We start from the raw sequence: 113,567 nt of genomic DNA, 5'->3' as shown, positions 1-113,567 counted from the left end.
TGGATGATCTGCTCGTTGGTTTCCTGGACGAGGATCTCGTTGTCGATGTTTTCTTCGCCGAACTCGTTCTCGATCACGGCGATCTTCATGCCGTGCTGGTCGTTCAGGATGCGCTTGAGCAGGGTGGTTTTGCCGCTGCCCAGAAAGCCGGTCAGGATGGTAACGGGAATCATGATGGTCGCCTGTTCTCTGAAGTCAAAGGTTATTCGTGCAGCGCGATTCGGGCGGCGGAATGGCCGCAGGGTCGTTTATGTCGACCGTCAAATCACGCAGTCAGCTAATTATTTGAACATACTTGTCAAGAGGGTGCTTTGTATCGGTTCGCGTGGCAATCAACCAGAGCGTCAACCGAGCTATCAACTATGGCCGCTCATTCGATTTGCAACAATAGGCCTTTCAGGTATTCCCCTTCAGGAAACGCGGTCAAAAGCGGGTGATCGATGCCCGCGCCCAAGCGTTTCAGGATGCGCGCGTCGACTTTTGCGTCGGCGGCGGCGCCCGCGATGATCTTCTGGAACAGATCGGCGTCGATTGCGCCCGAGCACGAATACGTGAACAGCAGGCCGCCCGGGCGCAGCAGCTTGAACCCCGTGAGGTTGATGTCCTTGTAGGCACGCGCGGCCCGATCGACATGTTCCCGCGATGGCGCGAATTTCGGCGGATCGAGCACGATCAGGTCGAAGCGCTGCCCTTCCTCGTGCAATCGGCGCAAGGTTTTGAAGGCATCGGCGTCGAGCCATTCGGCGCGCGCCGGATCAAAACCGTTCGCCGTCACGTTGCGCTGCGCCAAGGCGAGCGCGTCGCCGGAAGAATCGATCGAGACGACGCGTTTTGCCCCGCCTTTCAACGCCGCAAGCGAAAAACCGCCTGTGTAGCAAAAGCAGTTGAGTACGTCGCGATCGGCGGCGTATTCCCGCACGAGCGCGCGGTTGTCGCGTTGATCGATGTAAAAGCCTGTTTTATGGCCGTGTTTTACGTCGATGTGATACCGCACGCCGCCTTCGTTTGCAATCATCAGCGCATCGGGCGGCGGCTCGCCGGCCAGCACGCCGGTAATCGGTTCGAGACCTTCCTTTTGCCGGATCGATACATCCGAGCGCTCGTACACGTTCGGGCAACCGGTTGCGCCAATCAGCGCCTTTACAATGGCGTCCTTCCACAATTCCACGCCCGTTGCCATGAACTGGCAAACGAGTTGGCCGCGCCGGGTTTCGTCGTCGGCAATGTAGTAATCCACGATCAAACCCGGCAATCCATCCGCTTCACCGAAGATCAGCCGCGTGGCGCCGGTATCGCGCACCATGGTTCGCCGATGCGCGATTGCCCGCTGGACACGCCGCTTGAAAAACGCGTGGTCGATGGGTTCGGTTTCATCAAAACTCCAGACGCGCGCGCGAATCTGCGACACCGGGCTGTACGACCCGCGAGCAAGAAAGCGCCCTTCATGCGAGCGGATCAGCACGGTCGCGCCCGGCGCGGGCTTGCCCTCCACGTGCTCTATGGCGGTTGCGTAGATCCACGGATGGCGGCGCGCAAGCGACTTGTCTTTCGCCGGTTTCAGCGTGATGGTGTTCATTCGACCTTCTTGTGAACGCGCTGACGAATACGGCGCAGCCACGCTTTGATGTTCCTGCTCAATGTAAAAGCCAGGGTGAAGCGTTGCCTTAGTCTCGCTTCTTGGCGCGAGGATGGGCCTGGTCGTAGACGCGCGCCAGATGCTGAAAATCGAGAGACGTATAAACCTGGGTCGCGGTAATGCTCGCGTGGCCGAGGAGTTCCTGCACGGCGCGAAGATCACCGCTGGATTGCAGCACGTGCGTGGCGAACGAATGCCGCAGCACGTGGGGATGCACGTTAGACGGCACGCCGGCTAGCAACGCCATGCGCTTCACGCGGTCGCGGACCACATTTGGCGTCATGCGGTTGCCACGTACCGATAAAAACAGCGCGTGTGGATCGAGCTTCACGAACTGTCCGCGCACTTCAATCCACGCGCGCAACGCGGTGATCGCCTTGCTGCCAACGGGAACCGAGCGCCGCCGGTTTCCTTTGCCGAGCACGTTCACTTCGGCGCTCGCCAGATCCAGCCATCCCGCCGACGAATATCCTTCGGATTGCACGAAATGCACGTCAATGCCGACAAGTTCGGCCAGACGCAAACCCGACGAATAGAACAGTTCGAGGATGGCGTGATCGCGCAGCGCTTCGGGGGTATCGGCGTGAGGCGCTTCCATGAGCGCGTTGGCGTCATCGACGGAAAGCGCCTTCGGCAAACTCTTCGCGCGTTTTGGCGCCCGCACGGTGGCGACAGGGTTTGCCGGCATTTCCACGCGCTCGGCGAACCACCGGTAAAACGCCCGCCAAGCCGATAACCGATGCGCAATGGAACGCGCCGAAAGTCCGCCGCCATGCGCACGGGCGACGGCGCCGCGCATGTCGGTCGCGACGAGGGATTCCAGCGCGCGGCCGTTGGCGAGCTTTTTCAGTTCGTCGAGTTCGTGCGTGTAGCCGCGCAACGTATGTTCCGATAACCGCCGCTCGTGCTCGAGCATCGATAGATAGGCGGAAATCGGATCGTCGGTCATGTCAGTGGGGCAACAAGCGGCTGAGCGCGGCGCTGCCGAGCGTGCCAATCTGCGAAAGGAAATCTGTTGCCATGCCTTCGTGGAAACGGCGTGGATCGGGCGAACCCATGACCAGCAGGCCGAACGGCGGCGCTTCGGGGCCCGCCGACGGATTGCGCAGCGCGATCAACGCGATGGACTCGGTCGTGTTCGCGGTATCGACAATGCCATCCGTGGTTGCGGATGCCACCGACACCGAGCTGGCCGAAGTCAGCCACTGCGCGGCCTCGAAACCGGTATTTGCGCCGCAGTAAGGCGTGGCCAGGCTGCCTGTAAAGGTCCGAACTTCTTCGCTGGTGGTTCTGGCGAACTCGGCCTGCGCGTAAGGCTCCGCCACGTCCCATACGCGCAGCGCCGCTTGCGGCACCTCGAAGATTTCGCAAAGGCCCGCAGGAATGGTCTTGGGCAAGGCATGCGGATCGCGTTCCGACATGACCCGGATGGTCCACCGGTGGAACTTCGCCGCGATGCTGTCATTCTCGTGCCCATAGCGCAGCAATTCGGCTAACCGGCGTTCCATTTGCTTGTTCTTGTCGCGCAGCATTTCCATTTGCCGTTCCTGCAGCGACACCGCCGATTTTCCATGCGGATTGGACAGCCGGATAGTCCCCAGCAGCTCGGCGTGCGCGGCGAAGAAATCAGGATTGGCGAGGAGATAATCGGCGACTTCTCGTTCGGTCATGGTATCGGGCAACATCGGAATCCTGGCGGTCAAACGGCTGTGGCGAGGCCGGAATGCAACTCGATCTCGCCTTCAAATACGGTGGTGGCTGGGCCGGACATGAAAAGCGCTGCGTCTGGATCGCGCGCGCCGTCCCAGGTGATGGTGAGTACGCCGCCATGCGTTTGAACCCGAACCGGAGAGTCGAGCAGGCCGCGGCGAATCCCCGCAGCAACGGCCGCGCATGCGCCGGTTCCGCAAGCAAGCGTTTCACCCGCGCCGCGCTCATAGACGCGCAGCTTGACTGCATTCCGGCTCTCGATCTGCATGAAGCCGGCATTCACGCGCTTCGGAAAACGCGCGTGATGTTCGATCAACGGTCCCTCGGTCAGCACCGGCGCGGCTTCGACGTCTGCGACGACTTGCACGGCGTGAGGATTGCCCATCGATACCGCGGAAATCCAGCGCGTTTCGTTCTGTACATTGAGCGGCCAAAGGGTATCGGCGCCTTCTGTGCGGCCTTCCAGCCCCGCGGCACTGAACGGCACGCGTGCGGGATCGAACTCCGGGCGGCCCATGTCCACCATGACGTCGCCGTTTTCCTGCATGGTCAGCACAATCACGCCTTGCAGCACTTGCACGCGAACGCTCATCTTGTTCGTAAGCCCACGGTCGCGCACAAACTTCACGAAACAGCGTGCGCCGTTGCCGCAATGTTCGACTTCGCCGCCATCGCAGTTGAAGATGCGGTACTTGAAATCCACGCCGTCGATATCCGGCTTTTCAACCAGCAGCAACTGGTCCGCGCCAACGCCGAAGTGGCGGTCCGCGAGCGCGCGCACCTGCGCTGCGTTCAACGAAAGCGGTTTTGAGTAGCCGTCGAGCACGACAAAGTCGTTACCCGCGCCGTGCATTTTGGTGAATTCGAGTTTCATGTCGCTATTGTAAGTGACGCGCAGCACGCGCATACACTAGACCGAATGGGGGATGCGTCCGGATTCTTGCAGCGATCGCGAGCTATTTCCACGATACTGAATTCGTCAATAGAAGCCCGGTTCACCCGGTGGCCGCGTTTTGAAGCGCTTGTGCACCCAATAGTACTGTTCCGGCATGAGGCGCACCTGTTCTTCGAGGAACGCGTTCATGCGGCGCGCGTCGGCGTCGTCTTCACCGGTCGGGTAGTTATCCCAGGGCTTGAACACCTTGAGCTTATAGCCCTTGTAGTTCGGCAGGACTTCGCCAATGAACGGCATGATCTGCGCATGGCCGGTTTTAGCCAGCCGGCCGACTGCGGTGAGCGTGCAGGCCTGAACGCCGAAGAACGGCACGAAGGTCGAGTTGCGCATGCCGTAGTCCATGTCGGCGCCGAGCATGACGGGTTTTCGGTCGCGCAGCCATCGCAACACGATCCGGGCGCTGTCGGCGCGGCTTGCGAGTTCGGCATCGAAACGGCCGCGCTGCTTCTTCGCCACGTCGTCGAGTGTCTTGTTCGACATGGGCTGGTACAGCGATCCGCATGTGCGGTGCAGTTCGTGGTTGATCCAGACCGACGCAGCTTCAATGGCAACGAAGTGAAAGCCGAGCAGCAAGGTAGGCGGCATGTCGGGATCGAGAAGATCGACCTCGCTTTCCACCTGGATGAGCTTGGTGAGCTTTTCCGCCGAGCCGAACCATTGCACGCTGCGCTCCACATAACTGCGGATTGCGTGCCGGAAATGCTTTTGCGCCACTTCTTCGCGGCGCTCGAGCGTCCACTCCGGGAAGCAAAGGCTCAAGTTGATATGCACGATCCGTTTCCGATGACTCGGAATCTGATAAAGCAGCCAGCCGAGGGCATCGCCGAAGCGAGCCGTGATGCCGTATGGAACGAGGGCAAGCAGTTTCAGCAAACCGACCGCGAGTGCGACCCCGATGCGACCTAACATGTGACGCTCCCGAGGATCTTGAAAGCAGGTTTTTTGTTGTACCGGGAAGTGTTCCGGGCGCTGAATGAATGAGGGTTTATCTTGGTCGGCAACAAACGGTCGGCTCTGTGACAAATTAGAGAAGTCGCTATAATAAAACCTTCGCCGAGTTAATGGACAACTTGCGGGGCGAAGCCGGAACGTGCTTGACGGTGCGTTTCGGACCATGTTTTCCGCTAAAGCGTCGCCGCTTCAGACTCCAAACGAAGTCGGCTACGTGAGCAACCTATCCGTATCTAATTTGGAGTCTGAAGCGTGTCAAACAATTACTTCTTTACCTCTGAATCCGTCTCTGAAGGCCACCCGGACAAGGTCGCTGACCAGATTTCGGACGCCATCCTCGACGCCATCCTGGCTGAGGACAAATATTCGCGCGTAGCGGCTGAAACGCTTTGCAACACCGGTCTGGTCGTTCTGGCAGGCGAAATCACCACGCAAGCGAACGTCGACTACATTCAGATCGCGCGCGACACCATTAAGCGCATTGGTTACGACAACACGGATTACGGCATTGATTACCGTGGTTGCGCGGTGCTCGTGGCGTACGACAAACAGTCGCGGGATATTGCGCAAGGCGTTGATGCCGCGCACGACGATAACCTCGACCAGGGCGCCGGCGACCAAGGCCTGATGTTCGGCTACGCCTGCGACGAAACGCCCGAGTTGATGCCGCTTCCCATTCACCTTTCGCATCGTCTGGTCGAGCGTCAGGCGAACATGCGTCGCGACGGCCGCCTGAACTGGCTGCGTCCCGATGCAAAGTCGCAAGTCACCGTGCGTTATGTAGATGGCAAGGCGCATAGCATCGACACGGTCGTGCTCTCCACGCAGCACGCGCCGGACATCGAATTGAAGGCGCTGCGCGAAGCCGTGATCGAAGAGATCATCAAGCCGGTTCTGCCAGCCGAGCTGATCAAGGGCGACATCAAGTTCCTGGTGAACCCGACCGGACGTTTCGTGATCGGCGGTCCGCAAGGCGATTGCGGTTTGACTGGCCGCAAGATCATTGTCGATACATACGGCGGCGCGGCGCCCCACGGCGGCGGTGCGTTTTCGGGCAAGGATCCGTCGAAGGTCGACCGTTCGGCCGCCTACGCCGGGCGCTATGTCGCGAAGAACATCGTGGCGGCCGGGTTGGCTTCACGCTGCCTGATTCAGGTGTCGTACGCCATTGGCGTGGCGCGCCCGACGTCGGTCATGGTGAACACGTTCGGTACCGGACGCGTTTCGGACGCGAAGATTCAGGAACTCGTGCTCGAGCATTTCGATCTGCGTCCGAAGGGCATCATCCAGATGCTCGATCTGCTGCGTCCCATCTATGAAAAGTCCGCGGCATACGGTCACTTCGGCCGCGAAGAGCCGGAATTCACATGGGAAGCCACCGATAAGGCATTGTTGCTGGCTGAGGCAGCCGGTACGGAGCCGGTAACCGAAACGGCGTGAGTTTTCGCGTATTAAAAAGCCCGCCCGGCGCAAATAGCGCCTAGCGGGCTTTTTTGTTTTGTAGCGACTACTTAGCGGAAATCAGCGGGCGGAAAACGCAAACCACTCGGTGCTTGCAGCGAGCCTGCGCGGGCGCCGGCTCGATGGTTTATTAACGCTCGGTAATGTTGGCGCTTTCGAAACACGCGCGCGTAGTTGCGCCGGTTTTCGTAATAAAGCTTTGAGCGCAGTTTGGCGCGATGCCGCCCTCAGCCGCAGATTTGAAAAGAAACCGTGAAACCACGATCGGATTCCATCTACGGGATTCGAATTCCTGAATTTTCCCGCAAGTAATTGCGTACGCGCCGAATGGTGGCGCAAAGCGCGGACGACCTGTCGTCCAGCGGGGCGTGCGGCGCGAGCGGCAGCACGAGTAAGACGATTGGCGAAGCGGATATTCATGGATCTCACAAGCTTGAGTTGCCTAAGGCATTGACCCGACAGTAGTCGCGTCAAAAAAAGCGTTCAATAGTTTGAGCTGTTGAACACAAGATAAGTTGCGAACTGAATCGAGTACTTATTTAATAGATTCTGATCGAAGGGATTTTCGATGTGCGCTCTCAATGCGCCGGAGATTATCGAAGAATTGTTACTGCCGGAAGTCGGCACTTCTCGCAGACCGATCTGACGTTTCCCATCTGCGCACCAATGCGCTGATCCGTCCCCGGGGATTTACAATCGATGCATTCGCCCTAGATTTGCCGCTGCGCTTACGGTTTGCTTTTAACCATGCAAGGCCGGCAAAGTGCATTTCCCTGTGAGCCGATATGTCGAATCAATCGAAGTTGGAACAAGTCCGCGAGCTGCGGGAAACTGGTTATGTCGTGGTGCCCGGGCTCGTCACGCCGGAACGTTGTGAAGCCATGCGCCACGTCGCGCGCCAGAATCTGGAGCACGCTATCGCGCCGGTGGAATTTGAAGCCGACTTGCAATATCCCGGCGCGCCAAACTCGAAGGACGCACCTGGCGGGCATACCGTTCGCAGATTGCTTGATGCATACAATCGTGATCCGCGCTTCGCCGAATGGGCGACCTCGCCCGACGTGCGCGGCTGGATGGAAATCTACTTCGGCGAGACGCCCGTACTTTCGCGCGCGCACCACAATTGCGTGATGACGAAGCATCCGGCATACGGCAGCCTGACCGGGTGGCATCGTGATGTGAGGTACTGGAATTTCGAGCGTGATGACCTGGTTTCGGCATGGGTTGCGCTCGGCGATGAAACCGTGGAAAACGGCGGCCTGTGGTTCGTGCCAATGTCTCACAAGCTGCCGTTCACATCGGAGCGTTTCGACGACGCCAAGTTCTTCCGCTCCGACCTGCCGGAGAACGCGGCGCTGATTCACAGCGCGGTATCGCCGAAATTGAATGCCGGCGACGTGGTGTTTTTCCACTGCAACACGCTGCATTCCGCCGGCAAGAATCTCACCGATGCAGTCAAGTTTTCGCTCGTGTACACATATCGCGGCACGAGCAACCTGCCATTGCCGGGGACACGGTCGGCATCGAAAGAAGACGTGCCGTTGGTCTAGCCTTCAGGCTTATCGGCGCTTCCCTGGAATCGCCAGGCCAATGAGCCCGGCGAGCATGGCGACCATGCCGCCAGCGATCAACCAGATCGTCTTGTTCGTCGGCGATCCGGTGAAAAAGCGCGACACGTCGTTGCTCAGGGAATGGAACGACTGTCCGCCAAAATAAAGCAGCACGACGCCGCCCACGATCAGCGCAATGGATATCGCCTTGGTCATATAAGTCTCGTCTATGTCTGGAACGAAAGCTTATTCATCCAGGCTGAGCGCGTCCAGCATCAAAACAATGGGTTTCACGCAGGCGCGTTTCCGGACGGCGCGGCTGGCGATTGTGATGGCAACTCGGCAGGCTTGATTCCGGGCTTGATCTGACGCAGCAAGTCGGCCTGCAGATTCTGGTAATCGGTCCGGTTCGTCCAGACGCCTATATTCAGCTTCACGCCGGTATCGGTGTATTCGGAAACGGCGATCCACGGTTTCGTTTTTTCATCGTTGATGATTCGCGGATCCGTTTCCACGATCCGACGCAGCGAAGCCAGCGATTCCTCGATGTTCTGATCCTCCGGAATGACCACGTTCAGCACCACGCGCCGACGATCGTTCGCGGTGAAGTTCGTAACCGGATTCGCCCAGATCGTGCTGTTCGGTACGAACATGATGACGCCATCGCTTTTGGTCAGCCGTGTTGTGAAGAGGCCGATTTCATTGACGGTACCAGCCGTTGCCCCGGCGCCTTCTATGTAATCGCCCACTCTGAACGGTCGCAGCAACAGCAACATCAAACCGGCGGCAATGTTCTGCAGCGTGCCTTGCAACGCCAGGCCAATCGCCAATCCCGCCGCGCCGAGCACGGTCAGGATGCTCGCCGCGGCCACGCCGAACTTGCCCAGCGCGGCGACGATCGCGATCACGCGAATGGCCCATTGCACGAGGCTCGCCATTACCGGCGTGAACGTGGCGTCGGCATTCGTGCGGCTGAGCGCGCGCTTGACGGCGTTGGCGACGCGGTTTGAAATCCACCAGCCGACCAGCAATATCAGTATGGCCATCAACAGGTCGATGCCAAACGATACGCCCGATGTCATCAGGAAGTTGTAGACGGGGCGTAGTTTGTCGAGCGGGTCCATGCACTTCTCCTTGTTCTAGTAAGGAGGGTTGGGCTCATGAGGCCGGTAATTCGTTCCCTTCGCGTTCCCTTCGCGTTCGCTGCGTTGGCCATCCGGCCGAGGTCCCGAATATCGGGATAGCCTTGAAGTCTTTCGGGTCAAGGCTGACACGACTTCCCGCGATTCGATAACATGTCAGACCCGGCGCATGTCAGACGACATGAACCTGATCACGCGCCGCGCGATTGTTTCTCGTTTGTGCTGGCAAACCTTCCCACATCATCGATTCGAGGATTACGTCATGGCTTACGAAGCAGCTTCCGAGCGCTATACGCAGATGGCTTACCGCACCTGCGGCAAGAGCGGGCTGAAGTTGCCGGCGTTGTCGCTAGGTCTTTGGCACAACTTCGGCGACACCACGCCGATCTCCACGCAGCGCGACATCCTGCGTACCGCGTTCGATCTCGGCATCACGCACTTCGATCTGGCCAACAACTACGGGCCGCCGTACGGCAGCGCCGAGACCAATTTCGGGCGCTTGTTCAAGGACGACTTCAAGCCGTATCGCGATGAATTGCTGATTTCGTCGAAGGCGGGATGGGACATGTGGCCAGGCCCGTACGGTCAGGGCGGCGGCTCGCGCAAGTACGTGCTGGCTTCGCTGGATCAGAGCCTGAAGCGCATGGGTCTCGACTACGTGGACATTTTCTATTCGCATCGTTTCGACGCCGACACGCCGCTCGAAGAAACCGCCGGCGCGCTCGCAACCGCCGTGCATTCGGGCAAGGCGCTGTATGTAGGGATTTCGTCGTATTCGCCGGCGAAGACGCGCGAAATGGCGAAGCTTTTGGCCGAACACAAGGTGCCGCTGCTTATTCACCAGCCGTCGTACAACATGCTGAACCGCTGGATCGAGGAAGAACTGCTCGATACGCTCGACGGCATCGGCGCCGGCAGCATTGCGTTCACGCCGCTGGCGCAAGGGCTCCTGACCGGCAAGTACCTGAATGGCGTTCCCGCCGACGCGCGCGTGAACAAGCCGGGCGGCGGATCGCTGAAACAGGAACATTTGAGCGCGCAGAACATCGAGCACGTTCGTAAGCTCAACGATCTGGCGCAACGGCGCGGCCAAAGCCTCGCGCAAATGGCGCTGGCGTGGGCGTTGCGCGGCGGCCGCGTGACGTCGGTGCTGATCGGCGCGAGCCGTCCGGAACAGGTGACGGAGAATGTCGGCGCGTTGAAAAATCTGGAGTTCTCGAAGGAAGAACTCGCGGAAATCGATCAGCACGCGACCGAAGGCGGCGTCAATCTTTGGGAAAAGCCGTCGACGGATCAACGCGTTTGATTAGCGGCATCGAGTGAACGGCGTGGCTTAGTTGTTTTACCCGCGCCGTTTTCTGTTCCTCAACGCCTTCAAGTCCGGCCTGTCGGCAGCAGGGCTTTTGCCTTGCCGCCGTTGCCCATTGCTATCATGCGGACTCCGGAAAATTCGCATTGCGTGGTCCGCAGTCGTCCGACCTGCCAACAGGAAAAACGTCCGCCAACCACAGAAACGCGTGTGCGGTAAAATAGCCGATTACGCGTGCGGCAGCGAGGAATGCGGAACATTCGCTCCGGGCGCGGGGGCCTTGCCAGTCACAGGCCCGGTTTGAAGCGTGCCGCCGGACTTCGGCTAGTGTCCGCGAGAACAACCTGAAGCATTGCTTTCGTTGCGCCTTTCCGGTGTTGTCGTCGCAATCGTGCCCAGTTGTCTGAACGGTCACCGGCACGCACCACTGCGCCGCCCTGATTCCGCACTATCCATGAAGCCATGAGCAACCTTAATCCTCAAACCGTTCTGAGCGTCCATCACTGGACCGACACGCTGTTCAGCTTTACGTGCACGCGCGATTCCGCTTTTCGTTTCGAAAACGGCCAGTTCACCATGGTCGGCCTCGAAGTCGATGGCAAGCCGCTGCTGCGCGCCTACAGCCTGGCGAGCGCCAACTACGAAGAACATCTCGAGTTCCTCAGCATCAAGGTTCAGGACGGTCCGCTGACGTCGCGCTTGCAGCACTTGAAAGTGGGCGATCCCGTGTTGATCGGCAAGAAACCGGTAGGTACGCTGGTCGCCGACAACCTCCTGCCGGGCAAGACGCTGTGGCTTCTTTCGACTGGCACGGGCCTCGCGCCGTTCATGTCGATCATCAAGGATCCGGATGTCTACGATCGTTTCGACAAGATCGTGCTGACGCATACGTGCCGTTTTGTCGATGAACTCGCGTACAAGGATTTCATCACCGAGCATCTTCCAGCGCACGAGCACCTTGGCGAACTGATCCAGGAAAAGCTGGTGTATTACCCGACGGTCACGCGCGAAGAGTTTGCCAATCGCGGCCGCATTACGGATCTGATCGAAACGAAGAAGCTGTTCTCCGATCTCGACGTGGCGCCGTTTTCGGTCGAAAACGATCGCGTGATGCTTTGCGGCAGCCCGCACATGCTGCGCGACACACGTCAACTTCTCGACGACATGGGTTTCCAGGAAGGCAGCAACAATCATCCGGGACATTACGTGGTGGAGAAGGCTTTCGTCGGCTGATGTATTTGCTGGTGATCGTTTGATACGAAAAACCGAAGCCTGCGCTTCGGTTTTTTGTTTTTGGAGGCATTAACCGCGCGGGATATGCAATGCACTTTTGCGACAAAATGCCTGCCAAGGTGGCATTTACTTCCTATTCAGCTTACAAAAGTTAAACGTGTCGATTTTTGACGCAATCAAGCAATTTTCAGAAATTTCTCCTCGAAAGACGTTTTAGCGCGGAAGTCAAAATTCCTATCTTCGCAACGTTTTGCGACGCATAACCTCCCGTCTCCGATAAAATCTCCGGTTTTCCAGTTGATTCTGCGCCGCCGATCCAGCGATCCGGCGCGCCAGCCCGAGGTTAGGAGTTCCATCTTCATGTCCCTGTTCCGTAAAAAAAGCATCGAGCACATGCTCGCCGGCGCGCAGCGTGCCGGATTGAAAAAGACGCTCGGCGCGCTCGATCTGACGGTTCTCGGCGTTGGCGCGATTATCGGCACGGGGATATTCGTGCTCACCGGAACCGGCGCCGTTCAGGCGGGACCGGCGCTGATGGTGTCGTTTCTCTTCGCGGCGATCGCGTGCGGGCTGGCGGCGCTGGCCTACGCGGAGTTTTCATCGACAATTCCGGTCGCCGGATCCATCTACACATACTCGTACGCGACGCTCGGTGAACTGGCCGCGTGGGTGATCGGCTGGGATTTGATGCTGGAATACGGCTTGGCGACTTCGGCGGTATCCGTTGGCTGGTCGGGATATCTGCAGTCGTTGCTGTCGGGCTTCGGCATTTCTCTTCCTACCGTGCTGACCGCGGCGCCCGGTGCGGTGCCCGGACAGTTCACGCTTTTCAATCTGCCCGCATTTCTCGTGATGATGGCGATCACAGCGCTGCTGTCCATTGGCATCAAGGAATCGGCGCGCGTGAACAACATCATGGTCGCGATCAAGGTCGCGGTCGTGCTCATGGTGATCGGCGTCGGCGTATTCCATGTGACGCCCGCGAACTGGCATCCGTTCATGCCGAATGGCTGGGACGGCGTGTTCGGCGCGGCAGCCGTGATGTTTTTCGCGTTCATTGGATTCGATTCGGTGTCCTCGGCAGCCGAGGAAGTGAAGAATCCGAAGCGCGATTTGCCGATCGGCATCATTTCGTCGCTCGCCGTCTGCGCCGTGCTGTACGTCGCGGTGGCCGCCGTGGTGACGGGCATTGTGCCGGCGGCGCAGTTCGCGAGCATCTCGCATCCGGTTTCGTATGCGCTGCAGGTCGCGGGGCAACCGTGGGTGGCGGGGTTTATCGATCTGGGTGCGGTGCTCGGCATGTTGACCGTGATTCTGGTCATGAGCTACGGACAGACGCGCATCATCTACGCAATGTCGCGCGATGGTTTGTTGCCGGCGCGGCTTTCGAAGGTTCATCCGAAATACGGAACGCCGTTTTTTACAACGTGGTTCGTCGGCATTTTCTTCGGCTTGATTGGTGCGCTCGTGCCGCTCAATGTGCTGGCCGAACTGATCAATATTGGCACGCTGGCCGCGTTTTCGATGGTATCGATTGCCGTGCTGGTTCTGCGCCGCACGCATCCTGACCTGCCGCGCGCGTTTCGCTGCCCGGGTGTGCCGGTCGTGCCTGTTCTCGCCGTGGCCGCGTGTTTGTTTCTGATGCTGAATCTGAGAGCGGTGACGTGGGTTGCATTTGTTGCCTGGCTCGCGATCGGGCTTGCAATTTACTTCGGATATTCGCGCAGGCATTCGAAACTCGGGCGCGGGACGGAGTAAGCGTTTCGGTTTGCTGCAGGTTTTGCTGCACGTTCTGCTCCACGCTTGGCGCCGCCCATCGAGGCGGCGCTTTTACGTCCGTAGCGAAGCGGCAGTAACATGAGCGGGCATTCCGGAGCTGTGTTTTACTCTGGTTTTGAAGCATCGATGTGCCAGGCGCCTGGGCGATAGCCAACTCAAACGGCTGCCAGCAGCAAGACGAAGAAGGGGAAAACATGGACAGCGTGGATCTCGAAGTCTTGAGAAACAGTGCGCGATGGCTCGAACGCGGGCATCGCGTATTGCTGGTGACAGTGGTCAAGACGTGGGGCTCGTCGCCGCGGCCGGAAGGCGCAATGCTCGCCGTTCGCGACGATGGCGCGGTGATGGGCTCGGTATCGGGCGGCTGCATAGAAGACGATTTGATCGAACGCGTCAGGCAGCGCGGGATTGAGCAAAAGACACCCGAAAGCGTGAAGTACGGGATTTCGGCGGAAGAAGCACATCGGTTCGGATTGCCGTGCGGCGGCACGATTCAGCTCGTGCTGGAACCTTTGTCGATGGCGAGCGGTATCGCCGAATTGTGCGAATCGGTCCTTGCAGGGAAGCTGGTGACGCGTACGTTGAACATGCAAAACGGCGCTGTTAGTTTGGAGCCGGCGCAGGAAACGGACGGCGTCGTCTTCAACGAAACCACGCTTTCTACCATTCACGGTCCGCGCTTCAGGATGCTGGTCATCGGTGCAGGACAGTTGTCGCGATATTTGTGCAGCATCGCGGTCGGACTGGATTATCACGTGACCGTGTGCGATCCGCGCGAGGAATATACCGACGAGTGGGACGTGCCCGGGACGAAGATTGTGCGCACCATGCCCGACGATACAGTCACGGAAATGAAGCTCGACGAGCGATGCGCGGTGATTGCACTGACGCACGATCCGAAACTCGATGACCTCGCGTTAATGGAAGCTTTGAAAACGCCGGCATTTTATGTGGGCGCGTTGGGATCGCGGAAAAATAACGCGGCGCGGCGTGAGCGGCTTAAAGAGTTTGATTTGTCCGATGCCGAGTTATCGCGATTGCATGGACCTGTTGGTATTTATATCGGCAGTAGAACGCCGCCTGAAATAGCGGTATCGATTCTTGCTGAAGTAACGGCCGCGAAGAACGGCGTTTCCTTGCCGACAATCCTTCAAGTCGAAGGCGCGAAGGCGGCGCGTGAACTTGAAGGAAGCGGCGAAGTTTGCGGGATTCAAGACGGCGTTGGCATAACCCAGCACTGAATAGCCGATGTCATTCAGCGGCGCTTTATGAGCTCACTTTGCCGCTGAGCTGCATGGCTCGAAGATATTTCCCCGATACCTCCGACGCGCCGTAATGCACGACCGTCTGATCGATCAACGCCCATATCGATAATCCCGCCTGGCGCGCCCGCAAGCAAAAGGAAACGTCTTCGCCAAGGTAGACGCCGTCCTCTTCAATCGTCTCAAAGAAACCGTAGAACTTTCCGCTGGGAATCATCGATTCATATTGTTTCGGTGGCGAATAGCATTCGGTAAAGGGTTGCGTGACTTCGAAAGCTTCACGTTGCGCGAGAAAAACGCCAGTGCCGATATGCCGCGCTTCAGCAAATCCATTACGAAAATCGATATCGCCGTCTGCGTTTACTATCGGCGCGAATGTGTAATCGGCGTGTTTCTCGAGCCAGTCGCGCATCGATAAACCGGTGTCATCGGAGGCTATTGTGCGGTCGAGGTTGAAGCGCCGGAATGGATACGCGACGCCTGTTATGGGTTTATCCGCGGCCAGAAGTTTGATGACTGATTCGGGCGGAAACTTCATGTCGGTATCGAGGAAAAGCAGATGCGTAAATTTAGGATTGTTTAAGAAATAATTGGCGAAGAAGTTGCGCGCCCGAACGATTTGCGATGACGCAACGTGCAACAGTTCGTAGGTCACGTCTGCTTTGGTGAACGCGTGGGTCAAGTCGAGCAGTGAGAAAGCAAAATTGACGTGAACTTCTTCGCCGTAAGTGGGGAGGCAGATTAGAACGTGGTGGGCCGGCATGAGTCTGTCCGTTTTTATGGATGGTTGATTTTGCGCTCGATCACGGGTGAGCGGTATTGTTAGGATTGTTAAAAGAATGTTTCGATGTGAGGGCGGTTAGCGATGGGAGCTATGGTACATGCGGGTTGGCTTGTTGTTGTGAAGAGTGCGGTTTGATGGTGGTGTTTGTGGTGAGGGCGGCTTTTTGCGAGGTGAGGGGCAGTTTGAATGAGGGCGATTGACGGTTCTGGGGAAGGCGAGCGTTTGGGCTGGCAATTGTTGCGGTTTGAGCTTATGCGACCGGGAGGGGCGCGACTTGCGGCACCTTGTAATAGTCTGTTCGGTCGCCCTGTTTCAATCCACGCGCCCGCGAAGGGCGCGACCATTTGTGCATTTGACTAGGGCATGTAACCGTGAAGTTTCAATCCACGTGCCCGCGAAAGGCGCGACGCGCGCATGCCATTTGTCACGTCCGTGCGATAGCGTTTCAATCCACGCGCCCGCGAAGGGCGCAACGCCGCCCCTTTGCGACGGGTTTACCCGACACCGTGTTTCAATCTACGCGCCCGCGAAGGGCGCGACGTGCCATGTGTCATCGCACGTACCGGCGTGCAGGTTTCAATCCACGCGCCCGCGAAGGGCGCGACGCGAAACCTGAGCGCCGATGTTGGCGCGGGATATGTTTCAATCCACGCGCCCGCGAAGGGCGCGACTCAGCGAGTAATAAACAATTCGCTTGCCCCGTTTCAATCCACGCGCCCGCGAAGGGCGCGACCGCCAACGTCACATGTTGGACTTTTGAAATGCACCGAGTTTCAATCCACGCGCCCGCGAAGGGCGCGACGCGCAACCGACTGCAGGTAGGGCTTGACCCACCACGCGGTTCAATCCACGCGCCCGCGAAGGGCGCGACGATAGCGGTTGTCTTGTGCGACGGTCCAAGATGCGTTTCAATCCACGCGCCCGCGAAGGGCGCGACAGGAAACGGACCGGCGTTTGAATGCGATTGAACGCCGTTTCAATCCACGCGCCCGCGAAGGGCGCGACGTATCTCGGATGCGGTGGGCGGCATCTTGACCAGCGTTTCAATCCACGCGCCCGCGAAGGGCGCGACAAGCGCCGCCATGCCTGCAGATGGAACCGAGGCCCGTTTCAATCCACGCGCCCGCGAAGGGCGCGACCTTCGTCGTTCTCCCATACGGATTGAGGGCGCGGTTTCAATCCACGCGCCCGCGAAGGGCGCGACCTTCCGCCGCGCCGTTTGCGGCCGCCCACGTTTCGTTTCAATCCTCGCGCCCGCGAAGGGCGCGACACCGAGATCAAGCTCCCAAAACTCACGCGCAAAATGGTTTCAATCCACGCGCCCGCGAAGGGCGCGACCGGCACATATCGGCCGCATGTGTACGCATCCGCGTTTCAATCCACGCGCCCGCGAAGGGCGCGACCTGGGATCGCCCGCACCTCGATCTCATATGCAGGTTTCAATCCACGCGCCCGCGAAGGGCGCGACCCCATAGTTGCTGAAATAAGGAATCCAAATCATGCTGTTTCAATCCACGCGCCCGCGAAGGGCGCGACCTTACGCAGATCGAGGAAGCAACCGCCTTGCAGGTTTCAATCCACGCGCCCGCGAAGGGCGCGACAATGGCGTTGGCCTTGCTACTTTCGACGCCCCCCGGTTTCAATCCACGCGCCCGCGAAGGGCGCGACCCGACAATCCGCATGAACACAATGCCGCGACTGACGTTTCAATCCACGCGCCCGCGAAGGGCGCGACGCATCGAACAGTGGCAAGACGATATCCGCGTGTATGTTTCAATCCACGCGCCCGCGAAGGGCGCGACCAAAGCTACCCGCGCGCTACGCTCACGCAGGGATCGTTTCAATCCACGCGCCCGCGAAGGGCGCGACGGCGCGCTTCTCTGCTTGGGCTACATCTGCGAGTTTCAATCCACGCGCCCGCGAAGGGCGCGACGGGCGACTCTTTTCGGGGTCACCGCAAAATGCGTGTTTCAATCCACGCGCCCGCGAAGGGCGCGACGACTACACCCGCACCGGCGCACAACGACGGCAAGGCGTTTCAATCCACGCGCCCGCGAAGGGCGCGACGCCCACAACCGCGCCGGCTAGCCGATCTGCTCGGTTTCAATCCACGCGCCCGCGAAGGGCGCGACAAAGTCGCTACGCATATAGCGATAGTCACGCATAGTTTAAATCCACGCGCCCGCGAAGGGCGCGACGAAATACAACAATGCCTTCGTCAGCACAAGCTGGTTTAAATCCACGCGCCCGCGAAGGGCGCGACACCCAAACGCACCCGCAAGCGCTTCATTGCCAAAGCCGTTTAAATCCACGCGCCCGCGAAGGGCGCGACCGATACGATGCCGATAACTGCCGCTGTTCGTCCGTTTAAATCCACGCGCCCGCGAAGGGCGCGACGGCGTGGCGTCTTTATCGCGGCATGACCATCGATGTTTAAATCCACGCGCCCGCGAAGGGCGCGACGATGCAGGAGAAACATCAGACGCGCTGGCTAAAATGTTTAAATCCACGCGCCCGCGAAGGGCGCGACGCCATCTCACCTAACTTACTGTATTGGCTGACAAAAATCCTTCGTTTCCGCGAACGGCACAGCGTCACAAACAAAAAATCCGGCCAACATACGAAATCCCGCCACTCAACGAAAAATCCCCAACAAAATCAAAGCGTCTTCATTTCCGCGAACCTCCCTACAAAACCCCGGCCACTTCACGTTCGCAACTCCTTAAACAATCAACGGCCCGTTGAAATCCACCGCCTCCTTCGCGCCGACATGCTCAATCCGGCGCTCCCAGTTATTCCCAAGAAAATAAAATCGCAAACTGTCAACTTCGGTATCGATCACGCTGATCAAACGGCGCTTCAGGAACGTCCACTGAGCAGCATCGACTTCAATCTCGAACACCGAATATTGAACTCGCTGACCAAAATCCTTGCAGGCGCGAGCAACCCGGCGCAACCGACGTGCGCCTCCTTCAGTCGATGTCGCCACGTCATAGCTCACCAGCACCATCATTGCGATTCCTCATTTCCACAAGAATGCGGGATACGCGTCCAGGTCGCCGCGTAAATGGCGTGCAAGCAACTGCGCCTGCACAAACGGCACCATGCCCAGCGGGATCTTTTCTTCCAGAAAAGGATGCATGATTTCATCGCGTTTTCGCTCCTGATATGCGATCAGCAACGCCTTCCTCGATGTTTCGGTAAGCAAGCACGCGCCGTTATCCAGGAAACGGAAGTCCCTCTTGTTCAGTTGTTTTCGGTTAATCATCGACAATGCCAGTCGATCGGCCAGTACCGGCCGCATCTCTTCTATAAGATCAAGCGCCAGACTCGGTCGTCCCGGTCGGTCGCGATGCAGAAACCCTACCGCGGGATCCAGTCCAACGGTTTCCAGCGCCGAGCGGCAATCGTGGGTAATCAGCGTATATAAAAAAGAGAGGACCGCGTTGATCGCGTCGAGCGGCGGTCTTCGGCTTCTGCCACCGAACTTGAATACGGGATCGTCGGTACGGACAAAATGCTGAAAAACGCCAAAGTAATTCTGCGCAGCTTCACCTTCCAGTCCGCGTAAAACGTCTATGTCGTTTTCACTCGGAAGCCGACGCGAGATGATCAACAGCCGCTTTTGTGCGCGTTCTATTTCAAGTCGAATGTCGTCCGTATAAGTTTCGCCATAATCACGCAATGCGCGGCTCAAAACGGCGCGCTGGTTATGTAATTTTCCCGCGACGACATTGCGCACAATTGGCGCTGCGCGAAGAAGGTCGTCGCTGACGCGGTATTGCTCCCGCCGCAGCAACACGTTTCCAGAAACCGGACCTTCCACGCGCGCGAGAAAACGGCCGTGCATCGATAAATAGGCGACGCTTACGCCAGACTCCGCGCAAAAGCCAAGCAACGGCGGCGATATCATCACGCGCCCGAAACACACAACGCTCGCCAGCATGTGAATGGGAAGCCGGGCGCGTTCGTCACCTTCGACTTCCATCACGACATTCGCGCCGTCTTTCTTGAGCCACGCACCTTCGGTGGTGACATACAGCGTGTTGAGTTGCCGTCGCAAGATTAATCCTTGAGTTGCGCTTCAAACCATGTTTTTACCGAGCCATGTCGCCCCAGCATTTGCGGCCGGCAATCGTCAATCAGAGAACATGAGTCGCAGCGACTTGCTTCGTAACGCGCCATAGGCGTGAGACCATCCCGGACCAACGCACGCACGAGCTCGATCGTGTTAATGGTCAACGCTCTCAATTCGGTATCAATAGGAACGACACGACGACGGCGCGTCTTACCATAGAAAAGCGCGCCTTCGAGAATGGACTGCTTCAACATGTATTCCAGACACAAGGTCTGTGCACAAAGCTGAACTTCGTCGGCGCGATGCGCTTTCGGTTTTCCGCGCTTGTATTCGACCGGATAAGCGCGTTCGACTTGCTCATTGTCCAGCCGATGAAATTCCACGACATCCGCGATGCCGGCAATACCCAATTCCGCGTTTGATAATGGCATCGCGGTAACGGTTCGCACACCACGGCGGCTTTCCGCGCGGGGCAAATCGGCTTGTTCGTGCAGCACGCGCCCCTCGGCGGTATAGACGTTCTCGCTCCATATCTGTTCAACGTGGATAAGTGCGCATTGCCGGGGGCAAAACAGATAATGCTGGAGCGCGGAAAGCGCTATGGTTTCATCGGAGAAGGGCGCACTTGCCATTGCGTCAGATTCGATCGATGACTTCGACGCCGTCTGCAATCTGCGCTTTATCGATCAATACATCGTAGTCGACGAATTTGCGCGCCGGAAGTTCTTTACCTTTTTCCTTTCTCTTAACTGTGACCGCTTCAAAAAGCTTATGCGCCGGCGCGTTACCCAATGCGCTTTCGTGTTTGAAGACAATTAGCCTGCGAGCCGTCATCTCGCCGCGCGCGGCCGAGCGGTCGTGCTCGAACATATTCGTCAACGAACGCCACACGAGTTCGAGATCGTCCTCGGTGAATCCGGTACGCTCCGCAAGTTTCGCCGATATAAACCCGTGCGCCCGATACAAGCCATAAGGGAGGATATGTTTGCGACCCATGGTGCGGTTGTCTTTTTGCTTTTCGGAATCGGCTTCTGTGGTGACGGCCATACGGGTGATCGAAAGTTCCATTTGCAAGATCGGGTCAATCGATGTAGCGAATGCAAGCTGGACCGGTCCACGAACCTGGCCGCAGTTGACTCCGGTTGTCATCACAGCGCCGAACGCGCGAATATCAAAGAAGTTGTTGCACATCCACTGAGTAAGTTCGTCTGCCTTCTTCGAGTCCTTCGGGAGCTTCTTGTCGGGTTCAATGCCAACGGCCTGATAAGCGAGTTTGTGCTGCAAATTGAGAATGGCTTTTTCTTGCATATAAATGGCATGTCGCGCTTCACCATCTTTCTCCAGTGCCACATAATTGCGTATCTTCCGTTTCAGGCAAACATCGGTAACGATCCCGAGATTGGTCTCCGGATCTATGCGAGGCTGATTACCGTTGTCCGGATCGCCATTAGGATTGCCATTGGTTACGTCAAACAGATACACAAATTCGTAGCGATTTGCGAGGATTGTCATTGCTCATTCTCCGTGTCTTCATCGGGGCCGTTTTCAGCATCGTCTTTTTTTGTGCCGGAATTAAAACAGAGTTGATACTGATGGTAATAGCCAAGTGCAAACCAGCTTTGTTGTTCAACTAAAAGCGCCGCTGGAAAATTGCCGTCCATAAGAAAAAGAATCTCTCTCATCTGCAGGTCTAGCGAAATAATCAGATTCCGTTTTGGACCCTTTTTACCTCGCGAAACATGGTGCACTACGCCGTTCAGCAGTAAGCGGAACACGCGTTGTGGCACGGCTGACGCAGAAGCGTAATAACGGTCTTTGATACTCGAATTGACTTCGCCGAGAGCCACCTCTTGAATGCTTTCAAGCGTGGCGAACAACCTCCCGAGCAGATACCCGGGTTCTCTATTGTCTGGATCGAAACTCACAGGCACCTCCGTTGGATATTTTTTTGGCTTGAGCCGGCGGTTGCGCGAAAGTGCCGCCTTGCAGATTGCGACGCGCATTCCGGTCACCTGTCCGTCCGAGCGTATGCGCGAAATGACTGAGCTTGATAAAGAGCGTGGATAATGTTGACCACTTAAAATTGAACGCGCTAAAGAGCCAGCCATCCACGAAGAAATGTTTTCAGTCTTGTCCTGCGCAGCAATAGACAATAACAAGCGCCATTGATTAGGCGGTGTTTTCCACGGGGTGGGTTTAATTGACAAATCGTCGTAGTGATCCTCCAGCCGCTTCTTGAAAACGTCGAGACGTTCAGTGAACCAGAAGCGCACTGAAAGGCGCGACGCATTCGGTGACAAACCAAGGACAAATATCCTGGACGCAGGATCGAGCAGCGCGTTGAGGTCTTTAATGCCGCGTCCTTCGGCGACCAGACCAAGCGCTGATTGAACTTTGGCGACAGCGCCTGGTTCGCTGTAGCGCGGCTCAAACTCGCGGGAGAAAAAGTCCTCCGCAGCCTCCTGCTCTTCCTGACTCTTCGCTTCCGCCCAAAACACGACGCTCGCGTCGCCGATCTGCACGCATTGACGATGATGCGGATCGCGCAGCAGCAAATAGTTCAACACAGTCGTATAAGCAAACGCCGCGTGGACCGATACAGGCGCATTCGCGCCGCGATCCTTACCGTACGAATCGAACGCGTCGAGGTTGAACGAAACAATCGACGCCCCCGACGATTGCGCGCCCCACACGCCTTTGATCGCCGGATGAAGCCGCGCGATGGGCCGCGTCTCACCGCTGACCAGGCACATGCCAAGCGGGGAATCATCGGTTGCGCTGTATCGCTTGATCAGCTCCTGCGCGGCCGGGCGCTCGTGGATGTATTGCTGTTCGCCATCGATTCGAAACACGACGTTCGCACCGAAAATAGCTGACCCGTGTTTGACCAAAGGCTCGCATTGCTGCCATTGACCGGGAATCCATTCTTCGATGAACTTGCGTAACGCGACAAGACCTTCGTCGGTGGTATCGGCGAGACGTTCGAGGTGGAGCGCCTTGAAAACGGCATGTGATCGCGCATTCAATGTCGGAACGTCGGAATCCTTCTTATGCTCCACGCCGAGCACGAACGCCGTCTTGTCCCAAAGAAAGAATGGTGGCGGCGCTGTGCCTGATCGCTTGAATGACGCTGGAACCGTCAGCATGATCCATTTCGATTTTTTGTCGTTCGGATCGAACAAGCCGATGACGTCGCGCATCTTCCCATCGCGGTCCAGAAGAATGCAATAGCCGATCTTTTCCTGCGTCAATCCAAAAGCCGGTACTTTGCCCTGCGCCGCCAGCCGTTCGTAATAGTCGACGAGTGACTTGATAATCATGCCGCACGCTCCGCAAACGGCAACGCCGGAACATTGATCCAGCCATCTTTGATCGATGCCCTGAAAAAATGCGGCGTCATGCCGTTATTGAAATCGATGTCGTGCAGCATCCACCCAAGGTCCCTCTCGGCCATTAGGGATTCATGCGGCACAGGCGCGGGTTCATCGTCTTTAGGCAACCAGAAATCGGCGGGAAACTCACGTACGCCAAAACACGGCGTCTGAAAACACTGACCTTGACGCGCCCGTCGGTTAAAGATGTCGAGATGCTTGCCGATGGAATCGCCCTCTTCGGCTTTGTCGGTCAGCACGAAATGCGCTTCGATCACGTAGGCTACGTTTCTAAGAATGGACGCCGCGCGTTGCTGACGGTCTTCATCGACGTAATTGACGAGGCCTTCCAGCGTGCCCTTTTTCATGGCCGAGCGCGCACTCGATGCCGGAATCTTGCTGGCGACTTCATTGCGACGAATGGTGTCGAAGCGGATCTCGTTCAACACCTGAATCCGGTCGATAACCCAACGAATTGCTGGCTTCCAGTGAATAGCTTCCACAATTCCGCGCGCGGCTGAAGGCGTGATGACGTCGTAAGACACGCGCTCAACTTTCATCTCCGGGCGTGTGAACAACGCTCTTTCGCCTTTTACATGCAAACGAATTCCGTATGGCACGGATTTCTCCTTTTTGTAACGCAGTAAGTCGCCGTCAGATGCCGGCACGCGGCTTTAGATGGAGCAGACCAGTTGCAAACCTGATTATTGAATGAGGCTTTCTGGATCGAGTAGCAACGAGCCATCAAGCTTCAGGCCAAAATGGTCGCTGTATAAATCCATGGCGATCAGTTGCATGAACTGGTTGTCGTATTTGTGCTTGGCGACGGGTTGAATGGCGCCGCTATCGGCAAGTGCGTTGTAGGCTTTATGCGGAATCTGGATTAGATACGGCTGGAGCTTTCGAGCAATGCCACTGCATTTGTCGGTGTCTTCGAGGTCTTGCAACAACGCCTTGCATTGAGCGTCGGCGGGAATGATCACAGGCATTTGCACGCTGTTGATCATCTGGAAGAGCTGGCCTATAAGGTCGAATTTAAACATCTCGATTCCATCTGCCTCGATCATTTCAAGCAAGTTATGTTTGTCGAGTTTGTCCGCGCCGAGCTGCCAATAGAGGGCGCTGAAATACGCGTTGATCGCGGCGATTGAAAGGGGATTCACCTCACAGGTACGCAATATCTCGCGGGCTTTATCGGCTAAAGGTTGAATTGCTTTCGGCGGCGCCCAGTCGCTATTTTCAGTCGCAAAAATTTCCACGATGCTTTCCGCCCGCGGCCGTTTTCCGCTTCTGTTGCAACGACCGGCGGCTTGAGCAATAGAATCCAGCCCGGCTTCCGCGCGCATCACATATGGGAAGTCGATATCGACGCCGGCTTCAATCAACGGCGTCGATACGAGCCGGCAAGGCTCATTGTTTTCCAACATCTTGCGGACTTCGTTGAGGACGCGAGTGCGATGCTTCGGGTACATCAGCGTGCTTAGGTGACGGGCGCCTTTCTCGTTTGTTATCGATGAATAAAGTGCTTGCGCATGCCGCCGGTTGTTAACGATGGCAAGCACTTGGTCGTGGTCACGCATGCGCTGAGTCAATGCGTTGTCATCAAGCGTGCCCGCCGATACGATCGTGACGCGCGCCAGGGTTTCAAACAGCGCTTCGGGATCGGGCGCGAGTTCGATCACGTCCTTGAAACCGCCTGCAAATTTGGGCGCGTTGAGTGCGGGTTGCGTCGCGGTGCAAAGCACAATGCTCGTCTTGTAGTTGAGTGCAAGTTCATCCAGCACGGCGACACACGGGAGCAACAGATTGAGCGGGAGCGCCTGGGCTTCGTCAAGAATGACTACGCTGCCCGCAATGTTGTGCAGCTTCCGGCTTTGCGATGGCTTCGACGAATACAAGCTCTCAAAAAATTGCACCGATGTAGTCACGATCACCGGCGCGTCCCAGTTGTCCATGACGACGCGCAATTTCGCCGCAGCTTCGGCTTGATTGCGAGGATCGGGAACGAAGGCGCTGTGATGTTCGAGCACGGCGGCGTCGCCGAGATCGCCGAAGGCTTTCCTGAAGACGGCGGCATTCTGCTCAACGATGCTCGTGAACGGAATCACGAAGATCACGCGATCAAGGCCGTGCGCAATGGCGTGATCGAGCGCGAATGCCAGCGATGTCAGCGTCTTGCCGCCGCCCGTTGGAACCGTCAGCGAAAACATGCCGATGCGATCGTTCGCGTGGGATCGGGCGTGCGTGAGGATTTGGGCACGGGTTGTGTCGATGGGATTCCTGACTTCCAGCGCGCTTAGATATGCATTCAGTCTGGCGCGCAATTCGACAAGCGTCGGCCTTTGAATGTCTCGGTCGAACGGCCGGTTTTCGATTCTGGAATAGAAGCGGTCGGTGTCGAGATAATCACTGTCGACCACGCACGAGAAGATCATTCGCGTCAGGAAGAAACGCTGGAATTGCGTACGTTCCTTGTTTTCCCGCCATGCAGTTGGCCGCATCTCATTCGCCGTAGGAGGCAACGTAAGATCTTTCAGGTAATCGTTGAACAGCGGGGGAAGGTCGGCGGCTAACCGGTCGTCGAGCGAGGTTCGTGCTCCAGGGGCGCGGCCGTTTGCCAATCCCGCGTGATGGCCCGCAATACCGTAGGCCATCATCCTGCCTGGCGCGCCGTATTTCTCGCACGCGATTCGCGCGCCCCATGTGGCGTGGTCCACGCGACGGCCGCCTCGGATGCGCTGTTGATATGCGTCAGTGTATTTGCCGAGATCGTGCAACTTTCCAGCCGTTTCCGCGAGCACGGTGGCGCCAAAATGTCGCGCCGATTGACCCGCGAGTTTTCCCACTGCGTTGAGATGATCCGGAAGCGTTTGCCAGTCGGTCTCGTCAGGGTTCGACGTGGAGTGTGCGTGGAAAACTCGTGTCACGGGCGCCGCCTTGGGGGATTGTGGGCGGGCGTTCTCATTCTTAGAAGCGCGTAGCTTAGGTCGTCGCTTTGTGGAAATGCAGCCTGCAATTAGAAGAGCTTAATATCGGTGCCATCTTAGAATTTGATTTGGAAAGGTAATAATTTGACTTGTTTAAGAGATGGGGCCGATCGCGGCTGGAATGGGTGCTTAGTTTGGGTGGGTTTTGGGCTTACGAGTTTGTGAGAGTGCGATTGATTGCGGTACACCGCAACGCCTTAGATGCGCATGTTTCAACCCACGCGCCCGTGGCAGCGCGACTGTCAACCGCGTTCCGATACTTAGTACGACCTACGTGCCAACCCACGCGCCCGTGAGGGCGCGACATTCCGGCTACCTCTACGCGGACCGCTTGATCTTGGTTTCAATCCACTCGCCCGTGAGGGCGCGACACAGTCTGCATCAGTTTATTTGTCGCGACCTGCACGTTTCAATCCCCGCCCGTGAGGGCGCGACGTCTCACCTTTGAAAAACTCAATCCCATCGATGTATTTTCAATCCCCACGCCCGTGAGGGCGCGACGGGCCGTATTTGGCGCTCAAAAGCTGGTCGAAATAGTTTCAATCGCCGCGCCCGTGAGGGCGCGACGAGCCGCGTCGTCGCCAATGATGTAGCGCTCAGGGTTTCAATCCCCGCGCCCGTGAGGGCGCGACACCCAGCGACTTGATGCGCATCGCCTCGACCTCGTTTCAATCCTCGCGCCCGTGAGGGCGCGACATTTTCATCCCGTGCCAAGTGGCACAGTTGCATGTTTCAATCCTCGCGCCCGTGAGGGCGCGACGCAGAGCCGGTATTTACGTATTTGTTTTATCTCAAGTTTCAATCCTCGCGCCCGTGAGGGCGCGACCGCGATCGGCACGCGCGACCAGCCCCAGCATTTCATTGTTTCAATCCTCGCGCCCGTGAGGGCGCGACCTGCTTCGGATCGTCCGCCCATAGCGTTGAATTGCGTTTCAATCCTCGCGCCCGTGAGGGCGCGACCGCGATGCAGGCTACGACGTGGACGACTAGCCACGGGTTTCAATCCTCGCGCCCGTGAGGGCGCGACAAGTTGTCGCCATCTGCCAGGCGCAAGGCGCTGGTTTCAATCCTCGCGCCCGTGAGGGCGCGACCTACCTTGTAGGCAATCACAAGGTCAGTGACGCCGTTTCAATCCTCGCGCCCGTGAGGGCGCGACTACACACCGGAATCATCAAACAGCTTTCTAAGCAGTTTCAATCCTCGCGCCCGTGAGGGCGCGACACCATCCCATTCAACCCACTGTTCCAAAACAAAAAATCTGGCGTCTTCCGCGAACCTACCAAGTACCAATCCATTCGCACCGCCAGAAAATGCCATGTTGCAATCCTCCGCTTGAAAAACGTTACAGATCAAGCTGCTAAGTGGTTGCGCGAACCTACCTACAGAAAGCCGGTCGCTACCGGTTCGCACTTGCCGTCTTAATCGACATCTTCGGTAGGCCGCAAGGCATTAACTCACGTTCCTGCTGCGCCTCCACATCGCAGATCCGCCCCGTAGATCGGAAAGATGTTACCTCAGTGATTCTGCTACCAACCAGGCAGGCGAATCGCAAGGACACCATAGAGATGTATATAATAATCATTCTCATTTAAACGGCCGTAACGAGCGATCCAAACGCCCCTACCCACCCGAACCCCAACAAAGAACCGACCGTAATCCGCCTCATGCTCACCCCCCAATCCCTCCGCACCTGGTCGCTTGTTCACAAATGGACGAGCATCGTGTGCACGGCCTTCATGCTCTTGCTGTGCCTCACCGGCTTGCCGCTGGTCTTCGGCCATGAGCTCGATGTGCTTCTGGGCGATGCCATCGAAGCACCCGAGCTCCCGGCAAGCGAGGCCAACGCGCGCGCAAGTTACGACGCCGTCCTGAAATCCGCGCTGACGAAAAACCCCGGCCACGTGCCGCAATACATGATCTGGGAGCCCGATGAACCCATGCTGCCGATCATCGTCACCGCGCCGCGCGCCGATACCCCGCCCGACGATACGCAAAGCACGACCATCGACGGTCGCACGGCTCAGGCGCTAGGCGCGCCGCCGGGCAAGGGATCACTGAAGTTCGTGCTGCTGAAACTGCACGTCGATATGTTCGCGGGTTTGCCCGGCAAGCTGTTCCTCGGCGCGATGGGCGTCAGTTTCGTCGCGGCGATCGTCTCGGGCGTGGTGGTCTATCTGCCGTTCTGGAAGAAATTCGGCTTGGGCCGCGTGCGTATGAACAAATCGCGGCGCATCGCTTGGCTCGATGGTCACAACGCGCTTGGCATGCTGACGTTGATCTGGGCGCTGCTGGTCGGCGCAACGGGTTCCATCAACACGCTTGCCGATCTGCTGCTCGACGCCTGGCGCAACGACCAGCTCGCGCAAATGCTTGCGCCATATCAAGGCAAGCCGCCGGTCGTGGCGACAGCGTCCATCGATAAAGCGATACAAACCGCGCGCAACACAGCGCCTTCAATGATCCCGTCGTTTGTGGCATTCCCCGGCACGCGCTTCAGCAGTCCGCATCACTACACGGTGTTCATGCGCGGCGATGGCATTTTGACGACACGCATGCTGCGCCCGGTTCTTATCGATGCGGAAACTGGCGCGCTCACGGATTCGCGCGAATTGCCGTGGTATCTGAAGTTGTTGCTGGGCTCGCAACCGCTGCATTTCGGCGATTTTGGCGGCATGCCGTTGAAGATATTCTGGGCAGCGTTCGATGTACTGACGATCATCGTGTTGGGAAGCGGCTTGTATCTGTGGCTTTCACGCGGCAACAAAAACAAAGCTCGGCCTGCCTGACAAAAAACCCCGCACGAAGGCGGGGTTTTTATCGAATCAAAGCAACTGCGATTACATCAATCCCATCCAGACCATAGCGACAATCGAGGCGCCCACAATCACCGCGCCCACGGTCTTGCGCTTGTTCAACTCGGTCCACAACAGCACGCCGGTCAGCGATAACAAGATGATGCTGCCCGCGAGCGTATCGATCAGCAGTACCCAGCCCACGCTCAAACCCACGCCTTTATGCAGGTTGCTCATGGTCGAAAGAAAGCTGTTCTCGCTTTTCTTCACCGATACAAACCCGTTGCCCACCCAATATTCCGCCATCACAGATCCGCCCGGCGATGACACCGCCACGGTCCATTGTTCAGGTTGCATGGTTTTCTGATCGCCCCAGCCAACCGCGTGCGCCGGTTCGCGTTTCGCCCGGCCGAGATTGCCTTCAATCTTGAGCTCTTTCTTGAGCCATTTGCCGAGTTCCATCGGCGACTTGAGGCCTTGGGCGGGCAGCGCCAACTGCATCTGCGAGACTTGGGGTTCACCGCTCGATATTCTCAACGGTCCAGCGCGATGATTTAGCAGAAAGCCAGTCGAGCCGAATAAAAGCCCAAGCACCGCGCCCCATAGCCCAACCCATCCGTGGACTTTGCGCAGCCATTTGATAAATGTGGCGCGGCGCGAGCGCTGCTTGCGGGAAATCTGTTCGGCGTCGTCGATGAGTCTTCCGCCATGCGGCGCGTACTGCATCGTGGTCGCGTTGGACGCGGGATCAAGGGTTTCGGGCGCGTTCAAGCGTCTCTCCAGTCATGCGATTCAAGGGAATGCGGGATGTTTAGCCAGACCGATGCGGACAGACGTGCATCGACAAGACAAATTCTCGAATGAGAATTGTTATCATTACATGTCGAATAATTTTGTTCAACGGGTTTGTAAGGAGGCCGGCGCGAGCGCGCCGTTCTCGAAAAATACGAATGATTACAAGGGCCAGAGCGGCCCTTCGTCCATTGCGGCAATCTGCTCGCGCAATTCGAGAATCCGGTCTTCCCAATAGCGCTGCGTGTTGAACCACGGGAAGGCCGCCGGAAAAGCCGGATCGTTCCATCGACGTGCGAGCCACGCCGCGTAGTGAATCAGGCGCAAAGTGCGAAGCGCCTCGACCAGGTGAAGCTCACGCGGTTCGAAATCGCAAAAATCCTCGTAGCCAGCGAGCAGATCGCCAAGCGCCCGCGATGCTTCCACGCGATCTCCCGGCAGCAGCAGCCACAAATCCTGGATGGCGGGCGCCATGCGGCTATCGTCGAAATCGACGAAATGCGGGCCCGCATCCGTCCACAACACGTTGCTCGGATGGCAATCGCCGTGAAGCCGGATGCTTTTGATATCGCCAGCGCGGTCGTAGCAACGCTCGACGCCTTCCAGCGCCATTTTCACGATGGTTTCGTAGGCTTCGCGAACGTCGTCGGGCACAAAACCGTGCGAGAGCAGGAAGTCGCGCGGCTCGTAGCCGAACGTCTGGATATCGAGCGATGGCCGCTCAACGTACGGCTTGATCTGCCCGACCGCGTGAATCCGCCCGATAAACCTCCCCAGCCATTCCAGCGTCTCAGGCCGGTCGATATCCGGCGCGCGTCCGCCTCGACGCTCGAAGATGGAAAACCGGTAACCCTCGAAGGTGTGCAACGTCGCGCCGCTGATTGTGCGTGCCGGAACCGCGGGGATTTCGCGCTCGTAAAGCGTGCCGACGAACGCGTGCTCTTCGAGAATGGCGAAATCGGACCATCGTTCCGGCCGATAAAACTTCGCGACCATCGGCGGCCCGTCTTCCATGCCAACCTGATACACACGATTTTCGTAGCTGTTGAGGGCGAGCATGCCGCCGTCGGTGCGTTCGCCGAGTGGCATCAGGACGCTGTCGAGCGCATCGAGTACACGTTCGGGCGTGAGATCGGCGAAAGGCGGGGCGGGAAGATTGGCGTTGTTGCCTGAAGAACTGGAATTCTCGTCTGGCGTGCGCGATGCATCGGAATGGTTCGGGTTCATTCCAGCATTGTGACGCGCATCGCCGGGGGAAGCATCAGCAATGCGCGTTTATACGGTCGATGAGTTGCCCACGCGTTCAGTGCATGAGCACGTTGCTGCTCGGTCGGACGAGTTCGCCGGTATCGATCAGATCTTCGAGGAAGAACGGTTCCGTGTTGAGCAATTCGGACGTGCCGGGTTCGTCGGCGTACCAGGCGACCATGGCCATGTCGCCAAGAATGCGCATGACGATGCCGCGTGCGCCTTGGGGCACGGCAATATGAACGGAGCGAACGATTGAACCGATTTGCATGATGACTCCCCGAAATATGCCGGCATATACGTAATGACGTGATGCGAGCCGGCCGGTTCTGGATGAAACACAGGTTTTAAGGCCCGTGCACTGGACTGCTATGCCGCGCGAATGTGTGGATGGTGTATGAATGACTTCCGATTGGCGGCGTATTCCAATGATTTCGGCTCAATGGTTGTTCTACTTTAGCGCATCGGTTCTGCTTGGGTTCAACTTTGCCGTCGTTTATAGACGACGAAACCGCATCAACGGAATTATCGAAAGTTGATTGAAAGCGTTTGAGCCAATGCTCGGCGAGACGTTTCTGTTCCCGGTATCGTTGCGCGTTTGGCAACTGGAAATTCATTCGTGACCTTATTGAAGGCGTCCAAGCTTTCCATCGATCCCACGCCTTATCTTGAACGCGGATCGCGCGCTTATTGGCACGCTTCAATTGCGTTGCTGTTTGCAGGCTACGCCACTTTTTCGCTGCTTTACTGTGTGCAGCCGCTCCTTCCTGAGTTCACCAAAGCGTTCGGCGTGAGTCCGGCGCAGAGCGCGCTGTCGGTATCGGTGACGACTGCCGCGCTTGCCATCGCCGTCTTCGTTGCGGGCTTTGTTTCCGAAGGATGGAGCCGGCATAAGTTGATGACTTTGTCGCTGACGGTCTCTTCGCTATTGACGATCATCGCGGCGTTTCTGCCGAGCTGGCACGGTCTCCTGATCGTGCGCGCGCTCGAAGGGCTTGCGCTCGGCGGCGTGCCGGCTGTCGCCATGGCGTATCTCGCGGAGGAAGTGCATCCCGATGGCCTCGGCCTCGCAATGGGGCTTTACGTCGGCGGCACGGCAATTGGCGGCATGGCGGGGCGCGTGATCAGCGGCATTCTCGCGGACTTCTTTTCGTGGCGTGTGGCTATTGGCGGGATCGGGGTGCTGGGCTTGCTCGCGACGCTCGCATTTCGCGCGTTATTGCCGCCGTCCAGGCGCTTCGTGCCGCGCGCGGGAATGGGATTCACGCATCATCGGACGGCGTTGACCGGGCATCTGAAAAACCGCGGCCTGCCGTTCCTGTTCCTGATCGGTTTCGTGCTGATGGGCAGCTTCGTCACGATCTACAACTACGTGGGGTATCGGTTGATCGCCGCGCCGTTCAATTTGAGCCAGACGGAGATCGGCGCCATCTTCGTGGTGTATCTGACGGGCGTGGTTGCGTCGCCATGGTCCGGCAAGATGGCCGATGTTTTCGGCCGTGGCCGCGTGCTGATCGCAGCGCTCGCGTTGATGATCGCCGGCGTGGCAATGACGTTGTCGTCGTCCTTGCCGGTGGTGATCGTGGGGATTGCGTGCATGACGTTCGGGTTTTTTGCCGGGCATTCGGTCGCAAGCGGCTGGGTCGGATTGCTTGCGAAAGGCGCGAAAGGGCAAGCAGCCGCGTTGTATTTGCTCGCGTATTACATCGGGTCGAGCGTGCTGGGTTCGTGGGGCGGCCATTTCTGGACTATCGACGGCTGGCGCGGCGTGACGGGCCTTGTTTTCGTATTGCTGGTTATCGGCTTGGGCGCTGCAGAATTCCTGCGTCGGCGCGAGCGGCGAACGGTCGTTTAGATTCACCCGCGAATGTAAAGAAAGCCGCTAGTAAATTTCTTCATACAAGGGTTATTCCGTATCCGCTTAAAAGAACGCGGCGCCAAGCCCCGTCTGGCAAGGCGCGCGCTTTTGGCGGTGCGGCGTTTGCGCGCTGCAGCATGTTTAAAGCCAAAATCGCGGCCTATACTCAAGTTGAACGTGCGACGTTCCACGCATTCAGATGGACGCCGAGCACGGACGATGGGAGACGAGTATGACCACCTACTTCACGATCGGCGATTTCATTCTGATCATTCCAATGGCACTCGCGGGGATTCTCTTCTTGGGCGCAGTTCCTTGCGCTACGCAATTCCGCAAAAACACGTTGCGCGTATTTGGCGCGCTGCTCGGGGTGCTGGTTGCATTCCTGCTGGTTGAGGGACTGCCGGCGCTAGTCTAGACGCCTCAATTCTGATCAGCGCGGCGAGCCGGATTTACCAAATTGCCGCGCGTGCTGGACAGGAACTCGACGTTTTAAACGCGTCGTTCCTGTATTCCCGATTGCCTTCGCGGGAATGCCCCATGCTCACGTTCTTGACGTCCGTCATGAACGTCGACCGTCGATACACGCCCTCTTCGTAACATCGCGCATCCGTCCAATGACGGCTTGCGTAAATAGAGCCAGTTGCTGTCTCAGTCGATGCCATTCAGCTTCAACGATAAAAAGACATCGAGGATTACATGCCCTTGCTCACCGTTGCCGTTATTGGATTTGTCGCGCTCATCGTCATCTTTACGGCGGTCTGGGCGTGGCAGCTTAAATCGAAGAATGCGGGAATGATCGATCCCATTTGGGCGATGTCGCTCGGCTTGCTCGCCGTGTTTATCGCGGTATTTGCGAAAGGCGAGTTGCATACGCGGGTTATCGTGGGGATTGGCGGACTCGTGTGGGGCATGCGGCTCGGCTTGCATTTATGGAAACGCAATGCCGGTCGCGATGAAGATCCGCGTTATCACAAGTTCCGCGAGCAATGGGGCGCCGACGCCAACAAGAAAATGTTCTGGTTCTTCCAGCTGCAAGTCGTCATTTCAATGCTGCTGTCCATTGCGTTTTTCGTCCCGGCTTATCGCACGACGCAGCCAGGCGCGCTTTGGGTCGCGCTGGCAGTGCTGATCTGGGTTGTATCGATTGCAGGCGAAGCGCTCGCCGATCACCAACTGCATGCGTTCAAAGCCGATGCATCCAATCACGGCAAGGTCTGCCGCGCCGGTTTGTGGAAATACTCGCGACATCCGAATTACTTCTTCGAGTGCGTGCATTGGGTTGCGTACATTCCTTTAGCCGCAGGTAGCGGATCATGGATTATCGCGATGCTTTTGCCACCGGTTTTAATGGCATGGCTCTTGATGAAAGTGTCAGGCGTGCCTATGGTGGAAGCTGAGTCCGCTAAAAAACGCGCGGGATATGCCGAATACATGCGTACGACCAGCGCATTGATTCCGTGGCCGCCGCGTCAGTCATAAACAATAATAGCGAGGAGTTTTACCATGAGCGACCTGTCATCCCGGGCGGCTATGCCACAGCCACAAAAGCAGGACGCGCCGCCGGATGGCTGGCTGATCGACTGGTGCGAACGCGGCCGGCTTCCGGATTCGCTCGTGCGCCTGGGAATGCGCCGGCTGATGAAGCAGCGTCTGCACGATGAAGGTTTGAACGATGGCGAAGCGCGTTCCAAGCGGTTTAATCGATTGGTTGATGAGCTGCGTGCAAGTCCTATTGCTATTGAAACTCAGGCCGCGAATACGCAGCATTACGAAGTGCCGGCCGGGTTTTTTCATGGGCATCTGGGCGAGCATTTGAAGTATTCGTGCTGTTTATACAGAACGGGAACGGAAACGCTCGATCAAGCCGAAACCGCGATGCTCGAAGAGTACGCGGTGCGCGCTCAACTCTACGACGGCCAGCGCATTCTGGATCTCGGTTGCGGCTGGGGATCGCTGTCGTTGTGGCTGGCGCAGAAGTATCCGCATTCGCAGATCGTGGGGTTATCGAATTCGCGGGGGCAGCGCGAGTTTATTGAAGCAACCGCGGCCGAACGCGGCATTACGAACCTGCGCGTGGTGACGGGGAATATTGTCGATTATCAATTCGAGGCGGAAACGCTCGGCGACGGTTTTGATCGCGTGCTGTCGATAGAAATGTTCGAGCACATGAAGAATTATCGCTTGTTGCTGAACAAGATCTCGGGATGGATGCGCGACGACGCCAAGCTGTTCGTGCATGTGTTCGCGCATCGGACGCTTGCTTATCACTTCGAGGTGAAAGACGGCAGCGACTGGATGTCGAAGTACTTTTTCACCGGCGGGACAATGCCGTCGGAATCCTTGTTGCTGCATTTCCAGGACGACCTGACCATCGATCGCCAATGGTGGGTGAGCGGCACGCATTACGAAAAGACCGCGAATCACTGGCTTGAAAATCTCGATGCCGCGCGCAACGAGCTGATGCCATTGCTGGTTCAAACGTATGGCGCCGCCGATGCGCCAGTATGGTTTCAGCGCTGGCGCATGTTTTATATGGCGGTCGCCGAGTTGTTCGGTTATGCGAAGGGCAATGAATGGGGTGTCGCGCATTATCGATTTGCGAAGCGGCGCGGATGATCGAAATGATTATCGCGCGACCATCAGCGCCGGCCGTTTGCTGAACCACGGCCGCGCGGCTTCGAGTTGCGCGGCAAGCCGGAACAGCGTTGCGTCTTCGTTGCGCCGCCCGGCGAACTGCACGCCAATCGGCAAACCGCGTGCATTCCAGTAAAGCGGCACGGACATCGCGGGCTGGCCGGTGAAGTTGAACAACTCGGTGCATCCGGCCCAATCGAATGCCTTCTTCGCCGATACCGCCAGCATCTTGCGCAACAACGACTCCACCGGAACCGCCGTCAGCACGCCCATCTGGAAGCGCTCGAATGACGTCGGCTGCTTCGCGCCAATCTTGAACGGCGCGCCGGCGAGCGTGGGCGTGAGCAAGACGTCGTAGCGCGACATCAGCGCGTCCATTTTCGCCGAGACCTGACGTTGCAATTCGAGCGCGGCGGGCAAATCCTTCTCGCCAATCGACCGGCCAATATGCGCCATTGCCCACGATGCAATCTCGAAATCGGCGCGCTTCGGCTTCTGGCCGCTGACCTTGCCGGCTTGCAGCACGATCTCTTCGGCCAGTACCGCCCACATCACGAGGAACGCGTGCGCGATGGCATCGAAATCGAGGCCGAAGGACGCAGGCTCGACGTGATGTCCGAGCGATTCGGCGAGTTTGGCGGCATCGTCGAGCGCGGTTTTTACATCCGCCGATAACCCCGCCGCCAGTTGCGGCTCGGCCATATAGCCAATGCGCAACGGCGCGCACGGTTCGCTGACCGCGCGGAAAAACGCGCCGCTTCTTCCTGTCGATGTCAGGTCGAGCAACAGCGCACTATCGCGCACGCTTCGCGACACCGCATGATCCACCGATAAAACCCCGGGCGCCGGCAGCGGTTGCGGCTGGACATCGTTGGATGGCTTGTAGCCGAACAAACCGCAACACGACGCCGGGATGCGGATGGAGCCGCCGCCGTCGGCCGCGTGCGCCAGCGGCACGACGCCGCCTGCCACCGCGGCCGCCGCGCCGCCGCTCGAACCGCCCGGCGTGTAATCGAGTCCCCACGGATTGCGCGTCGGGCCGAAGAGTTCGGGTTCCGTATAGGGCATCTGGCCGATTTCCGGCGTGTTCGTCTTCCCGAAAATGTTGAGTCCGACCGCCTTCGAACGCGCGACGATCGGCGAATCTTCGCGCGGAATGTAGTGCTGGAAATGGCGGCTGCCCATGGACATGCGCAAGCCCGCGACCGGCGCGCCGAGATCCTTGATGAGATAGGGCACGCCCGCGAGCGGACCATCGGCGGGAAGACCTGAACGGCTCGCACGATTGCGGGCCGCCTGGTAATCCGTGAGCACGATGGCGTTGATTGCCGGATTGACGGCTTCCGCGCGAGCGATGGCGGTATCGATAAGTTCGCGCGCGCTCACCTGGCCCGTGCGTACAAGCTCCGCCAGGCCAATGGCGTCATGTTCGAGATACTCGGACTGCACGGTTTCCCCTGATTTTATTGTTCCGTCTGTTTGAGGTGGCCGTGCAGACTGCGGCGCAAAGAGCCCGTTACGAATGCTCGCCGAGGAACGTCAGCGTGCGGCCGTGCGCAAGCGCCGACGCCTTCTGATTGTAGGAAGCACGATCCGTGCAGTTGAAGCCGTGGTCCGCGCCGGGATATGTGAAGACTTGCGCGTCCTTTCCAGCAAAGCGCTGCTTGACGGCGTTCACCGCGTCCGACGGAATGTGGGCGTCCAGGTCGCCGTAGTGGAACTGGATCGGCGCCTTGACGTTATCGGCCAGATCTAGCTGCGTGTGGATGCCGCCGCCGTAGTAGGCCACGGCGATATCGAACGAACCCTTCGCCGCCGCCAGATATGCCAACCGGCCACCCAGGCAATAACCCACTCCCGCAACCTTCCCATTCACTTCGGGCAATGCGCGCAAGGCAGTGGCGGCGGCGCCTACGTCGGCAACGCCGAGGTCGAGGTCGAACTTGCCGTACAACTCCATCGCTTTGTCGCGATCCGCGCCGTCATAGCCCAGTTCCACGCGCGGCTGGATGCGCCAGAAGATGTCCGGGGCGAGCGCCACGTAGCCATCGGCGGCGTACTGGTCTGCGACTGCCCGGATGTGTGAATTCACGCCGAAGATTTCCTGGATGATAACCACGCCCGGACCTTTGCCTGCCTTGGGCAGCGCAAGATAACCCTGGTAGCTTTCGCCGTTGGCGGGGATGTCGATCCATCGGGATGAAACGGTCATAGTGATGCTCCTGACTGATTGCCTAATGATAAGGGACGCAAAAACACGACGAAAAACACGCCGGAAAACGCGGGAAAAAAGCGGCAAGGCAGTTTGCCACCATTCCATGCCGTTTGCTGGCGGACGTCCGGGCTGTAACGCGGCTGTAGGAATTCGCAGTTGGCATGACGTCAAGCGCACGTCAGCATGGTTTTGAAAGCGCTCTAGAGTTAATGCTCTCTTAAGTGTTTCGATTGAATGCCGTCGATCGGCCGGGATAATACCGGCGCGGTTCCATAAAACCACGTAGAAGCGGCCTCGCTGTATCGTCCATCCGCTGAAGAACCGCATGAACAGGGCGTTTGCGCACTGCACCAGCACATTTCCGAAGGCTTCTCAACTAGTCTCTTATTAGTAGCAACACCACTATCTTAAAAAACTTCCCCAAATTAATTTGACAACCCTACACTTGCGCGCAGTACGGATGGCGGCTGCCAAAAACGGCCGGCTGAAGGACTTGCCAAGTGCATGACGATGCATCCGGCGTGGTCGTCCACGGGGCTGAACCACCGTGATGAAAAGCGGGGCACAGGGCGACACCGTTGTTTTTGGGACCGAAACTGGAGACTTACATGAACACCAAGCTTCACAAATTGTTGCCTATCAGCGCTGCAGCGCTGCTGTTCGCCTCGATGGCAACAACAGCCATGGCCGACGAGACCGTCAAGATCGGCCACGTTGCACCGTTGACCGGCGGTATTGCTCACTTGGGCAAGGACAACGAAAACGGCGCGCGCCTCGCAGTTGAAGAAATCAATGCCAAGGGTCTGACGATCGGCGGCCAGAAGATCACGCTCCAACTCGATCCGCAAGATGACGCGGGCGACCCGCGCACGGCGACGCAAGTTGCCCAGAAGCTCGTCGACGACAAGGTCGTTGGCGTGGTTGGTCACCTGAACTCCGGCACGAGTATTCCGGCATCGAAGATCTATAGCGACGCGGGCATTGTCCAGATCTCCCCATCGGCTACCAACCCGACCTACACGCAGCAAGGCTTCAAGACGACGTATCGCGTCGTCGCGACCGACGCTCAACAAGGTCCGGCGCTTGCCAACTTCGCCGCCAAGACGATGAAGATGAAGAGCGTGGCGATTGTCGATGACTCCACGGCTTACGGCCAGGGTCTCGCCAACGAATTCGAAAAGACCGCCAAGTCGCTCGGCCTGAACGTGATGTCGCACGACGCGACCAACGACAAAGCCGTCGACTTCCGCGCCATCTTGACGAAGATCAAGGGTGAGAATCCTGACGCGGTGATGTACGGCGGCATGGACGCAACCGGCGGCCCGTTCGCGAAGCAAGCCAAGCAACTCGGTCTGCGCGCGAAGGTTCTGGCGGGTGACGGCGTATGTACGGAAAAGCTGGCCGACCTGGCAGGCGATGCAGCCGACAACGTAGTGTGCTCGGAAGCCGGCATGGCGCTCGAGAAGATGGAAGGCGGCCCGGCATTCGCGGCCAAGTTCCAGAAGCGTTTCGGTGCGCCGATCCAGATCTACGCGCCGTTCACGTATGACGCGGTGTACATCATTGTCGATGCAATGAAGCGCGCCAACTCGACCGATCCGGCAAAGATCGTCGCTGCAATGCCGAATACGGATTACAAGGGCGTGATCGGCGAAACGACCTTCGATTCGAAGGGCGACCTGAAGCACGGCGTGATCTCGCTGTACGACTACAAGGCAGGCAAGAAGACGCTGCTGGACGTGGTCAAGATGTAATTCGCGGGTGACGTGGCGATCGGTTCAAGGTATTGATTGCGCCGCCTTCGATGATTCGCAGAACCATAAAAACGCGCTGATTGCGAAGTCAGCGCGTTTTTTTATAGCTTGAGCTGTTTCATCATTCGCGGTCCCACAAGCGCAATCAGCGCCGCGCACGCCGCAACTACCGATAGTCCGATCGGCAAGGAACTGATCTGCGCAACTCCGCCGATCAGCACCGGCCCGAACAGCAAGCCGAAGTAAGCCAGCCCGGCAACCTGCGCAAGCCCTTCCGCCGGGCTCACGCCTTCCACGCGCGCCGCTGCGGCGAACAGCACCGGCATCATGTTGGCGAGGCCGAGGCCCATCAAGGTGAAACCGGCCAGCGTCACGACCGCGTTTGGCAAGACCAGCGCCGCCATCATGCCGATAAACGCCAGCGCCGCGCTGCCGAAGATCAATTGCGGCGCGCCGAAGCGCGCGCGCACGGCATCGCCACCAAAACGTCCCGCGGCCATGCCACCGGTGAACGCCGCATACGCCGCGCTCGATAACGCCGGCGTTGCCAGCACCACGTCGCGCATATAGACGGTCGCCCAGTCGTACATCGCGCCTTCGGCGATCAGCGCAATCAGCGCGAGTGCGCCGAGCGCCCATAGCGCGCGGGAGCGCCATCGATTCGACGACGATGCACCGTGTGCGTTGCTCGCGTGCGGAACGTGCGGCAACACGTTTGGCATCGATACAAGCAGCACGATCAAGCTCACTCCGCACGCCAGCGCCAGATGTGCGACCGGCGGCAAGCCATGCGCGAGCATTGCACCGCCCGCTGCCGCGCCCGCCATCCCGCCGACGCTGAACATGCCGTGCAGCGACGACATGATCGGGCGTTCGAGCGCCTCCTCGACGTCGCTCGCTTCGGCGTTCATGGCGACATCGAGCGTGGCCATGCTGAAGCCGAACAGCGCGAGCACGAGCACCAGGAGCCAATAAGACGGAGCGACCAGGATCAGCGCCCCAAACACCGTCATGCCGATACCGCCAGCCAGACACGCGCGGCGCGTGCCCACACGGCCGATCCACGGGCCGTTTGTCAGCATCGCGATGATCGACCCTACGGCGACCGCCAGCAACGCGATGGAAAGCGCGCCGGGACTGAGGTGAAACTTGTCGCGAACGGTGGGAACGTGCACGCCCCACGACGCGTACAACATCCCCGCGATGAAAAAAACGGCCATGGTGGCGTATCGGGCGCGCTCACGCTTCTTGATCGGCAGCCTTTTGTGCGAGGCTTGCACGGTATCGTGCCCGCCCGCACGGGCGCTGGAAACTGATTCGGACACGGAAATCGCTCTGGTTATGTCTTCGTTGAAAGAGCCGGGCCAACACAGCTAAATGCGGTCATTACCCGACGAAGCTTTCGATTCTATCGAACGGGTCGCCAGCACGCATGTCTTGGCATTTAGATGGCTGCCCGATATCTCGAATTCGGCCACTTTACGATTCGGCTGATGGCAATTGAACGAAACTGTCTTGGTGGTCTAAAACCAGTATCTACAGAGAATGAATTGCAGCGCCTGGCATTATTTTCCGATGCATTGTTGCGTGTGCCGCAACTCGAACTAATGGGCATCAACGAATAGGGTTGTGGTCTAGGAAGCTCAGAGTGCGCAATCGTTTTACCTTCATTAAACCGAAGGGATTCAGTGGTTGAATTGAATCCTCCGTTCGTAGCTTGTATTGAACGGCATAGGTGAATGTCTGAACCGCCGGCATCGCAAACGTGTGCCGTAATGTGCCGTTATGTATCGTGATTACGAGATACGTTCACTGCCTGAAGCGTTTCTCTTGGAACCTCGCATCGGATGGAAGCTTTAAGTAACATGTTTTAACACTATTCTCATTTTGTGAAAGATTTTCCGGATTCATTCGGAGATGTAAGTACGATGAATGGAAGACTTTGCACCATTTAAAGAATCGCACCAAATGTTACGCACACCCGTTCGGCTGAATCGATTTAAATCGAATGTGTTGAAACGCGCATAAAGCCGTGGTTGTGTTAATCTGCGATCCATTGAGAGGCTTTACAATATAACTCAAGCGGGCGTCTGACTCGTACACTGCAAACCAAAGGAAAACATCATGCCGTCTTACAAGGAACTTCTCGCACAGCGAGAGAATCTCGAGCGACAGATTGAAGAAGCAAAGTCGCGGGAATATGCTGAAGTTCTCAATGAAATCAAGCAGAAAATGACCGACTACGGGATCACGCTGGCTGAATTGGCGGGTGGTCGCGGCGGTAAGAATCTGAAAAACGCATCACGTCCACGCGCTGGCGTGGCGCCGAAGTATCGTGATCCGGATAGCGGCAGCACGTGGTCGGGTCGCGGCAAACCGCCAAAATGGATTGCCGGTCAGGAGCGCGACAACTTCCTGATCCAGAAGTAAGGTTTTTCATATTAAAAAAGCCGCACGCGAAAAGCAGTGCGGCTTTTTTGTATTCTGAAGTAGATTCCGATCCTGACTGAGAACGCGTCGCGTTTCTATAAATCGATGATTTAAAAGGATTTTGTGCTGGATCGGCCATCCGTTTGCCGTACGCCTTGGTAAGATTGCTCATACAAGGACTTTGAGCAATGAAATGTCTCTATCGACGGCGCGCGCTGCTGAGAAACAGCAGGTAGCGCTCAAAACTACTGTTACCAGCATCGCGCTCAATATGGTCCTGATGAGCGCGCAGATCGTTGTTGGCGTATTTGCGCATTCACAAGCGCTTATTGCTGACGGCGTTCATTCCCTGGCCGATTTGGTGTCCGATTTTGTCGTATTGCTGGCGAACAAACAAAGCGCGGCCGCGCCCGACGACGACCATAATTACGGCCACAGTCGCTATGAAACCGTTGCTTCATTATTTCTTGGCGCTTTGTTAATTGCGGTCGGCATAGGAATGTTATGGCGCGCTGGCGAACGCATCACCGATCTTCAAGACATTCCCGAGGTCCATGTGAGCGCGTTAGTCGTCGCGATCATAGTCCTTGTTTCGAAAGAACTTTTATTCCGATATATGTTGCGTGCCGCCGAGCGCGTCAGATCCGCGATGCTGATTGCAAATGCATGGCATGCACGTTCGGATGCAGCATCGTCGCTTGTCGTGGGAGTTGGGATTATCGGCAGCATGGCGGGCTGGCGCTTGCTTGATCCCATTGCGGCTGCAATCGTGGGATTTATGGTCGCGCGCATGGGTTGGACTTTCGGATGGGATGCACTTCAGGACTTGTCTGATCGCGCTTTGGACCGTGCTGAATCCGAAAAACTGCACGCCTTATTAATCGAAACGCCGGGAGTGCGTGACGTGCACGAATTGCGCACGCGAAAAATGGGCGATCTCGCTATAGTCGATGCCCATATTCTTGTCGACCCTTTGATCTCCGTTTCCGAAGGCCATTACATAGCTGAATCGGCGCGTGCGCGTCTCCTTACAAATTCCCGTGTGGTCGACGCATTAATTCACGTCGATCCCGAGAGCGACGATATCGTTCCGGAGGCCGCACGCCTTCCGACGCGTTCAGCGGTAAGCGACGCCGTGCGGACTGCGCTGGGCGCGCAGGGAATAGGCTTCGATCAATTGAATCTGCATTATCTGAGCAGCGGGTTCGAAATCGACGTGCTGCTTCCGTTCGATTCGAGCAACGATCAGATCGCGAAACTAGAACAGGTCGATGTTGCCGCGCTCAAGAAAGATCTAGGCGCACGCCACATTCGGTTTGCGCGAAGCATCAAGGGCGTGCCGGAAACACGGCACGTGACAGGTATCCCCCAATAGCGACTTTCCAGAAACGTCCGCTGCTTGATCGCAGACAGACGCGTAGTCAATGCGCGGCTTCGTTCTGGATCACAGGGGCAATTGGGTATCGAATTTGATTTCGCGCAGCACCACGCTGGTCCGTACCTGCGCGACCGCCGGAATCTTGAAAATGCGATCGTGGAGAAATGCGTCGTAGGATTTGATGTCCGGCGCGACGATTTTCAGAATGTAGTCGGCTTCGCCTGTGGTGCTGTAGCACTCGGTCACTTCGGGGCAAGTGGTGATCTCGCGTTCAAACTGTTCCACGCCGCCCTCGGTATGCCGCGTGAGGTGAATATGCGCGAGCGCGCAAACATGCAAGCCGAGTTTCTCGCGATCAAGGAGCGCCGTGTAGCGCTGAATCACGCCCGATTGCTCCATGTCCTTGATGCGCCGCCAGCAAGGCGTGCTGGACAGCCCTACCTGATCGGATATTTCTTGCACGGAACGCCGGGCATCGAGCTGCAGGAGTCGCAGGATCTTTTGTGAGAACGTATCGAGAGTCAACTGCGCCTCCTTTCGGCCGTTACCAACTCCAATAGTAGAGGTGGCAGAAAGGATGCGCAATGTCAAACGCCCTCGGTGAGCAATATTCCCTAACTCATTGCCCAGACTGCGCGTTTTGTCCTTCGCTGTTATTGCCGCCGGACGTTTCGCCAGCAGTTTTCAGCGTTGCCAGGGCGGCGCGTTGAGCGCGCAGCTCGGCCAGCATGTTGCAGAACAACGCGCCCTGTTCTATGGCGTCGTCCAGCGCCACATGGGTATGCGGGTGTTCGTCGAACCAATGTTTCGGCAGGCGCGGCTTGATGGCCTTTCGGTATGGAAGGTCGGTTAGCGCGAAAGCGAGTGTCTTGATGTCGAGCGCCGACCAGGAGAACGGACAGCGCTCGGCGAAGCGCATCATGTACCAGAACATGTAAGTGAAATCGAAGCCAGCCGGATACGCCACGAAAACCGGCTTGCCAGGTAGCGCCTCGACCCATTTCACATAAGCCTGCATTGCAGGCAATGGTTGTTGCAGGTCTGTGCGGCACGCGGCCCACGCCTCGGGCTGCGTTTTCCACCAAGCGGCTTGCACCGGATGCGCAGTGGCGCCCTCGAGCGTTTCAAGATTTGCCGAGAATGTGCCGATCAGTTGCTTGTCTTCCGTATAAGCCGCCGATGCAAAACTGAGCATTGAATGAGGACCCGGGATCGGACCGTCCGCCTCGACATCTGTGCTGACGTAAATTTCAGGGATGGCGATGCTCATGCGGATTTCCTGTCGCCGACGTAGGGATTCGTCCGGCGTTCGTGGCCAAGCGTTGAAGTTGGGCCGTGTCCCGGCACGAATGTGACATCGTCGCCGAGGGGCCAGAGTTTTTCGTGGATCGCGTGCACGAGATCGGCATGATTGCCACGCGGAAAATCCGTCCGTCCGATCGACCCTGCGAACAGCACGTCGCCCACCAGCGCGAGCCGGTTTTCCCGGCTGAAGAACACCACGTGGCCGGGCGTGTGGCCCGGACAGTGATAGACCTCCAAGATCTCATCGCCGAACTGCACCGTGTCGCCTTCTTCGAGCCATCGTTCCGGTGTGAATGCTTGTGCTTCGCCAAAGCCGAAGCGCTTGCTCTGCTCGGGCAATTGGTCGATCCAAAAGGCGTCGTCCTTGTGCGGGCCGTGAATTACTACGCCGTAGTGCTCCGCAATCGCCTTGGCGCCGCCGCAGTGATCGAGATGGCCGTGCGTGAGCAGCACTTTCTCGACGGTAACGCCGAGTTCAGCTACCGCCTCGATGATCCTCTCGACGTCTCCGCCCGGATCCACGATCGCCGCGCGCATGGTTGTTTCGCACACGACGATTGAGCAGTTCTGCTGGAAGGGTGTCACGGGAATCAGAGTGACCTTCATGGGTAGCAACCGCGAGTGTAAAAGCTTCATTGTAACGGTCGAGAACCGCCGCTGCGGCCACGTTCCCAGCGTTAGCCGATCGGCCTACGCTCTGCCCAAAAAATGGGCAAATCTCGCAATTTTTACGTTTATGGAGAGAATGCGTAACAAATTGTGCATCAATGGGCGATCGGTAAGACCTTTTGGGTATAATTAGGCCACTTGTGCATGGTTTGAGCATGCCATCAATGGGCAGTAAAAGATCGCCACTAGCGCTTTTTTACACTTGCCATCAAGTACGCAGTTCGAAGCAATCGCTTTGAAATCGCAATCAAGCATCGATTCCGATCGATGTGCACGTCTTGTCCAGCCGGGTGCGATGTACCCGAGAACGGCCTTAGCTGCCGTAATGCTGGATGGGGCCTACGCCGCCGTTCCTGTGCTGTTTATCGCGCAAGAACGTGTTTGCCACGTTCGATGGCGGCATGTGGGGTCTGGTCAGGCTGCCGGGGACAGGTTGCGCCAGACGTGAAAACTAACCGGGCATTTGCGGCGAGGTACGCCGTTCCCGTGGATACGCGCGTCGTTCGAATTCTCGAGCGATGGCTGCTGGCGCGTGGAAAGCCTTGAGCTGCCTAATGCCGTCAGAACAATATCTGACGGAACGGGCGGCTCGAACCGTTGATTACACGTCTATGAATGTACGACTCACTCGGCATTTCGGGAGTCTTTTTGTTGCAGCAATCCTGACGGGTTGCGCCATGCCGCCAAGCGGCGGCGACCAAGCCAACGTCCTGAACACCGGAACGCAGGTTGCAAAAAGCACGGCTCCGAAAGCCGGTATTACTCGCAATGCGGCACCGCTGGCTTACGATTCCCAGCTCAACTCAATTCCATCGTCGGCCGACAATGCCGACGCTTCGTCGCTTGCCAACGCAAAGCCGATTACCGCCGGTCCAAACGTTGGGGACTTCGAGCAGCAAGGTCGCGCCTCCTGGTATGGCCGCGGCTTTCACGGCCGCAAGACCGCCAGCGGCGAACGCTATGACATGCACGCAATGACCGCGGCACACAGGACGTTGCCGCTGGCTTCGTGGGTGCGCGTGACCAACGAAAGCAACAACAAGTCGGTGGTCGTCAAGATCAACGACCGTGGTCCTTACGTCGGCAATCGCGTAATCGATTTGTCGTATGCCGCTGCAGCTGCTCTGGGCATGCGCAGCGCGGGCGTTGGAAAGGTGAAGATCGAAGGCTTGACGCAGCAGGAAGCGCAACTGGCGAGGGAACAACTGGCATCGATTTCGTCGACTGAATGATCGCCGTTTTTCCCTGAGCAAGACAAAAGACGGGCCGTTTTTGACGGCCCGTTTTTCTATTGGGCGACCTCTTCACCCGCGTCTTTATCGCTATCGCGCGCCTTGTCCATGGCAAGCGCGCGCGTGTACAACGCATTGCGCGATGCACCCGTAAGCGTCGCTGCCAGGCGAGCCGCGCTACTCACGGACAACTCCTCCAGCAAGGTCTCGAGCAACGCGTCGTGCGCGTTGTCGGCGGCTTCTTTCTGCGGCGCTCCCTCCACCACCAATACAAATTCACCGCGTTGCCGGTTGGCATCGGCGGCGAGCCACGTTGGCCCTTCGGCCAGGGTGCATTGATGAACGCTCTCATGTAACTTGGTCAACTCACGGGCAATCAGCAATTTCCGATCGCCGCCGAACGCACGTTCAAGCGCCTGCACGGTTTCCACTATCCGATGCGGCGCTTCGTAGAAAACGAGCGCCGGCGTGTGTGTGAGCAAGGCATGCAACTGCGTGTCGCGCTGCTTCGTTTTGGTCGCGAGAAAGCCGATGAACGAGAACGTGTGAACCCACGCGCCGGCAACGCTCAACGCCGTCGTGAGCGCGCTTGCGCCCGGCAATGGAATGACGGGAAAACCGGCTTCGCGCACGGCATCGACGAGTCTTGCGCCTGGATCCGAGATGCCTGGCGTGCCGGCGTCGGAGACACATGCGATGCGCTCGCCATTACGCAGATGTGCAATCACGTGCTCGGCGGCACTGCGCTCGTTGTGTTCGTGTACCGCGATAGTCGGCTTCGAGATGCCGTAGCGCGAGAGCAGTTGCGACGTGTTGCGCGTGTCCTCGGCGGCCACCCTGTCGACCAGCCCGAGCACGTGCAACGCGCGCACCGTGATGTCCGCGACATTGCCAATGGGCGTCGCGACTATATAGAGCGCGCCAGCCGGAAACTGTTGGCCGTGGGCAAGTTCGATGAGTGGAGTCATGAGGGCGGGTGGCGTGCGAAGAGCGCATTGTGCCACGCGAAGGCATACAACTTTTTGGGGAACGGGGTGTCGAAAACGATCGGAAGCGCGTTCGAGCAGCGCGCGCTGGAATATCTACAGCGTCAGCGGCTGCGCTTCGTGACGCGCAATTTCACGTGTCGTGGTGGCGAAATCGACCTTGTCATGCGCGAGATCGGCAGCACGCGCACACTCGTATTCGTGGAAGTGCGTGCGAGGCGCAGCCGCCAGTTTGCTGCTGCGGCAGCGAGCATTGGCGCGCACAAACAGCGTCGGCTCGTGCTCGCGGCGCAGCATTACCTGATGAACTGGCGCGGCGCCTTGCCCGCGTGCCGCTTCGATGTCATAGCGTTCGACGCGGGCCGGATTGTCTGGCTGCGCGATGCTTTTCGTGCCGATATGTAGCAAAAGCCGAGTGCATCTTAAGTATCGGGGACGACGAGTGCGGTAAACTGCGCGGAGCCCGAAGCACCGGTGCGCCGGGCTTGCAAACCTCCGAAGTAACCCATCACTGAACCACCGCGTAGGTCGCGGCCGATAACCGAGAGTCGATGTCCGTCGAACGAATCCAGCAGCATTTCCGCGAAAGCGCGGCCGTCCAGCGCGAAGCAATCGATACGCTTGCATTTCCTGTTGCCGCCGCCATCGACGTGTTGTTTGGCGCGCTTGCCAATGGTTCGCGGATTCTCGCGTGCGGTAACGGCGGTTCGGCGGCGAATGCGCAGCGGCTGGTGGCTACGCTCGTTAACCGGTTCGAGCGCGAGCGTCCCGGCTTGCCCGCCATCTCGCTCGACGCAAACGCGCTGACGCTGACTGCAATCGGGAACAGTTCCGCGTTCGAAGAGATCTACTCGAAGCAAGTCCGGGCACTTGGACAGGCAGGTGACGTGCTGGTGGTCATCTCCACCACGGGCAACTCGGTCAACTTGCTCGCGGCGATTCAGGAAGCGCATGAACGCGAGATGTTCGTCATTGCGCTGACGGGTAGCGGCGGTGGCGTGATCAGCGAAGTGCTCGCCGATACCGATATCCAAATCTGCGTGCCGTCCGAGCGGGCGGCGCGAATCCAGGAAGTCCATCTGTTAACCATTCATTGCCTGTGTGATGGCATCGACGCGATGCTGCTGGGTGAAGAATGATCTCAAGGGGAACGAGTTGATGAACACGACACGCGTCAAATCGACGCTTGCCAAGGCCACGTTGCTGGCTGGACTGTTATCGGGCGTCGCGCTGAGCATGCAGGGCTGCGCGCTTCTGGCAATCGGCGCAATGGGCGGCGCCGTGGGTGGCGGCACGCTGGTCGCCACCGACCGGCGTACGCTCGGCGCGCAAACCGAGGATCGTGAGATCCAGGTGAAAGCGAAGAGCCGCATTGGCGAGACGCTTCCCGATCAGGCGCACGTGAGCGTGACCGTGTTCAACCGGCGTGTGCTGCTCACCGGCGAAGTGCCGGCCGAGCAATGGAAGCAGAAGGCCGAAGAGGTCGTGCGCGGTATCAACAATGTGAACAGCATCGTGAACGAGCTTGCCGTACAGGGCGCAAGTTCATTGTCATCTCGTACCAACGATGCTTATCTCGAAAGTCGCGTGAAGGGTGCGCTGGTCGGCGAGAAAGATCTGCGCGCGAATTTCTACAAGGTGGTTTGCGAGCGCAGCACGGTGTATTTGATGGGGCTCGTCACGCGTGATGAAGGCACGGCTGGCGCGAATGTCGCGGCGCAGGTGCCTGGTGTCGAACAGGTCGTGAAGGTGTTCCAGTACATCAAGCCTGAAGATGCACAGGCTTTGTCGGCAGCGGCTGCATCGGGCGCGAGTGCGCCGGCGGTGACGCCTATCGACGATAACCCCACGGTTGGCGCCGTACCGGATTCATCGGTGAGCTCGAAGCCGCTCGATGGAACATCGCCCGCGCCAGTTAAAAACTCGGATGTGCATCCAGGCAATCCTGCTCCGGCGGCAAAGTGAAGCGGTTGTTTTTGAGTAGCGTGGTCGCCGCGACCGGTCTGGTCGTGGCGGGGCAAAACGTTTTCGCGGCCGACGCACCAACGTCCGCTGTTTCTCCCGCCGATGCCATGAACATCGCGCGCAAGAACGCGTGCATGGGATGTCACGCGGTGGATCGAAAGCTGGTGGGGCCGTCGTTTCAGCAAATCGCCGAGAAGTACAAGGGCGACGCGAAGGCGCCCGCGCGGCTTGAAGGGAAGGTGAGGGATGGCGGTAGCGGCGTATGGGGTATGTTGCCGATGCCGTCGCATCGTTCAATGGATTCAGGCGATATAAAGAAGGTTGTTGCCTGGATTCTGGCTGGATCGCCGGCGAAGTGATGGGTGGTTTCCATGCAGCGGACGCTTGTCAGACGGTCGATAGGCTGTGCTAGAATCATTTTCAAGATGGGGGGGTAGCTCAGCTGGGAGAGCGTCGCGTTCGCAATGCGAAGGTCGGGAGTTCGATCCTCCTCTCCTCCACCAAGATTCAACGACAAAACCGGCTTCGGCCGGTTTTGTCGTTTCCGCGCTCGAAGTTATCGCCCATCTGCGACGCTTCTTGACTCAACTCAGCGATTCTTCGCTTGACTCCGAGCTTTGGCGCAATGCTATGTTTCTATCTAAGGGAAACACGCTTTGGAGGCGAAATGGCATCAACAAGCGGACGGATTATCGTGCAGGTAACCGTGAGTCAAAAACGCGCTATCGCGCGCACCGCAAGGCGGCTTGGATTGAATCCGGGCGAACTCATGCGTCAAGCGGCACAAGGCTTTGCACCGTCAGATGACGAACGCGATCTGCTTGCGTTGATCGACCGTGCGAATGCTTCGGCGAAGCAAGCCAGCGAATCCCTCGTTGATACGTTGTCGTTCATACAGGAGTCGAATAAGCGTATTGCCGCAATGACCGCAGGGAACACGTGATGGGCGTGACGGAAAAGTTGTGGGACGCGCTCACGACCGTCATCAAGATGAGCGACAACATGATGTCTTTGAACGGCAGCGTCAAGGCGCAACAAGCGAAGGTCGAGGGATTAACGGAGCGTGTGATCCGCTTGGAGGCGACATTGGAGCTTCTGCTGCGCACTGGCGGTAGCGCCAGGAAGTTGCCCCGCTGATCGTGTAATCCTGCGTCGCTCGGCTAAATCCGCACGACCCGTGCGCTTAAAATAAATCGCCCGGTGCCAAAGGCAGCGAGCGGAAAGATCGGAGAGTTACAACGACATCATGCGCTTCGTGGAGCACGCATGAGACGAAGTATGGCGCGGCTATCAACGTTGAAAAATACGAAAACTCTTAAACTGATCGTTAGGTTATTCGTTGATCCGGATTCAATCGATAAGCGAAACAGCGCTTGATTCAAGCGCCCGCACCTTTCTTGCGGCTCACTATCGCTGTCTCGGATAAATCGATTTCGCGCATCAACTTGTTCAAGGTTTCATCGTTGATGGCTTGGCGCGTGCGCAGCTTCAGAAGCTCCGCTCGTTCCGCCCGAAGCGCGGCCATCTTCAGCTTTGTTTCCACCATCTCGCTTTGTCGTGCAGCGCGACGCGACTCTTCTTCATCGCCGAGTCCTTCCAGACGGCGCCTGTACAAACTCATCACGCGCGCAGTGGAATCAGCGCAAAACGCTGCGCCGGTTTCATCCATCTGGCCAGTGAGATTCTCTTGCGCAGCATCGATTGCGCGGATCGCCGCTTGGGCCGCGTGGCGGCGCGCAATGCGTTCTTCGGCGACATGCGGATCGCCGCGACGCTTTAATCCGCTCAGCAATATAGGCAACCCGATTACGCCGATCAAAAGCGACATCAGGATTGTCCCCGATGCAATGAAGATGGCGAGATCGCGTCCCGGAAGTGCGGCGCCGTCAGGCAAAAACTCGGGCAACGACAATACGCCCGCGAGCGTGACCGCACCTCGCACACCGCCAATAGTCGTCATGGCGACCGTGCGCACGCCGGGCACCGCGTTCGATACACCGTGCTTCGCCGCGCCGCGGCTCGCGACCCAGCGCAGCACCCACACCCAAGCGAAGCGCAAGCCATACAGCGCGATGACGACCGCGGCTACATATCCAAGCAGCAAGCCGACTTGGTAGAAACCATCGTGATGCGCCTCGATCAACGCGCGTCCAATGATGTGCGGAAACTGCAGCCCGAGCAGTATGAACACCATGCCGTTGAATACGAATTCGATCATCGTCCAGGTGCTGGTCATGCGGATCCGCGCGGCCGTCGGGATGATCTCGCGCAGGCTCTGGAAGTTCATCATCATGCCGGCGGATACAGCCGAGAGAATGCCCGAGCAGCCGAGTTTTTCGGCGATCAGATACGCGGCGAACGGGATCAGCAACGTAAGCACGACGCCGGCGGCGGGGTCATCGTCGTCTGACATTTTCACGATGCGCCGCGGGATGGTCGTGACGAGCCAGCTGATTACCGCGCCGATCACGAGGCCGCCCACGGCGATCACGACGAAACTTATCGATGCCGCGCGCAACGAGAACACGCCCGTCAGCGCCGCCGCGATCGCAAACTTCAGCGCGACGAGGCCGGAGGCGTCGTTCATCAACGCCTCGCCTTCGAGGATGTGCATGAGGTTCGCCGGAATGCGTCCTTTGCCCGCAATGCCGCTCAACGCAACGGCGTCCGTTGGCGACAACACCGCCGCGAGCGCGAACGCAACGGGCAAGGGCATCACGGGGATCATCACGTGCAGAAACCAGCCGAGTGCGCCCACCGTCATGAACACAAGGCCGAGCGCGAGGAGAAGGATTGCGCGGCGCTGCATGAAAAATTCGCGCTTGGGGATGCGCCATCCATCGGCGAAAAGCAGCGGCGGGATGAAAAGCATCATGAAAAGCTCGGGATCGAACGTGACATGCAGGCCGAGTCCCGGCCACGCGAGGCACGCGCCAATCGCAATCTGGATCAGCGGCAGTGGCAGCGTGAACGGCAATTTGCTCGCCAGCGCGCTCGTGAGGAACCCGGACAGCGCGACAGCCAGCATCAGGATGAGTACGGTGAAAACGATATCCATATTTTCTTAACGCGTAAGCGCGCGGATACTAAACCCAGCGCGCCCGTGTGATAGCAAGGACCAAAGTTTAGCTTGGACAGGCGAGCCAGTCCGAACCCGGCAACGCACTGCAATGGTGCGCCTCGCGCGCTGTCCCGTGAAAGAGGCGTCACGCCTCGGTGCACATGGCGCTGAAAGATCGGTAATCCCGCGAGTACACGTGAGCACGGAGCTTGCTTTATCGGTAGCGACGGGACACGCAGATTACCCGCTTAAGATAATCGAGGGGCAGCATGGAACCAGAATCCAGTGCGCGGGCGGCGCGACAACCAACGCAATCGATTGCGGAAATAAACGAGGATGACATGCACGACGGACAAACGCAGCCGTGCATTCGTCCGGGGATGACAAGATGGCAATAGCGAATCCGGAGAAGATCAAGCCGATCTCGCCGCGAAATTTCGAACTGAGCGTGACATCGGGGTTCGATCGATATTCGGTCGAGCATGGCAACTGGACGCTATCGAGCGTATTCCAGCCGGTGTTCAGCCTCTCGCACATGCGGGCGGTCGGCTATGAAGGTTTGTTGCGCGCGCACGATGCGCTCGATCGCGCCGTGTCGCCGGTCGATGTGTTCGGCCAAGCCGCGCGCATTGGTGAGGCAATGCAGCTCGACCGCTTGTCGCAGGCGCTGCATCTCGAAAATTTCAACGTGCTCGGCGCGCAGAACGAGTGGCTGTTCCTGAACGTGCATCCTGGCGCGTTGACCGAGCCGTATCACATGGCCGCGTTGCTGGCGAATCTCAAGCGCCTGAACATCGAGCCGCGCCGGGTTGTGCTGGAAGTGCTCGAAGACCGGGCCGACGACATCGAGAAGCTCGCTGAAGCCGTGCAGCATTTTCGTGAGCACGGATTTCTGATCGCGCTCGATGACTTCGGCGCGGGGCACTCGAATATCGAACGGATCTGGCAGCTGGATCCGGATATCGTCAAGCTGGATCGGGTGATGTTGTCGCACGCGGCGCAATCGGCGCATACCTTGCACGGGATGAGTCAGGTAAAGCATCGGCGGAACATGGAGGCCATCTTGTGCGGCGTGGTTTCGCTGCTGCATGAGGCGGGCAAACTGGTGTTGATCGAAGGGGTGGAAACCGAACATGAGGCGCAGCTGGCGCTCGCGAGCGGCGCGGATTTCGTGCAGGGATTTTTTTTCGGGCGCCCGAATCCAGGTCTCGCCGATGCACCCCAGGCGCACACGTTGATGAGCGATTTGACCGAGCGTTTTCGCTTGCGGACGGAGGCGAAAGAGCGGCGCGTGGCAATGCGCCTGCAGCCATATGTGCGCGCGTTCGAACGCGCGGCCGAGCGTCTGGCGGCTGGTGAGCCGCTGGAAGAAGTGTGCTGGAATTTCCTCGCGCTCGACAACGCCGCGCGATGTTTTCTCCTCGATGCCAACGGCCGGCAAGCTGGCCGCAACGTGGTGCTTCGCGCTGATCGGGCCGCGCATGAAGCGCGGTTGTTGCCATTGATCGATGCTCAGGGCGCGAACTGGCTGAGGCGGCCGTATTTCAGGGACGCGCTCGGCGCACCGGATCGCGTGCATGTGACGAAGCCTTATTTATCGATCAACGAGGCGCTTCCTTGCGTGACGTTGTCTGTGGAGACGCGCATGGGCGGGCAGCGCGTCGTGCTTTGCGGCGACATCGATTGGGAAGCGGAAGAGGAAGAATAATTATCGGCGAGCTGATTCAAGCGAATCAGCTCGCGCCAATCTCACTTCGCTACGACCACCGGGATTCCCCGCAACGCGCCGACGCCTTTTAATTCATCCAGCGATGCTTTCACGTGGCGGCCCGTCTCAACCGCTATGCCCAGTTTTGCGCCCAAGTCCCGTTCACGGCGCTTCACCATCGACAAATTCGCGAGCTTTACGTGTCCATATCCGCGAATGCGTTCGTGCAGCAGCGCGAGCGTTTCAACGTCCTTTGCGTTGTCCTGCGTCAACACTTCGAGCGCGCGTTGAATGGTGAGTTCGTAGTCGCCGGGAAGCTCGCGCTCCATCTTTCGTTCCAGCGACCGACCGAACGGATCGATCAACGTGCCGCGCAATCCGCGCACCTTCGACATCGCGCCGAGCACCGGCCATAACCATTGTCCGAATGTCATCTTGCGCGGCGCGCCGCCGTTCTTGGCCTTCGATAAAAGCGGCGGCGCCATGTTGAACTTCACCGCAAAGTCCTGGCCCGCGGTTCCCTCGAATTGCGCTTCCAACGCCGCGCGAAACGCCGGATCCGTGTGAAGCCGCGCGACTTCGTATTCGTCTTTCACCGCAAGCAGCCGATAAAACGTCGTAGCGACCGCCCGCGTAACGACATCGTTCCCCGATGAAGCAGCGGCCGATACCAGCGAGCGGTATCGCGTCACGTATTTCGATCCGCCGTATGCCAACAGCCGTGCTTCACGATCGGCGATCAACGCGTTAAGCGGCATCGCGTTCATCTCGATTCGCGGCGCGACGGAAGTCTTGCGAAGGGATTCCAGCGCATGCATATCTGCTGCAGCCAATCGGCCGATAGCAAACGCGAGTTTGTTCATCGCCACCGCGACATTGTTCAACTCGATAGCCCGCATCAACGCCGCGTGCGACACGGGCACGAGCCCGAGTTGCCACGCGTAACCCAGCATCAGGATATTCGCGCCGATGGTATCGCCCAGGAAACGCGTGGCTAGCGCCTGCGCGTCGCACGTGTTCATGCGTTCCGCGCCCGCCGCGTGCTGCATTTTTTCGAGCAGCGATCCAGCGTGGAGATTCGCGTCCGGGTTCTGCACGAAGGTCGCGTTCGGGATTGCGTGCGTGTTCACGACAATGCGCGTGCGGCCATGCCGGACGGTTTGCAGAGCATCGGCGCTGGCGCCCACGACCATGTCGCACGCGAGCAGCACATCGGCCTGTTGGGTATCGATGCGAACCTGATTCAGCAAGGCATCGGTCGCGGCAAAGCGCACGAACGAGAGCACCGCGCCGCCTTTTTGCGCAAAACCCATGAAATCGAGCACGGACGCGCTCTTGCCTTCAAGGTGCGCCGCCATGCTGATGAGCGCGCCGACCGTGACCACGCCTGTGCCGCCAACACCGGTAATGAGGATGTCGTAGGGCGCGTTATCGAGGTTGAGCGCGGGTTCCTGCAATGCGTCCACGCGCGCGGCGAGTGCTTCGGGATCGAAGCCGTTGCCCGCCGCCTTCTTGAGTTTCGCGCCTTCGAGCGTGACGAAGCTCGGGCAGAAACCGTTTACGCACGAGTAGTCCTTGTTGCACGACGACTGGTCGATACGCCGTTTGCGCCCAAGCTCCGTCTCCACCGGTTCAACCGATAAACAATTGCTCTGCACACCACAATCGCCGCAGCCTTCGCACACGGCTTCGTTGATGAACAGACGCTTGTCGGGATCGGGGAATTCGCCTTTCTTCCGCCGACGACGTTTTTCCGCAGCGCAGGTTTGATCGTAGATCAGGACGGTGACGCCCAGGATGTCCCGCAAACGTCGTTGAACGTCGTCGAGTTCGCTTCTGTGGTGGAACGTCGTGCCTTTCGGAAATTGGTCGTGATGGCCGTCGTATTTTTCGGGTTCGTCGCTGACCACGACCAATGTTGCAATGCCTTCCGCCTCCACTTGTCGCGCGATTTGCGGCACGGAGATGCTGCCGTCCACCGGCTGGCCGCCGGTCATCGCGACGGCGTCGTTGTACAGGATCTTGTACGTAATGTTGGCCTTCGCCGCGACCGCCTGGCGGATTGCCAGAATGCCCGAATGAAAGTACGTGCCGTCGCCGAGATTCTGGAAAACGTGCGGCGTTTTCGTGAACATGGAATGCGACGCCCAATCCACGCCTTCGCCGCCCATCTGAATCAGCCCGGTGGTGTCGCGTTCCATCCACGACGCCATGAAATGGCATCCAATTCCGGCCTGCGCTATCGATCCATCGGGGACTTTGGTCGATGTATTGTGCGGACAGCCCGAGCAGAAATACGGCGTGCGTTTGACGGCATCGGCGGCGTTCGACAGGATTTTCGGCGCAACGAGATCCACGACTTTCTCGCGCCGGTCGAGCACCGGTTTGTGTCGCGCGAGCCAGTCCGCGAACACGGGAAGGACGCGCGACGGACGCAGTTCGCCAAGCGCGCTCAACAGCATGGCGCCATCCTGCGCATTCTTGCCAATCACGATCGGCCGCGCGCCTTGCGTCCGGTTATACAAATGGTCCTTGATCTGCTGCTCGATCACCGGGCCCTTTTCTTCAATCACGAGGACTTCGGACAAGCCTTCAACGAAGGTGTCGAGCCGCGTGGTTTCGAGCGGAAACGATAAACCCACTTTATAGATGCGCACGCCGGCGGCATCGAGGTCGTCGACTGTCAGGTCCAGCCGGCGCAAGGTTTCCATCAGATCCAGATGCGCCTTGCCGCACGTCACGATGCCAACGTTCGCGTGCTGACTCGGTGCGATCCATTTATCGATGGAATTGACGCGCGAGAAATAACGCACCGCGTCGAGCTTCGCGGCGAGACGCGATTCAATGGTGAGGCTCGGCAGATCGGGCCAGCGATTATGCAAACCGCCTTCGGGCGCGATGAAACCTTCAGGCGCTGGAAACACGGTTTGCAGCGCGTCGAGGTCAACGGTCGATCCAGATTCCACGGTCTCCGAGATCGCCTTGAATCCCACCCACGCGCCCGAGAATCGCGACAACGCCCAGCCGTACAGTCCGAACTCGAGCATATCCGCGATATTCGATGGATTCACCACTGGCATGTGCCAGCCGATCATCGCCTGGTCGGACTGATGCGGCATGGATGACGACACACAACCGTGGTCGTCGCCCGCGACAACAAGCACGCCACCATGCGGCGACGAACCATACGCGTTGCCGTGCTTGAGCGCGTCGCCAGCGCGGTCCACGCCCGGACCTTTGCCGTACCACATTGCAAAGACGCCATCGACCGTGCGCTCAGGATCTGATTCCACGCGCTGCGTGCCCAGAACCGCCGTGCCGCCGAGTTCCTCGTTGATTGCGGGGAGAAAACGGACGTCGTGCGAAGCCAGCAGTTTCTTTGCCTTCCACAATTGTTGATCGACCATGCCGAGCGGCGATCCGCGATACCCGCTGACAAAACCGGCGGTATTCATTTCTGCCGCGCGGTCAAGTTGCCGTTGCATCAGGACGAGGCGAACCAGCGCTTGCGTGCCGGTGAGGAAAATCCGGCCTTGCGTTGCATTGAGGTTATCGGTGAGTTGATAGGCTGAAAGCGGCGGACGATCTGCAAAAGGGACACGCGCGTTCATGAAGTCTCCGGCGTTTTATCGTTGGATTGAGAGGATGTCGTCATTCTTCCTCGACATAAGCGGAGGTTTTTTGCGTTTCTCGCGCCCATACGATTTACCGCGCAATGAAAACAATCTTAAACGTCTTGATTGAGTGGAAATAGCCGGCCGAATGGCTAACGTGTGGTTAACCCGCACGGCAAACTGATCGGGAGCGGGTAATCTCAATGCTCTCGCTGCGGAAGCGCGCAGTGCCACTGACAGGAACGAACTGCACATGAAGCTCTATTACTGGCCGAAGACACGCGCATTTCGCGCGTTGTGGATGCTCGAGGAACTGGGCGTGCCGTACGAATTTGCGTATGTGAACATCCGGGCAGGCGAACAGAACGAGCCTGCGTTTTGCGCGGTGAATCCCATGTCGAAGTTGCCGGCACTGGACGACGACGGCATTTGCGTTGCCGAGTCGGGCGCGGTTCTGCTTTATCTCGCCGATAAATACCGCCAAGCCAATCTCGGAATTCCGTCCGACGACCCTTTGCGTGGCCGCTTCCTCCAATGGATGTTCTTTACTGGCGCGTGCCTCGAACCGGCGATGGCCGAAAAGATGATCGGCGCGCCGGGCAACAGCGTGAGTTTCGGATGGGGCGATCTGGGTCGCGTGGAGAAAGCGATCGAATCAGCGCTTGCGCACGGACCGTGGTTGCTTGGCGAGCGTTTTACAGCCGCCGATATCCTCGTCGCGAGCACGCTGCAGATTGCCTACATGGCGAAACTGATCGAGCCGGGCGGCGTGCTTTCCGAGTATGTCGCGCGTGCTACGTCTCGTGAGGCGTACGAGCGCGCGGTATCGATCGATAAAGCTGAAGCGCAGAAGGCGGCGGCGGTCGCGAGAAATTAGGGAAACGTTTTGGGCTTGGGAATGCCCGCGCCGGCTTCTATGTCGGCGACCGCTTGGACGTGCGCCGCATCGACGGCATCGGCGGGAGTCGACAAACCGTTGTCCCCGCCGATGGTTTTCCACGGCTGAACCGCTTTGTCCAGATGACGGATTTCGTATTCGGCGTCCCAGCGCGGTCCTTGCAGTTCAATAGGACGAACGTGAATTGAATAGACGCCATAAAGGAAGAGTTGTTCAGACATGCCGAGTCTCCCGTCCAAGCTGAGTCAAACGGAAACGGCGGCGCGAGAGATCCTACGCCGCCGTACATTTTAGAGTTCGATTTCGCCGAGAATCCGATGCGCGAGCGCGCGTGCTTCTTCCAGCGCTTCATCTTCGGAGAGGGACGTCGCGGCAACTTCGTAGAGTTTCGGTTCGCCGTCCTCGCCGTCGTCCCGCACGAGCGAAACGACGCCCTGGAATTGTCCATCGTCTGTGGGACGAACGCCGATGGTCGCGGTATAGATGCCCTTCGTGTAGATCGTGTCTTCCATGATGCGCTCCGCCAAAGGTTGAAAACGATGCTAGCACGCGTATTTATCGCGCGTATGACCGTCTTTTCGTCAGCAGTGAGCGCACGTTTCAGGCCAGCAAATCCTCGACTTCTTCCAGCGACGGCGAATGAGCGCCCGACATCCGGCAAGCTGCAGCGCCTGCCGCCAATGCAAATCGCAGATGGTCGGGCCAGCCGCCCGCGCGCGTCATGAGGCTGTACAGCAAGCCGCCAATGGACGCATCGCCCGCGCCGACGGTATCCGCGACTTGCACTTTCGGCGGCGTGGCTTGCCAGCTTTTATCGCCAACGTGCAAGGTAGCCTCCGACGAACCGCGTGTCACGAGCACCGTGGCTTGCGGGTTCATCGCGCGGATTTCAGCAATGGCGTCCGCTTCGTTTGCAATGTTCGGGAAGAGGCGTTGCAGGTCTTCATCGGAAACCTTGATCAGGTCGGCGAGCGCCGCCATCTTGCGCAAGGTCGGCTCGTAACCGTGTTCCATCAGGTTCCGGTAATTCGGGTCGAAGCTGATCTTTACGCCGTGTTCGCGCAGTTGCGCGGCGAGTTGCGCGAGCGTATCGCCGAGCGGTTGGCGCACGAGGCTGATGCACCCGAAGTGCGCCCATTTCACCGCGTCTATCCATCCGGACGGCAGCAAGGCGGGATTGAAAGCCAAGTCCGCGCCGTTTTCGCCCATGAAATAGTAGGTCGGCGGCTGCGTCTTGTGGACGATTGCGAGAAGCGGCGGCCTCTCGACGCGCTGCATGAAACGCATGTCGAGACCAGCGGCGACGCTCGCGTCCCAGAGTTCATCGGAGAAATTATCGGTACCGAGCGATCCCGCCGATGCCGTCGGCAAACCAAGGCGCGCAACCGCCCGGGCCACGTTCCAGCCCGCGCCGCCGGGACGTGAAAGCCAGTCGGACGGACCCGTGCGGATCAAATCGGTGAGGATGTCGCCGGCGGAGACGAATTGCGGGAAAGCAGGATTGGCGGTCGCATTCATGGTTTGGCCATCTCTTTTTCGGCGATGTGTTGGGTCGTGGTGGCTGAGGCTGATGTGTCCGGCGTATTGACGCTCAACGTACTCACGTCGAGCGCATTCAGCACTTCGTAGCACGCGCCCATCGTGTGGTAATCGGTCTTGCCGGCGGGGCTTTTTTCGTCACCGTATTTGCGGTTGTCGCAAGTCAGGATGCGGAACCACGCGCCATGTTTGTGATCGACGAAATGCGCCCAGCTATAGCGCCACAGTTCGTCGTAGCAATCCCAGAAGCGTTCGAGGCCTGTGCGTTTGCCGAGCAGCGCGGCCGTGGCAAACGTCTCGGCCTGCACCCAGAAGTATTTGTCGTGGTCGCAAATGGAGTCGTCGGGGCCGAAACCGTAGTACAGGCCGCCGTGCTGTTCGTCCCACGCACGGTTGAAACCTGCATCGAATAATTCGATGGCGCGCGGCGCCAGCCACGGCAACGCCCGATGCCGCTCGAGGATCAGCAGCAGTTTTGCCCATTCGGTCTGGTGACCCGGTTGAAAACCCCACGGCCGGAAGATGTTCGAGCTGTCGGATTCGTTGTAATGCCAGTCGACCGACCAGTCCGCGTTGAAGTGTTCCCAGACCAGACCGTTCGAAAGCCGCGCCTGACGCAGCGTGATGTTGCCGGCGATTTTCTCCGCGCGATCCAGATACAGCACGTGGCCGGTCGCCTCGTACGCGGCGAGCAGCGCTTCGGTTGCGTGCATGTTCGCGTTCTGCCCGCGATACGGCGAGAGCTGCCAGTCGGGCGTGGCTTCATCGGCGTAAAGACCGGCGTCCGCGTCCCAGAAATGCTCGTCCATTAGCTGGAAGGTTTCATCGATCAACGGCTTGGCTTCGTCGATGCCCGCCATCGCCGCGTGCGCGCACGCCAGCAAGACGAAGGCATGGCCATAGCAATGACGCGTGCCGTCGAGCGTGCGTTTTGCGCCGTCGCGCCATTCGATTTCCCAGTCGTAGCCGCGGTTCACGGCGTCCCAATGGGCGTGGCGCAGGAACGCGAACGCGTGTCGCGCGTTGTCCTGATGATGCTGGCCGCCGAAATGGCGAAAGGCCATCGCGTGATTGAAAACGAAGCGCGTGCTGCTGACGAGGTGGCGCGTGGTGTGGTCGTAGACCGTGCCGTCGTCCTTGAAAAAATGATAGAAGCCGGCCGATGGATCGCGGGCCGTCCGCTCGTAGAACGCGAGCGTGTGGCGCACGTGGTCGAGCAGGAAATCGCGGCTGCGGAAGTCGGGTTCGGCCCGGTCCGCCGCCTTGGGCGCGGTTGAGTTCATGCCGATGTCTGTGTCCGTGTTGTAGCCGAGCTCGCGCGGGGAATCAGGCGCACGGGCACGAGCGTGTCGGTGGTGAGGTGCGTGTCCGCGTCGTCGCCGTCGGTGTTTTGCGCGGTTTCCAACAGCAGATCCACGCCGCGCCGGCCGAGCGCTTCCTTGTCTACCGTGACCGTAGTCAGCGGCGGCGTGCTTTGGGCGGCGGCCGGGATGTCGTCGAAACCAACGAAGGCAACGTCTTCCGGAATCCGCAATCCGTGCGCGACGCAAACGCGCATGGCGGCGAGGGCTGCTGCATCGTTATAGGCGAAAACCGCGTCGGGCAGCGGCTTCAATTGGTCGCGGGCCTGCGCGATCAGGCGTTCCATGGCGTCGGCGGCGGCGACTTCGGCGTCAATGGCCGGCTGCGTGGTCACTTCCAGCGTGGGATCGAAGAGCATGCCGGCTTCGAAGTACGCGAGCCGGTAACCCATCGCGCGTTGCGCAATGCTGTAATGCGCCAGCGATCCACCTATGAAGGCAATCCGCTTCCGGCCCATCGCAAAAAGGTGCTGCATGGCGAGCGCCGCGCCGCGCGTGTTGTCGACGTTCACCGAGCGAAATCCCGGCGCGTGCAGGTCGATCAACACGACGGGCCGGTTCATGGAACGCAGATGGGCAAGCAATTCGGGTTCGATAAACCCGGCGACCGCCACGGCGTCCGGTGCGTGAAGCCGCATTTGCTGGGCGAGATCGTGCGTTGGACCAGCGGTCAGGACTGATGGCACCAGCCGCCGCTCGCGGCACGCTTCCTCGAAACCATGGAGGACGTGGGAAAAGAACGGGCTGACCGCGAAATTATTGTGCTGACGATGCAGCAAGAAGGTCACGCGACGAATGCGCGTACGTAGCTGAGCTGCGTCGTAGCCGAGTTGCCGTGCTGCCTCGACGACGCGTTCGCGCGTTGCCTCCGACAAACCCGGCTGGTTTTTCAGCGCCCGCGATACCGTGCCGATCGACACGCTGGCTGCGCGTGCGACGTCGCGAATGGTTGTACCCATCTGTCTTTCAATCTCCGCATGCGTGTTCTACTGTGTATGAAACCTCGTTTCCGCCGTGTTTATCGGATAAACGAGGTTCGCATGATCGCGGGGATTGTATAGTAAAACAATGGGCGTTTTACCTTGCGAAGCCTTAGAGAAAACCCGTAACGGTTTATCGATAAGGCTTTCGGTTTGCTTCCGTGTTTAGTAAATCAAATTTCAGCGAGCTTCCCGCTGATGCACCGAAGCCTTGTTCGATGACCATACGTCGAGTATCAGGTCGTCATCTTCATAGTGAGAGAGGGCGGGTAGCGCCAGCTTTGCGCGCAGCTCGGCGTGCACGATATCGCCAGTGAACGGCCAGCCTTCTATTGGCTGGCGCCAATGGCACGCAACAACGGTCCCGCCTTCAGCAAGCGAAGACGTCAGCCGCAGCGCCAACCGATCAAGCTGATCGAGCGTGAGGTAATACGCGACTTCGCTAATGACGATCAGGTCGAATTCGCCTTCTGGCCATTCATCCGGCATGGCGCGCTGTTCGACTTGAACGTGCGATAGATCGGCAACCCGGCGGCGCGCTAGTTCGACGGCCGCCGGATTCAGGTCCGCCGCAAGAAGCGCGTCGCAGCGAGCCGCCAGTTCCGCCGTGAATTCGCCGTTTGCGCAGCCGGGCTCGTAAGCGCGGCGGTAGTGTTCGTCCGGCAATGCGGCCAGCGTCAGTGCCCGTTTGCGGCGCTCGTACCAGCGGTCGCGAAGCAGCCACGGGTCGTCGCTGCGTTTGTAGAGTCCGTCGAAATACTCGTGCGCGTTCGGTTCTGCAGTCATATGAGAACGACCTCGTACGGCCGCGTGAGGCGTTCCAGAACGTGCGCGGGGAGAATAGCGTCGCGGCCGGTGGAACCATCGGCTTCAATCTGGCTGTGAAACGCCTGCACCGCGTGCAACTTGCGAGCGTGCGTTGGTTTGTCCAGCACGATACGGCGCGCGCGGCTCCACGGCACGCGCGAATCGTCCGGCATTGCCCAATGCCAGGTCCAGACGGGGACTTCCACGAACGGCAAATCCAGCACGCCGGCGACAGCCGCCACCGCGCGGCCAACCGATTCGTGGTCGGGATGGCCGTCGTATCGCCACGTTCCGAACACGACATCGCCGGGCTCCAAGTGCGATTCGAGAGCGTTGAAGAGCTCGGTTTCAAAGCTTGCGCCGCCGCCGTCCGGCAGGTGCAGCCGGACCATCGCAACGTGGCGCATGCGCAAACGCTGAAGCGCGTCGCGTGTTTCCTGGGGCCGCGTGGCCGCAAGGCGCGCCGCCGGCCACTCGGGTGAATCGGGATGGCTGCCGGTGCCGTCGGTCACGGCAATGATCAACACTTTGCGGCCCAGGTCGGACAGGCGTGCGAGCAAGCCGCCCGTGCCGAGAATTTCATCGTCGGGATGTGGAGACACGATTACCGCCCGCGCGCCCGGCGGCACAAGCGTGGCCGGATCAACTTCGGGTAAGGTGGCAAGCTGCTCCGAGCCTTGCCACGCAGCCTCTGGCGTACCGCGCCCCTTGATCGCCCGATCGTTTTCGTCCTCGTTCGCCACTGAAGTCACTACAGGTTCCATGCGCTGCTTTCCTTTTTGACAATCCGCTCTGCAAGCGCGGCTTCGTCGCGTTCGGCGTGGCTTTGCCGGATAAAAACGGGTAGATCGGCCATCAGGCTGGCGAAATGGCGGTTGCGACAAAGCGGCGCCGCGCCGAGCGCACGCCCCGCACGTTCGATGACTTCAATTGCCGCCCGCTCAGCCGCAAGCCGGGCGCGGAAAGCGCCGGGCAAAGCGTCGGCGTGCGGATCGCGGTCGATTTGGGCGGCCGTTTCGCGGAGCAAGCTGGATGTGCTGGAAAGCGCGGTATCGATGGCGCCGAGGTGCGCGAGCTTATAAGGATCGGCACGACGCGCCGCATCCTGCTTGACGAAATTGCCGATAGCCGCCGCCGCGCCAAACCAGCACGCCGCGATGCCACCGCCGCCGTGCCAGAATCCTGCGCGTTCCAGATACGCTCGCGGTGCGCCGATGCGCGTGGCGCGGACGTTGTCGAAATGGACATCGACGCTGGCGCTCGCGGACATGCCAACTGCCATCCATCCTTCATTGGTGACGCGAATGCCGGGTTGGCGTAAGTCGACGGCTGCCAGGATCGGCTCGTTACGTTCGTTCCACGCAGTAACCAGCGCGTGGCTTACCGATGCCGCGCCCGAGCACCACGCCTTCGTGCCCTGAAGTGCAATCTCGCCATTTCCATCCGATATAACCTGCGCCACCAACCTCGCGTTGGGCGGCTCGGCGGCCCAGACGCTCCACGCCTGCCCGCTGTCCGGAACGAATCCATCGCCTATTTCCGCGATGATCGCCAGTGCGTCCGTATGTCCTTCGTATAGCTTGACCAGCGCCAGGTCGCACGCGGCGACGGCGGCAAGACACCGCCATCGCTCGATCGTCGCGCCGTGGCCAGGAAGCGGCAACCGGTCGAGACTGGCGTCGATCAACGCCTGGAGTGCGCGAGCGGTATCGGTGGCCGAACCCCGATTGAATTGAAGCTCGCGCAAAAACGGATCGAGCGCGGACGAAGTCGCGATGCCGTCAGTCATTCTCTGCATGATGAATCCTGGCCGCTTCGATGAATTGGTTGGGATTGCCTGCGGATCTGGTGCTACCCGCGACAATGCGTTGCCATCAAGTGTGGCAAGGCACATGCCCGGACACCAGTCGACCAAATGGGATATGACTTGAAGCGAGCCGAAACACTCGGTTTTATGAACGCCGCTTCACGTCATATCCCATTCGGCCGAGTCGACAGGAAGCCTGAACACGCTTCAAATAGCAAAAAAGCCGCACATGGCGGCTTGATGCTTGATTCGGGTGGAGAAGTTATGCAACACGCAGCAGCGTTGTTCTCAGATGAAGCGCACCTTCGGCGTTTATCGGCCGGCTTTTACGCCCGCTTCCTCAGGTTGATTTGCCTGTTCGTCGGAAAGATCGCGTGCGCCCCAGCGCTGGGCGAGGACCGCACACGTCATCAGTTGAATCTGATGAAACAGCATCAACGGCAACACGACGGCTCCTACCGCGTGCGAGGCGAAAATAACCTTTGCCATTGGAATACCCGAAGCCAAGCTTTTCTTCGATCCACAAAAGATGATGGTGATCTGGTCCGCCCGATTGAACCCGAGCCGCTTGCTGGCAAAGGTCGTTACCAGCAGTGCCAAGGCCAGGAGGACGACGTTGACCACCACCAGCCCGCCGAGCGTTTGCAGCGAAATAGTGTGCCAAATGCCCTCATTTACTGCTTCGCTGAACGCGACGTACACGACCAGCAGAATGGAACCCTGATCGACAAATCGCAGGATGCTGCGATTTTTATCGAGCCATTTGCTGATCACCGGCCGCAGCAATTGGCCGGCTATGAAGGGAACGAGCAATTGCAAAACGATGTTGCCCACCGTATGCCACGCCGACCCCGCGCGACCGGCACCGTCCGTTACCACCAGGCCCACAAGCGCAGGCGTGATGAAGATTCCGAGCAGGCTGGACGCGGACGCCGCGCAGACGGCTGCGGGCACGTTGCCTTTGCCTATCGATGTGAATGCAATCGACGATTGCACGGTGGAGGGGAGCGTGCAAAGGAACAGGATGCCCATGTAAAGCGCAGGCGTGACGAGCGGCGTGAGGATGGGTTTGAGCGCCAGCCCCAACAACGGAAACAATGCAAACGTGCTCAGCAAAACCACAATATGCAGGCGCCAGTGCGTCATGCCCGACACGATGGCTTCGCGCGAGAGCTTTGCACCGTGTAGGAAAAACAACAGTCCGACCGCGATGTTCGTCAACCAGTTGAAGCCGATAGCAGCGTCGCCGCGACAGGGCAAAAGGCTGGCGAGGATCACTGTCCCAATGAGCGCGAGCGTGAAGTTATCGGGGAGGAACTTGGGGCGGGTCATCGGAATTGTTGAATGTGGGCGGTGCATTGAACTGCGTAATGGTCCTGAACGACGGTCGCTGCTGCATCCAGACGACCGAAAGCGCGTCAGGACCGCTATTTTCGCCGCATTGCGATTCAATATGCAAATTCATTTAAATGATTTATTAATGCGGTTATCGCATTAATTTCGACATCCGGATCGTGTCGATAGAACCACCTGCGGACCGGTGGTTCTACGCCGGAATTCGGCGATTTGCTTATACGAATTCGCGATCCGGGCTTACCCGAATCGGCAAAAAAGTGTGAAGTAACATGGTGTTACAACCATCAGGAAGACCTAACACTTTTTGGCTCGACGCCGATCCTCGCGCGCAATAAATTGACTAGTAGACCGGTTGGCAGGACGCCATTGCGAAGTTGAAATGTCCTGATCATCCGACAGCAACCGGTCGGCGATGCAAACGGATCAAACGTCCCAAGCACGCTCGAACGAGTCGGACGCCTTGCAGTACTGACATGCCGCTCACTCGAATTCGTCACGCCCGTCGCTTGATTCTCGCCGCTGCAACCGGCCTGGTTGCGGCGTCGGCAATGTTTGCATCGGTGGCATTCGCCGGTGGTGAAGGTTCGAATGGCGCCCTGCTGACCCGCGGCGTTTTCGGTGGTGGCGGCGAAGCGCACGGACAATGGCAGGCGGTGAACCAACACGCTGTTCGGGTCGATGACGCCGACATCGATACGCGACCTTTTGTTTTCCAGCGCGTTGCTGCCGGATCCGGACTTACGCCCGTTAGCGCCGAAGTTCGTGGTGGAGCGCGCGCGGACCAAGGCGCGCAATTGCGCGGTGGCGGATCGATTCGCGCTGACATCGCACGCTACAACGAAGAGCGCAGCACGCCACGTGCATCGGGTCGTCAATCCGACGATCCTCGCTCACCCGCAAATTCGACATACCGCAATTAGTCAGTTGCCTCGAATGCCTTGAAGCCAATCAATTTATATCAACGATAGTGCAATAGCACATTATCTTTTGGTGCACTTTTAGTACCGTTCTGTCACTCGCTGATTAATAGCGGCTGTAAATCTGGCACAAAACAAAAAACAATTCCGTCGTCTACGGCAAGCGCCGCGATGACGTAATGACGCCACAGTTCCGAGACACCTCGCCGCAGTTCCCTTCCTCCCAAAATCATCTGCATTAACAATGCGCCCTGCCTGATTCTGGAACGCGTTTTCAATGTGTGCTCCAAACCAATCGCCGCGTGTGCGCCGTCCCATATGGCGCGTGCGGCTTCGGATGCACGCGTTCAAACGTCGCGTTCAAACTGGCGAGTTCCGCAAGATCACGTTTCATTTAAGTTCGCCATGTGCAACCTATTCGAATCGCTATATGCGGCATAAGCAAACTTATTTTTGTCCAGAAAAATGATCCGTAAAGATGGATCCGCGTTAAGTGAGTGCCATGAGCGCCGTGAGAGCGCCATCAGTGTGTCTGCAGTCCAGCGCTAACCGAATGAATGCCTTTGAGTTGCGTCCCGAGTCAGACCAAGAGTCATGTCTTTGAATCAGGCTGTGCGTAACGGGCATTCACAAGAACAGTTAAATAAAGAGCGAGGCATTCATTGCTCGCGACATCCCGGTTTTAACGTTGATACGACAGGAGAGTCCATGAAGCCAACCGTGAACCGCGTGCTGAAAGCCGCGGCCAAGGCGACCGTTACTGCTGGCATGTTCGGCTTGCTTGCCGCCAGTACCGTCCACGCACAATCGAGTGTCCAGTTGTACGGACAGGTCGACGAATGGGTGGGCGCCACGAAGTTTCCAGGCAGTGACCGGGCCTGGAACGTGGGCGGCGGAGGTATGTCGACGTCGTACTGGGGCATGAAAGGCAGTGAAGATCTGGGTAACGGATACAAGGCTATCTTCACGTTGGAAAGCTTCTTCCGGGCGCAAAACGGTCAGTACGGACGCTTTCAGGGCGATACGTTTTTCGCGCGCAACTCGTATGTCGGCATTCAGTCGCCGTACGGTACCGTCACTGCAGGCCGGCTGACGACGCAACTGTTCGTATCGACGATCCTGTTCAATCCGTTCATCGATTCCTACACCTTCTCGCCGATGGTGTATCACGTGTTCCTCGGCCAGAGCACGTTCCCGACGTACACGACCGATCAGGGCGTGGTGGGCGATTCGGGCTGGAACAACTCCGTGCAATACACCACGCCTGACTTCAGCGGATTGTCGGGCAGCGTGATGTATGGGCTTGGCAATCAGGCCGGCGAGAATGGCGCCAAGAAATACAGCGCGCAGTTCCTCTATTTCCACGGCCCGTTTGCCGCGACCGGCGTGTATCAGTACGTGAATTTCAGCTCGGCGCCGACCGATCTCTCGACCTTCGTGCCGGGCTACAAGAGCCAGAGCGTGGCCCAGGTCGGCGCGTCGTACGACATGAAGTACGTGAAATTCTTCGCGCAGTACATGTACACGAAGAACGATATCGATCCCGGCACGTTCCATGTCAATACCGGACAAGGCGGCGTGACGATTCCGGTTGGCGTGGGTTCGGTGATGGCGTCGTACGCGTATTCGCGCAGCAACGGCGGCCTCGATCAGACGCACAAGAGCTGGGCGCTCGGCTACGACTATCCGCTCTCGAAGCGCACGGACGTCTACGCGGCCTATCTCAACGATAAATACACGAGCATTTCCAGCGGCAACACGTACGGCGTCGGCATTCGCGCAAAGTTCTGACGCGAATTCGGGCGCAAAAAACGGGCGCAAAAAAATCCCCGCCGGGTGCAGACCGGGCGGGGATTTTTCATCCTTCAGCGGATCACCGCGCGATGCCGAGCCGATCCTTCGCGGCGCCGTATTCCTGCGTGAGGCGTGTCACGAGTTCGGCGACCGAAGGGACATCGTCCATCAGGCCAACGCCTTGCCCCGCGCCCCAGATTTCTTTCCACGCTTTAGCCTTGACCGCGGCATCGCCGAAATTCATGGCGTTTTTATCCGATGCCGGCAGCGCGTCCGGATCCAGCCCCGCGTTCACAATGCTTTGGCGAATGTAGTTGCCGTGCACGCCGGTGAAAAGGTTCGTGTAGATGATATCGGCGGCTTTCGATCCAACGATTGCCGTCTTGTAGTCTTCCAGCGCATGGGCCTCGCGCGTTGCAATGAACCGCGTGCCGATATACGCGAAATCGGCACCCATCGCCTGTGCGGCCAGGATCGATCCGCCGTTGGCGATAGCCCCGGACAACGCGATAGGGCCATCGAACATACGGCGCACTTCGCCGACCAGCGCAAACGGCGAGGTCATTCCCGCATGGCCGCCGGCGCCGGCCGCGACGAGGATCAGTCCATCGACGCCCGCTTCCAGCGCTTTCTCCGCGTGCCGCAAATTGATCACGTCGTGCAGCACGATGCCGCCGTAGCTATGAACCGCGTCGATCATCTCCTTCACCGGCGCGCGCAAACTCGTGATGAAGATTGGAACCCGATGTTCCACGCATACGCGCACATCGGCTTCGAGGCGTGCATTCGAGTGATGCACGATCTGATTCACCGCGACCGGCCCGACCGGCGCGCCCGGATTCGCCGCCTTGTGCGCCTCGATGCCCTCGTTGATCTGCGTGAGCCAGTCACTTAGCAGCTCGGCCGGCCGGGCGTTCAGCGCGGGAAACGAGCCGACGATGCCCGCCTTGCATTGCGCGAGCACGAGCTCCGGATAGCTGACGATAAACATGGGTGACGCAATAACAGGCAGCGCGAGGTGTTGCAAAGCGGCGGGGAGTGCCATGACACGAGTCTCCTGATTGAATATAAAGCTGAGCACGAAAGCCGAACGATCGTTCGATTATAGGCGATGCCTCAACGCGCATGATTGGGGCGAACCGAGGAAGTCTTCAGGTTCTACCCTGATCCGGGCCAATGGACAGTCTAGTATCGTCGGGGACGCCTACAATCGTTTTCCCGTTCATCGGATCATTGGATACAGACGCCATGCCGTTCGAAGACTACCAACCGTTCACCTTCAATGCTTCCGGTGTCGATATTTACGGCGTCAAGGGCGGCAATGGTCCGCCGCTATTGCTGTTGCACGGGCATCCGCAGACGCATGAGATATGGCACAAACTGGCGAAGGATCTGGCGCAGCATTTCACCGTGATCGCCACGGATTTGCGCGGCTACGGCGCGTCGGGCAAGCCGCCGAGCGACGAGCATCACACGCCGTATTCGAAGCGCGTCATGGCCGCCGATCAAGTCGCCGTCATGCGGCATTTCGGTTTCGAGCGCTTCATGGTCTGCGCGCACGATCGCGGCGCGCGCGTAGCGCATCGGATGGCGCTGGATTTCCCGCAAGCAGTCGACCGGCTGATGCTGCTCGATATCGCTCCGACACTCGCCATGTACGAAGCGACGGATCGCGCTTTCGCAACCGCCTATTTCCACTGGTTCTTCCTGATTCAGCCGGAACCGCTGCCCGAACTGCTGATCGGCGCGCAACCGGACGCCTATGTGGAACGTGTGATGGGAAGCCGGCACGCGGGTCTCAAGCCGTTTGCGCCGCATGCATTGCAGGCGTATCGCGACGCGTTGCGTCAGCCGGGCGCGGTGCACGCAATGTGCGAGGACTATCGGGCATCGGCGAGTATCGATCTTGAACACGATCGCGCTGATCTGGAATGCGGCAACAAGATCGGTTGTCCGTTGCGCGTGCTGTGGGGACAGGAAGGCGTGATCGAGCAATGTTTCGAGCCGCTGGACGAATGGCGGCGCGTGGCCCGCGATGTCAGCGGTCGCGCGGTCGCGTCAGGGCATTACATTCCCGAAGAAGTCCCCGAAGAATTGCTTCAGGAGATCCTCTCGTTTTTCGAGGTGACCGAGCGCACGTGATGAGCCGTTACCCGACGTTCATGTGAGCGTCATTGGTCTGTAGGGAAAGCACCGATGCGTCTCGAAAACAGGCGCGTTAGGATGTTTCAGGCGCTGATCACGTCGATAAAATTCCGCCGCTTGAACCTGCTTTTCGATACCTCTCGATCGCAGACAAGCGGCTTTCTTTTTGCCGCTGGGCTTGCGCGGCTTAAGCAACCGTTACCGTCTCGCCTGCCACGTTCAACACGCCGCTTGCCTGCAACTCGCCGAGATACTTGCGTACCAGTTGCGCGCGATCGTTGGAAAGCATGTCTGCGGCGGCGCGCATTGCTCGCGCGTCGTCGGCCATTCGGACAAGTTCGCCGACTTGCATCGAGCGCAACTCCATCAGCTTGAACACGATCAACACCTTCAGCGCGTTCTTCGCGTTGCGCTCGGGATCGGCACGCAAATAATCGATACGCGACGAAGCGACATCAAGCGCCTTGGCAACGTCGGTGAAAGGCGCGCCGTGACCGGGAATCACCGCGCGCACGTCGAGCGTGGCAATCACGTCGAGCACCGCGCGTTGTTCCGCGAAGCCGCTTTCGCCTTCCAGTTCCGGAAAGATCACGCCGAAGCCGTTTTCCCAAAGGGCGTCGGCGCTGATCAGCAGGCGTTCTTCCGCCGTGTAGAGCATCAGCGAATGCGGATCGTGGCCGGGCGCGCCGAGCACCGACCAGTTCATGCCGCCGAGTTCCAGCGTCGCGCCCGGGGCAATCGTGCCGGTGAAACCGAAACGCTCGCACGTCTGACCGGTCGCGCGGAAGGTGAGTTTGTCGTCGTCCCAGTCGCGCACGGCTCGCGCTTCGCTTTGCGGAATCAGCGTTTCGCACGCGAAGTTCGCTTGCAACAGCGCGTTGCCGCCGCAATGATCCGAGTGCAAATGCGTGTTGACGATCAGATCGAGCGAACGGTCCGCGCCAAGCGCGTTGCGCACGAGCGCGAGGGTTTGCGCGGCATGCGATGAATAACCGGAATCGATCAGCGCAGTTTTTTCATCATCGATAAAAAACACGTTGTTCGACGATAACCAGCCGCGCTCGAACACGTGCATTGAAGAAGGGAACTGGATCATTCCCGGGCCTCCCGGGGCATGACCACGATAGTCGCCGTCGCCTTGACGACCGTTTCGCCAAACTGGTTCTGCGCCTCACCTTCGAGCTTCACGAGATCGCCATTCAGGCTCGCTTTCCAGTGCGCTTCGACCACTTGCCAATGCATCCTGAGCACGTCGTTTGCCTTGACCGCGCGCACGAGCTCGATGCCGAACTCGAGCCCGAGCGGTTGAGCGTAAGTCGAAAAATGCGTCGCGAGTATCGCCATCAGATGCGCCGTGGGCTGCGTGCCCGATGCAATCAACGACCCAAAACGACTGGCTTCGGCATAGGCATCGTCGTGATGCAGCGGGTTCCGGTCGTTGACCAGCGTCGCGAACGACTTGATGGAATCGGGCGGCAATTCCAGCGTTGCCTCCATCCGCTCGCCCACGCGCACAACACGCGCGCGCCTGGACGCAAGCCCAAGAACCGCGCGCTTTTGCGTGTCATCGAAAGACGACCAGCCCGCGATTTCATCGATCGTGCGAGAGCAGCCGTCGCAAAGTTCCGTGCGTGGATTCATTTTGCATACATCGATACACGGCGACGCCACGGCTTCAGCCATCACGCTGTCTCGCGCAACGCGACGTCGACGACGGGCGCGTCGGTGAGCGCGATCAGTTCCTGCGGCGTGAGGTTGAACACGGCGTGCGGATGACCGGCGGCGGCCCACAGGCTGTCGAGCGCGAGCAGGTCTTCATCGATCAACGTAACCGGCGGCGTGACATGACCAATCGGACAAACGCCGCCGATCGCATAACCCGTTTTCTCGCGGACGAACTTGGCGTCGGCGCGGCCGAGTTCGCCCACGCGCGCGGCGACTTTCTTTTCATCGACACGATTCGCGCCGCTTGCAATCACGAGCACGGGCGCGTCGTCTTCCTTGCGGCGAAACAGGATCGACTTTGCGATCTGCGCGACCGAGCAACCCAGTCCGGCGGCCGCTTCCGCCGATGTCTTGCCCGTTTCCGCCAGCATCACGATGGGTTTGGTGTGGCCGCGTTCGCTGAGCAAACGCGCGACACGGCGGGCGGATTCGGGCAGGGCGTCGAGGGTTTCGTTCATTGGATTCGGTTCCTTTATTGAGCGTGTTCTAGACGCAAGGCGCAATGCCCGCGCGTTTTTTCGCGAGCAGCGCCCGGCCCACGCGCGACGCGCTCGGTTTGCCGATGGCCTGCGAAATGAAGTCGCCGATATCCACGAGTTGATCGAGGTCCACGCCGGTTTCAATGCCCAGTCCGTTCAGCAGGAAAACCACGTCTTCGGTCGCGACATTGCCGGTCGCGCCTTTCGCATAAGGACAACCGCCGAGCCCCGCCACGGATGCATGGAATATCTCGATGCCTTCCTGCAGCGATGCATAAACATTGGCGACGGCCTGGCCGTAGGTATCGTGGAAATGGCCGGAGAGCCGTTCGCGCGGAAATACCTTCGATACCGCCGCCATCACCTCGCGCGTGCGGCCTGCGGTGCCTACGCCGATGGTGTCGGCGATATCGATTTCATCGCAGCCCAGCGCCTTCATGCGCTCCACGACATCCACCACGGATGCCACCGGCACGTCGCCTTGATACGGGCAGCCGAGCGCGCAGGAAATGCTGCCGCGCACGCGCAATCCCGCTTCTTTCGCGGCCTTCGCGACCGGCTCGAAACGCGCGATGCTTTCCGCGATGCTGCAATTGATGTTCTTCTGCGAGAACGCTTCGCTCGCCGCGCCGAAGATCACGATTTCATCGGCTTTCGCTTCGAGCGCCGCTTCGAAACCACGCAGATTCGGCGTCAGCGCCGAGTAGATCGTGCCCGCGCGCCGATCGATCCCCGCCATGACCGCGGCGGCATCGGCCATTTGCGGCACCCATTTCGGCGATACGAACGACGTCGATTCCACGTTCTGCAAACCTGCGTTTGCCAGCAGGTTGATCAGCTCGATCTTGAGTTCTGTAGCGACAAAATCCTTCTCGTTCTGCAGGCCGTCGCGCGGCGCGACCTCGACGATTTTCACTTTAGGCGGAAGCATGCCTGTCTCCTTTTATGTGCTGGTATCAGTAGCCGCGCGTGGCGTCGACTATGCCGGATATGGGTTCACCGCGCGTAAGCGCGCGAATCTTCAGCGCGATCTGTTCGATGCTTTCCTCGCGCAGCGTAATGGCGGCGACGTGCGGCGTGATTTCGACACGCGGCGTGGTCCAGAACGGATGATTATCGGGCAAGGGTTCTTGATGGAAAACATCCAGCGCCGCCGCCGCGATCTGGCCGGACTTCATGGCTTGCAGCAAATCGTCATCCACCACATGCGGGCCGCGCGCCAGATTCACCAGATACGCGCCCGGCGCAAGGCGTTCGAACGCGCGCGCGTTCAGGATGCCTTCGGTGTCCGGCGTATGCGGCAATAAATTGATGAGCATCCTGGCGTTATCGAGGAAAGCATTGAATTGTTCCGCGCCCGCGAACGTCTGCACGCCTTCAATCTCGCGTTTCGTGCGGCTGAAACCGCGAACCGGCACGCCGAGCGTCGTCAGCGATTGCGCGACCCGCGCGCCGAGCACGCCCATGCCCAGCACGCCGACCGTGAACGTGTTGCGTGCATGCGGCTCGAGTTTTTTCCATCGATGTTCATGCTTGAGCGCGTCGTATTCGTCCATGCGGCGCAGGTAACGCAGCACCGAATAGGTCGCGTACTCCACCATTTGCTGCGACATGCCGCTGTCTTCCAGGCGCACGAGCAGCGCGTTCGGCGGCAGCGTGCCCGGTTCCTTGCGTTCGATATCGAGAATCGCGTCCACGCCCGCGCCGAGATTGAAAACAGCCTTCAGATCCGGGCGATTCGCGAACAGTTCACGTGGCGCGCGCCAGACGACGGCGTAATCGGCGGGGGCGGCGTCGCCGGGTTCCCAGACGCGGACATCGGCTTCGGGAAGCGCGCGGGACAGGTCGTGGAGCCAGGGCGCGGCGTCGTCGTTGTGCTCGTAGAGAATGATCTTCATCGAAAGTCCGGCTGCTGGAGAGATGGCGTGGAATGTGATCGGAATCAACCTATTTTACGGTTTCGCCGATAAAAACGCGCTCGTGCGGAAAAACGGCCGCACGCGCCCGCCGATAACCCACGATAACCAAATGACGATAAGTTGGTTCTCGCGACCGCCGCGTCCAAGCAAAATTGATCCTCACCATGCCGGCTTTGGCCGCAGCGAGGTTCACATGAACTCACACAGCACATCCGCCTGGCCGCCGCAGCTCGTCACCGTGCCGGGTTTGCACGGCAGCGAGGGCGCGCACTGGCAAACGTGGCTCGAGCGGCAGTTGCCGAGATCGCGCCGCGTCATGCAGGACGACTGGGACGCGCCGCAACTCGATACCTGGGCGCAAGCCGTCGCAGATACCGTGGGAAGCGTTCGCGGCCCCGTCATTCTTGCCGCGCATAGTTTTGGTTGCCTCGCGGCGGCGCACGCGATTGCAGAAGGCCTGACGGGCGATGCGGTTGCGGGCGTCCTGTTTGTCGCGCCCGCGAGCCCGGACAAGTTTCGTTTCGCCGGTGCGTTCGAGGCGCGAAAAATAAACGTGCCTTCAGTGCTGATCGCGAGCCAGACCGATCCGTGGATGCCATTCGACGACGCTTTGCGTCTTGCCAGCCAGTTCGGCAGCGCGCTGGTGAATCTCGGCGATGCCGGCCACATCAATACGGCTTCGGGTTTCGGTCCGTGGCCGCGGGCAAAATATTTCGTCGATACGCTGATTCATTGCGCGGCGCCATCGTATTTCAGCGAAAAAAACGAAGCGGAGCGCGACGTGTTCCAGCGCTTCGAACAACCGGCGTATGGATAACGCACCCGACCGTTTGCGGCCCGAGCCTTCGATTGTTTTCGATAGAATCGCCGCTGGCGGCGGTTTTTACTATTCGAACAATCGGGGGATACATGGCGGGTTTGAGGCACTGGGCGGCAATCGCGGCGCTGGGTTTGACCACCTTGGCGCACGCGGAAACGTCGTTGCTGAACGTTTCATACGACGTGACGCGCGAGTTGTACAAGGACATCGATACAGCGTTCATTGCCGACTATAAGCAGAAGAACGGCGAGACGCTGTCCGTGCGCCAGTCGCATGGGGCGTCGAGTGCGCAGGCTTTGTCGGTGATGCAGGGTTTGCAGGCCGACGTGGTGACGATGAACCAGCCTAACGATATCGACTTGCTGGTCGAGCGTGGCGGCCTGGTGCCGGCCAACTGGCGCACGCTTTTTCCCAACAATGCCGTGCCGTACACCACCACGATGGTGTTCCTCGTGCGTGCCGGCAACCCCAAAAACATCAAAGACTGGAGCGATCTCGCGCGTCCGGGTGTGCAGGTGGTGATCGCGAATCCGAAGACATCCGGCAACGGCCGCTACGCGTATCTCGCGGCGTGGGGTTACAAGAAGCAGCAAGGCGCGACCGATGAGCAAGCGCAAGCCTTCGAAAAAGCCATCTTCAAGAACGTGCCGGTGCTCGATACGGGCGGCCGCGGCGCGACCACGACGTTCACGCAGCGGGGTATCGGCGACGTGCTGGTGACGTTCGAAAACGAAGTTGCGTTGATGGACACGGGCGCAGGCGGGAAGGATTTCGATGCGGTATATCCATCGGTGAGTTTGCTGGCGGAGCCGCCGGTCGCCGTGGTCGACAAGGTCGTGGACAAGCGCGGTACGCGCAAGCAGGCGCAGGCGTATCTGGAATATTTGTGGACGCCGGCGGCGCAGGAAATCATCGCGCAACATCATTTGCGGCCGCGTAATGCCGAAGTACTGGCGAAGCACGCGAGCGAGTTCAAGCCGATCAAGACGTTCACGGTGGAGCAGCTTTTCGGCAACTGGCAGAAAGCTCAGCAAACCCATTTCTCCGATGGCGGGACGTTCGATCAGGTGATCGTGGATAAGAACTAAGGACCGAATTCAGCTTGGGGTTTTTACCCAAATGCGTTAAACTCGTTACATGTAACGGAGGTTGTAATGAGACAAAATGTTGCCGAACGAGTCAGTAAGCGTCGCGCCGCGTTGCGTGCTGCGGGACTACGTCCAGTCCAGATCTGGGTGCCGGACACTCGGCGTGAAGGGTTTGCAGCGGAGTGCCGCCGTCAATCCTTGGTATTGCGCGACGATCCACAGGAAACTGAAATCCTGGATCTTATTGAAGCAAACATGGACCTGCAGGGCTGGGAGTGAGACGCGGAGATTTGATAACAGTTTCAGTCCAGGGAAACTACGGAAAACCGCGCCCCGCATTGGTCATACAGTCTGACTTGTTTTCGGAGCACGGGTCTGTAACGGTTTTGCTCCTTACGAGCGAGTTGCGAGACACCCCGCTTTTTCGCATCACCGTCGAGCCTGATGAAGTCAATCAACTGAGCAGACGTTCTCAGGTGATGGTTGATAAGGCAGTCACTATGCCACGAGAGAAACTCGGCGAAGCCTTTGGGCGACTCGAGGGCGAAATGATGGTAAGCGTGACTCGCGCCATGGCTGTATTCCTCGGCATCGCTTAATACGCCGACATTTGGAACAAAAATGCCCCGAAATCTCGGGGCATTTTGCTATTCCCAACTCAACCTCACTGAACCTGTGCGTGCCCACACTTCACATCGCAGGCATCCGCCGCTTCCATCTGCTGCGAAGCCTCGGCGCGCATTCCCAAACGCTCCAGCAATTTTCTATCGGCTTCAGCCTGCGGGTTGCTCGTCGTCAGCAACTGGTCGCCGTAGAAAATCGAGTTTGCGCCGGCCACGAAACACAACGCCTGCAACGCCTCATCCATCTGTTCGCGTCCGGCCGATAAACGCACCATCGCCTTCGGCATCGTGATGCGCGCAACCGCGATCGTGCGCACGAATTCAAACGGATCGAGCGGCGCCGTGCCCGTCAGCGGCGTGCCTTCAACCTGCACCAGATTGTTGATAGGCACCGATTCCGGATACGGCTCCATGTTCGCCAGTTGCGTGATCAGCCCCGCGCGTTCGCGCCGCGATTCACCCATTCCCACAATGCCGCCGCAACACACGTTGATGCCTGCATCGCGAACATGTTCGAGCGTGTCCAGCCGATCCTGGTACGTGCGCGTCGAGATGATCTGGCCGTAGAACTCCGGCGATGTATCGAGGTTATGGTTGTAGTAATCGAGGCCGGCATCGCGCAGACGCGTCGCCTGATGCGCTTCCAGCATGCCGAGCGTCACGCAGGTTTCGAGACCCATTGCCTTCACGCCGCGAATCATGTCGGCGATCGGCTCAAGATGCTGATCCTTCGGATTGCGCCACGCCGCGCCCATGCAGAAACGCGTCGCGCCATTTGCTTTGGCAATTTCCGCGGCCTTCAGGACTTCATCGACGGGCATCAGTTTTTCGGCTTTCAGGCCGGTGTCGTGATGCGACGACTGCGGGCAATACGCGCAATCTTCCGGGCATCCGCCGGTCTTGATGGAGAGCAACGTGGAGAGCTGAACCGTGTTGGCATCGAAATGTTCACGATGAACCGTCTGCGCGCGAAACAGCAAATCGTTGAAGGGCAGGTCGTAGAGCGCGACGATATCGGCGACGCGCCAGCGGGCCAGCGTTTTCGGCGCGGCGGTTTGAGCGAGGGTTTCGGCGGTTTGCATTTGCGTCATGTGATGATCCTTTTCGTTGTGCGGATAACGATGAATTACTGGCCCGGGTGCGCCGAACGCAACGTGTCGAGCAGCAGGGAAGTATTGATATAAGTCGTCGCCGTCAGCGCATCGGGCGGCGACAAGCGGGGAATGGTGCCGAGCAACGGCGCGTTGTACTGGCTGTCGAGCCGCAAGCGGATTGCTTCAATATTTTCAGCAGGAAACAGCATGTCCGGATCGACCTGGTTCGCCACCCAGCCTACAAGATGCAAGCCGCGTGCAGCGATGGCCTCGGCGCTCAGCAACGCATGGCTGATGCAGCCGAGGCGCATGCCGACCACGAGCACGACCGGCAAATGGAGGGCAAACGCGAGGTCGGCGGTATCGTGGACGTCGGTCAGCGGCACGCGGAATCCGCCGACGCCTTCCACCACGACCACGTCCGCCAGCTTGATCGCGGCCTGATGCGCTTCGACAATGCGCGCGATATCGAGCGATACGTTCTCGCGCGCCGCTGCAATGTGCGGCGCGGCGGCGTCCTTCAGCAAGAACGGCGTGCGTATGGACGGCGGCAGCGCGACGTTCGCGGCGGCATCGAGCTGATCGGCGTCTTCGTTGTGCCATTCACCGTTGCTTTCGAACGCGCCGGCGGCAATGGGTTTCATCGCTGCGGCGCGCAAGCCCAGCGCCGCGAATCCGTGCAGCAGCGAGGCTGAAACGAGCGTCTTGCCGATCTCGGTATCGGTGCCGGTGACGAAGATTGAGAGTGGCGCTGTCATGATCGATTGCTCAAGGTTTGCAAGGCGTGGTCGAGCTTCGCGAGGTCGTCGTGGCTATGCGCGGCCGACAAGGAAATGCGCAGCCGCGACGTACCCGCGGGCACCGTCGGCGGCCGGATCGCGGGAACCCACATGCGGTGTTCGTCGAGCGCGGCGGCGAGTTGCAGCGTCTCTTCATTGCCGCCAATAATCAACGGCTGAACCGCCGTATGCGAATCCACCGGCTGCCATTGTGTGCGTTTCAAAATGCTGCGCGTGCTGTCGATAAGCGTGGCGAGATGCGCGCGCCTCTGGTCGCCTTCGTCGCCACCGATTATCTTCAGACTCGCCGACACCGCGTGCGCCACCGCCGGTATGGACGCCGTCGTGAAAATATACGGCCGTGCGCGCTGCACGAACCATTCGATCACGGTTTCATGCGCGATCACGAACGCACCCGAAACGCCCGCCGCCTTCCCCAACGTGCCGACATAAACCAGATGCGGCGAGCGCAACGCGGCTTCGGCGAGCGCGCCGCGGCCTTGCGGACCGAGCACGCCGAAGCCGTGCGCGTCGTCGACGACGAGCCACGCGCCGTATCGTTCAGCGATTTCGAGCAGACGTGCAAGTGGCGCGACATCGCCGTCCATGCTGAAGACCGAATCCGTGACGATGATCTTCGTCGCGCCCTCGTTTTGCGATGCATCGAGCATGGCGTCGAGCGCTTCGGCATCGGCGTGAGGATAGATGCGGATATCAGCACGCGATAACCGCGCGCCGTCGATCAGCGATGCATGGTTCAACGCGTCGCAGAACATCAGCGTATCGCGGCCGCCCGACTTGCCCACGGCGCCGAGCGTGGTCAACGTTGCAAGGTTCGCCATGTAGCCGGTGCTGAAGTACAGCGCGCGCGCCTGATTTACGAAGCCGCCGGAGAACGCCGCGAGGTCGTCTTCGAGTTTCGCGTGCGCGCGCGAATGGCCGCCGAGCAAATGCGATCCACCGCTGCCCGCGCCGTATTTGCGAGCGCCATCGGCCAGCGCTTCGCGCAAGGTTTCGTGCGCGGCGAGGCCGAGATAATCGTTGCTCGCAAAGCCGATGATTTCGCGTCCATCCACTTTCATGTGCGCGGCGCACGCGCTGTCGGCCACGCGCCGGCGACGACGCAAACCGTCGCGATCGATATCGGCGAGACCTTGTTTCAGCGTATCGAACAATGCTGGCGTTGACGAAGTCATGCAGCCTCCGCGAGCGTTGCATCGAAGACGCTGAGCGTGCGTTCGGCGAGCAGCTTGAGTTCGTCGTCGCTGAGAATGTACGGCGGCATCAGGTAGACGGTCGTGCCGATCGGGCGCAATAAAAGCTCTTGTTTCAAGGCGTTTTCGAAGAAACGCCGCGAGAACGTGCGCGCCTGGAGCGGGTCTTTAATCACGGCATCGAACGCGAAGATCGTGCCTTGTTGACGCACGTTTTTCACTTGCGTGTGATCGTGCAGCGGACTCAATGCGGCGCGTAAAAATGCAGACTTTCTGTGATTCACTTCAATCACGTTTGCCGTGTCGAAGAGATCCAAGGTTGCCAACGCCGCGCGGCACGCAAGCGGATTGCCCGTGTACGAATGCGAGTGTAGGAAACCGCGCGTCATGTCGTCGTCGTAGAAAGCGGCGTAGATTTCGTCGCGCGTCAGCACGATCGACAATGGCAAATACCCGCCGCTGATTCCCTTCGACAAACAAATGAAATCCGGCCAGATCCCGGCTTGCTCGCACGCAAAAAACGTCCCGGTGCGGCCGCAGCCGACAGCGATTTCATCGGCGATCAGATGCACGCCGTAGTCATCGCAAAGTGCGCGAAGTCCCTTCAGATACGACGGATCGTGCATTGCCATGCCGGCCGCGCACTGAACCAGCGGCTCGACGATCACGGCTGCGAGTTGCGACGCCTTGGCATCGAACAACGTCTTCATGTCGGCGAGTGCGCGCTGGGCGACGTCGCGCGGCGTTTCGCCTTCGCGTGCATTGCGGGCATCCGGCGATGTCACCACGTGCGCGTTGCGAATCAGCGGATCGTAGGCGTCTTTGAACAACGCGACATCGGTTACGCCGAGTGCGCCGATGGTCTCGCCGTGATAGCTGTTCGCGAGGCACGCGAATTCGCGTTTTTCGGCGCGGCCGCTGTTGCGCCAAAAGTGAAAGCTCATCTTCAACGCAATTTCCACTGCCGATGCGCCATCGGATGCAAAGAAAGCGTGGCCCAGCGTGTTGTGCGTCAACGCGTTCAAACGTTCCGCGAGAAGGACCGCCGGTTCGTGCGTGCAGCCGGCGAGCATTGCGTGTTCGAGCGTGTCGAGCTGGTCCTTCAGCGCTGCGTTGATGTCGGGATTCGCGTGGCCGAACAGGTTGACCCACCAGGAACTGATGGCATCGAGATATCGATTGCCTTGATGGTCATACAGCCACGGACCCTTGCCGCGCGCGATGGGCACGAGCGGCGTGCGCTCATGGTGCTTCATTTGTGTACACGGATGCCATACGGCGCGAAGAGAGCGGGCGATCCAATCGTCGGCTGCCGGCGTGTATTGGTTATTCAGATTCAAAACGACTCCATGGGAGCGGCGCGTCTGCATTCCGAAGAACACAGCGGCGCTCCCGATCACATTCACGCAAGCCACGACGGCTTGCGTTTTTCCAGAAAACTGCGCACGCCATCGCGGCCTTCGTCCGAGGCGCGAATGCGTGCGATGCGGTCGGCGGTGTCCGAGATCAGCGTGTCGTCGATGGGTTTATCGGCGAAATCGACCACCAGTTGCTTGCATTCGCGCACCGCGTTCGGGCTGTTCGCCGCGATGGCAGCGGCAACGGCGTCGACGGTGGCATCGAGCGCTTCGGGCGAAACCACTTGATGCACGAGGCCGATGCGCAGCGCTTCGTTTGCATCGATCCGTTCCGCCGTCACGAAATATCTGTGCGATGCCCGCGCGCCGATCGCCCGGATTACGTATGGCGCGATGGTCGCCGGCATCAGACCGAGCTTTGCTTCGGAGAGACAGAAATGCGCCGAATCAGCGGAAATCGCGATGTCCGCGACTGCTACGAGGCCCATTCCGCCGGCGTAGGCGTCGCCCTGGACGCGGGCGATGACCGGCTTGTTGCACGTGTAGATGGTATTGAGCATGGTCGCGAGACCGAGGGCATCGGCGCGATTTTCCGCGTCCGAATAGTCGGCCATGCGTTTCATCCAGTTGAGATCGGCGCCGGCGCAGAATGCCGGGCCGATTGCAGCGAGGATGATCACGCGGACAGAGGCGTCGTCGGCCAGGGCGCGAAACGCGGCGGTCAGTTCGACGATGGTGGCGTCGTCGAAGGCGTTGCGCACGTCCGGGCGATTGAGCGTGATGCGCGCCACGTGGCCATCGGCGGTGACGGTTAAGCGCTGCAGATTCATATCGGGCATAGGGGTTCGCGGCGTGCGCGCGGCTCGGTGTATCGATGAGTATCGATTATCTCTAAATTTGCCGTGGGGGTTTTGATTTGACAGCGGACGGGGGCCTCCGGCGGGCGTGGTACGCGGTGCGGGTTTTTGTGTTTGATACTAACGTCGGGCTTATGGCGGCTTTTTGACGGGAATTGGTCGGGAATTGGGCTGCCGAGGGATGGGCCGGGGAGTTTGATGCGGGTGGGGGCGGTGGTGGGTGGGTTGCTGCTGGTTAGGTCTTTGCGCGTTCTGTTCTCAGTGTGCTTTTTAACGCTGTTGACCACTGTCCGTGGCGGGGCTTCATTTCACGAGGTTTGACCTTGGCATTAGGTACTCGTAGCGGTCGGGGTTAATGCCGGGTTGCTGCTCTTTAGGCCTTCGCGGGTTCTGTCTTGGCTGATCTCTTTATCACTATTAGCCACTGTCCGTGGCGGGACTTCATTTCTTTGTCCAACGGCGACAAAGAAACGAAGCAAAGAAAACGCCTTCCAACAATCAGCTCATAAGTGTCCACAGCGTGCAGTGAAAACTGCGTGGCACGCAAGAAGCACCCTTAGCGAATAAACACGTCCTGTTGAAACCCTCCCCCTCCGTTCGCGGATACCCACACGCTTCGCCACCAGTGTGGGAATCCACTAACCAGGCCTCCCCGCTGCGCGCGCTAGCGCCCAAACGGAACACGTAGCGGTACTGGCGGCGAGGCTGCGTTCAAAATGCGGTGGACCGGTTATGGGCTCAACCCGTTGTTATGTTGTGACGGGTTTCCGTGTTAACGGATTCCGACACTGGTGGCAAAGCGTGTGGGTATCTGTTGCCGGAGGAGGAGGGTTTCGGCCGGACGCGGTTATACGCTGACGGTGCTTCTWGCGGTTGGAAGGCGTTTTCTTTGCTTCGTTTCTTTGTCGCCGTTGGACAAAGAAATGAAGTCCCGCCACGGACAGTGGCTAATAGTGATAAAGAGATCAGCTAACGCAGAACTCGCGAAGGCTTAAGCAGCAGCAATCCGGCATAAAACCCCGACCGCTACAAGACAGTCATCCGAGCGCCAACGTCAAACCTCGTGAAATGAAGTCCCGCCACGGACAGTGGCTAAACAGTGATAAAGAAGTCAGCTAACACAGAACCCGCGAAGGCCTAAACAGCAACAACCCGGCATCACCCCAAACCCAAAGGCAAACCCCTACCGCGATGCAGTCTGCGTCTGCGCCGCACTGCGCTGATCCCACACCACAGCATTATTAACCGCATAAAGCCTGCACGGCTCCGTGCTCTGCTTCTGACATCCATCGAGCGCCACCGCCATCGGATCGTCGCCACCCTCCGCCCACGACCACGCACCCGAATCCGATACCGCAAACGCGCGGCTCGAATACTGATGCAGGAAATTCTCGTACCCCTCGCGGCCATGCTCATCGAGGAAAGGAACCGCCGCCACGGCATCCACATTCGCAAAACCCGTCGGCAACGGCGCCTGCGGATACGACACCTGATACTGCAAATCCGTCGGCATGCCGACATCGGCCAAAAACGCCTTCACGCGCGGCCACCAGATCGAAACGCCATCGCGATCCCCAACCAGCCGATGCGCATCGTTCTTATACGCGCCGAAATCCACCATGTCGGCGCGCGCGCCATGCGCCGTGTACGAAGCAAACATGTCATCGGGAAGCGAACCCTGCCACACCGAATCATTGCTGCCGTACATCCACAGCGACGGCAACTTCACGTGCTCGCCATATTCACCGAACGCGCTCGTCAAATTCTTCTGCCAGTTCGGGCATTCATCCTGACGAAGACCACCCGAAAAATTGATCAGGCCACGAACTCCCGATTCCGACCGTGCATCGCGTGCGCCATAAGCCATCGTCACCAGACCACCGTGCGACGCTCCGGCAATAACCACATGCTTGCTGTCCACAAACGGCTGCTTGTCCATGTAAGCCACGGTCGATGCAACATCGCGCGCTTGCGTAAAACCATTGGCTTCGACATTGCATCCATTGCCGGTGTATTCGCCGCCGGATTCCGCAAAGCCGCGACGATTCGGCACGACGACCACATACCCGTGACGCACGAATTCGCGTGCCAACGCCAAAGGACGCGCGCGCGGCTGGTCATGTGCATTGCCCGGGAGCTTGCCGTGATTGAAAACGACCATCGGGAACGGACCCGTGCCGTTGGGTTTGAAGAGGGTGGTTTCGAGCGTGACATCGCCCGATGGAATTTCGATGACCGATTCGTTGAGGCTGGCATCGACTGAAGGCAGCGCTGGATCGAACGCGGGCTTCACCGTGCCGAACGCGGGTGCATCGAGCGATGCATATTGCTGCGCGCCGGGCAATGGCTCTGCGCACGCCCGAGTGGACATGGCCACGAGCGTAGCCGCCACCGCGCATACAGCGAAACAACCCGACATTACTTGCCTGAACGCCATCCCCGAAACTCCGCCTGCTTTCGACCCCGCTGCTGATTAGCTAAGCGCGGGCCGGCTTATTGTCACGATCCATTGGTTCCGCGCGTTTGTACTGTTGGAGCAGTATCGCCTGGCGGTCCGTGAAGTCATGTCCCGAATAGACACGACAATGGGCTTCAATATGCAAGACCAGTCCGTTGAATGGTATTTAGCTTATGAAACAATAGCTTGCTACCGATTCGCCAACGGCTGGCTAAAAGACAGAGTACCCGTACAAAATCATTTGGCGCAATTAGAAAGTACCCGTGCACTGCACAATTTTTTCAACGAAAGCAGTCGTTAAGGAAATATTTGCCGTGCATTTTTATTCGCGGACATCACCATCTATATAGCGCCAGCGGCCGGCGTTATCGCGTTCAAAACGGCTGGTCTCATGCAGCCGATATCCGCGCCCGGCGACCTTGTAGCGGGCGACGAATTCAACTTCGGCGTGGGTTGCATCAATAGCCGTATGGCGTTTGATCTGCAAGCCAAGCCAGCGCGTTGCGGGCTCGGCTGAAGCATCGAGCTCGCGTGGGCAAGTGGCTTCGCTCCAGGTCGCGCGCAAATACGCGGTGTCGCCGATCACATACGCGGTGTAGCGCGAGCGCATCAGTTCCATCGCGGTCGCCGGTGCTACGCCGCCTTCTATGAAGCGTCCGCAACATTGCGCGTACTTAGGCAAACGCTTAATGCCGGCTTCCGGCGATGCGCCGCCACAGGGACATTCGACCGGCGCTGTCATGCATCGACACCCGGCATTTCAATGTGACCCGGCTGCGCCTTCACGCGCGCGAGCCACGCGCGGATCGCGGGATATTGGCCGAGATCGAGATTGGCTTCATCGGCGACATGGGTGTACGCGTAGAGCGCAATGTCGGCGATGCTGTATTGCTCATCGACGAAATACGTGCGCGTGGCAAGATGCGTTTCCATCACGTCCAGCGCCCGATACGAACCCGCGGTCTTCTCGGGCAAGCGCGGATCGTCCGGCTTTTTCGCGAACTGCAGGATGAAGCGCGCGACCGCGACGTTCGGTTCGTGGCTGTATTGCTCGAAGAACATCCATTGCAGCACGCGCGCCCGCGAAAGCCGGTCCGTGGGCAACAAATGCGTGCCTTCGGCGAGGTAATACAGAATGGCATCGGATTCGAACAGGCAAGTGTTTTCGTCGATCTGCAGCACGGGCACCTTGCCGTTCGGGTTCATCTGGCGGAACGAATCCGTGCGCGTGGCGCCGTTCATCATGTCCACTTCGTGCCAGACAAACGGCAAGTTCAGTTGTTCCAGCGCGAGCCGGACCTTGTAGCAATTCCCCGATGACGCCACGCCATGCACTCGATACGTCACTTCATATCCTCGGTCTTGTAGTTGAAATGCTTACGCCAGAACGCAAGATCACCACTTGATCGGCGTGCCGTCGTACTGGATAAAACTGCCATTGAATTTCGCGTGTTCCGCCGCGGCCGCCGCGATCACCGCGCGCATGCCGGTCACGCTGTGCGCGGGATCGATGGCAGCCGACGATCCACCCATGTCGGTTCGAACCCAGCCCGGATGCAAGGAAACGCAGGTCGCGCCGCGCGATTGCAGCGAAGCGGCCTTGAGCGCGGCGTTCAACGCGGCCTTGCTCGCCCGATACAACCAGCCCGCCGTCGCGTTCATTTCCGCGATGCTGCCCATCTTGCTCGACACGACGGCGAGCACGCCGTGCGCGGCGTCGGTCAGCGGTAAAAGAATGGGCAGCAGTTGCATGGGACCACGAACATTCGTGTGCATGACTTCATCGAAATCTTCCGCGAGGATGGTTTCGACGTGCTCCGTGCGCGGTCCGTACACGCCCGACACGACGATCGCCGCGTCCAGCTTTTCGCCATCGAGCTGCCAGCCGAGCGCAGCAATCTGGTCGGGCTGGGTTGTATCGAGCGAAAAGGTCTTGGCGCCCATTGCTTCCAGTCCGCTGATCGATGCCGCGTCGCGCGCCGTGGCCAGCACGCGCCATCCGTCGCGGCAATATTGGCGCGCGAATTCATGTCCGAGTCCGCGCGATGCACCCACGATCAATACCGTTTTCATGCCGTCACCTTCAGATCAGTTCGATACCCATCGCGGTCGCTTCTCCGCCACCAATGCACAAGCTCGCCACGCCGCGTTTCAGGCCGCGCTGACGCAACGCGCCGATCAGCGTGACGAGGATCCGCGCGCCCGACGCGCCAATAGGATGTCCCAGCGCGCACGCGCCGCCATTGACGTTGACTTTGTCGTGCGGGAGATCGTGTTCGCGCATGGCCGCCATCGCGACGACGGCAAACGCCTCGTTGATCTCGTACAAGTCGACGTCGTTCGCGCGCCAGCCGTTTTTCTCGAACAGCTTGCGGATTGCGCCCACGGGCGCCGTGGTGAACAACGCCGGTTCCTGCGCGAACGTGCTGTGGCCGACCACGCGCGCGAGCGGCGTGACGCCGAGCCGTCTGGCCGTGGATTCGCGCATCATCACGAGCGCGGCGGCGCCATCGGAAATGGACGATGCATTCGCCGCAGTCACCGTGCCGTCCTTTGCGAAGGCGGGTTTGAGCGTCGAGATCTTCTCGATGTTCGCCTTCGCGGGCTGTTCATCGTGATCGATGACCGTATCGCCCTTGCGGCCCGACACCGTTACCGGCGCGATCTCCCAGCCGAACGACCCATCTTCGTTTGCACGCTTGGCGCGCTTCAATGATTCGATAGCAAACGCGTCCTGCGCTTCGCGCGAGAACTTGTACGAACCCGCGCATTGCTCGGCGAACGTGCCCATCAGGCGGCCTTTTTCGTAGGCGTCTTCAAGGCCATCCAGGAACATGTGATCGAGCACCTGGCCGTGACCCATGCGCATGCCGCCGCGCGCTTTCGGCAACAGGTAGGGCGCGTTGGTCATGCTTTCCATGCCGCCCGCGACGATTACATCGGCGGAACCGGCGAGCAGCATGTCGTGCGCGAACATGGCCGCGCGCATGCCCGAGCCGCACATCTTGTTGACCGTCGTGCTTCCGGTCGATAACGGCAACCCCGCGCCGAGCGCAGCCTGGCGCGCGGGCGCTTGTCCGAGGCCCGCGGGCAGCACGCAACCCATCACGGCTTCTTCAATCTGTTCAGGTTTGAGCCCGGCGCGTTCGACCGCCGCACGGATCGCGACCGAGCCGAGTTGCGGCGCCGTGACGCTCGCGAAATCGCCTTGGAAAGCGGCCATTGGCGTGCGTGCAGCCGAGACGATTACTACAGGATCAGCGACGAAATCATTCATGCTTTAGCTCCTTGATCACACCTTTCACAATAGCGGGGACATCGCCGAGACGGGCTGCGTCTCCTGCGAGCACATCGTTCTCTGCCGAATGCGCGCCGCCGCGCGCGAGCGCCGCGATACATTTCTGATACGTCGGCTCGACCTCTTCCGGCCCGTTGATCATCATGCCCATGTTGCGTACGCGGCCGTCGTGAACGCCGTAGGTCCAGCCGTGCACGGTGATTTCCTGACCACGTGCCCAGGCGTCGCGCAGGATGGTCGTGTGGCAGACATTCACCGTCTGTTCAATGGTATTCAGTTCCACCAGCCGGCGATTGCGCGCAACGCCCATCGGCCATTCCTCGAGCAGCGCGGCGTGTTTGTCGCGCACGTCTTCCACGTGACGCAGCCAGTTATCGGCGAGACCGACGCGCGTTCCGACCAGCGCCGCGCCCACGCCGGAACATCCGTAATGCCCGACGACCATGATGTGCTTGACCTTCAGCAGATCGACAGCAAACTGGATCACCGATAAACAATTGAGATCCGAGTGCACCACCACGTTCGCGATGTTCCTGTGCACGAACACTTCACCCGGCGGCAAGCCGATGATCTGGTTCGCCGGCACGCGCGAATCGGAGCAGCCGATCCACAGATATTCCGGCGCTTGCTGATGCGCGAGACGAGAGAAATATTCGGCGTCTTCGGACAGCTTGCGCTCGACCCATTGCTGGTTGTTGTTGAACAGATGCGAGAGCGGATTGGTATCGGGACTTGCGGGATTGTCGATGTTGGACATGGCATTGATTGCTAGTGAGTCACGCGGGTTTCATGCGGCGGCGCGTGCAGCCGGTGCGCCGTCGAGGAAACGCTCGGGGTATCGAACGCTGAAACGGACGCTGCGTTCGTAGGGAAAAAAATCGGCAAGCTCGCCGTTGAGAATCTGTTCCTTGTGCTTTTGCCACAGGGCTGGATCGAAGAAATCGGCGTGGTGTTTCATGAAGACGTCGCGCACGCGTGGGTCGCCGAGCAGGAACGTGCCGTACGTTTCCGGAAAGATGTCGTGCGGTCCGACGCTGTACCACGGCTCGCCCGACATCTCTTCTTCTTCCGTGCGCGCTTCTGGCACGCGTCGCACGTTGCAATCGGTCAGATATTCGATTTCATCGTAATCGTAGAACACCACGCGGCCGTGACGCGTTACGCCGAAATTTTTGTACAACATGTCGCCAGGGAAAATGTTCGCCTGCATCAGTTGCTTGATGGCGTCGCCGTATTCCCTGATGCCGTGCTCGATCTCATGCGGCGAGCCGTTCTGCAGATACAGATTGAGCGGCGTCATGCGGCGCTCGATATACAAATGACGGATCACGAGCTTGTCGCCCTCGTATTCGATCATCGACGGGACTTCCTTCTTGAGCTCCTTGAGCAAGGCATCGTCGAGACGCGACAGCGGCAGCGCCACGCTCGAATATTCGAGCGTATCGGCCATGCGTCCGAGGCGATCATGCCGCTTCACCAGCCTGTATTTATCCTCGACTTTTTCCCGCGTGGTTTCCTTCGGCGGCGGAAAATTGTCCTTGATCAGCTTGAACACATACGGGAACGAGGGCAGCGTAAACACGAGCATGACCATGCCTTTGATGCCCGGCGCAATGGCGAATTTATCGCTGGAATGTGAGAGGTGATGCAGCAAGTCACGATAAAACAGATTCTTGCCCTGCTTCTGCAATCCCACCGATGTATAGATCTCCGCTTTCGGCTTGCCCGGCATGACGGTGCGCAGAAACTGCACGTAGGCCGAAGGCACTTCCATGTCCACGAGAAAATACGAGTGCGAGAAGCTGAAGATGATCAGCAGCTGTTCGCGTTGCAGCAGGACGGTATCGAGCGCGAGCAGACCCGGCTGCGCGTGACGCACGGGCATGGCGAACGGCGCGATCAGATCGCCGTTGATGATGCGCCCGACTATGTACGCCGCCTTGTTGCGAAAAAATAGCGACGACAACACGTGAATCTGGAAATTCGGCGCGGCGTTGAACGCGCCGAAGGCGTCGCGAATGGCTTGCATCACGCATTGAACATCGCGTTCGAGGTCTTCGAATGCAGGTTCGAGCTGGAAGTTCGTGACAATGCGCTCGAGCGTCGCGGCCAGTCCGTCCTTGCCCGGGTAATACGCGCGATACGTCGGCTTGGCCGCGAGTTCGTCGTTCTCGATATATTCCGTCGATATGGCCGGCCGCACGAAAATAAAGTCGTTGTTGAAGTACGACCGGTGCAGGATCTTGCAGCACACGGAATTGAAGAACGTCTCCGCGCATTCGGGCTGCCGGTGCGTCGTCAACAATCCGATGTAATGCAGTTTGATCTGCTGCCACACTTCATTGCCGATATTTTCGGCGTCGTATTCGTCCTGCAGACGCATCACGCATTCTTCCACGCGATCGTCGTACGACGTAATGCGTTCCCGCGCCAGCCGTTGCAGCGCGTGCCAGTCGCCTTCCTCGAACACATGCTTCGCCGCGATCGCGGCATCGCGGAAAACGCGATAGTGACGATCGAACCCTTCGAGCAGCGTTTGCGCGACATCGAAGCCAATCTGCGACGACAGCAATCTGGGAAAGTGATTCATATCGACCCTGCACTTCGTGTGGTGTCGTGTTGCGTTTTCAAACCGGGCAATATTGTATCGCCATGGCCATTTCCGGCCGCCGTATAAGCCGCATCAAAGCGCCTTCGCGGTTTTCTGCACCGCCAAAGCCGCTGAAGCCAGCTTCCGCGTGCGCTTTTCAACGTTGGCCGAAAGCAGCGCACGCCCTTGCTTTTCATACACGGCAAGCTCGGCGAGCGTCGCGTTGAGATCTTCCAGTTGCCGTTCCAGCACCGCGCGATGTTCCACGATGGTGTCGAGGAACGCGTGCAATTGCGCGACCGTTCCCGTGGGCGAGTCGTAGAGATCGAGCAGCCGGGCGATCTCCGACAACGTGAATCCCAGCCGTTTTCCCCGCAATGTCAGCCGCAAGCGTGTACGGTCGCGCGCCGAATAGACGCGCCGCACGCCGTTCGTGCCTTCACGCGCCGGCGCAAGCAGACCCTGATTTTCGTAGAAGCGGATCGCGCGCGGCGTGATGTCGAATTCGCGAGCCAGTTCCGTGATGGTGTAACGCGTGTCTGTCATAGGTACGTAAGGGAGCGCTGAACGGCTTTTTACAACCGCTGTAAAATGCAGGTTAACGTTAGCGTCAACTTGGCGGCATTGCAAGAATCGACAACCCGGAGACCCACCTGCATGAATCCGCTCGAACAACAACTGGATTACGTTTTCGCCGACCGGCTTCCCGAACCCGGCCACGCGATGGAAGTCTCGCCCGGCGTTTTCTGGGTGCGCATGCCGCTGCCGTTCGCGCTCGATCACATCAACGTCTGGGTCATGCGCGATGAAATCGACGGCATCCAGGGCTGGACCATCATCGATTGCGGTATTTCCGACGAAACCATCCGCGCCAATTGGGAAAGTGTCTTCGGTTCCTTGCTCGACGGTCTGCCGGTGTTGCGCGTGATCGTCACGCATTGCCACCCGGATCACCTTGGTCTCGCCGACTGGATCTGCAACGGCGGCGAGCAAAAACGCTGGGGTCCGGTCAGGCTCTGGATGTCGCACGGCGAATACGCGATGGGCCGCGTGATGTCGAGCGGCGACGGCTCGGACGCCGGCGGCGAGCGCGCCGCGCAACACTTCGCGCGGCACGGCATGAGAGACCCGGCATCGCTCGAAGCACTGCGCAAACGCGATACGTATTACCCGAAACTGGTTCCATCGATACCCCCGCATTTTCGTCGTCTGCGCGATGGCGACACCGTAAAAATCGGTGGCCGCAACTGGGAAGTGATCACGGGTTTTGGCCATTCGCCCGAACATTGCGCGTTTTATTGCGCCGAAACCAACGTGCTGATTTCCGGCGATATGGTGCTGCCGCGGATATCCACCAACGTGTCGGTGTTTGCGATAGAACCGGAAAGCAATCCGGTTGCGTTGTTCCTGGAATCCCTGGGCCGATACGAAACCTTACCCGCCGATGCCCTGGTCCTGCCTTCGCATGGCAAGCCGTTTCGTGGCATGCACACACGCATCGGGCAACTTCGCGATCATCACGCCGCGCGTTTGGCGGAGGTGCGCGAAGCATGCGCGATCAGGCCGCAAAGCGCGGCGGACATTGTGCCGATCATGTTCAAACGTCCTCTCGATGTGCATCAAATGACCTTCGCGCTCGGCGAAGCGCTGGCGCATTTGCATCTGCTCTGGCTGGAGGGCGATCTGGTGCGTCGTACACACGAAGAAGACGGCGTGATTCGCTTCGCGCCGGCATAAAAAAACCGGGCGCTTTTCAGGGCGCCCGGTTTTTCAGCAAGACTGCGATCACTGCACGGACACGTTCGAGAAGTTCTGCCGTCCGAACGGACTCACGCGATATCCGCTCACATTACTTTGCGTAAGCGCGGACGCGGTTGGATAACCGAGCGGAATCCACAGCGCCTGATCGTGGATGATCTGCTGCGCTTCGGTGTAAGCCTTGGTGCGTTTGCCAATATCCGCCGATGCCTTGCCTTCATCGATCAAACGATCCAGCGTCGGGTCGCAAAAACGCGCGAAGTTGATGCCCGAACGAACCGCGGCGCAACTGAAGAGCGGCGAGAGATAGTTGTCCGGATCGCCATTGTCGCCGGCCCAGCCCATGAACAACATGTCGTGCTGGCCTTGCTTCGCTTCCTTGATCAGCTCGCCCCATTCGATCACCTTGACCTGCGCCTTCACGCCGATCTTCGCCAGATCCGCCTGCAGCAACTCCGCGCCGGCCTTCGGGTTCGGATTCAGCACGCTGCCGTTCGGACGCACCCAGATGGTGGTATCGAAGCCCTTGGGATAGCCTGCATCGGCGAGCAGTTTTTTCGCGCGATCGACCGAATACGCGTACGGCGCGACCTGCTTGTCATAGCTCCACGTGTTGGGCGGGAACGGATTCACGGCGGCGGTCGCCGTGTTCTCGAAGACCGTTTTCAGGTACGTCGTGCGATCGAACGCTTCGTTCAGCGCCTGGCGCACCTTGGGGTTATCGAGCGGCTTTTTCTGCGTGTTCAACGCCACGAACGCCGTCATGAAGGCCGGCGTCTCGACCACTTTGATGGGCCCGCCTTTCTTAGCATCGATCACATCCTGCGGCTTCGGCGACAACGCGATCTGGCATTCGCCCGCCTTGATTTTTTGCGCGCGCACGGAGGCGTCGGGCGTGATGGCGTAGATCAGCCGATCGACCTTCGGTTTCGTGCCCCAGAAAGTCGGATTCACGTCGTAGCGAATCACGGCGTCCTTGGTGTAGCTCTTCAACACGAACGGACCCGTGCCGATGGGCTTCGCGTTCAGGTCCGTTTCCTTGCCGGCCTTGAGCAATTGATCGGCGTATTCCGCCGAATAGATCGATGCAAAACCCATCGTCAGGATAGGCACGAAGGTCGCGTTTGGTGTGTTCAGCACGAACGTCACGGTGTTGTCATCGACCTTGGAAACTGACTTGATGAGCTTCACCAAGCCCATTGATTGCGCATGCGGAAAGCCACTGGCGCCAGCGATCTTGTGCCATGGATTGCTGTCGAAAAGCATGCGCTCGAACGAGAACACGACGTCGTCGGCCGTCAATTTCCTCGATGGCTTGAAGTAATCCGTGCTCTGGAACGCGACGTTCGGGCGCAGATGGAACGTGTAAGTCAGGCCATCGGCGCTGACGTCCCACTTTTCGGCGAGCGCGGGCGTGACTTTCTTCGCGACTTCATCGTAGGAAACGAGCGTGTTGAAGATCACATCCGCCGACGCGTTGGTCGTCACGAGCGAGTTGAACTGCACGACGTCGAAGCCGTCCGGGCTCGATTCCGTGCATACCGTGAGCGGTTTTGCTATCGCGAGCACCGGCGACAAGGCCAGCACTGCGGCTGCGAGCATTCTGAAGCGCATGGGATCTCCCGTTGTGACACCGTCGCCGGTTAGTCGGTTAATTAGTCATTGTTCGATGCGAGGTGCGCTTTGCCTGAATTACGGCTGCATTGCAACTTATTGTACGGCGCGCTCCGGCACCCGGTTCTGCGCAACAAACCCGCGTCGGCGTAGCTTACTGAATCGTTATTTCTGCTACAACGACCGATTGGGGATATCGATATGGGACCGTTCCTGCGAGGGCTGGCCGCCTTGCCTAAACCGCGGCCTCACGCTAAACTCGTGCCCGTCTTTGGGGAGTAGCCTTCCTTCCGCAATGGGAGGAGGACGCGTCAACATACTCGGCGGGTGCCGTGGCGCGTTCGACCGGTCCGGTTTGGCGAGACCATGGGTGCATCTCGTCGTTCACGGTCGGACGGCGCGGGACAGCACCCTGGTTCGCAGACGTCCGACCGCGCAATCATCGTGTCTCCAAAACAAAAATACCCCACCTCGGTCACAAGCCTCTCCTTGCGTTGCGTTCGCCAGTGCGCCTCATTGCGAGGTGCGGCATGACCATGCTTTTCCTGCAACTCGCAATCATGCTCGTGGTGATTCTCGCGGCATCGGAATTGTTCACGAATGCACTCGAACATCTCGGCGAAAAACTCGGTATCTCGGAAGGCGTCACGGGTTCGCTGTTTGCGGCCATCGGCACGGCCTTGCCCGAAACCACGGTGCCGATCATCGCGTTGCTCGGCGCCACGGCAAATCGTTCGGTGAACGAGGAAATCGGCGTGGGCGCCATTCTCGGCGCACCGCTGATGCTCGCGACGCTTTCCACCTGCCTCATGGCTATCGCCGTTCTCAAGACGCGCGGCCTCAAAGGTCTCGTCACGCCCGAACACACCGGCTTTACCCGCGATCTCAATTTCTTCCTCTGCGCGTTCGTGATTGCCGCTGGCGCCATGTTCGTCCCGCATCACGCGTGGCCGGTCCGCGCACTGTTCGCAGCCGGTCTGGTCGGTGTGTACGTGGTGTACGTGATCACGACGTTTCGTGCATCGGCCAGTCTGGTCGAGAAGGGTCACGGCACCGAGGCGCCCGAGCGTCTGCTGATCGCCCGTCTGGGTTTGCCCACGACGCTTGCAACCATCATCTTGCAGATGGTGATCGGCACCGTGCTGCTGGTTGGCGGGGCGAAGGGGTTTATCGCGGGCGTTGAAGGTGTGTCGCAGGTGCTGGGGATTTCGGCGCTGCTGCTCTCGCTGATCATCATTCCGATCGCAACCGAATTGCCCGAAAAGGTGAACAGCATCATCTGGGCGCGGCGCGGCAAGGACACGCTCGCGTTCGGCAACATCACCGGCGCGATGGTGTTCCAAGGCACGTTGTTGCCGGGGATTGGCATCATGCTGACGCCCTGGGAGCCGCGAGTCGAAGTGCTGACCGGCGTATTTATCACGCTCGCGGCCGCCGCGTGGCTGCGCTTCAACGCGAAGAAAAGTGGCATCGTGTTGTGGGCGCTGCTTGTGAATGGCGGCTTGTATGCGCTTTATCTCGGGTTGACGCTTGGGCGATAACGGCTTCGTTCGCGCATAAAAAAAGCCCGCCGAAGCGGGCATCAAACACATTGCGCGTCTTGCTTACCGCGCATCTGTTGTTGTTCTGAAGTGTCAGAACTGCGCCGCTTGTTGATATCGGCCGGCGGCGTTCGCCTGAGTCAGCGCTTGCCGGTGATTTCGCATCAACGCGGTTTCCGCCGATGTCGCCACGTTCATGATCGTCGCAATGCTCGCCTGAATCCGGCGGATGGTGACCATGGATTCATCGGACTGGTCGGCTTGCAGCGACATCAAAAGCGGCGAGCGCGCGTTCGTGAGCTCCGCTGCGCGCGGCCAGTCGTTCTCAGCGGCCGCGCTTTCTATGGCCTCCGTCAGCGCCCACGCCTTTGCAATCAATTCAAGCTGGTTCATCGCCTAGCTCCGTTACTTGTTGGTCGCGAGCGCGCCCGCGCTGTTCGTGCCGCCGAAGAGCGCCGTCAGGTAGTTGGCGTTGCTCGTCGATTGCGACATCAGCGTATTCAACGCCGTGAACTGGTCGTTGTATGACGTCGTCAATTGCGCGGTGTAGGCGGTGAGTTGGGTTTGCTGGTCCTTGAGACTGGACAGATCGCTGTTGAGCGCTGTCGTGCGCGAATCCACGATACCTCCAACCGACAGGAACGCCGTCAGGTTGTTGTTCATCGTGGCGCCTACGCCGTTGGTCTGGTTGAACAAGTTCGAGACCATACCCGGATTGCTGGTAAGCGCAGCGGTCAGTGCGTCGGAGTCGGTCTGCAGCGTGCCGTCGGGCTGCAGCGTAATGCCGATAGAACCAAGGTTGACCGCCGACGAACCCGTGCCCACGCCGCCGCTGATCGCGCTGGCGAGCGTGTTGCGAATGGTGTTGAGCATGGAGTCGCCGAGCAGCACGCCACCCTGCGAACCCTTTGCCTGAGTTGCATCGAATGACGACAGTGTGGTGGCTGTCGTGACAAGGTTGTTGTAGGCAGTGACGAACGCCGTGATTGCCGTGGTCTGGCCAGTTGTGTCCGGCGCGACCGTCAGCGTTTGCGTGGTGCCAACAGACGTGGAGTCCAGAGTCATGGACACACCGCTGAGCGCAGTGGTGATGGTGTTGCTCGCGCTCGTGCCGGGCGTGCCCGCAATCGAGAAATTGGCGTCCTGTCCGGCCACGCTCTGAGTCCACGCGCCCGACGTCACGCTGGTTGTAGAGCCAGTGTAGTTGCCTGCCGTTTCCGTGCTGCTCGCGGGCGCCGGGACCGTTCCCGAAGTGACGGCGAGGTTGTTCAGCGCGTCCGACGAACCGGAGCCGGAAATTGATACGTTGATGCCATTCGACACCCCCGTTGCCGCCGAACGCAATACCAGATGCGCGCCGTCCGTGCCATTGACAATCGCGGCGGTCACGCCCGGATTGCCTGTGCCGGAGTTGATGGCGGCGGCGATTCCCGCGAGCGTGTTGTTGGTCGAGTCGACGTTCACCGCCATGCTCTTGCCGCCGACCGATATTGTCATCGTGCCGGTGCCAAGCGTCTGGCCAGTGGTGAATGCGCTGGAAGTGATCGACTGCGATGTCGCAATATTCGATACCTTCACGGAATACGATCCCGCGACTGCGCCCGTTGTGCCCTTCGCGGTAATGCCCTTGCCGTCGCCCGTGGCCGTGAAGGCCGACATGGCCGTGCCGTCGGACAGAGACGTGAGGGAGCTTTGCAGGAGAGACATGACCGACTTCAGCTGACCGATCGCGGTCAGCTGCGTGTTGTCCGATGTTGTCTTGTTGTTGATTGCGTCGGTTTGAGGCGCGACCTTCGCGTTGACGATCGCCGTGACGAGGGAGTTCACGTCCATCGTCGAGCCGGTTGAGCCGCTGATGATCGACTGTGCAGCCTGCTGGATGGCGCTGTTCGGGTCAACGGTCGAACCGGTTGATGTGGCTATCGTGCTCATGCATTACTCCGCTCGTGCGTAGGTCGTAACCGATGGATAAAAATACGGAAACGCGAACTGGGAGGCGAGCCTCCCAGCGGTTTTTTGCTTCTTCAATACTGCAATTACCGCTGTGCTGCCGGTGCTTCAACCGGCGCGCGCTTCAAACGCCGCGCGCCGGCTACTCGTTCGGCGTCGATGCTTAGCCGAGGAGCTTCAGAACTTGCTGCGGCAGCGAGTTGGCCTGTGCCAGCACCGAGATACCCGCTTGTTGCAGCACTTGCGCCTTGCTCAAGTTCGCCGTTTCCTGCGCGAAGTTTGCGTCGGTGATTTGCGACTGAGCAGACGACAGGTTGGTCGACTGTTGCGTTTGCGTCGAAGCGATCGACGTGAAGCGGTTTTGCGCAGCGCCGAGGTTAGCTTGGATCGAGTTGACCGCTTGAAGCGCGTTGTCGATCGATTCAATCGCGCCATTCGCGCCGTTTGCCGTGCTGATGTCGATAGCCGACACAAGCGGCGGCGTGTTATTCGAATTCAGCGACGTCAACGAGGTCGTTTGCGCGGTCGAAGCGGACGAAGCGAAGGTCGCCTGGAATGCCAGCGAACCAGCCGTCGTGCCCGATGCAGCCGTTGCCGAGAACACCGAGCTCGTTGCGACGGTCGCGGAGATGCTTTGGTTGTTCTGGTCGGTGTACGTGAAACCGCCCTTGCCGTCTGCCAGCACGTTGATGGTCGTGATGGCGGCCGTGCCGGTCGTCGATGCGCCCGAAGCATTCAGGCTCAGGCCGGAAACCGAGCCGATTGCCGTGCCGGATTGTGCAAAACCACCGCCGAGCTTCGCGGCCGAAACGCCTTGGCTCAAATCGACCGAAATGGTCTGGCCGACGTTCGCGCCAACCTGGAAGCTGACGTTGCCTGCCGAGCCATCCAGCACGTTCGTGCCGTTGTACGTCGTTTGCGAGGCAATACGGTTCACTTCCGAAATACGTTGTGCAACTTCCTTCTGCAGAGCGGCCTGGTCGCTTGCCGACAGCGAACCGGTCGACGCTTGCACGGCGAGTTGACGAATACGTTGCAGGTTGTCCGTGATCTGGTTCAAACCGCTCGATGCCGTTTGGGTCATCGACACGCCGTCATTGGCGTTCGAAACACCTTGGTTCAAGCCGTTGATCTGCGACGTCATGCGCGAGGCAATTGCCTGGCCTGCTGCATCGTCAGCTGCGCTGTTAATGCGCTTGCCCGACGAGAGGCGGGTGATTGCCGACGACAATGCGCTTTGCGTGCCGTTCAGGTTTTGCTGGGCGACCAGCGAGTTGATATTGCTATTGATACCGATCATTTCATTCTCCGTGGGCCTGGCGGTTGTGTCAGTAACAACGCCGTATCTGGTTGAAGCGGCTAGTTGTTTGGCCGCTTGTTTAGGTTTTCGGCGGGGTTGGAGGAAACTTTAGGCAGTCAATCCGTGAATCGGGAATATTGTTCATAGGATTAACTTTTAGGTTCTTACTTAACTTCTCAAGGCGCATGCACTATTTAAGTGCATTGACACGGGTCAATTTCTGGCGCCGGAACGAGGTCGAATTGATTCAGGCTTTGCCGGATCGTGTTTTCGTCGATGAACATGAACAGGTCGAGAATAGAAAGCCATGGCACGAATGGCGCGCCGAATTGCGGGTACTCCAGCACTCGCGGCTTGATGAAGCGCAACGCCATGCCGCGCCGCTCGAAAGCCCCAGCCGAATACAACTCGGTCCCGCCGATTGCGTTGATATAGGTCGTGGCGCCCAGCGCCTCGCAAATCGCCAGCACCTTGTCCTGCGCGCGCAACGAATGATCGATCGGAATGGACGACGAAACGACCACGCGCGTATCGATCTGCAAGCGCGCGGCGGTCGTGAGAATTGCGTGATGGATAAAGCGGAAGAGATTGCTTTCTTCAAGCTCCACGCATTCGCGCAGCAATCCAAAGCCGTTCGCAAAGTGCGGGGCTTTTTTGTATGCCGCGCTCAACTGGTTCAGCAGCTTGCGTTTATCGAAAGATGGGGCGAGCGTGCGCTCGCTCACGTCCAGCGAGTCCGAGCCGTTCTGCAGCGGCAGGCTGAACCAGGCATCGCTGCCGTTTTGCAGGAAGCGATTGCGGTTGAACCAGCCTTTCTTGGTGTACTTGATGTTGTCGTAGACCACGAATACGTCGGACGATTTCATCAGCTGGAAATAGCCGATGTACGGCAAGAAGTAAGGCTGCATGATCGCGACCTTCACGAGCGCCTCCGCATCGCGAAGTCGATCAGCATCTCGAACAACATCGCGATCAGGATCATTGCGCGCGTGAGCAAATCAGGAAAATGCTGGCACACATGGCGGGATAGATCATGCCGAGGTTGTAGATTCCCTCGAGGTAATTCTCGTCGATGATCCCGGCCGCGAGCGCGCGGTCGAACTGGAAATTCGCCAGCGCCTTGAACATCAGGCCGCCGCGTTGTTCGATTTTCATTCCGGCCGCGCGGACATCGGCTTCCAGGGTGTCGAACGAATAAGTCCGTCTATGCCCGTGAGCCCATTCGCCGGGCGTGACCGCATTGTTCGATTCAATCAGCCCCATCTGCACGGCAATCTGGCGTGACGGCGCATCCGCATTCGGCACCAGCACATAGAACTGGCCATCGGGCGCCAGCCAATCGCGGATGTTGCGCAGCACCGGACCGGTTTCTTCAAGGTGTTCAAGCGTGTTGATCAGGAAGATCGAGCGAAACGTTTTGTCGAACTTTGCTTCTTCGAAGGTCGAGTTGATAAACGTGACGGTCTCCGGCGCGTTGCGCTTTGCGACCGCGAGCGCGTCCGAAGACGCTTCGACCACGGTGAGATCCGGGAAGTGCTGCGACAACAGTTGCGTGGACCGGCCTTCGTGGCAACCCAGTTCGAGCGCCGGCCCGCTTTGAAAATGCGGCGCGAAGCGCTTCATCATGTAGTCGCGAACGATTTCGTCGAAGTTGTAGTCGTACCGCTTTTCCGGCCTCGACTGGGCCTCTGAGTTGTAATCGCGCATCGCTTGCCTTGGGTGTTGGGTTGGAACTAGCCCTGATCGGGCAAATACAATCTGTCGGGCCGTGGCCGATACCACTCGGCGAGACTGACCGGCACGCGCGAATTGAAGCCGAGCACCTGGCGCGTCAGCGGTGAAAGCGCCGCGCCCCGGTCTTCGCCAATCAACCGCGCGTAGTCCATCTGCGGCTTGACGAATGCCGGACCGTAGCTGAGCGTCAACGCCACACGGTTGCGCGACGTCGTATTCAGCGTGCCCTTGTGCCACAAATACGAGTTGAACAAGACCACGGAACCGGCGCGGCCTGTCAACGGCTCGCTGCGTGCGTTGAATTCATCGTCGCCGGGTTGAACGGGTTGTCGATGCGAACCGCTCAATACACGAGTTGCGCCGTTTTCAAGCGTGAAATCGTCGAGCATCACGAGCATGTTGATGCGCAGCCGGTAGTCGGGAATAAACGTCGCAACGTCCCTGTGCACGCGGTGCACGTAGTTCTGCACGCGCGGAAATCCGCCTACAGGATTGCAGGCGTGCAGGATGTACGGCTTGCTCTCGAAGTAATGCTGCAGCCACGCATGAAAAACATGCAGCCCGATGAATTCGTCGATGCTGTCTTCCGCGCCAACGCTGTGATGCGCGGTGCCGTCGCCCTGTGCGTTGATACCGCTGGCAACCTGATACTGCGTGCAGATGTCGATCCACTTGAGACAATCGTGGCGCAGCCGGTCGACCAGACCGGGTTCGATCGCACCCGGAAAAATGACCCAGCCTTTGGCGTCCATTTCCCTATCGAAGGTTGTGATGTCCATGTCGTCAGCCCTCTCAACGGTCCCGGTGAGCAGCCGGCGCGTCGAATTCGTGATCGAGAATGGCCATGAGCAGCAAGTCTATATAGCGGCCGGACTTGAACGCCGCCTCGCGCAAGACGCCTTCGTGACGAAAGCCGGTCTTTTCATATAGCTTGGTCGCGCGTTCGTTGGTTGCCAGAACAGACAGATAAACACGGCGCAGGTTGAGATCGCCGAACGCATGACGGAGCGCGAGCCGTGTCGCAGCTTCGCCTATGCCTTGTCCCTGCGCGGCTGTATCGCCGATCTGAATGCCGAATTCCGTGCTGCGATTGATCCAGTTGATCTCGAGCAGATACACAACGCCCACGCACTTTTCGCTTTCGCCGTGGCAAATCGCAAGGCGGACGTTGTTCGCCCGGCTGGCGAGATACGACTCGTACCAACGCCGGTCGATATCGGCGTTCACATGACGAAAATTGCCCACGAGCGCATCGACGACTTCCCGTTTTGCACGCCATGCGTTGATGGCAGGCAGGTCTTCCGCCGTGATTTCGCGAAGCACAATGGCTTGATCGTTCATATCAGTGCGCGCTGCCGAGCGGATGTGCGACCAGATCCACGATACGTTCAATATCCTGATCGGCGAGCGCCGGGTAAATCGGCAGACATAGAACGCGCCGGGCTGCATCGGCTGCGACTGGCAGATTGGAGCTTTGCGCAGACGGCAAGCCGCGATACATCGGGAAATCAGAAATCAGCGGGTAGAAATAACGGCGCGCGAAGATGTTGTGCTCGCGCATTATGTTGAAAAGCGTATCGCGTTCGACCGGATATTCGTCGGACAGCAAAATCGGGAAATACGCGTGATTCGCCACGTAGCCGGACGGCCCTTCCAGCGCGGAAATACACCGCACGCCCTTGACGTCCGCAAGCAGCCGCCGGTAAGTCGCATCAATCGCGGCGCGGCGTTCGAGCGCTTCGTCAATATGCTTCAGCTGCAACATGCCGAACGCGGCATTGATTTCGCTCATCTTGCCGTTGATGCCAGGCGCGACCACGGTCACTTCATCCACAAAACCAAAGTTTTTCAGATGATCGATGCGCTGCTTGGTCTTTGCGTCGGGGCAGACAACGGCGCCGCCCTCGAACGTGTTGAACACCTTGGTGGCATGGAAACTAAGCACCGAAAGATCGCCGTGGGCAAGCACGCTGCCTGCATCGGTTTTTACGCCGAACGCGTGCGCGGCGTCGTAGATCACCTTCAGGTTGTAGTTATCGGCAATTTTCTGGATTGCGTCCAGATTGCACGGGCGGCCATAGCAATGCACCGGCAAGATGGCTGTGGTCTGCGGCGTGATGGCGGCTTCGATCTTTTCGGGATCGAGGTTCAGCGTGTCCGGATCGACGTCCACGAAAACCGGCTTGATGCCGTTCCACAACAGTGAATGCGCGGTTGCCACGAACGAGTAAGGCGTGGTAATGACCTCGCCGGTGATCCGATGGGCCTGCAACGCGGTGACGAGCGCCAGCGTACCGTTTGTGAACAGCGCCAGATGTTCGACGCCGAGATATTCGCAAAGCGCCTGCTCCAGTTGCTGATGGAAAGGGCCGCCATTGGTCAGCACCTTGCTGCTCCAGATCTTTTCGAGATACGGCAAGAAATCGGCAAGCGGTGCAAGGTGCGGCTGGGTGACGAAAATACGATCGTCGATAACCGGCTCTACAAGGCGAACAGGAAGGCTGCTCATCGTTTTTCCAGGATCGGCTGAGGGTTGGAACTTATGCGGCGGAACGCACAGGCGCTTCAATTGGCGTGGGCTCGACGCCGGCGCACCAGCGGCGCCACATCTCGCGCAACGCGTTCGAAAGTCCTTTGGCAATGATTTCAGGCTGGAACATCGGCGAGGCCGCGCAGCGCTCGCGCATGCCTGCGCGCAAAGCGGCCAGCGCCGGCAGATCGGCGGCCCAGGCGCGGCCTTTTTCCACGAAGTCGTCGCTATCTGTGGCAATGAATCCGTCGAGTCCCGCCATGGCGAGCGCTGCGGTGCTGCCACGGCTCGGCATCGCGCGGCCGGGGAGCGTCAGCGTGGGAACGCCCATCCACATGGCGTGCAGGGTGGTGGTGCCGCCTGCGTACGGGAAGGTATCGAGACAGATATCGACGTGATGATGTTGCTGCAGATAAACAGGAATGCTCGATCGCGTGCGGAAATCAAGGCGGTCCTTCGAAATGCCTTCGTTGGCGAACCATTCAATCAAGGTGTCGACGCTGGCATCGCGCGGCATTGCTCCCAACACCATGCGCGAATCCGGCAACGCGCGCAGCAGCCGCGACCACAACACGATTGCGCTTGGACGCAGCTTGCTCACGCGATTGAAACTGCCGAACGTGATAAAGCCGTTGTGCAGCGCGGGCAGGCCGTTGATCGGCGGTGCAAGTGTCGCAGGCTGGAATGGCGCATTGGCAGGCAAGTGCGCAATTTTTTCGACGAACTGTCCATTCGCGAACTCCATAGGCACATGCCACGCGTCGGCGAAGTAGTAATCCATTGCGCGCAGGCCGGTGGTTCCCGGATATCCCATCCAGCTAGCCTGGATAGGCGCGGGTTTGCGCGCGAACGTAAGCAGGCGATTGCGCCCGGTATGCCCGGACAGATCGATCAGGACATCGATTCCATCGGCGCGGATCTTGTCGGCGAGTTGCGCGTCCGTCATGCCCGGAACACTGTTCCAGTGCCTGACGTGACTGCGCAGCCGCGCGTTGACTTCGTCGGTTATCGAATAGTTGTAATAGACATGGACTGCGACACTTGGGTCGCGCGCCAGATACGTCAGCACCGGTTCCACGAAGGTGGCGACTGCGTGCTGATAAAGGTCGCCGGAGACGAAGCCAACGCGCAGTTGTCTGTCAGGCTTCCGGGAATTCTGGTGCCTTTTCCAGAGCTTGCGCAGCGGAGTCTCGCACTGCGCGCCGAATTGCAGATGTTGCGCGAGCAAGGCTTCCGGCGTTACTTCGTCATTGTGGCTAAGACAAAACAAGATGTTTTCGTGCGAGATCGGCGCGTCCGGCTTGATCTCGAGCGACCGCCGGAACTGCGCCTCGGCATCGGCGAGCTTGCCCTGATCGAGCAGCATCACACCCAGCGTGCTGTAAGCCACGTCCGAGTTCGGCATCAGTTCTACGGCTTTTCGGCAATACGCTTCCGCCTCCGAAATCTGCCCCATGGCGAGCCGCGTGACGCCGAGAATCCGGTGCGCTTCTCCGTGAGTGGGCGCGTGCGAGATGATCGTCCGGCACTCGGCTTCCGCTTCCGCGTATTCCCCGACGATGCGCAAGCAGTCCGCCAGCACTTTGCGCGCGTCCAGATCCTGCGGCGCAAGTTCGACAGCCCGTCGAAGCGGGTCGAGCGATTCCGGGATCTTGCCTTGGCTGTGCAACGCGGTACCAATGGCTTTCCACCCGAGCGGGTAGGTCGGAAAACGAACGGTCATGGCGCGGGCGAGTTCCAGCGCTTCAGCTGTGCGTCCCTGGTTATATAAAGCAGTCAACCGGTTGATTTGCTGTGGCGGCGGAACGGGACTCAGTTCCTTGCGAGCGCGTGCAGACGAGGCATCGACAGCGCTAGTCGAGGCAGCATCCGCTCCCCCCATTTGACTCGCGGCCGCTTGCTCGACAGCGTCAGACTCGGCTGGCGCCGCTACGCCTTGCACCATTTGCTGGATCAGCGTATCCACAGCAGGACCGTTCATTCCGCGCTGCTGCGCCAGTTCCAACGCGACCCAGGCGGCCGACGTCTGGCCACTTTGGTTCAGCGCATTGATATAACTTGCCCAGTACTGGTTCTGCTCGGGATTCGCGCCGATCGCCACCTCAAAACAGCCGACAGCACGTTCGAACTCACCGCGCTGCAATGCGATGACACCCAGGTTGTGATTGGCGTCGGGCTGCGTCGGCTGAGCTTCGACGATAACCTTGTAGAGCGCCTCGGCTTCATCGATTTCGTTTGCGTGATGGTGCCCGATCGCAGCTGCGAGCACTTCGGCGAGCGCCTGCTCGAACTCGGGATCGGCGCCGTTGCCGGTGCTGAATACCTGTGTATCGGAGAGATCGGTCGAAGGGGTCATGTGTGTGCGCGGACGGAATTTGTTAAGAGAATTATCCGGCGGCGAAAGGCAATCGAATTCGGGGAACTAGGCAGGAAAAGTCACTCTGTTCAGACGATCCAGACGCGGCACGCGACGCCTTTCGGGTCATCCGGACGCCGGCGGGCATTGCGGTTAACGCGTATGCTTTTTCGTCTCGATGCCAACGACAGGAGAAACTCATGGAACATCGCACTATCGGCACGTCGGACCTCAAGGTCGCCCCGCTCGTCTTTGGCGGCAACGTGTTCGGCTGGACCGCCGACGAGCGCACGTCCTTCTCGTTGCTCGATGCCTTCGTGGACCACGGCCTCAATTTCATCGATACCGCCGACGTCTATTCCGCCTGGGTCGAGGGTCACCAGGGCGGGGAATCAGAAACGATCATCGGCAAATGGCTGAAGGAGAGCGGCAAGCGCGACAAAGTCGTGCTCGCCACGAAGGTCGGCATGCTGAGCACGCGGCCGGGGTTGTCGGCGGCGAATATCGAGGCGGCCGTGAACGATTCGCTGAAGCGGCTGAAGACGGATTACATCGACGTGTATTTTTCTCATCGCGACGACGATAAAACCCCGCTGATCGACACACTCGGCGCTTACCAGAAGCTGATCGCGGCGGGAAAAGTGCGGGTGATCGGGGCGTCGAACTACTCGGGCGAACGGCTGGAAGAGGCGCTGAAAATCTCCGCGAGCGAGGGAATTTCGGGTTATCAGGTGCTGCAGCCGGAATACAACCTCTACGATCGCGCGGGTTACGAAGGCGACCAGGAACCAGTCGCGACGGCGCACAAAGTCTCGGTCGTGACGTATTACAGCCTGGCAAGCGGCTTTTTGAGTGGAAAATACCGTTCGAAAGCCGATACCGAGAATGCCGCGCGCGGCGCGAAGGTATCGGCGTACTTGAACGATCGAGGCTTGGCGATCGTCGATGCCCTCGTGAAAGTCGCCGACCAGCACGGCGTTGCGCCCGCTACAATCGCGCTCGCCTGGCTAATCGCGCGACCGAGCGTGACGGCGCCGATTGCTAGCGCGACATCGGTCAAACAGCTCGAAAGTCTGGCGCAAGCCACGCGCATCACGCTTACGCCGGAAGACGTTGCGCTGCTCAACGAGGTCAGCGATCCGGCCTGAGTTTTCGCATAAAAGCTCGAAAAACTGCGGATTTTCATGGAGTTGCACCCCGCAGACACGGTTTTCGGGGTTGGCGATACGTCGACGATCTGATAACATCTCGCCCGAATCGAGATTTTTGCCCGATGACGCCGCATGTTTTTTCGTGACGTCGGGCGGCCCGAAGTGCGCTGTTCCGGATTCCAGGGAAAGTGCATGCAGTGATCGGCGGTGAAATCCCACCTCTCTCTTTTCCGGCCTCCGTGGCCGCTTTGCTCGTGTTCGCCGCGTTGGGTGGACGATCGGAGTGCCGGCGCGCGGCGTAAGCCCGCTTGGTTACGCTTCGCCGCGCAGTCAGAAAAACGTATTAGCGATTTAGGACTTCCATGACCACTATTGTTTTGAAAGAAAACGAGCCGTTCGACGTTGCGATCCGTCGCTTTCGCCGGACTATCGAAAAGAACGGCCTGATCGCCGAACTTCGCGAACGCCAGTCGTACGAGAAGCCGACGACAGCACGCAAGCGCAAGAAAGCGGCTGCAGTTAGCCGTCTGCGCAAGCGTCTGCGCAGCCAGATGCTGCCCAAGAAGCTTCACTAAATCTTGGCATGTCGCGGCCTTGTTTGTAGAGGCCGCGGCAAAGCAAAACGGCGATGCGCCCGAAAGGGTTGCATCGCCGTTTTGCTTTGTGCTTATGTTTTAGATGCGGTCTCAGACGAACGCGTGGCGCTCCGCCAAGCGCGCCAGTAATTGCGGCCATTCGTCCACGCTGAAATCGTCGTGCACTTCTTCCAGTTCAATCAAAAGCTCTGCAATTTCCGGATCGTAGGCATTCACATCCGACGCGTACAACGCTCGCAGCAACGTTCCGTCCCGCGCATTCCGGTAGTACGAAATGCCAACACCTTCGATTTCCGGCCGGTAAACATCGTCCGCAATCAGCGATCCAATGGCGCACTTGCGGCCGTCGCTGCTGCGTAGCCGGCACGAACCGTTGTCGTCTTCCGACACGGCGCGCTGCGTGAGCAAATGCGCCCTCACGCGTTCGTAGATGTCTCTTGCGGTTAACATTTGCGTTACTCGTTGTTCTGGATAAAGCGTTGCCCGAAAGCCCGGAAGAATCAGGCAATGTCCTTTCAGCTCATGCCGCAGACTTCAACCGGTCCGCCGACAAGTTGAACTGGCGCGCAATCGATCCAAACCGCTCGCGCCATTCCCATTTGCCAAACACGTCATGCACGTTCTGCAAGCAACTGAGCAGTTCGACGGTGGTCGGATCGTAGACATTGATATTCGAGCGCAACAACGCGCGCTTCAACGCTGTTACGCCGACATCCATGTACGACGGCACGGATTCCGGACCTTTGTCGATATAGCGGATAGGCACACCTTCCATGGCAGTCATGTAGTCGCGCGGCTTGATGAAGTTGCCGACTGGACAACCGCCGCAGTATCCGCGATACGCACCGCCGCCCCGTGGCAGTAGCGCAGCCTGACCTTGGCCAAAGAGGTGATGCACGGCGCGATCGAAGATTTCCTGATGCGTCAAAAAGTTAAGGTTTTTCATTCTGCTTATCCCCTGCACCGACATTGCGGCGCTTCGTGGGTGTCATCAAACAGCGTTATCAGTATCGGTCGCGTTTCTGATCGTCATAGCGCGGTTAACCACACAATCCGCGTTTTTCGATTCGTCATTCACTTCCTGCAATACCGCCCGCCAGGACTCAAGCACGCTTCGGCCAAATTCGCGCCTCGCGTTGCCGGCGCTTAGCCGGGCACTCACCAGATGATTTGGCTCGCACTTAATTTATAGCGGTTCTATCCGGTAAAAAGTGGGTGCTGGCGCGCAGTAGGTCGCAATATTGACATGGTGTTCGTGTTTCTGCACGGGTCGCAACCTGGCTGGAACGCTGTGTAGTAAAGGCTTCAGAGCGTTATTCACCTGTCAAAAAGCCTAAGGGTCGGGATTTTCCCTGAGGAAGCCTAAAACAGCGAAAAATGTTGCGAAAACGCAATATGCGTGTGGCAAACCTGTGTCAGTGAATTGCCTAATTTGATGGTTTGTTGGCGGACGAATGCGTTGCTCCGGCGGTATTACACGTTGTGCGGCAGAAGCAGGCCGCCTCATGGTCATTGACCATCCCGGTTGCCTGCATGAAGGCGTAACACGTGGTCGATCCCACGAACCTGCAGCCGAATTTCTTGAGCGCACGACTGAGCGCGTCCGATATTTCGGTCGACGCCGGCGCCTGCGAATACGACGCACGCGGCGTGTCTATGGTCGTGCCATCGACGAACGACCACACAAATTCCGCCAGCGAGCCATGCTCGGCCTGGATTCGCTGAACCGCGCGGGCGTTGGCAACGGCAGACGCAATCTTTGCCCGGTTCCGGATGATGCGGGTATCGAGCAGGAGTTTTGCGGCATCCGCTTCAGTGAAGGCGGCGACTCTATCGATATCGAAGTCATGAAACAGTGTTTTGTAGCCTTGTCGCTTATTCAGGATCGTGGCCCAGGACAGGCCGGCCTGCGCACCTTCGAGCACGAGCATTTCGAAAAGATGACGATCATCGTGCGATGGAATGCCCCATTCCGTGTCGTGGTAGTGGGCAAGCGCCGGTGTACTTACCCAACCGCAACGGTGTGGTTCGGGCGTGTCGCTGGGTTTGGTTGCGTTCTTTCTAGTGGTCATGGCTGATTCGGGAGATGCATGGTGGGCGTTTGATGAGCATAGGCGCAAGGCATCTCGCGTAATAGTCGGCCGAATGGCCTGGGCATTGATGCGGACCTGCGCTTCAAGTGGCACCCCATTCGGCTGAGTGGCGGTGCTTGCTTTGTGCCGTTAAGCTTCCGGCATGACTACATCAAACCCTTCTTACACTTATCTGGTCGGCGTCGACGGCGGCGGTAGCGGCACCCGCGTTGTCCTGGCCGATGCAAACGGCGTCGAACTCGCTCGTGCATCGGGCGGACCATCGGGCTTGGGACTTGGCGTCGAGCGCGCCTGGAAAGCTATTGATGCAACGATTTCCCGTGCCTTCGGATCGGCCGGCTTGCCCTTCGAATGGAGCGCGTGCGCGCTCGGTTGCGGATTGGCCGGCGTGAACCACGCGGGTTGGCTGGCGCAGTTCCACGAAATCGCGCCGGAAGGATGCGCGCTGGTCGTTGAAAGCGACGCGTTGACTACGCTGTTGGGCGCCCACGGCGGCGAGCCCGGCGTGATTGTGGCGTTAGGTACGGGAAGTATCGCGGCATCGCTCGGTGCGCGGGGCGAGGTCCGGATCGCGGGTGGCTACGGTTTTCCCAGTGGCGACGAAGCCAGCGGCGCATGGCTCGGCATGCGCGCAGCGGTGCATTTGCAGCAGGTCCTCGACGGTCGCGCGCCAGCCGACGACTGGTCTCGCGCGCTGCTCGACTGCACTAATGCCGCCAACCGCGATGACCTCGTGGTCTGGCTGAGCGCTGCCAATCAGACTGCTTACGCAACGCTCGCGCCGACCATCTTCGAACACAAAAGCCATCCATTCGCTGAGCGGCTGCTCCACGAGGCGGGCGCCGAGATCGAGAAAATGGTACGGGCACTCGACCCGGAGCAGGTGATGCCGACAGCATTGTGCGGCGGTCTTGCAACCCCGCTCGAACCGTTTGTGCCTGAGCGACTTCGCGGCCGGTTGCGCGTGCCGATCGCGGACTCCGCCATGGGCGCGCTGCAACTTGCCCGCCGTGCCGCGACCGGAAAACCTCGCGCAGCGCGCTAAAATGCCAGGTTCCTAACGGCTTAAAGGATGCGGCTTCCCATGTATTCGATCATCGCAACCGATCTCGACGGCACTTTGCTCAACAACGATCATCAGGTCGATCCGTTCACGGTTGAAACGGTGCGCGAACTGGAGGCGCAAGGCGTGCGCTTCATCATCGCTACGGGTCGGCATTACAGGGATGTAGTGGGAATCCGCATGGTACTGGGTATCAACGCGTACCTGATCACGTCGAACGGCGCTCGAATTCATGCGCCTGATAACGAGCGTATTTACGCCCGCGATATCTCGCCGGCTGCCGTGCGCCGGCTCGTGCAGCCAGATCTTGCGGGAAGCGAACGTGTGATCGTGAATCTGTTTGCCGATGACGCCTGGCTGATCGACCGGCACGCGCCGAACTTGCTCGAATTCCATCAGGACTCCGGTTTCAATTACGACGTAATGGACCTGCGCCAGCACGACGGCGAGAACATTGCGAAAGTGCTGTACATCGGGGAGCCGGATGATCTGAAGGTGACAGCTGCGAACCTCGAGCGTGAGTTCGGCGATTCAATCTACGTCACGTTTTCAATGCCGGATTGCCTGGAAGTGATGACGTCGGATGTATCGAAGGGAACGGCGTTGAGGGTCGTGCTGGACAGGCTTGATATTGATACCGCGCATTGTGTGGCGTTCGGCGACAACATGAATGATATCGACTTGCTTGAAACAGCGGGCCGGCCATTCATGATGAAAAATGCCAATCCCGATCTAGCCAAGTTATTGCCGAATATTCCGCGAACTGGAAATAACTTTGAGGCGGGCGTTGCGCATCAATTGCGTAGCTTGTTCGGAATGAGCGAAAAACTTACAGCAGACGATAAACGTAAGTAGCAGTAAAGGGAGCTCCGTTAATAACCGCTCCCTTTATCTAGAAACTGCGCAACGTGCGAACTGCCGTTTTATCCGCGATGATTCCATCCGCCGCGATTATTGTTGTGATCGTCGCCACGATTATCGTTGCGATAATTATCCCGATGGTCCCAGCCCGTACGATCCCAACGTCCCCGATCCGATCCACCCCAGCGCGGTTCGTCGTAATGACGATATGCCGGCGGTGCAGCGCGGTAATACGGAGCCGGTTGGACATAAACCGGTGTCGGCCGTGAATAAACCGGTCCGCCCAGCGACAAGCCTATATTCAAATCCGTATGCGCCTGCGCTGCTCCAACTGCGCCCATCGCAAGACCGGCTGCTACGAGCAAGTGAGTAACGATGCGTTTCATGGTGTTCTCCGTTTTGGGCGACGCGTGTCGCATGAATCCAATGTACGCAACCGTAGTCTTACGAGTATCGACGAGTTGTTACCGGGTGAAAGTGTTGCGAAAGGGAGGTTGCGGTACGAGAGCGTGCGACGAAGGCACGCGAAAACGATGATGGGTAAAGGTTGGCGGGTTTAATGAGCGAGTCTTAGATGCCGCACCTGCATTTCGATATCTGCAAAGCAGTAAACGCCCATTACATTTGTCGCAGCCAATTCATAATGCTCGACTGACTAAATACCGAACTAACGCGAAACCAATAAAAAAACGGGCGTCGAGCGCCCGTTTTTTATTCAGCTTGAATCGCTGAAATTAAGCCGATGCAAGCGCCCGGTTCTTTGCGCCGGTCAACAGCGGATAAACCACGCCGGCGATGATTGCGCCAATGATCGGTGCAACCCAGAACAACCAGAGTTGTTCCACAGCCGCGCCGCCTACGAACAGCGCCGGGCCAGTCGAACGAGCCGGATTGACCGACGTGTTCGTGACGGGGATCGAGATCAAGTGGATCAGCGTCAGGCACAGGCCGATGGCGATAGGTGCAAAGCCGGCGGGCGCGCGGCTATCCGTTGCGCCGAGGATGACGAACAAGAAGAAGAACGTCATGACCACTTCGCAGACGAGTGCGGCCATCATCGAGTAATGACCCGGCGACTGGTCACCGAAACCATTGGTCGCGAAACCGCTTGCAACCAGGTCGAAACCCGGCGCGCCACTGGCGATCACCGACAACACGTAGGCGCCAAGAATGCCGCCGATCACTTGCGCGACAATGTACGGAGCCAGTTCGCGGACTGGGAAGCGACCGGCAACGGTCAAGCCAACGCTCACGGCCGGGTT

General features: G+C 59.0%; 109 protein-coding genes, 1 tRNA gene, 2 CRISPR repeat arrays and 1 riboswitch (2 of these 113 only partly in view). Of the genes, 37 read left to right on the top strand and 73 right to left on the bottom strand.

What is annotated here, in order from left to right; all coding sequences use genetic code 11:
* From ASG35_RS14950 to ASG35_RS14925, 6 genes are all read right to left on the bottom strand, one after another.
* Positions 1-173, bottom strand: the start of a protein-coding gene (locus tag ASG35_RS14950) for a CobW family GTP-binding protein (RefSeq protein WP_056358554.1). Its footprint begins 916 nt before the window's first position; only the first 173 of its 1,089 coding nucleotides appear in the window; its start codon is at positions 171-173; the stop codon falls past the left edge of the window.
* Between the two features lie 197 nt (positions 174-370).
* Positions 371-1,576 (bottom strand): class I SAM-dependent rRNA methyltransferase, encoded by a 1,206-nt coding sequence (locus tag ASG35_RS14945; protein ID WP_056358551.1) that lies wholly within the window; start codon positions 1,574-1,576, stop codon positions 371-373.
* Positions 1,577-1,664: 88 nt separating this feature from the next.
* On the bottom strand, positions 1,665-2,585 hold the full coding sequence (xerC, locus tag ASG35_RS14940) for a tyrosine recombinase XerC (protein ID WP_056358548.1): 921 nt from the start codon (positions 2,583-2,585) through the stop codon (positions 1,665-1,667).
* A 1-nt stretch (position 2,586) separates the two neighbouring features.
* The gene (locus tag ASG35_RS14935; RefSeq protein WP_056358911.1) at positions 2,587-3,306 is read right to left on the bottom strand and encodes a DUF484 family protein; all 720 of its coding nucleotides are present in this window, start codon (positions 3,304-3,306) and stop codon (positions 2,587-2,589) included.
* Positions 3,307-3,335: 29 nt separating this feature from the next.
* A complete protein-coding gene (gene dapF, locus ASG35_RS14930; RefSeq protein ID WP_056358909.1) occupies positions 3,336-4,220 on the bottom strand; it encodes a diaminopimelate epimerase in 885 nt (294 codons plus the stop codon).
* A gap of 105 nt (positions 4,221-4,325) precedes the next feature.
* Positions 4,326-5,210, bottom strand: coding sequence for a lipid A biosynthesis lauroyl acyltransferase (locus ASG35_RS14925; RefSeq protein WP_056358545.1), 885 nt, complete (start codon positions 5,208-5,210; stop codon positions 4,326-4,328).
* Positions 5,211-5,504: 294 nt separating this feature from the next.
* Between ASG35_RS14925 and metK the strand changes: the two genes are divergently transcribed.
* Positions 5,505-6,692: a methionine adenosyltransferase gene (gene metK / locus ASG35_RS14920; protein WP_056358543.1), complete on the top strand. Its 1,188-nt coding sequence runs from the start codon at positions 5,505-5,507 to the stop codon at positions 6,690-6,692.
* 806 nt (positions 6,693-7,498) lie between these two features.
* Positions 7,499-8,263 (top strand): phytanoyl-CoA dioxygenase family protein, encoded by a 765-nt coding sequence (locus tag ASG35_RS14915; RefSeq protein ID WP_056358539.1) that lies wholly within the window; start codon positions 7,499-7,501, stop codon positions 8,261-8,263.
* Between the two features lie 9 nt (positions 8,264-8,272).
* Here the strand turns inward: ASG35_RS14915 and ASG35_RS14910 are convergent, their stop codons facing one another.
* Together ASG35_RS14910 and ASG35_RS14905 are read right to left on the bottom strand one after the other, a co-directional pair.
* Positions 8,273-8,479: a DUF3185 family protein gene (locus ASG35_RS14910; RefSeq protein WP_056358537.1), complete on the bottom strand. Its 207-nt coding sequence runs from the start codon at positions 8,477-8,479 to the stop codon at positions 8,273-8,275.
* Between the two features lie 74 nt (positions 8,480-8,553).
* The gene (locus ASG35_RS14905; protein WP_082508395.1) at positions 8,554-9,387 is read right to left on the bottom strand and encodes a mechanosensitive ion channel family protein; all 834 of its coding nucleotides are present in this window, start codon (positions 9,385-9,387) and stop codon (positions 8,554-8,556) included.
* A 280-nt stretch (positions 9,388-9,667) separates the two neighbouring features.
* On the opposite strand from ASG35_RS14905, the gene mgrA reads away from it, so the two are divergent.
* Together mgrA and ASG35_RS14895 are read left to right on the top strand one after the other, a co-directional pair.
* Entirely contained in the window at positions 9,668-10,711 is a 1,044-nt protein-coding gene (mgrA, locus tag ASG35_RS14900; protein WP_056358906.1) for an L-glyceraldehyde 3-phosphate reductase, read from the top strand.
* A 465-nt stretch (positions 10,712-11,176) separates the two neighbouring features.
* A complete protein-coding gene (locus ASG35_RS14895; RefSeq protein ID WP_056358535.1) occupies positions 11,177-11,947 on the top strand; it encodes a ferredoxin--NADP reductase in 771 nt (256 codons plus the stop codon).
* Between the two features lie 176 nt (positions 11,948-12,123).
* Here the strand turns inward: ASG35_RS14895 and ASG35_RS14890 are convergent, their stop codons facing one another.
* Positions 12,124-12,309, bottom strand: coding sequence for a hypothetical protein (locus ASG35_RS14890; protein WP_056358532.1), 186 nt, complete (start codon positions 12,307-12,309; stop codon positions 12,124-12,126).
* On the opposite strand from ASG35_RS14890, the gene ASG35_RS14885 reads away from it, so the two are divergent.
* Both ASG35_RS14885 and ASG35_RS14880 read left to right on the top strand, forming a co-directional pair.
* The gene (locus tag ASG35_RS14885) at positions 12,308-13,705 is read left to right on the top strand and encodes an amino acid permease (protein ID WP_056358530.1); all 1,398 of its coding nucleotides are present in this window, start codon (positions 12,308-12,310) and stop codon (positions 13,703-13,705) included. The two genes, ASG35_RS14890 and ASG35_RS14885, sit on opposite strands and share 2 nt — an antisense overlap.
* Positions 13,706-13,920: 215 nt before the next feature.
* Positions 13,921-14,967 (top strand): XdhC family protein, encoded by a 1,047-nt coding sequence (locus ASG35_RS14880; protein ID WP_056358902.1) that lies wholly within the window; start codon positions 13,921-13,923, stop codon positions 14,965-14,967.
* 25 nt (positions 14,968-14,992) lie between these two features.
* On the opposite strand, the gene ASG35_RS14875 is transcribed toward ASG35_RS14880, so the two are convergent.
* The 8 genes from ASG35_RS14875 to ASG35_RS14840 form a co-directional block, all read right to left on the bottom strand.
* Complete coding sequence (locus ASG35_RS14875) at positions 14,993-15,751, bottom strand: glycosyltransferase family 2 protein (protein ID WP_056358527.1); 759 nt, start codon at positions 15,749-15,751, stop codon at positions 14,993-14,995.
* A 330-nt stretch (positions 15,752-16,081) separates the two neighbouring features.
* A CRISPR array of direct repeats spans positions 16,082-18,302; the repeat unit is 32 nt; unit sequence GTTTCAATCCACGCGCCCGCGAAGGGCGCGAC.
* Positions 18,303-18,494: 192 nt separating this feature from the next.
* A complete protein-coding gene (gene cas2, locus ASG35_RS14870) occupies positions 18,495-18,785 on the bottom strand; it encodes a CRISPR-associated endonuclease Cas2 (RefSeq protein WP_056358524.1) in 291 nt (96 codons plus the stop codon).
* A 9-nt stretch (positions 18,786-18,794) separates the two neighbouring features.
* On the bottom strand, positions 18,795-19,835 hold the full coding sequence (gene cas1c, locus ASG35_RS14865; RefSeq protein ID WP_056358522.1) for a type I-C CRISPR-associated endonuclease Cas1c: 1,041 nt from the start codon (positions 19,833-19,835) through the stop codon (positions 18,795-18,797).
* Positions 19,836-19,837: 2 nt separating this feature from the next.
* On the bottom strand, positions 19,838-20,482 hold the full coding sequence (cas4, locus tag ASG35_RS14860) for a CRISPR-associated protein Cas4 (protein WP_056358519.1): 645 nt from the start codon (positions 20,480-20,482) through the stop codon (positions 19,838-19,840).
* Positions 20,483-20,486: 4 nt separating this feature from the next.
* Positions 20,487-21,362 (bottom strand): type I-C CRISPR-associated protein Cas7/Csd2, encoded by an 876-nt coding sequence (cas7c, locus tag ASG35_RS14855; RefSeq protein ID WP_056358517.1) that lies wholly within the window; start codon positions 21,360-21,362, stop codon positions 20,487-20,489.
* Positions 21,359-23,170 (bottom strand): type I-C CRISPR-associated protein Cas8c/Csd1, encoded by a 1,812-nt coding sequence (gene cas8c, locus ASG35_RS14850; protein ID WP_056358515.1) that lies wholly within the window; start codon positions 23,168-23,170, stop codon positions 21,359-21,361. The genes cas7c and cas8c overlap by 4 nt, the downstream gene beginning before the upstream one ends.
* The gene (gene cas5c, locus ASG35_RS14845) at positions 23,167-23,841 is read right to left on the bottom strand and encodes a type I-C CRISPR-associated protein Cas5c (RefSeq protein WP_056358900.1); all 675 of its coding nucleotides are present in this window, start codon (positions 23,839-23,841) and stop codon (positions 23,167-23,169) included. The genes cas8c and cas5c overlap by 4 nt, the downstream gene beginning before the upstream one ends.
* Before the next feature lie 84 nt (positions 23,842-23,925).
* Entirely contained in the window at positions 23,926-26,148 is a 2,223-nt protein-coding gene (locus ASG35_RS14840) for a CRISPR-associated helicase/endonuclease Cas3 (protein WP_056358512.1), read from the bottom strand.
* Positions 26,149-26,677: 529 nt separating this feature from the next.
* Positions 26,678-27,429: a CRISPR direct-repeat array (repeat unit 31 nt; unit sequence GTTTCAATCCTCGCGCCCGTGAGGGCGCGAC).
* A gap of 443 nt (positions 27,430-27,872) precedes the next feature.
* Between ASG35_RS14840 and ASG35_RS14835 the strand changes: the two genes are divergently transcribed.
* Positions 27,873-28,994 carry a PepSY-associated TM helix domain-containing protein gene (locus ASG35_RS14835; protein WP_056358508.1) on the top strand — a complete coding sequence of 374 codons (1,122 nt, stop codon included), beginning with the start codon at positions 27,873-27,875 and terminating at the stop codon, positions 28,992-28,994.
* A gap of 51 nt (positions 28,995-29,045) precedes the next feature.
* Here the strand turns inward: ASG35_RS14835 and ASG35_RS14830 are convergent, their stop codons facing one another.
* From ASG35_RS14830 to ASG35_RS14820, 3 genes are all read right to left on the bottom strand, one after another.
* Positions 29,046-29,771: a PepSY-associated TM helix domain-containing protein gene (locus tag ASG35_RS14830; protein WP_056358504.1), complete on the bottom strand. Its 726-nt coding sequence runs from the start codon at positions 29,769-29,771 to the stop codon at positions 29,046-29,048.
* A 183-nt stretch (positions 29,772-29,954) separates the two neighbouring features.
* A complete protein-coding gene (locus tag ASG35_RS14825; RefSeq protein WP_056358501.1) occupies positions 29,955-31,019 on the bottom strand; it encodes a serine/threonine protein kinase in 1,065 nt (354 codons plus the stop codon).
* A gap of 76 nt (positions 31,020-31,095) precedes the next feature.
* Positions 31,096-31,311 carry a hypothetical protein gene (locus tag ASG35_RS14820; RefSeq protein WP_056358497.1) on the bottom strand — a complete coding sequence of 72 codons (216 nt, stop codon included), beginning with the start codon at positions 31,309-31,311 and terminating at the stop codon, positions 31,096-31,098.
* A gap of 348 nt (positions 31,312-31,659) precedes the next feature.
* Between ASG35_RS14820 and ASG35_RS14815 the strand changes: the two genes are divergently transcribed.
* From ASG35_RS14815 to ASG35_RS14800, 4 genes are all read left to right on the top strand, one after another.
* A complete protein-coding gene (locus ASG35_RS14815; RefSeq protein WP_056358492.1) occupies positions 31,660-32,895 on the top strand; it encodes an MFS transporter in 1,236 nt (411 codons plus the stop codon).
* A gap of 235 nt (positions 32,896-33,130) precedes the next feature.
* The gene (locus tag ASG35_RS14810; protein ID WP_047895389.1) at positions 33,131-33,316 is read left to right on the top strand and encodes a hypothetical protein; all 186 of its coding nucleotides are present in this window, start codon (positions 33,131-33,133) and stop codon (positions 33,314-33,316) included.
* Between the two features lie 281 nt (positions 33,317-33,597).
* Positions 33,598-34,380, top strand: a complete 783-nt coding sequence (locus ASG35_RS14805; protein ID WP_056358489.1) for a DUF1295 domain-containing protein — start codon at positions 33,598-33,600, stop codon at positions 34,378-34,380.
* A 24-nt stretch (positions 34,381-34,404) separates the two neighbouring features.
* Positions 34,405-35,517, top strand: coding sequence for an SAM-dependent methyltransferase (locus tag ASG35_RS14800; protein WP_056358486.1), 1,113 nt, complete (start codon positions 34,405-34,407; stop codon positions 35,515-35,517).
* A gap of 9 nt (positions 35,518-35,526) precedes the next feature.
* Here ASG35_RS14800 and ASG35_RS14795 read toward each other — a convergent pair whose 3' ends face one another.
* Positions 35,527-36,984, bottom strand: coding sequence for an amidase (locus tag ASG35_RS14795; protein ID WP_056358481.1), 1,458 nt, complete (start codon positions 36,982-36,984; stop codon positions 35,527-35,529).
* A 67-nt stretch (positions 36,985-37,051) separates the two neighbouring features.
* Positions 37,052-37,747, bottom strand: a complete 696-nt coding sequence (locus ASG35_RS14790) for a dienelactone hydrolase family protein (protein ID WP_056358478.1) — start codon at positions 37,745-37,747, stop codon at positions 37,052-37,054.
* A gap of 611 nt (positions 37,748-38,358) precedes the next feature.
* On the opposite strand from ASG35_RS14790, the gene ASG35_RS14785 reads away from it, so the two are divergent.
* The gene (locus tag ASG35_RS14785; RefSeq protein ID WP_056358475.1) at positions 38,359-39,504 is read left to right on the top strand and encodes a branched-chain amino acid ABC transporter substrate-binding protein; all 1,146 of its coding nucleotides are present in this window, start codon (positions 38,359-38,361) and stop codon (positions 39,502-39,504) included.
* Positions 39,505-39,605: 101 nt separating this feature from the next.
* Here the strand turns inward: ASG35_RS14785 and ASG35_RS14780 are convergent, their stop codons facing one another.
* Positions 39,606-40,784, bottom strand: a complete 1,179-nt coding sequence (locus ASG35_RS14780; protein ID WP_442854840.1) for an MFS transporter — start codon at positions 40,782-40,784, stop codon at positions 39,606-39,608.
* 844 nt (positions 40,785-41,628) lie between these two features.
* Here ASG35_RS14780 and ASG35_RS14775 point away from each other — a divergent pair.
* Both ASG35_RS14775 and ASG35_RS14770 read left to right on the top strand, forming a co-directional pair.
* Positions 41,629-41,934 (top strand): H-NS histone family protein, encoded by a 306-nt coding sequence (locus ASG35_RS14775; protein WP_056358470.1) that lies wholly within the window; start codon positions 41,629-41,631, stop codon positions 41,932-41,934.
* Positions 41,935-42,127: 193 nt separating this feature from the next.
* A complete protein-coding gene (locus ASG35_RS14770) occupies positions 42,128-43,309 on the top strand; it encodes a cation diffusion facilitator family transporter (RefSeq protein ID WP_056358468.1) in 1,182 nt (393 codons plus the stop codon).
* A 69-nt stretch (positions 43,310-43,378) separates the two neighbouring features.
* On the opposite strand, the gene ASG35_RS14765 is transcribed toward ASG35_RS14770, so the two are convergent.
* From ASG35_RS14765 to ASG35_RS14755, 3 genes are all read right to left on the bottom strand, one after another.
* Positions 43,379-43,837, bottom strand: a complete 459-nt coding sequence (locus ASG35_RS14765; RefSeq protein WP_031357026.1) for an Lrp/AsnC family transcriptional regulator — start codon at positions 43,835-43,837, stop codon at positions 43,379-43,381.
* 94 nt (positions 43,838-43,931) lie between these two features.
* Positions 43,932-44,582: a hypothetical protein gene (locus ASG35_RS14760; protein ID WP_056358465.1), complete on the bottom strand. Its 651-nt coding sequence runs from the start codon at positions 44,580-44,582 to the stop codon at positions 43,932-43,934.
* Entirely contained in the window at positions 44,579-45,223 is a 645-nt protein-coding gene (locus ASG35_RS14755; protein ID WP_056358462.1) for an MBL fold metallo-hydrolase, read from the bottom strand. Before ASG35_RS14755 ends, ASG35_RS14760 begins: the two co-directional genes overlap by 4 nt.
* A 674-nt stretch (positions 45,224-45,897) precedes the next feature.
* On the opposite strand from ASG35_RS14755, the gene ASG35_RS14750 reads away from it, so the two are divergent.
* Positions 45,898-46,518 carry a septal ring lytic transglycosylase RlpA family protein gene (locus ASG35_RS14750; protein ID WP_056358459.1) on the top strand — a complete coding sequence of 207 codons (621 nt, stop codon included), beginning with the start codon at positions 45,898-45,900 and terminating at the stop codon, positions 46,516-46,518.
* A gap of 56 nt (positions 46,519-46,574) precedes the next feature.
* Here the strand turns inward: ASG35_RS14750 and rsmI are convergent, their stop codons facing one another.
* Positions 46,575-47,486 (bottom strand): 16S rRNA (cytidine(1402)-2'-O)-methyltransferase, encoded by a 912-nt coding sequence (gene rsmI / locus ASG35_RS14745; protein ID WP_056358457.1) that lies wholly within the window; start codon positions 47,484-47,486, stop codon positions 46,575-46,577.
* A 27-nt stretch (positions 47,487-47,513) separates the two neighbouring features.
* Between rsmI and ASG35_RS14740 the strand changes: the two genes are divergently transcribed.
* The 7 genes from ASG35_RS14740 (at position 47,514) to ASG35_RS14710 (ending at position 50,606) form a co-directional block, all read left to right on the top strand.
* On the top strand, positions 47,514-47,909 hold the full coding sequence (locus ASG35_RS14740; RefSeq protein WP_056358456.1) for a YraN family protein: 396 nt from the start codon (positions 47,514-47,516) through the stop codon (positions 47,907-47,909).
* A 146-nt stretch (positions 47,910-48,055) separates the two neighbouring features.
* Positions 48,056-48,643 (top strand): phosphoheptose isomerase, encoded by a 588-nt coding sequence (locus ASG35_RS14735; protein ID WP_056358454.1) that lies wholly within the window; start codon positions 48,056-48,058, stop codon positions 48,641-48,643.
* 19 nt (positions 48,644-48,662) lie between these two features.
* Positions 48,663-49,469, top strand: coding sequence for a BON domain-containing protein (locus ASG35_RS14730; protein WP_056358897.1), 807 nt, complete (start codon positions 48,663-48,665; stop codon positions 49,467-49,469).
* Positions 49,470-49,474: 5 nt separating this feature from the next.
* Positions 49,475-49,828, top strand: coding sequence for a c-type cytochrome (locus ASG35_RS14725; RefSeq protein WP_442854839.1), 354 nt, complete (start codon positions 49,475-49,477; stop codon positions 49,826-49,828).
* 68 nt (positions 49,829-49,896) lie between these two features.
* Positions 49,897-49,972: transfer RNA gene (locus tag ASG35_RS14720), tRNA-Ala, on the top strand.
* 164 nt (positions 49,973-50,136) lie between these two features.
* Entirely contained in the window at positions 50,137-50,412 is a 276-nt protein-coding gene (locus ASG35_RS14715; protein ID WP_056358452.1) for a hypothetical protein, read from the top strand.
* Positions 50,412-50,606, top strand: coding sequence for a hypothetical protein (locus ASG35_RS14710; protein WP_056358449.1), 195 nt, complete (start codon positions 50,412-50,414; stop codon positions 50,604-50,606). Before ASG35_RS14715 ends, ASG35_RS14710 begins: the two co-directional genes overlap by 1 nt.
* A gap of 241 nt (positions 50,607-50,847) precedes the next feature.
* Here ASG35_RS14710 and ASG35_RS14705 read toward each other — a convergent pair whose 3' ends face one another.
* On the bottom strand, positions 50,848-52,527 hold the full coding sequence (locus ASG35_RS14705; RefSeq protein WP_056358448.1) for a Na+/H+ antiporter: 1,680 nt from the start codon (positions 52,525-52,527) through the stop codon (positions 50,848-50,850).
* Between the two features lie 391 nt (positions 52,528-52,918).
* Here ASG35_RS14705 and ASG35_RS14700 point away from each other — a divergent pair, with 391 nt between their 5' ends.
* A complete protein-coding gene (locus ASG35_RS14700; RefSeq protein ID WP_056358445.1) occupies positions 52,919-54,238 on the top strand; it encodes an EAL domain-containing protein in 1,320 nt (439 codons plus the stop codon).
* Between the two features lie 41 nt (positions 54,239-54,279).
* Here ASG35_RS14700 and ASG35_RS14695 read toward each other — a convergent pair whose 3' ends face one another.
* Positions 54,280-57,849 (bottom strand): indolepyruvate ferredoxin oxidoreductase family protein, encoded by a 3,570-nt coding sequence (locus ASG35_RS14695; RefSeq protein WP_056358443.1) that lies wholly within the window; start codon positions 57,847-57,849, stop codon positions 54,280-54,282.
* 256 nt (positions 57,850-58,105) lie between these two features.
* Here ASG35_RS14695 and ASG35_RS14690 point away from each other — a divergent pair, with 256 nt between their 5' ends.
* Complete coding sequence (locus ASG35_RS14690; RefSeq protein ID WP_056358441.1) at positions 58,106-58,729, top strand: glutathione S-transferase family protein; 624 nt, start codon at positions 58,106-58,108, stop codon at positions 58,727-58,729.
* Here ASG35_RS14690 and ASG35_RS14685 read toward each other — a convergent pair.
* From ASG35_RS14685 to ASG35_RS14645, 9 genes are all read right to left on the bottom strand, one after another.
* Positions 58,726-58,971, bottom strand: coding sequence for a hypothetical protein (locus tag ASG35_RS14685; protein WP_056358438.1), 246 nt, complete (start codon positions 58,969-58,971; stop codon positions 58,726-58,728). The genes ASG35_RS14690 and ASG35_RS14685 overlap by 4 nt on opposite strands.
* A gap of 69 nt (positions 58,972-59,040) precedes the next feature.
* Positions 59,041-59,262 (bottom strand): hypothetical protein, encoded by a 222-nt coding sequence (locus ASG35_RS14680; protein ID WP_056358435.1) that lies wholly within the window; start codon positions 59,260-59,262, stop codon positions 59,041-59,043.
* A gap of 88 nt (positions 59,263-59,350) precedes the next feature.
* Complete coding sequence (locus tag ASG35_RS14675) at positions 59,351-60,268, bottom strand: carbohydrate kinase family protein (protein WP_056358432.1); 918 nt, start codon at positions 60,266-60,268, stop codon at positions 59,351-59,353.
* Complete coding sequence (locus tag ASG35_RS14670) at positions 60,265-61,572, bottom strand: AGE family epimerase/isomerase (protein WP_056358429.1); 1,308 nt, start codon at positions 61,570-61,572, stop codon at positions 60,265-60,267. Before ASG35_RS14670 ends, ASG35_RS14675 begins: the two co-directional genes overlap by 4 nt.
* Entirely contained in the window at positions 61,569-62,609 is a 1,041-nt protein-coding gene (locus tag ASG35_RS14665) for a LacI family DNA-binding transcriptional regulator (RefSeq protein WP_056358419.1), read from the bottom strand. The genes ASG35_RS14670 and ASG35_RS14665 overlap by 4 nt, the downstream gene beginning before the upstream one ends.
* A 201-nt stretch (positions 62,610-62,810) precedes the next feature.
* Positions 62,811-63,416 (bottom strand): class I SAM-dependent methyltransferase, encoded by a 606-nt coding sequence (locus tag ASG35_RS14660; protein ID WP_056358408.1) that lies wholly within the window; start codon positions 63,414-63,416, stop codon positions 62,811-62,813.
* On the bottom strand, positions 63,413-64,201 hold the full coding sequence (locus ASG35_RS14655) for a PIG-L deacetylase family protein (protein ID WP_056358404.1): 789 nt from the start codon (positions 64,199-64,201) through the stop codon (positions 63,413-63,415). Before ASG35_RS14655 ends, ASG35_RS14660 begins: the two co-directional genes overlap by 4 nt.
* Complete coding sequence (locus ASG35_RS14650) at positions 64,189-65,235, bottom strand: acyl-CoA dehydrogenase (RefSeq protein ID WP_235527549.1); 1,047 nt, start codon at positions 65,233-65,235, stop codon at positions 64,189-64,191. Before ASG35_RS14650 ends, ASG35_RS14655 begins: the two co-directional genes overlap by 13 nt.
* A gap of 321 nt (positions 65,236-65,556) precedes the next feature.
* Positions 65,557-66,576 (bottom strand): bile acid:sodium symporter family protein, encoded by a 1,020-nt coding sequence (locus ASG35_RS14645; RefSeq protein WP_056358398.1) that lies wholly within the window; start codon positions 66,574-66,576, stop codon positions 65,557-65,559.
* Positions 66,577-67,073: 497 nt separating this feature from the next.
* Here ASG35_RS14645 and ASG35_RS14640 point away from each other — a divergent pair, with 497 nt between their 5' ends.
* Positions 67,074-67,520, top strand: coding sequence for a hypothetical protein (locus ASG35_RS14640; RefSeq protein ID WP_082508392.1), 447 nt, complete (start codon positions 67,074-67,076; stop codon positions 67,518-67,520).
* Between the two features lie 92 nt (positions 67,521-67,612).
* Here ASG35_RS14640 and ASG35_RS31375 read toward each other — a convergent pair whose 3' ends face one another.
* Positions 67,613-67,795, bottom strand: a complete 183-nt coding sequence (locus ASG35_RS31375; RefSeq protein ID WP_156393171.1) for a hypothetical protein — start codon at positions 67,793-67,795, stop codon at positions 67,613-67,615.
* Positions 67,796-68,285: 490 nt separating this feature from the next.
* Between ASG35_RS31375 and ASG35_RS14635 the strand changes: the two genes are divergently transcribed.
* Positions 68,286-69,308, top strand: a complete 1,023-nt coding sequence (locus ASG35_RS14635) for a porin (protein ID WP_235527555.1) — start codon at positions 68,286-68,288, stop codon at positions 69,306-69,308.
* Positions 69,309-69,390: 82 nt separating this feature from the next.
* On the opposite strand, the gene ASG35_RS14630 is transcribed toward ASG35_RS14635, so the two are convergent.
* Positions 69,391-70,356: an NAD(P)H-dependent flavin oxidoreductase gene (locus tag ASG35_RS14630; protein WP_056358390.1), complete on the bottom strand. Its 966-nt coding sequence runs from the start codon at positions 70,354-70,356 to the stop codon at positions 69,391-69,393.
* 203 nt (positions 70,357-70,559) lie between these two features.
* Here ASG35_RS14630 and ASG35_RS14625 point away from each other — a divergent pair, with 203 nt between their 5' ends.
* Positions 70,560-71,453, top strand: a complete 894-nt coding sequence (locus tag ASG35_RS14625) for an alpha/beta fold hydrolase (RefSeq protein WP_056358388.1) — start codon at positions 70,560-70,562, stop codon at positions 71,451-71,453.
* A 190-nt stretch (positions 71,454-71,643) separates the two neighbouring features.
* Here ASG35_RS14625 and ASG35_RS14620 read toward each other — a convergent pair whose 3' ends face one another.
* Genes ASG35_RS14620 through ASG35_RS14600 form a run of 5 tightly spaced genes read right to left on the bottom strand, consistent with a single transcriptional unit; the run spans position 71,644 to position 75,558 of the window.
* Entirely contained in the window at positions 71,644-72,552 is a 909-nt protein-coding gene (locus ASG35_RS14620) for an MBL fold metallo-hydrolase (RefSeq protein WP_056358385.1), read from the bottom strand.
* Complete coding sequence (locus tag ASG35_RS14615; RefSeq protein WP_235527548.1) at positions 72,549-73,097, bottom strand: DUF1289 domain-containing protein; 549 nt, start codon at positions 73,095-73,097, stop codon at positions 72,549-72,551. Before ASG35_RS14615 ends, ASG35_RS14620 begins: the two co-directional genes overlap by 4 nt.
* A 41-nt stretch (positions 73,098-73,138) precedes the next feature.
* Entirely contained in the window at positions 73,139-73,639 is a 501-nt protein-coding gene (locus ASG35_RS14610; protein ID WP_056358382.1) for a YbaK/EbsC family protein, read from the bottom strand.
* Positions 73,640-73,667: 28 nt separating this feature from the next.
* Positions 73,668-74,591, bottom strand: coding sequence for a hydroxymethylglutaryl-CoA lyase (locus tag ASG35_RS14605; protein WP_056358380.1), 924 nt, complete (start codon positions 74,589-74,591; stop codon positions 73,668-73,670).
* 25 nt (positions 74,592-74,616) lie between these two features.
* Positions 74,617-75,558, bottom strand: coding sequence for a 2-hydroxyacid dehydrogenase (locus ASG35_RS14600; protein WP_056358377.1), 942 nt, complete (start codon positions 75,556-75,558; stop codon positions 74,617-74,619).
* A gap of 214 nt (positions 75,559-75,772) precedes the next feature.
* On the opposite strand from ASG35_RS14600, the gene ASG35_RS14595 reads away from it, so the two are divergent.
* From ASG35_RS14595 to ASG35_RS14585, 4 genes are all read left to right on the top strand, one after another.
* Positions 75,773-76,396, top strand: a complete 624-nt coding sequence (locus tag ASG35_RS14595) for an RBBP9/YdeN family alpha/beta hydrolase (RefSeq protein WP_056358889.1) — start codon at positions 75,773-75,775, stop codon at positions 76,394-76,396.
* A 92-nt stretch (positions 76,397-76,488) separates the two neighbouring features.
* On the top strand, positions 76,489-77,487 hold the full coding sequence (locus tag ASG35_RS14590; protein WP_056358374.1) for a sulfate ABC transporter substrate-binding protein: 999 nt from the start codon (positions 76,489-76,491) through the stop codon (positions 77,485-77,487).
* Between the two features lie 66 nt (positions 77,488-77,553).
* On the top strand, positions 77,554-77,766 hold the full coding sequence (locus ASG35_RS30765; RefSeq protein ID WP_082508390.1) for an antitoxin MazE family protein: 213 nt from the start codon (positions 77,554-77,556) through the stop codon (positions 77,764-77,766).
* The gene (locus tag ASG35_RS14585) at positions 77,763-78,086 is read left to right on the top strand and encodes a type II toxin-antitoxin system PemK/MazF family toxin (RefSeq protein WP_056358370.1); all 324 of its coding nucleotides are present in this window, start codon (positions 77,763-77,765) and stop codon (positions 78,084-78,086) included. The genes ASG35_RS30765 and ASG35_RS14585 overlap by 4 nt, the downstream gene beginning before the upstream one ends.
* 65 nt (positions 78,087-78,151) lie before the next feature.
* Here ASG35_RS14585 and bioB read toward each other — a convergent pair whose 3' ends face one another.
* The 13 genes from bioB to ASG35_RS14520 form a co-directional block, all read right to left on the bottom strand.
* Complete coding sequence (gene bioB / locus ASG35_RS14580; RefSeq protein WP_056358366.1) at positions 78,152-79,201, bottom strand: biotin synthase BioB; 1,050 nt, start codon at positions 79,199-79,201, stop codon at positions 78,152-78,154.
* Between the two features lie 35 nt (positions 79,202-79,236).
* Positions 79,237-79,962 carry a dethiobiotin synthase gene (bioD, locus tag ASG35_RS14575; protein WP_056358363.1) on the bottom strand — a complete coding sequence of 242 codons (726 nt, stop codon included), beginning with the start codon at positions 79,960-79,962 and terminating at the stop codon, positions 79,237-79,239.
* Positions 79,959-81,179 (bottom strand): 8-amino-7-oxononanoate synthase, encoded by a 1,221-nt coding sequence (bioF, locus tag ASG35_RS14570; protein ID WP_056358359.1) that lies wholly within the window; start codon positions 81,177-81,179, stop codon positions 79,959-79,961. Before bioF ends, bioD begins: the two co-directional genes overlap by 4 nt.
* Positions 81,176-82,537, bottom strand: coding sequence for an adenosylmethionine--8-amino-7-oxononanoate transaminase (bioA, locus tag ASG35_RS14565; RefSeq protein WP_442854835.1), 1,362 nt, complete (start codon positions 82,535-82,537; stop codon positions 81,176-81,178). The genes bioF and bioA overlap by 4 nt, the downstream gene beginning before the upstream one ends.
* Before the next feature lie 62 nt (positions 82,538-82,599).
* A complete protein-coding gene (locus ASG35_RS14560; protein WP_056358882.1) occupies positions 82,600-83,385 on the bottom strand; it encodes an enoyl-CoA hydratase/isomerase family protein in 786 nt (261 codons plus the stop codon).
* Between the two features lie 1,210 nt (positions 83,386-84,595).
* Positions 84,596-85,849 (bottom strand): dienelactone hydrolase family protein, encoded by a 1,254-nt coding sequence (locus ASG35_RS14555; protein ID WP_056358356.1) that lies wholly within the window; start codon positions 85,847-85,849, stop codon positions 84,596-84,598.
* 343 nt (positions 85,850-86,192) lie between these two features.
* The gene (locus ASG35_RS14550) at positions 86,193-86,612 is read right to left on the bottom strand and encodes a YchJ family protein (protein WP_056358352.1); all 420 of its coding nucleotides are present in this window, start codon (positions 86,610-86,612) and stop codon (positions 86,193-86,195) included.
* The gene (locus ASG35_RS14545) at positions 86,609-87,217 is read right to left on the bottom strand and encodes a glutathione S-transferase family protein (RefSeq protein ID WP_056358348.1); all 609 of its coding nucleotides are present in this window, start codon (positions 87,215-87,217) and stop codon (positions 86,609-86,611) included. Before ASG35_RS14545 ends, ASG35_RS14550 begins: the two co-directional genes overlap by 4 nt.
* Positions 87,218-87,265: 48 nt before the next feature.
* On the bottom strand, positions 87,266-87,943 hold the full coding sequence (locus ASG35_RS14540) for an SDR family oxidoreductase (RefSeq protein WP_056358345.1): 678 nt from the start codon (positions 87,941-87,943) through the stop codon (positions 87,266-87,268).
* A 10-nt stretch (positions 87,944-87,953) separates the two neighbouring features.
* Complete coding sequence (locus ASG35_RS14535; RefSeq protein WP_056358341.1) at positions 87,954-89,147, bottom strand: acetyl-CoA C-acetyltransferase; 1,194 nt, start codon at positions 89,145-89,147, stop codon at positions 87,954-87,956.
* Positions 89,140-89,925, bottom strand: coding sequence for a carbonate dehydratase (gene can, locus ASG35_RS14530; RefSeq protein ID WP_056358338.1), 786 nt, complete (start codon positions 89,923-89,925; stop codon positions 89,140-89,142). The genes ASG35_RS14535 and can overlap by 8 nt, the downstream gene beginning before the upstream one ends.
* Positions 89,926-89,955: 30 nt before the next feature.
* Complete coding sequence (gene aceK, locus ASG35_RS14525; RefSeq protein WP_056358335.1) at positions 89,956-91,758, bottom strand: bifunctional isocitrate dehydrogenase kinase/phosphatase; 1,803 nt, start codon at positions 91,756-91,758, stop codon at positions 89,956-89,958.
* Positions 91,759-91,851: 93 nt separating this feature from the next.
* Positions 91,852-92,304, bottom strand: a complete 453-nt coding sequence (locus ASG35_RS14520) for a MerR family transcriptional regulator (protein ID WP_056358333.1) — start codon at positions 92,302-92,304, stop codon at positions 91,852-91,854.
* Between the two features lie 111 nt (positions 92,305-92,415).
* On the opposite strand from ASG35_RS14520, the gene ASG35_RS14515 reads away from it, so the two are divergent.
* A complete protein-coding gene (locus tag ASG35_RS14515; protein WP_056358328.1) occupies positions 92,416-93,495 on the top strand; it encodes an MBL fold metallo-hydrolase in 1,080 nt (359 codons plus the stop codon).
* 48 nt (positions 93,496-93,543) lie between these two features.
* Here the strand turns inward: ASG35_RS14515 and ASG35_RS14510 are convergent, their stop codons facing one another.
* Positions 93,544-95,130: an ABC transporter substrate-binding protein gene (locus ASG35_RS14510; RefSeq protein ID WP_056358325.1), complete on the bottom strand. Its 1,587-nt coding sequence runs from the start codon at positions 95,128-95,130 to the stop codon at positions 93,544-93,546.
* Positions 95,131-95,383: 253 nt separating this feature from the next.
* Positions 95,384-95,563, top strand: a riboswitch (yybP-ykoY riboswitch).
* A 97-nt stretch (positions 95,564-95,660) separates the two neighbouring features.
* Here ASG35_RS14510 and ASG35_RS14505 point away from each other — a divergent pair.
* A complete protein-coding gene (locus ASG35_RS14505; protein ID WP_056358322.1) occupies positions 95,661-96,671 on the top strand; it encodes a sodium:calcium antiporter in 1,011 nt (336 codons plus the stop codon).
* Positions 96,672-96,764: 93 nt separating this feature from the next.
* On the opposite strand, the gene ASG35_RS14500 is transcribed toward ASG35_RS14505, so the two are convergent.
* From ASG35_RS14500 to ASG35_RS14460, 9 genes are all read right to left on the bottom strand, one after another.
* The gene (locus tag ASG35_RS14500; protein ID WP_056358319.1) at positions 96,765-97,064 is read right to left on the bottom strand and encodes a flagellar protein FliT; all 300 of its coding nucleotides are present in this window, start codon (positions 97,062-97,064) and stop codon (positions 96,765-96,767) included.
* Between the two features lie 12 nt (positions 97,065-97,076).
* Positions 97,077-98,603 (bottom strand): flagellar filament capping protein FliD, encoded by a 1,527-nt coding sequence (gene fliD / locus ASG35_RS14495; protein ID WP_056358316.1) that lies wholly within the window; start codon positions 98,601-98,603, stop codon positions 97,077-97,079.
* A 181-nt stretch (positions 98,604-98,784) separates the two neighbouring features.
* Positions 98,785-99,921: a flagellin gene (locus ASG35_RS14490; protein ID WP_056358313.1), complete on the bottom strand. Its 1,137-nt coding sequence runs from the start codon at positions 99,919-99,921 to the stop codon at positions 98,785-98,787.
* 194 nt (positions 99,922-100,115) lie between these two features.
* Positions 100,116-100,844 carry a WbqC family protein gene (locus tag ASG35_RS14485; RefSeq protein ID WP_082508389.1) on the bottom strand — a complete coding sequence of 243 codons (729 nt, stop codon included), beginning with the start codon at positions 100,842-100,844 and terminating at the stop codon, positions 100,116-100,118.
* A 55-nt stretch (positions 100,845-100,899) separates the two neighbouring features.
* Positions 100,900-101,628, bottom strand: coding sequence for a class I SAM-dependent methyltransferase (locus ASG35_RS14480; protein ID WP_056358309.1), 729 nt, complete (start codon positions 101,626-101,628; stop codon positions 100,900-100,902).
* A gap of 26 nt (positions 101,629-101,654) precedes the next feature.
* Positions 101,655-102,434, bottom strand: coding sequence for a phytanoyl-CoA dioxygenase family protein (locus ASG35_RS14475; protein ID WP_082508388.1), 780 nt, complete (start codon positions 102,432-102,434; stop codon positions 101,655-101,657).
* A 13-nt stretch (positions 102,435-102,447) separates the two neighbouring features.
* Positions 102,448-102,996, bottom strand: coding sequence for a GNAT family N-acetyltransferase (locus ASG35_RS14470; protein ID WP_056358304.1), 549 nt, complete (start codon positions 102,994-102,996; stop codon positions 102,448-102,450).
* Between the two features lies 1 nt (position 102,997).
* The gene (locus ASG35_RS14465; protein WP_056358299.1) at positions 102,998-104,164 is read right to left on the bottom strand and encodes a DegT/DnrJ/EryC1/StrS family aminotransferase; all 1,167 of its coding nucleotides are present in this window, start codon (positions 104,162-104,164) and stop codon (positions 102,998-103,000) included.
* Positions 104,165-104,195: 31 nt separating this feature from the next.
* Positions 104,196-106,541: a tetratricopeptide repeat protein gene (locus tag ASG35_RS14460; RefSeq protein ID WP_056358296.1), complete on the bottom strand. Its 2,346-nt coding sequence runs from the start codon at positions 106,539-106,541 to the stop codon at positions 104,196-104,198.
* A 200-nt stretch (positions 106,542-106,741) separates the two neighbouring features.
* On the opposite strand from ASG35_RS14460, the gene ASG35_RS14455 reads away from it, so the two are divergent.
* The gene (locus ASG35_RS14455; protein WP_056358293.1) at positions 106,742-107,689 is read left to right on the top strand and encodes an aldo/keto reductase; all 948 of its coding nucleotides are present in this window, start codon (positions 106,742-106,744) and stop codon (positions 107,687-107,689) included.
* Between the two features lie 365 nt (positions 107,690-108,054).
* Positions 108,055-108,267, top strand: a complete 213-nt coding sequence (gene rpsU / locus ASG35_RS14450) for a 30S ribosomal protein S21 (protein WP_031357080.1) — start codon at positions 108,055-108,057, stop codon at positions 108,265-108,267.
* Between the two features lie 111 nt (positions 108,268-108,378).
* Here rpsU and ASG35_RS14445 read toward each other — a convergent pair whose 3' ends face one another.
* The 3 genes from ASG35_RS14445 to ASG35_RS14435 form a co-directional block, all read right to left on the bottom strand.
* Entirely contained in the window at positions 108,379-108,738 is a 360-nt protein-coding gene (locus ASG35_RS14445) for a hypothetical protein (protein ID WP_056358291.1), read from the bottom strand.
* 70 nt (positions 108,739-108,808) lie between these two features.
* Positions 108,809-109,234, bottom strand: coding sequence for a hypothetical protein (locus ASG35_RS14440; RefSeq protein ID WP_056358877.1), 426 nt, complete (start codon positions 109,232-109,234; stop codon positions 108,809-108,811).
* 481 nt (positions 109,235-109,715) lie between these two features.
* Complete coding sequence (locus tag ASG35_RS14435) at positions 109,716-110,360, bottom strand: DNA-3-methyladenine glycosylase I (RefSeq protein WP_056358287.1); 645 nt, start codon at positions 110,358-110,360, stop codon at positions 109,716-109,718.
* 163 nt (positions 110,361-110,523) lie between these two features.
* Between ASG35_RS14435 and ASG35_RS14430 the strand changes: the two genes are divergently transcribed.
* Both ASG35_RS14430 and ASG35_RS14425 read left to right on the top strand, forming a co-directional pair.
* The gene (locus tag ASG35_RS14430; protein WP_056358283.1) at positions 110,524-111,426 is read left to right on the top strand and encodes a BadF/BadG/BcrA/BcrD ATPase family protein; all 903 of its coding nucleotides are present in this window, start codon (positions 110,524-110,526) and stop codon (positions 111,424-111,426) included.
* 39 nt (positions 111,427-111,465) lie between these two features.
* Positions 111,466-112,299, top strand: coding sequence for a Cof-type HAD-IIB family hydrolase (locus ASG35_RS14425; protein WP_056358280.1), 834 nt, complete (start codon positions 111,466-111,468; stop codon positions 112,297-112,299).
* A 68-nt stretch (positions 112,300-112,367) separates the two neighbouring features.
* On the opposite strand, the gene ASG35_RS14420 is transcribed toward ASG35_RS14425, so the two are convergent.
* Together ASG35_RS14420 and aqpZ are read right to left on the bottom strand one after the other, a co-directional pair.
* Complete coding sequence (locus ASG35_RS14420) at positions 112,368-112,691, bottom strand: PXPV repeat protein (protein ID WP_056358874.1); 324 nt, start codon at positions 112,689-112,691, stop codon at positions 112,368-112,370.
* Between the two features lie 348 nt (positions 112,692-113,039).
* Positions 113,040-113,567, bottom strand: the 3' portion of a protein-coding gene (aqpZ, locus tag ASG35_RS14415; RefSeq protein ID WP_056358277.1) for an aquaporin Z. It continues 192 nt past the right edge of the window; only the last 528 of its 720 coding nucleotides appear in the window; its start codon lies off the right edge, out of view — the gene reads right to left on this strand; its stop codon occupies positions 113,040-113,042.

This window comes from Burkholderia sp. Leaf177 (assembly GCF_001424345.1).
Classification (GTDB): domain Bacteria; phylum Pseudomonadota; class Gammaproteobacteria; order Burkholderiales; family Burkholderiaceae; genus Caballeronia.
This window is presented reverse-complemented; position numbering and strand designations above follow the sequence as displayed.

Excerpts from the sequence above, each read along its gene's own strand:
- ASG35_RS14945 (WP_056358551.1), bottom strand. The coding sequence starts at position 1,576 with ATGAACACCATCACGCTGAAACCGGCGAAAGACAAGTCGCTTGCGCGC.
- xerC (WP_056358548.1), bottom strand. The coding sequence starts at position 2,585 with ATGACCGACGATCCGATTTCCGCCTATCTATCGATGCTCGAGCACGAG.
- ASG35_RS14935 (WP_056358911.1), bottom strand. The coding sequence starts at position 3,306 with ATGACCGAACGAGAAGTCGCCGATTATCTCCTCGCCAATCCTGATTTC.
- dapF (WP_056358909.1), bottom strand. The coding sequence starts at position 4,220 with ATGAAACTCGAATTCACCAAAATGCACGGCGCGGGTAACGACTTTGTC.
- ASG35_RS14925 (WP_056358545.1), bottom strand. The coding sequence starts at position 5,210 with ATGTTAGGTCGCATCGGGGTCGCACTCGCGGTCGGTTTGCTGAAACTG.
- ASG35_RS14915 (WP_056358539.1), top strand. The coding sequence starts at position 7,499 with ATGTCGAATCAATCGAAGTTGGAACAAGTCCGCGAGCTGCGGGAAACT.
- ASG35_RS14910 (WP_056358537.1), bottom strand. The coding sequence starts at position 8,479 with ATGACCAAGGCGATATCCATTGCGCTGATCGTGGGCGGCGTCGTGCTG.
- ASG35_RS14905 (WP_082508395.1), bottom strand. The coding sequence starts at position 9,387 with ATGGACCCGCTCGACAAACTACGCCCCGTCTACAACTTCCTGATGACA.
- mgrA (WP_056358906.1), top strand. The coding sequence starts at position 9,668 with ATGGCTTACGAAGCAGCTTCCGAGCGCTATACGCAGATGGCTTACCGC.
- ASG35_RS14895 (WP_056358535.1), top strand. The coding sequence starts at position 11,177 with ATGAGCAACCTTAATCCTCAAACCGTTCTGAGCGTCCATCACTGGACC.
- ASG35_RS14885 (WP_056358530.1), top strand. The coding sequence starts at position 12,308 with ATGTCCCTGTTCCGTAAAAAAAGCATCGAGCACATGCTCGCCGGCGCG.
- ASG35_RS14890 (WP_056358532.1), bottom strand. The coding sequence starts at position 12,309 with ATGAAGATGGAACTCCTAACCTCGGGCTGGCGCGCCGGATCGCTGGAT.
- ASG35_RS14880 (WP_056358902.1), top strand. The coding sequence starts at position 13,921 with ATGGACAGCGTGGATCTCGAAGTCTTGAGAAACAGTGCGCGATGGCTC.
- ASG35_RS14875 (WP_056358527.1), bottom strand. The coding sequence starts at position 15,751 with ATGCCGGCCCACCACGTTCTAATCTGCCTCCCCACTTACGGCGAAGAA.
- cas2 (WP_056358524.1), bottom strand. The coding sequence starts at position 18,785 with ATGATGGTGCTGGTGAGCTATGACGTGGCGACATCGACTGAAGGAGGC.
- cas4 (WP_056358519.1), bottom strand. The coding sequence starts at position 20,482 with ATGGCAAGTGCGCCCTTCTCCGATGAAACCATAGCGCTTTCCGCGCTC.
- cas7c (WP_056358517.1), bottom strand. The coding sequence starts at position 21,362 with ATGACAATCCTCGCAAATCGCTACGAATTTGTGTATCTGTTTGACGTA.
- cas8c (WP_056358515.1), bottom strand. The coding sequence starts at position 23,170 with ATGATTATCAAGTCACTCGTCGACTATTACGAACGGCTGGCGGCGCAG.
- ASG35_RS14835 (WP_056358508.1), top strand. The coding sequence starts at position 27,873 with ATGCTCACCCCCCAATCCCTCCGCACCTGGTCGCTTGTTCACAAATGG.
- ASG35_RS14825 (WP_056358501.1), bottom strand. The coding sequence starts at position 31,019 with ATGAACCCGAACCATTCCGATGCATCGCGCACGCCAGACGAGAATTCC.
- ASG35_RS14820 (WP_056358497.1), bottom strand. The coding sequence starts at position 31,311 with ATGCAAATCGGTTCAATCGTTCGCTCCGTTCATATTGCCGTGCCCCAA.
- ASG35_RS14810 (WP_047895389.1), top strand. The coding sequence starts at position 33,131 with ATGACCACCTACTTCACGATCGGCGATTTCATTCTGATCATTCCAATG.
- ASG35_RS14805 (WP_056358489.1), top strand. The coding sequence starts at position 33,598 with ATGCCCTTGCTCACCGTTGCCGTTATTGGATTTGTCGCGCTCATCGTC.
- ASG35_RS14800 (WP_056358486.1), top strand. The coding sequence starts at position 34,405 with ATGAGCGACCTGTCATCCCGGGCGGCTATGCCACAGCCACAAAAGCAG.
- ASG35_RS14790 (WP_056358478.1), bottom strand. The coding sequence starts at position 37,747 with ATGACCGTTTCATCCCGATGGATCGACATCCCCGCCAACGGCGAAAGC.
- ASG35_RS14785 (WP_056358475.1), top strand. The coding sequence starts at position 38,359 with ATGAACACCAAGCTTCACAAATTGTTGCCTATCAGCGCTGCAGCGCTG.
- ASG35_RS14775 (WP_056358470.1), top strand. The coding sequence starts at position 41,629 with ATGCCGTCTTACAAGGAACTTCTCGCACAGCGAGAGAATCTCGAGCGA.
- ASG35_RS14770 (WP_056358468.1), top strand. The coding sequence starts at position 42,128 with ATGTCTCTATCGACGGCGCGCGCTGCTGAGAAACAGCAGGTAGCGCTC.
- ASG35_RS14760 (WP_056358465.1), bottom strand. The coding sequence starts at position 44,582 with ATGAGCATCGCCATCCCTGAAATTTACGTCAGCACAGATGTCGAGGCG.
- ASG35_RS14755 (WP_056358462.1), bottom strand. The coding sequence starts at position 45,223 with ATGAAGGTCACTCTGATTCCCGTGACACCCTTCCAGCAGAACTGCTCA.
- ASG35_RS14750 (WP_056358459.1), top strand. The coding sequence starts at position 45,898 with ATGAATGTACGACTCACTCGGCATTTCGGGAGTCTTTTTGTTGCAGCA.
- rsmI (WP_056358457.1), bottom strand. The coding sequence starts at position 47,486 with ATGACTCCACTCATCGAACTTGCCCACGGCCAACAGTTTCCGGCTGGC.
- ASG35_RS14735 (WP_056358454.1), top strand. The coding sequence starts at position 48,056 with ATGTCCGTCGAACGAATCCAGCAGCATTTCCGCGAAAGCGCGGCCGTC.
- ASG35_RS14730 (WP_056358897.1), top strand. The coding sequence starts at position 48,663 with ATGAACACGACACGCGTCAAATCGACGCTTGCCAAGGCCACGTTGCTG.
- ASG35_RS14715 (WP_056358452.1), top strand. The coding sequence starts at position 50,137 with ATGGCATCAACAAGCGGACGGATTATCGTGCAGGTAACCGTGAGTCAA.
- ASG35_RS14710 (WP_056358449.1), top strand. The coding sequence starts at position 50,412 with ATGGGCGTGACGGAAAAGTTGTGGGACGCGCTCACGACCGTCATCAAG.
- ASG35_RS14705 (WP_056358448.1), bottom strand. The coding sequence starts at position 52,527 with ATGGATATCGTTTTCACCGTACTCATCCTGATGCTGGCTGTCGCGCTG.
- ASG35_RS14700 (WP_056358445.1), top strand. The coding sequence starts at position 52,919 with ATGGCAATAGCGAATCCGGAGAAGATCAAGCCGATCTCGCCGCGAAAT.
- ASG35_RS14695 (WP_056358443.1), bottom strand. The coding sequence starts at position 57,849 with ATGAACGCGCGTGTCCCTTTTGCAGATCGTCCGCCGCTTTCAGCCTAT.
- ASG35_RS14690 (WP_056358441.1), top strand. The coding sequence starts at position 58,106 with ATGAAGCTCTATTACTGGCCGAAGACACGCGCATTTCGCGCGTTGTGG.
- ASG35_RS14685 (WP_056358438.1), bottom strand. The coding sequence starts at position 58,971 with ATGTCTGAACAACTCTTCCTTTATGGCGTCTATTCAATTCACGTTCGT.
- ASG35_RS14680 (WP_056358435.1), bottom strand. The coding sequence starts at position 59,262 with ATGGAAGACACGATCTACACGAAGGGCATCTATACCGCGACCATCGGC.
- ASG35_RS14675 (WP_056358432.1), bottom strand. The coding sequence starts at position 60,268 with ATGAATGCGACCGCCAATCCTGCTTTCCCGCAATTCGTCTCCGCCGGC.
- ASG35_RS14670 (WP_056358429.1), bottom strand. The coding sequence starts at position 61,572 with ATGAACTCAACCGCGCCCAAGGCGGCGGACCGGGCCGAACCCGACTTC.
- ASG35_RS14665 (WP_056358419.1), bottom strand. The coding sequence starts at position 62,609 with ATGGGTACAACCATTCGCGACGTCGCACGCGCAGCCAGCGTGTCGATC.
- ASG35_RS14660 (WP_056358408.1), bottom strand. The coding sequence starts at position 63,416 with ATGACTGCAGAACCGAACGCGCACGAGTATTTCGACGGACTCTACAAA.
- ASG35_RS14655 (WP_056358404.1), bottom strand. The coding sequence starts at position 64,201 with ATGGAACCTGTAGTGACTTCAGTGGCGAACGAGGACGAAAACGATCGG.
- ASG35_RS14650 (WP_235527549.1), bottom strand. The coding sequence starts at position 65,235 with ATGCAGAGAATGACTGACGGCATCGCGACTTCGTCCGCGCTCGATCCG.
- ASG35_RS14645 (WP_056358398.1), bottom strand. The coding sequence starts at position 66,576 with ATGACCCGCCCCAAGTTCCTCCCCGATAACTTCACGCTCGCGCTCATT.
- ASG35_RS14640 (WP_082508392.1), top strand. The coding sequence starts at position 67,074 with ATGCCGCTCACTCGAATTCGTCACGCCCGTCGCTTGATTCTCGCCGCT.
- ASG35_RS14635 (WP_235527555.1), top strand. The coding sequence starts at position 68,286 with ATGTTCGGCTTGCTTGCCGCCAGTACCGTCCACGCACAATCGAGTGTC.
- ASG35_RS14630 (WP_056358390.1), bottom strand. The coding sequence starts at position 70,356 with ATGGCACTCCCCGCCGCTTTGCAACACCTCGCGCTGCCTGTTATTGCG.
- ASG35_RS14625 (WP_056358388.1), top strand. The coding sequence starts at position 70,560 with ATGCCGTTCGAAGACTACCAACCGTTCACCTTCAATGCTTCCGGTGTC.
- ASG35_RS14620 (WP_056358385.1), bottom strand. The coding sequence starts at position 72,552 with ATGATCCAGTTCCCTTCTTCAATGCACGTGTTCGAGCGCGGCTGGTTA.
- ASG35_RS14615 (WP_235527548.1), bottom strand. The coding sequence starts at position 73,097 with ATGAATCCACGCACGGAACTTTGCGACGGCTGCTCTCGCACGATCGAT.
- ASG35_RS14610 (WP_056358382.1), bottom strand. The coding sequence starts at position 73,639 with ATGAACGAAACCCTCGACGCCCTGCCCGAATCCGCCCGCCGTGTCGCG.
- ASG35_RS14605 (WP_056358380.1), bottom strand. The coding sequence starts at position 74,591 with ATGCTTCCGCCTAAAGTGAAAATCGTCGAGGTCGCGCCGCGCGACGGC.
- ASG35_RS14600 (WP_056358377.1), bottom strand. The coding sequence starts at position 75,558 with ATGAAGATCATTCTCTACGAGCACAACGACGACGCCGCGCCCTGGCTC.
- ASG35_RS14595 (WP_056358889.1), top strand. The coding sequence starts at position 75,773 with ATGAACTCACACAGCACATCCGCCTGGCCGCCGCAGCTCGTCACCGTG.
- ASG35_RS14590 (WP_056358374.1), top strand. The coding sequence starts at position 76,489 with ATGGCGGGTTTGAGGCACTGGGCGGCAATCGCGGCGCTGGGTTTGACC.
- ASG35_RS30765 (WP_082508390.1), top strand. The coding sequence starts at position 77,554 with ATGAGACAAAATGTTGCCGAACGAGTCAGTAAGCGTCGCGCCGCGTTG.
- bioB (WP_056358366.1), bottom strand. The coding sequence starts at position 79,201 with ATGACGCAAATGCAAACCGCCGAAACCCTCGCTCAAACCGCCGCGCCG.
- bioD (WP_056358363.1), bottom strand. The coding sequence starts at position 79,962 with ATGACAGCGCCACTCTCAATCTTCGTCACCGGCACCGATACCGAGATC.
- bioF (WP_056358359.1), bottom strand. The coding sequence starts at position 81,179 with ATGACTTCGTCAACGCCAGCATTGTTCGATACGCTGAAACAAGGTCTC.
- ASG35_RS14560 (WP_056358882.1), bottom strand. The coding sequence starts at position 83,385 with ATGAATCTGCAGCGCTTAACCGTCACCGCCGATGGCCACGTGGCGCGC.
- ASG35_RS14555 (WP_056358356.1), bottom strand. The coding sequence starts at position 85,849 with ATGGCGTTCAGGCAAGTAATGTCGGGTTGTTTCGCTGTATGCGCGGTG.
- ASG35_RS14550 (WP_056358352.1), bottom strand. The coding sequence starts at position 86,612 with ATGACAGCGCCGGTCGAATGTCCCTGTGGCGGCGCATCGCCGGAAGCC.
- ASG35_RS14540 (WP_056358345.1), bottom strand. The coding sequence starts at position 87,943 with ATGAAAACGGTATTGATCGTGGGTGCATCGCGCGGACTCGGACATGAA.
- ASG35_RS14535 (WP_056358341.1), bottom strand. The coding sequence starts at position 89,147 with ATGAATGATTTCGTCGCTGATCCTGTAGTAATCGTCTCGGCTGCACGC.
- can (WP_056358338.1), bottom strand. The coding sequence starts at position 89,925 with ATGTCCAACATCGACAATCCCGCAAGTCCCGATACCAATCCGCTCTCG.
- aceK (WP_056358335.1), bottom strand. The coding sequence starts at position 91,758 with ATGAATCACTTTCCCAGATTGCTGTCGTCGCAGATTGGCTTCGATGTC.
- ASG35_RS14520 (WP_056358333.1), bottom strand. The coding sequence starts at position 92,304 with ATGACAGACACGCGTTACACCATCACGGAACTGGCTCGCGAATTCGAC.
- ASG35_RS14515 (WP_056358328.1), top strand. The coding sequence starts at position 92,416 with ATGAATCCGCTCGAACAACAACTGGATTACGTTTTCGCCGACCGGCTT.
- ASG35_RS14510 (WP_056358325.1), bottom strand. The coding sequence starts at position 95,130 with ATGCGCTTCAGAATGCTCGCAGCCGCAGTGCTGGCCTTGTCGCCGGTG.
- ASG35_RS14505 (WP_056358322.1), top strand. The coding sequence starts at position 95,661 with ATGACCATGCTTTTCCTGCAACTCGCAATCATGCTCGTGGTGATTCTC.
- ASG35_RS14500 (WP_056358319.1), bottom strand. The coding sequence starts at position 97,064 with ATGAACCAGCTTGAATTGATTGCAAAGGCGTGGGCGCTGACGGAGGCC.
- fliD (WP_056358316.1), bottom strand. The coding sequence starts at position 98,603 with ATGAGCACGATAGCCACATCAACCGGTTCGACCGTTGACCCGAACAGC.
- ASG35_RS14490 (WP_056358313.1), bottom strand. The coding sequence starts at position 99,921 with ATGATCGGTATCAATAGCAATATCAACTCGCTGGTCGCCCAGCAAAAC.
- ASG35_RS14480 (WP_056358309.1), bottom strand. The coding sequence starts at position 101,628 with ATGCGCGATTACAACTCAGAGGCCCAGTCGAGGCCGGAAAAGCGGTAC.
- ASG35_RS14475 (WP_082508388.1), bottom strand. The coding sequence starts at position 102,434 with ATGGACATCACAACCTTCGATAGGGAAATGGACGCCAAAGGCTGGGTC.
- ASG35_RS14470 (WP_056358304.1), bottom strand. The coding sequence starts at position 102,996 with ATGAACGATCAAGCCATTGTGCTTCGCGAAATCACGGCGGAAGACCTG.
- ASG35_RS14465 (WP_056358299.1), bottom strand. The coding sequence starts at position 104,164 with ATGAGCAGCCTTCCTGTTCGCCTTGTAGAGCCGGTTATCGACGATCGT.
- ASG35_RS14460 (WP_056358296.1), bottom strand. The coding sequence starts at position 106,541 with ATGACCCCTTCGACCGATCTCTCCGATACACAGGTATTCAGCACCGGC.
- ASG35_RS14455 (WP_056358293.1), top strand. The coding sequence starts at position 106,742 with ATGGAACATCGCACTATCGGCACGTCGGACCTCAAGGTCGCCCCGCTC.
- rpsU (WP_031357080.1), top strand. The coding sequence starts at position 108,055 with ATGACCACTATTGTTTTGAAAGAAAACGAGCCGTTCGACGTTGCGATC.
- ASG35_RS14445 (WP_056358291.1), bottom strand. The coding sequence starts at position 108,738 with ATGTTAACCGCAAGAGACATCTACGAACGCGTGAGGGCGCATTTGCTC.
- ASG35_RS14440 (WP_056358877.1), bottom strand. The coding sequence starts at position 109,234 with ATGAAAAACCTTAACTTTTTGACGCATCAGGAAATCTTCGATCGCGCC.
- ASG35_RS14435 (WP_056358287.1), bottom strand. The coding sequence starts at position 110,360 with ATGACCACTAGAAAGAACGCAACCAAACCCAGCGACACGCCCGAACCA.
- ASG35_RS14430 (WP_056358283.1), top strand. The coding sequence starts at position 110,524 with ATGACTACATCAAACCCTTCTTACACTTATCTGGTCGGCGTCGACGGC.
- ASG35_RS14425 (WP_056358280.1), top strand. The coding sequence starts at position 111,466 with ATGTATTCGATCATCGCAACCGATCTCGACGGCACTTTGCTCAACAAC.
- ASG35_RS14420 (WP_056358874.1), bottom strand. The coding sequence starts at position 112,691 with ATGAAACGCATCGTTACTCACTTGCTCGTAGCAGCCGGTCTTGCGATG.